Annotated in this window: 102 protein-coding genes and 1 tRNA gene (2 of these 103 only partly in view); 66 read left to right on the forward strand and 37 right to left on the reverse strand. The window is 57.4% G+C overall.

Annotated elements, in window-relative coordinates:
* The 3 genes from parC to GQR90_RS05230 form a co-directional block, all read left to right on the forward strand.
* On the forward strand, window positions 1-2,093 hold the 3' portion of the coding sequence (gene parC / locus GQR90_RS05220; RefSeq protein WP_158773193.1) for a DNA topoisomerase IV subunit A. The gene continues 169 nt to the left of window position 1, outside the view; the window shows 2,093 of its 2,262 coding nt (coding positions 170-2,262); the start codon falls outside the window, past its left edge; it ends in the stop codon at window positions 2,091-2,093.
* Window positions 2,094-2,186: 93 nt separating this feature from the next.
* Window positions 2,187-3,398 carry a phosphoserine phosphatase SerB gene (serB, locus tag GQR90_RS05225; RefSeq protein WP_158773194.1) on the forward strand — a complete coding sequence of 404 codons (1,212 nt, stop codon included), beginning with the start codon at window positions 2,187-2,189 and terminating at the stop codon, window positions 3,396-3,398.
* 264 nt (window positions 3,399-3,662) lie between these two features.
* Complete coding sequence (locus GQR90_RS05230; protein WP_158773195.1) at window positions 3,663-3,911, forward strand: TIGR02647 family protein; 249 nt, start codon at window positions 3,663-3,665, stop codon at window positions 3,909-3,911.
* 174 nt (window positions 3,912-4,085) lie between these two features.
* Here the strand turns inward: GQR90_RS05230 and GQR90_RS05235 are convergent, their stop codons facing one another.
* Window positions 4,086-4,445: a 5-carboxymethyl-2-hydroxymuconate Delta-isomerase gene (locus GQR90_RS05235; RefSeq protein ID WP_158773196.1), complete on the reverse strand. Its 360-nt coding sequence runs from the start codon at window positions 4,443-4,445 to the stop codon at window positions 4,086-4,088.
* Window positions 4,446-4,613: 168 nt separating this feature from the next.
* On the reverse strand, window positions 4,614-5,720 hold the full coding sequence (epmB, locus tag GQR90_RS05240; protein WP_158773197.1) for an EF-P beta-lysylation protein EpmB: 1,107 nt from the start codon (window positions 5,718-5,720) through the stop codon (window positions 4,614-4,616).
* 93 nt (window positions 5,721-5,813) lie between these two features.
* Here epmB and efp point away from each other — a divergent pair, with 93 nt between their 5' ends.
* A complete protein-coding gene (efp, locus tag GQR90_RS05245) occupies window positions 5,814-6,380 on the forward strand; it encodes an elongation factor P (protein WP_158773198.1) in 567 nt (188 codons plus the stop codon).
* A gap of 110 nt (window positions 6,381-6,490) precedes the next feature.
* The gene (epmA, locus tag GQR90_RS05250) at window positions 6,491-7,546 is read left to right on the forward strand and encodes an EF-P lysine aminoacylase EpmA (RefSeq protein WP_158773199.1); all 1,056 of its coding nucleotides are present in this window, start codon (window positions 6,491-6,493) and stop codon (window positions 7,544-7,546) included.
* A 442-nt stretch (window positions 7,547-7,988) separates the two neighbouring features.
* On the opposite strand, the gene asd is transcribed toward epmA, so the two are convergent.
* Both asd and GQR90_RS05260 read right to left on the reverse strand, forming a co-directional pair.
* On the reverse strand, window positions 7,989-8,885 hold the full coding sequence (gene asd / locus GQR90_RS05255) for an archaetidylserine decarboxylase (protein WP_158773200.1): 897 nt from the start codon (window positions 8,883-8,885) through the stop codon (window positions 7,989-7,991).
* Between the two features lie 173 nt (window positions 8,886-9,058).
* Window positions 9,059-9,934 (reverse strand): sulfurtransferase, encoded by an 876-nt coding sequence (locus GQR90_RS05260; RefSeq protein WP_158773201.1) that lies wholly within the window; start codon window positions 9,932-9,934, stop codon window positions 9,059-9,061.
* A gap of 328 nt (window positions 9,935-10,262) precedes the next feature.
* Here GQR90_RS05260 and GQR90_RS05265 point away from each other — a divergent pair, with 328 nt between their 5' ends.
* On the forward strand, window positions 10,263-11,597 hold the full coding sequence (locus GQR90_RS05265; protein ID WP_158773202.1) for an NCS2 family permease: 1,335 nt from the start codon (window positions 10,263-10,265) through the stop codon (window positions 11,595-11,597).
* 164 nt (window positions 11,598-11,761) lie between these two features.
* Here GQR90_RS05265 and rsgA read toward each other — a convergent pair whose 3' ends face one another.
* A complete protein-coding gene (gene rsgA, locus GQR90_RS05270) occupies window positions 11,762-12,772 on the reverse strand; it encodes a small ribosomal subunit biogenesis GTPase RsgA (RefSeq protein ID WP_158773203.1) in 1,011 nt (336 codons plus the stop codon).
* A 184-nt stretch (window positions 12,773-12,956) separates the two neighbouring features.
* Between rsgA and orn the strand changes: the two genes are divergently transcribed.
* Window positions 12,957-13,529 (forward strand): oligoribonuclease, encoded by a 573-nt coding sequence (gene orn / locus GQR90_RS05275; protein WP_158773204.1) that lies wholly within the window; start codon window positions 12,957-12,959, stop codon window positions 13,527-13,529.
* Window positions 13,530-13,543: 14 nt separating this feature from the next.
* Here the strand turns inward: orn and queG are convergent, their stop codons facing one another.
* Window positions 13,544-14,614 carry a tRNA epoxyqueuosine(34) reductase QueG gene (gene queG, locus GQR90_RS05280; protein ID WP_035159483.1) on the reverse strand — a complete coding sequence of 357 codons (1,071 nt, stop codon included), beginning with the start codon at window positions 14,612-14,614 and terminating at the stop codon, window positions 13,544-13,546.
* A 299-nt stretch (window positions 14,615-14,913) separates the two neighbouring features.
* Between queG and GQR90_RS05285 the strand changes: the two genes are divergently transcribed.
* From GQR90_RS05285 to GQR90_RS05375, 19 genes are all read left to right on the forward strand, one after another.
* Window positions 14,914-16,722 carry an NAD(P)H-hydrate dehydratase gene (locus GQR90_RS05285; RefSeq protein WP_158773205.1) on the forward strand — a complete coding sequence of 603 codons (1,809 nt, stop codon included), beginning with the start codon at window positions 14,914-14,916 and terminating at the stop codon, window positions 16,720-16,722.
* A complete protein-coding gene (tsaE, locus tag GQR90_RS05290) occupies window positions 16,703-17,188 on the forward strand; it encodes a tRNA (adenosine(37)-N6)-threonylcarbamoyltransferase complex ATPase subunit type 1 TsaE (RefSeq protein ID WP_158773206.1) in 486 nt (161 codons plus the stop codon). The genes GQR90_RS05285 and tsaE overlap by 20 nt, the downstream gene beginning before the upstream one ends.
* Before the next feature lie 130 nt (window positions 17,189-17,318).
* Window positions 17,319-18,773 carry an N-acetylmuramoyl-L-alanine amidase gene (locus GQR90_RS05295; RefSeq protein ID WP_158775319.1) on the forward strand — a complete coding sequence of 485 codons (1,455 nt, stop codon included), beginning with the start codon at window positions 17,319-17,321 and terminating at the stop codon, window positions 18,771-18,773.
* 163 nt (window positions 18,774-18,936) lie between these two features.
* Complete coding sequence (gene mutL, locus GQR90_RS05300; protein ID WP_158773207.1) at window positions 18,937-21,231, forward strand: DNA mismatch repair endonuclease MutL; 2,295 nt, start codon at window positions 18,937-18,939, stop codon at window positions 21,229-21,231.
* A gap of 63 nt (window positions 21,232-21,294) precedes the next feature.
* Entirely contained in the window at window positions 21,295-22,278 is a 984-nt protein-coding gene (gene miaA / locus GQR90_RS05305) for a tRNA (adenosine(37)-N6)-dimethylallyltransferase MiaA (protein WP_233266441.1), read from the forward strand.
* A 115-nt stretch (window positions 22,279-22,393) separates the two neighbouring features.
* Complete coding sequence (hfq, locus tag GQR90_RS05310) at window positions 22,394-22,642, forward strand: RNA chaperone Hfq (protein ID WP_024951733.1); 249 nt, start codon at window positions 22,394-22,396, stop codon at window positions 22,640-22,642.
* A 15-nt stretch (window positions 22,643-22,657) separates the two neighbouring features.
* A complete protein-coding gene (hflX, locus tag GQR90_RS05315) occupies window positions 22,658-24,028 on the forward strand; it encodes a ribosome rescue GTPase HflX (RefSeq protein WP_158773208.1) in 1,371 nt (456 codons plus the stop codon).
* A gap of 277 nt (window positions 24,029-24,305) precedes the next feature.
* Window positions 24,306-25,544: an FtsH protease activity modulator HflK gene (hflK, locus tag GQR90_RS05320; protein WP_158773209.1), complete on the forward strand. Its 1,239-nt coding sequence runs from the start codon at window positions 24,306-24,308 to the stop codon at window positions 25,542-25,544.
* Window positions 25,541-26,422 carry a protease modulator HflC gene (hflC, locus tag GQR90_RS05325; protein ID WP_158773210.1) on the forward strand — a complete coding sequence of 294 codons (882 nt, stop codon included), beginning with the start codon at window positions 25,541-25,543 and terminating at the stop codon, window positions 26,420-26,422. The genes hflK and hflC overlap by 4 nt, the downstream gene beginning before the upstream one ends.
* Before the next feature lie 363 nt (window positions 26,423-26,785).
* Window positions 26,786-27,970: an ATP phosphoribosyltransferase regulatory subunit gene (locus tag GQR90_RS05330; RefSeq protein WP_158773211.1), complete on the forward strand. Its 1,185-nt coding sequence runs from the start codon at window positions 26,786-26,788 to the stop codon at window positions 27,968-27,970.
* Between the two features lie 114 nt (window positions 27,971-28,084).
* Window positions 28,085-29,380: an adenylosuccinate synthase gene (locus tag GQR90_RS05335; protein ID WP_158773212.1), complete on the forward strand. Its 1,296-nt coding sequence runs from the start codon at window positions 28,085-28,087 to the stop codon at window positions 29,378-29,380.
* A gap of 381 nt (window positions 29,381-29,761) precedes the next feature.
* Window positions 29,762-30,271, forward strand: coding sequence for an SUF system Fe-S cluster assembly regulator (locus tag GQR90_RS05340; protein ID WP_158773213.1), 510 nt, complete (start codon window positions 29,762-29,764; stop codon window positions 30,269-30,271).
* A 109-nt stretch (window positions 30,272-30,380) separates the two neighbouring features.
* Window positions 30,381-31,823: a Fe-S cluster assembly protein SufB gene (gene sufB / locus GQR90_RS05345; protein WP_158773214.1), complete on the forward strand. Its 1,443-nt coding sequence runs from the start codon at window positions 30,381-30,383 to the stop codon at window positions 31,821-31,823.
* 77 nt (window positions 31,824-31,900) lie between these two features.
* Window positions 31,901-32,650 carry a Fe-S cluster assembly ATPase SufC gene (gene sufC, locus GQR90_RS05350; RefSeq protein WP_158773215.1) on the forward strand — a complete coding sequence of 250 codons (750 nt, stop codon included), beginning with the start codon at window positions 31,901-31,903 and terminating at the stop codon, window positions 32,648-32,650.
* A complete protein-coding gene (gene sufD / locus GQR90_RS05355; RefSeq protein ID WP_158773216.1) occupies window positions 32,650-34,062 on the forward strand; it encodes a Fe-S cluster assembly protein SufD in 1,413 nt (470 codons plus the stop codon). The genes sufC and sufD overlap by 1 nt, the downstream gene beginning before the upstream one ends.
* Window positions 34,059-35,303 (forward strand): cysteine desulfurase, encoded by a 1,245-nt coding sequence (locus tag GQR90_RS05360; RefSeq protein ID WP_158773217.1) that lies wholly within the window; start codon window positions 34,059-34,061, stop codon window positions 35,301-35,303. Before sufD ends, GQR90_RS05360 begins: the two co-directional genes overlap by 4 nt.
* Before the next feature lie 192 nt (window positions 35,304-35,495).
* Entirely contained in the window at window positions 35,496-36,071 is a 576-nt protein-coding gene (gene sufT / locus GQR90_RS05365) for a putative Fe-S cluster assembly protein SufT (protein ID WP_158773218.1), read from the forward strand.
* 257 nt (window positions 36,072-36,328) lie between these two features.
* Window positions 36,329-36,934, forward strand: a complete 606-nt coding sequence (locus tag GQR90_RS05370) for a YceI family protein (RefSeq protein WP_158773219.1) — start codon at window positions 36,329-36,331, stop codon at window positions 36,932-36,934.
* A gap of 161 nt (window positions 36,935-37,095) precedes the next feature.
* The gene (locus GQR90_RS05375) at window positions 37,096-38,019 is read left to right on the forward strand and encodes a SanA/YdcF family protein (protein ID WP_158773220.1); all 924 of its coding nucleotides are present in this window, start codon (window positions 37,096-37,098) and stop codon (window positions 38,017-38,019) included.
* A 114-nt stretch (window positions 38,020-38,133) separates the two neighbouring features.
* Here GQR90_RS05375 and GQR90_RS05380 read toward each other — a convergent pair whose 3' ends face one another.
* The 4 genes from GQR90_RS05380 to GQR90_RS05395 form a co-directional block, all read right to left on the reverse strand.
* Window positions 38,134-38,592, reverse strand: a complete 459-nt coding sequence (locus GQR90_RS05380) for a hypothetical protein (protein WP_158773221.1) — start codon at window positions 38,590-38,592, stop codon at window positions 38,134-38,136.
* Between the two features lie 252 nt (window positions 38,593-38,844).
* The gene (gene rimK, locus GQR90_RS05385; RefSeq protein ID WP_158773222.1) at window positions 38,845-39,753 is read right to left on the reverse strand and encodes a 30S ribosomal protein S6--L-glutamate ligase; all 909 of its coding nucleotides are present in this window, start codon (window positions 39,751-39,753) and stop codon (window positions 38,845-38,847) included.
* Window positions 39,754-39,963: 210 nt separating this feature from the next.
* Entirely contained in the window at window positions 39,964-40,425 is a 462-nt protein-coding gene (locus GQR90_RS05390) for an ATP-dependent zinc protease family protein (RefSeq protein WP_158775321.1), read from the reverse strand.
* A 463-nt stretch (window positions 40,426-40,888) separates the two neighbouring features.
* A complete protein-coding gene (locus GQR90_RS05395) occupies window positions 40,889-42,013 on the reverse strand; it encodes a DUF3549 family protein (RefSeq protein ID WP_158773223.1) in 1,125 nt (374 codons plus the stop codon).
* Window positions 42,014-42,893: 880 nt separating this feature from the next.
* Between GQR90_RS05395 and GQR90_RS05400 the strand changes: the two genes are divergently transcribed.
* From GQR90_RS05400 to GQR90_RS05410, 3 genes are all read left to right on the forward strand, one after another.
* On the forward strand, window positions 42,894-43,628 hold the full coding sequence (locus GQR90_RS05400; RefSeq protein ID WP_199269523.1) for an amino acid ABC transporter substrate-binding protein: 735 nt from the start codon (window positions 42,894-42,896) through the stop codon (window positions 43,626-43,628).
* 258 nt (window positions 43,629-43,886) lie between these two features.
* Window positions 43,887-44,561 (forward strand): amino acid ABC transporter permease, encoded by a 675-nt coding sequence (locus tag GQR90_RS05405; protein ID WP_158773225.1) that lies wholly within the window; start codon window positions 43,887-43,889, stop codon window positions 44,559-44,561.
* Window positions 44,558-45,322, forward strand: a complete 765-nt coding sequence (locus tag GQR90_RS05410) for an amino acid ABC transporter ATP-binding protein (protein ID WP_158773226.1) — start codon at window positions 44,558-44,560, stop codon at window positions 45,320-45,322. The genes GQR90_RS05405 and GQR90_RS05410 overlap by 4 nt, the downstream gene beginning before the upstream one ends.
* Before the next feature lie 123 nt (window positions 45,323-45,445).
* Here the strand turns inward: GQR90_RS05410 and GQR90_RS05415 are convergent, their stop codons facing one another.
* Together GQR90_RS05415 and GQR90_RS05420 are read right to left on the reverse strand one after the other, a co-directional pair.
* Window positions 45,446-45,754 carry a late competence development ComFB family protein gene (locus tag GQR90_RS05415; protein WP_199269475.1) on the reverse strand — a complete coding sequence of 103 codons (309 nt, stop codon included), beginning with the start codon at window positions 45,752-45,754 and terminating at the stop codon, window positions 45,446-45,448.
* A gap of 82 nt (window positions 45,755-45,836) precedes the next feature.
* Window positions 45,837-47,825, reverse strand: coding sequence for a cation:proton antiporter domain-containing protein (locus GQR90_RS05420; protein ID WP_158773227.1), 1,989 nt, complete (start codon window positions 47,823-47,825; stop codon window positions 45,837-45,839).
* Between the two features lie 76 nt (window positions 47,826-47,901).
* Between GQR90_RS05420 and GQR90_RS05425 the strand changes: the two genes are divergently transcribed.
* Together GQR90_RS05425 and GQR90_RS05430 are read left to right on the forward strand one after the other, a co-directional pair.
* The gene (locus tag GQR90_RS05425) at window positions 47,902-48,267 is read left to right on the forward strand and encodes a YqcC family protein (protein WP_158773228.1); all 366 of its coding nucleotides are present in this window, start codon (window positions 47,902-47,904) and stop codon (window positions 48,265-48,267) included.
* 146 nt (window positions 48,268-48,413) lie between these two features.
* Entirely contained in the window at window positions 48,414-48,914 is a 501-nt protein-coding gene (locus GQR90_RS05430) for a gamma-glutamylcyclotransferase family protein (RefSeq protein ID WP_158773229.1), read from the forward strand.
* A 116-nt stretch (window positions 48,915-49,030) separates the two neighbouring features.
* Here GQR90_RS05430 and brnQ read toward each other — a convergent pair whose 3' ends face one another.
* Both brnQ and GQR90_RS05440 read right to left on the reverse strand, forming a co-directional pair.
* Window positions 49,031-50,368 carry a branched-chain amino acid transport system II carrier protein gene (gene brnQ, locus GQR90_RS05435; RefSeq protein ID WP_199269476.1) on the reverse strand — a complete coding sequence of 446 codons (1,338 nt, stop codon included), beginning with the start codon at window positions 50,366-50,368 and terminating at the stop codon, window positions 49,031-49,033.
* Window positions 50,369-50,688: 320 nt separating this feature from the next.
* On the reverse strand, window positions 50,689-51,927 hold the full coding sequence (locus GQR90_RS05440; protein ID WP_267902045.1) for a DUF1853 family protein: 1,239 nt from the start codon (window positions 51,925-51,927) through the stop codon (window positions 50,689-50,691).
* A gap of 1,036 nt (window positions 51,928-52,963) precedes the next feature.
* Here GQR90_RS05440 and GQR90_RS05445 point away from each other — a divergent pair.
* The 3 genes from GQR90_RS05445 to GQR90_RS05455 all read left to right on the forward strand — a co-directional run bounded on the left by GQR90_RS05445 (window position 52,964) and on the right by GQR90_RS05455 (window position 54,790).
* Window positions 52,964-53,305, forward strand: coding sequence for a hypothetical protein (locus GQR90_RS05445; protein WP_158773231.1), 342 nt, complete (start codon window positions 52,964-52,966; stop codon window positions 53,303-53,305).
* 83 nt (window positions 53,306-53,388) lie between these two features.
* Window positions 53,389-53,718, forward strand: coding sequence for a hypothetical protein (locus GQR90_RS05450; RefSeq protein ID WP_158773232.1), 330 nt, complete (start codon window positions 53,389-53,391; stop codon window positions 53,716-53,718).
* A gap of 301 nt (window positions 53,719-54,019) precedes the next feature.
* Window positions 54,020-54,790: a haloacid dehalogenase type II gene (locus tag GQR90_RS05455; protein ID WP_158773233.1), complete on the forward strand. Its 771-nt coding sequence runs from the start codon at window positions 54,020-54,022 to the stop codon at window positions 54,788-54,790.
* 383 nt (window positions 54,791-55,173) lie between these two features.
* On the opposite strand, the gene GQR90_RS05460 is transcribed toward GQR90_RS05455, so the two are convergent.
* A complete protein-coding gene (locus GQR90_RS05460; protein ID WP_158773234.1) occupies window positions 55,174-55,347 on the reverse strand; it encodes a hypothetical protein in 174 nt (57 codons plus the stop codon).
* A gap of 918 nt (window positions 55,348-56,265) precedes the next feature.
* On the opposite strand from GQR90_RS05460, the gene GQR90_RS05465 reads away from it, so the two are divergent.
* From GQR90_RS05465 to GQR90_RS05480, 4 genes are all read left to right on the forward strand, one after another.
* Complete coding sequence (locus GQR90_RS05465; protein WP_158773235.1) at window positions 56,266-56,607, forward strand: hypothetical protein; 342 nt, start codon at window positions 56,266-56,268, stop codon at window positions 56,605-56,607.
* Between the two features lie 83 nt (window positions 56,608-56,690).
* The gene (locus GQR90_RS05470) at window positions 56,691-57,020 is read left to right on the forward strand and encodes a hypothetical protein (RefSeq protein WP_158773236.1); all 330 of its coding nucleotides are present in this window, start codon (window positions 56,691-56,693) and stop codon (window positions 57,018-57,020) included.
* Between the two features lie 53 nt (window positions 57,021-57,073).
* Window positions 57,074-57,406, forward strand: coding sequence for a hypothetical protein (locus GQR90_RS05475; protein WP_158773237.1), 333 nt, complete (start codon window positions 57,074-57,076; stop codon window positions 57,404-57,406).
* A gap of 721 nt (window positions 57,407-58,127) precedes the next feature.
* Window positions 58,128-58,811 (forward strand): alpha/beta hydrolase, encoded by a 684-nt coding sequence (locus GQR90_RS05480; RefSeq protein WP_158773238.1) that lies wholly within the window; start codon window positions 58,128-58,130, stop codon window positions 58,809-58,811.
* A gap of 94 nt (window positions 58,812-58,905) precedes the next feature.
* Here GQR90_RS05480 and GQR90_RS05485 read toward each other — a convergent pair whose 3' ends face one another.
* The gene (locus tag GQR90_RS05485; RefSeq protein ID WP_158773239.1) at window positions 58,906-59,439 is read right to left on the reverse strand and encodes a DUF6314 family protein; all 534 of its coding nucleotides are present in this window, start codon (window positions 59,437-59,439) and stop codon (window positions 58,906-58,908) included.
* Between GQR90_RS05485 and GQR90_RS05490 the strand changes: the two genes are divergently transcribed.
* Window positions 59,438-60,319 (forward strand): carboxylate/amino acid/amine transporter, encoded by an 882-nt coding sequence (locus tag GQR90_RS05490; protein ID WP_158773240.1) that lies wholly within the window; start codon window positions 59,438-59,440, stop codon window positions 60,317-60,319. The genes GQR90_RS05485 and GQR90_RS05490 overlap by 2 nt on opposite strands.
* Window positions 60,320-60,414: 95 nt before the next feature.
* Here the strand turns inward: GQR90_RS05490 and GQR90_RS05495 are convergent, their stop codons facing one another.
* Complete coding sequence (locus GQR90_RS05495) at window positions 60,415-62,061, reverse strand: aminotransferase-like domain-containing protein (RefSeq protein WP_158773241.1); 1,647 nt, start codon at window positions 62,059-62,061, stop codon at window positions 60,415-60,417.
* Between the two features lie 143 nt (window positions 62,062-62,204).
* Between GQR90_RS05495 and GQR90_RS05500 the strand changes: the two genes are divergently transcribed.
* A complete protein-coding gene (locus GQR90_RS05500) occupies window positions 62,205-63,107 on the forward strand; it encodes a DMT family transporter (protein ID WP_158773242.1) in 903 nt (300 codons plus the stop codon).
* A gap of 183 nt (window positions 63,108-63,290) precedes the next feature.
* Here the strand turns inward: GQR90_RS05500 and GQR90_RS05505 are convergent, their stop codons facing one another.
* From GQR90_RS05505 to GQR90_RS05515, 3 genes are all read right to left on the reverse strand, one after another.
* Window positions 63,291-63,899: an OmpW/AlkL family protein gene (locus tag GQR90_RS05505; RefSeq protein ID WP_233266516.1), complete on the reverse strand. Its 609-nt coding sequence runs from the start codon at window positions 63,897-63,899 to the stop codon at window positions 63,291-63,293.
* A 426-nt stretch (window positions 63,900-64,325) separates the two neighbouring features.
* The gene (locus GQR90_RS05510) at window positions 64,326-64,919 is read right to left on the reverse strand and encodes an OmpW/AlkL family protein (RefSeq protein WP_158773243.1); all 594 of its coding nucleotides are present in this window, start codon (window positions 64,917-64,919) and stop codon (window positions 64,326-64,328) included.
* A gap of 365 nt (window positions 64,920-65,284) precedes the next feature.
* On the reverse strand, window positions 65,285-66,115 hold the full coding sequence (locus GQR90_RS05515; protein ID WP_158773244.1) for a lipopolysaccharide kinase InaA family protein: 831 nt from the start codon (window positions 66,113-66,115) through the stop codon (window positions 65,285-65,287).
* Between the two features lie 461 nt (window positions 66,116-66,576).
* Here GQR90_RS05515 and GQR90_RS05520 point away from each other — a divergent pair, with 461 nt between their 5' ends.
* From GQR90_RS05520 to GQR90_RS05565, 10 genes are all read left to right on the forward strand, one after another.
* Window positions 66,577-68,178: a cytochrome ubiquinol oxidase subunit I gene (locus GQR90_RS05520; protein ID WP_158773245.1), complete on the forward strand. Its 1,602-nt coding sequence runs from the start codon at window positions 66,577-66,579 to the stop codon at window positions 68,176-68,178.
* 6 nt (window positions 68,179-68,184) lie between these two features.
* Window positions 68,185-69,318: a cytochrome d ubiquinol oxidase subunit II gene (gene cydB / locus GQR90_RS05525; RefSeq protein WP_158773246.1), complete on the forward strand. Its 1,134-nt coding sequence runs from the start codon at window positions 68,185-68,187 to the stop codon at window positions 69,316-69,318.
* Window positions 69,319-69,447: 129 nt separating this feature from the next.
* Window positions 69,448-69,549: a cytochrome bd-I oxidase subunit CydX gene (gene cydX / locus GQR90_RS05530; RefSeq protein WP_024951692.1), complete on the forward strand. Its 102-nt coding sequence runs from the start codon at window positions 69,448-69,450 to the stop codon at window positions 69,547-69,549.
* 101 nt (window positions 69,550-69,650) lie between these two features.
* Window positions 69,651-69,953 (forward strand): cyd operon YbgE family protein, encoded by a 303-nt coding sequence (locus GQR90_RS05535; RefSeq protein WP_158773247.1) that lies wholly within the window; start codon window positions 69,651-69,653, stop codon window positions 69,951-69,953.
* A 782-nt stretch (window positions 69,954-70,735) separates the two neighbouring features.
* The gene (locus GQR90_RS05540) at window positions 70,736-71,854 is read left to right on the forward strand and encodes a glycosyltransferase family 2 protein (RefSeq protein WP_233266442.1); all 1,119 of its coding nucleotides are present in this window, start codon (window positions 70,736-70,738) and stop codon (window positions 71,852-71,854) included.
* Complete coding sequence (locus GQR90_RS05545) at window positions 71,844-72,287, forward strand: GtrA family protein (protein WP_158773248.1); 444 nt, start codon at window positions 71,844-71,846, stop codon at window positions 72,285-72,287. The genes GQR90_RS05540 and GQR90_RS05545 overlap by 11 nt, the downstream gene beginning before the upstream one ends.
* Window positions 72,284-73,483, forward strand: coding sequence for a hypothetical protein (locus tag GQR90_RS05550; protein WP_158773249.1), 1,200 nt, complete (start codon window positions 72,284-72,286; stop codon window positions 73,481-73,483). Before GQR90_RS05545 ends, GQR90_RS05550 begins: the two co-directional genes overlap by 4 nt.
* Window positions 73,458-74,177, forward strand: coding sequence for a hypothetical protein (locus GQR90_RS05555; RefSeq protein WP_158773250.1), 720 nt, complete (start codon window positions 73,458-73,460; stop codon window positions 74,175-74,177). The genes GQR90_RS05550 and GQR90_RS05555 overlap by 26 nt, the downstream gene beginning before the upstream one ends.
* Window positions 74,178-74,414: 237 nt before the next feature.
* Window positions 74,415-75,254 (forward strand): mechanosensitive ion channel family protein, encoded by an 840-nt coding sequence (locus tag GQR90_RS05560; RefSeq protein ID WP_233266443.1) that lies wholly within the window; start codon window positions 74,415-74,417, stop codon window positions 75,252-75,254.
* Window positions 75,255-75,408: 154 nt separating this feature from the next.
* Window positions 75,409-77,073, forward strand: a complete 1,665-nt coding sequence (locus tag GQR90_RS05565) for a glucosyltransferase domain-containing protein (RefSeq protein ID WP_233266517.1) — start codon at window positions 75,409-75,411, stop codon at window positions 77,071-77,073.
* Window positions 77,074-77,168: 95 nt separating this feature from the next.
* Here GQR90_RS05565 and putP read toward each other — a convergent pair whose 3' ends face one another.
* From putP to GQR90_RS05585, 4 genes are all read right to left on the reverse strand, one after another.
* Window positions 77,169-78,650: a sodium/proline symporter PutP gene (putP, locus tag GQR90_RS05570; RefSeq protein WP_158773252.1), complete on the reverse strand. Its 1,482-nt coding sequence runs from the start codon at window positions 78,648-78,650 to the stop codon at window positions 77,169-77,171.
* A gap of 440 nt (window positions 78,651-79,090) precedes the next feature.
* A complete protein-coding gene (putA, locus tag GQR90_RS05575; protein ID WP_158775327.1) occupies window positions 79,091-82,270 on the reverse strand; it encodes a bifunctional proline dehydrogenase/L-glutamate gamma-semialdehyde dehydrogenase PutA in 3,180 nt (1,059 codons plus the stop codon).
* 400 nt (window positions 82,271-82,670) lie between these two features.
* A complete protein-coding gene (locus GQR90_RS05580) occupies window positions 82,671-83,429 on the reverse strand; it encodes an AraC family transcriptional regulator (protein ID WP_158773253.1) in 759 nt (252 codons plus the stop codon).
* Window positions 83,429-83,794 (reverse strand): hypothetical protein, encoded by a 366-nt coding sequence (locus tag GQR90_RS05585; protein WP_158773254.1) that lies wholly within the window; start codon window positions 83,792-83,794, stop codon window positions 83,429-83,431. Before GQR90_RS05585 ends, GQR90_RS05580 begins: the two co-directional genes overlap by 1 nt.
* A 234-nt stretch (window positions 83,795-84,028) precedes the next feature.
* Here GQR90_RS05585 and GQR90_RS05590 point away from each other — a divergent pair, with 234 nt between their 5' ends.
* Window positions 84,029-84,700: a helix-turn-helix domain-containing protein gene (locus GQR90_RS05590; protein WP_158773255.1), complete on the forward strand. Its 672-nt coding sequence runs from the start codon at window positions 84,029-84,031 to the stop codon at window positions 84,698-84,700.
* 105 nt (window positions 84,701-84,805) lie between these two features.
* Here GQR90_RS05590 and GQR90_RS05595 read toward each other — a convergent pair whose 3' ends face one another.
* From GQR90_RS05595 to GQR90_RS05605, 3 genes are read right to left on the reverse strand one after another with little or no spacing between them, the layout of a single operon-like run.
* Window positions 84,806-86,326 (reverse strand): tripartite tricarboxylate transporter permease, encoded by a 1,521-nt coding sequence (locus GQR90_RS05595; RefSeq protein ID WP_158773256.1) that lies wholly within the window; start codon window positions 86,324-86,326, stop codon window positions 84,806-84,808.
* Window positions 86,326-86,763: a tripartite tricarboxylate transporter TctB family protein gene (locus GQR90_RS05600; RefSeq protein WP_158773257.1), complete on the reverse strand. Its 438-nt coding sequence runs from the start codon at window positions 86,761-86,763 to the stop codon at window positions 86,326-86,328. The genes GQR90_RS05595 and GQR90_RS05600 overlap by 1 nt, the downstream gene beginning before the upstream one ends.
* On the reverse strand, window positions 86,763-87,749 hold the full coding sequence (locus GQR90_RS05605; protein WP_158773258.1) for a Bug family tripartite tricarboxylate transporter substrate binding protein: 987 nt from the start codon (window positions 87,747-87,749) through the stop codon (window positions 86,763-86,765). Before GQR90_RS05605 ends, GQR90_RS05600 begins: the two co-directional genes overlap by 1 nt.
* A 453-nt stretch (window positions 87,750-88,202) precedes the next feature.
* On the opposite strand from GQR90_RS05605, the gene GQR90_RS05610 reads away from it, so the two are divergent.
* Window positions 88,203-89,561, forward strand: a complete 1,359-nt coding sequence (locus GQR90_RS05610) for an MFS transporter (RefSeq protein ID WP_158773259.1) — start codon at window positions 88,203-88,205, stop codon at window positions 89,559-89,561.
* A gap of 191 nt (window positions 89,562-89,752) precedes the next feature.
* Here GQR90_RS05610 and GQR90_RS05615 read toward each other — a convergent pair whose 3' ends face one another.
* Complete coding sequence (locus GQR90_RS05615; protein WP_158773260.1) at window positions 89,753-90,772, reverse strand: Bug family tripartite tricarboxylate transporter substrate binding protein; 1,020 nt, start codon at window positions 90,770-90,772, stop codon at window positions 89,753-89,755.
* Between the two features lie 290 nt (window positions 90,773-91,062).
* Between GQR90_RS05615 and GQR90_RS05620 the strand changes: the two genes are divergently transcribed.
* The gene (locus tag GQR90_RS05620; RefSeq protein ID WP_325064289.1) at window positions 91,063-92,103 is read left to right on the forward strand and encodes an adenosine deaminase; all 1,041 of its coding nucleotides are present in this window, start codon (window positions 91,063-91,065) and stop codon (window positions 92,101-92,103) included.
* Window positions 92,104-92,252: 149 nt separating this feature from the next.
* Window positions 92,253-92,326, forward strand: a tRNA-Gly gene (locus tag GQR90_RS05625).
* Window positions 92,327-92,639: 313 nt separating this feature from the next.
* Here GQR90_RS05625 and GQR90_RS05630 read toward each other — a convergent pair.
* From GQR90_RS05630 to dctP, 4 genes are all read right to left on the reverse strand, one after another.
* Entirely contained in the window at window positions 92,640-93,209 is a 570-nt protein-coding gene (locus tag GQR90_RS05630; RefSeq protein WP_158773261.1) for a hypothetical protein, read from the reverse strand.
* A 162-nt stretch (window positions 93,210-93,371) separates the two neighbouring features.
* Window positions 93,372-93,827 (reverse strand): HIT family protein, encoded by a 456-nt coding sequence (locus GQR90_RS05635; protein WP_199269477.1) that lies wholly within the window; start codon window positions 93,825-93,827, stop codon window positions 93,372-93,374.
* Window positions 93,828-94,029: 202 nt separating this feature from the next.
* Entirely contained in the window at window positions 94,030-95,028 is a 999-nt protein-coding gene (locus GQR90_RS05640) for a TRAP transporter substrate-binding protein (RefSeq protein WP_158773262.1), read from the reverse strand.
* Window positions 95,029-95,287: 259 nt separating this feature from the next.
* Window positions 95,288-96,289, reverse strand: a complete 1,002-nt coding sequence (gene dctP, locus GQR90_RS05645) for a TRAP transporter substrate-binding protein DctP (RefSeq protein ID WP_158773263.1) — start codon at window positions 96,287-96,289, stop codon at window positions 95,288-95,290.
* 341 nt (window positions 96,290-96,630) lie between these two features.
* Between dctP and GQR90_RS05650 the strand changes: the two genes are divergently transcribed.
* From GQR90_RS05650 to xylB, 11 genes are all read left to right on the forward strand, one after another.
* Entirely contained in the window at window positions 96,631-97,224 is a 594-nt protein-coding gene (locus tag GQR90_RS05650; RefSeq protein WP_158773264.1) for a Yip1 family protein, read from the forward strand.
* Between the two features lie 414 nt (window positions 97,225-97,638).
* Window positions 97,639-98,589, forward strand: a complete 951-nt coding sequence (locus tag GQR90_RS05655) for a sugar-binding transcriptional regulator (protein ID WP_158773265.1) — start codon at window positions 97,639-97,641, stop codon at window positions 98,587-98,589.
* A 370-nt stretch (window positions 98,590-98,959) separates the two neighbouring features.
* Entirely contained in the window at window positions 98,960-100,303 is a 1,344-nt protein-coding gene (locus GQR90_RS05660; protein WP_158773266.1) for an ABC transporter substrate-binding protein, read from the forward strand.
* 279 nt (window positions 100,304-100,582) lie between these two features.
* Entirely contained in the window at window positions 100,583-101,470 is an 888-nt protein-coding gene (locus GQR90_RS05665) for a carbohydrate ABC transporter permease (RefSeq protein WP_158773267.1), read from the forward strand.
* Window positions 101,471-101,536: 66 nt separating this feature from the next.
* Complete coding sequence (locus GQR90_RS05670; RefSeq protein WP_144727887.1) at window positions 101,537-102,382, forward strand: carbohydrate ABC transporter permease; 846 nt, start codon at window positions 101,537-101,539, stop codon at window positions 102,380-102,382.
* A gap of 129 nt (window positions 102,383-102,511) precedes the next feature.
* Window positions 102,512-103,750, forward strand: coding sequence for an ABC transporter ATP-binding protein (locus GQR90_RS05675; protein ID WP_158773268.1), 1,239 nt, complete (start codon window positions 102,512-102,514; stop codon window positions 103,748-103,750).
* Window positions 103,747-104,520 carry an HAD family hydrolase gene (locus GQR90_RS05680; RefSeq protein WP_325064290.1) on the forward strand — a complete coding sequence of 258 codons (774 nt, stop codon included), beginning with the start codon at window positions 103,747-103,749 and terminating at the stop codon, window positions 104,518-104,520. The genes GQR90_RS05675 and GQR90_RS05680 overlap by 4 nt, the downstream gene beginning before the upstream one ends.
* Before the next feature lie 13 nt (window positions 104,521-104,533).
* Window positions 104,534-105,373, forward strand: a complete 840-nt coding sequence (locus GQR90_RS05685) for an L-iditol 2-dehydrogenase (protein WP_158775331.1) — start codon at window positions 104,534-104,536, stop codon at window positions 105,371-105,373.
* A gap of 58 nt (window positions 105,374-105,431) precedes the next feature.
* Window positions 105,432-106,142 (forward strand): nucleoside triphosphate hydrolase, encoded by a 711-nt coding sequence (locus tag GQR90_RS05690; protein WP_325064291.1) that lies wholly within the window; start codon window positions 105,432-105,434, stop codon window positions 106,140-106,142.
* A gap of 65 nt (window positions 106,143-106,207) precedes the next feature.
* Entirely contained in the window at window positions 106,208-107,806 is a 1,599-nt protein-coding gene (locus GQR90_RS05695; RefSeq protein WP_158773269.1) for a mannitol dehydrogenase family protein, read from the forward strand.
* A gap of 51 nt (window positions 107,807-107,857) precedes the next feature.
* The gene (gene xylB / locus GQR90_RS05700) at window positions 107,858-109,369 is read left to right on the forward strand and encodes a xylulokinase (RefSeq protein WP_158773270.1); all 1,512 of its coding nucleotides are present in this window, start codon (window positions 107,858-107,860) and stop codon (window positions 109,367-109,369) included.
* A gap of 108 nt (window positions 109,370-109,477) precedes the next feature.
* Here xylB and mgrA read toward each other — a convergent pair whose 3' ends face one another.
* On the reverse strand, window positions 109,478-110,506 hold the full coding sequence (mgrA, locus tag GQR90_RS05705) for an L-glyceraldehyde 3-phosphate reductase (protein WP_158773271.1): 1,029 nt from the start codon (window positions 110,504-110,506) through the stop codon (window positions 109,478-109,480).
* Between the two features lie 266 nt (window positions 110,507-110,772).
* On the opposite strand from mgrA, the gene GQR90_RS05710 reads away from it, so the two are divergent.
* Complete coding sequence (locus tag GQR90_RS05710) at window positions 110,773-111,651, forward strand: LysR family transcriptional regulator (protein WP_158773272.1); 879 nt, start codon at window positions 110,773-110,775, stop codon at window positions 111,649-111,651.
* Window positions 111,652-111,785: 134 nt separating this feature from the next.
* Here GQR90_RS05710 and GQR90_RS05715 read toward each other — a convergent pair whose 3' ends face one another.
* From GQR90_RS05715 to glcD, 4 genes are all read right to left on the reverse strand, one after another.
* On the reverse strand, window positions 111,786-112,193 hold the full coding sequence (locus tag GQR90_RS05715; RefSeq protein ID WP_158773273.1) for a GlcG/HbpS family heme-binding protein: 408 nt from the start codon (window positions 112,191-112,193) through the stop codon (window positions 111,786-111,788).
* Window positions 112,194-112,291: 98 nt separating this feature from the next.
* On the reverse strand, window positions 112,292-113,665 hold the full coding sequence (gene glcF, locus GQR90_RS05720; protein ID WP_158773274.1) for a glycolate oxidase subunit GlcF: 1,374 nt from the start codon (window positions 113,663-113,665) through the stop codon (window positions 112,292-112,294).
* 64 nt (window positions 113,666-113,729) lie between these two features.
* A complete protein-coding gene (gene glcE, locus GQR90_RS05725; protein ID WP_158773275.1) occupies window positions 113,730-114,920 on the reverse strand; it encodes a glycolate oxidase subunit GlcE in 1,191 nt (396 codons plus the stop codon).
* A 70-nt stretch (window positions 114,921-114,990) separates the two neighbouring features.
* On the reverse strand, window positions 114,991-115,343 hold the end of the coding sequence (gene glcD / locus GQR90_RS05730) for a glycolate oxidase subunit GlcD (protein ID WP_158773276.1). Its footprint extends 1,147 nt past the window's final position; only the last 353 of its 1,500 coding nucleotides appear in the window; the start codon falls outside the window, past its right edge — the gene reads right to left on this strand; its stop codon occupies window positions 114,991-114,993.

Genomic DNA, 115,343 nt, shown 5'->3' on the forward strand with positions numbered 1-115,343 from the left:
GCGAACTGTCACTGACGGCAAATGCCAAGTACAAGAAATCGGCACGTACCGTCGGCGACGTACTGGGTAAATTTCACCCGCATGGTGATAGTGCCTGTTATGAAGCCATGGTGTTGATGGCGCAGCCGTTCAGCTATCGCTATCCACTGGTGGACGGGCAGGGCAATTGGGGGAGTCAGGATGATCCCAAGTCCTTCGCCGCGATGCGGTATACTGAGTCGCGCCTGTCCAAGTATTCCGAAGTACTGCTGTCGGAGCTCTCCCAGGGGACAGTCGACTGGGTGCCCAACTTCGATGGCACCATGAACGAGCCCAGGGTACTGCCGGCGCGCCTGCCCAATGTACTGCTCAACGGGACGACCGGCATCGCGGTCGGCATGGCGACGGACATACCGCCGCATAACGTGCACGAGATCGTGGCGGCGACCCGCCATCTGCTGCGCCACCCGGAGGCTGACAGCGACAAGTTGATGGACTTCCTGCCGGCGCCAGATTTCCCCACTGAGGCGGAAATCATCACGCCGCGCGCAGATCTGGCCAAGCTGTACCGCACCGGTCGTGGCAGCGTGAAGATGCGTGCTCGCTACGTGATCGAAGAGGGTGACATCGTCATTACCTCGTTGCCGTATCAGGTGTCTGGCGCCAAGGTGATCGAGCAGATCGCCGCCCAGATGCAGGCCAAGAAACTGCCGATGGTCGCGGACCTGCGTGATGAGTCAGATCACGAAAATCCGACTCGCCTGATGATTCAGCCGCGCTCCAATCGTATCGATATCGAGGGGCTGATGGCGCATCTGTTCGCCACTACTGATCTCGAGAAGAACGCGCGCGTCAACATGAATGTCATTGATCTCAAGGGACGCCCGCGCGTCATGGCGCTGCACGAGATGCTCTCGGAATGGCTGCTCTTCCGTCGCGCGACTGTACGACGTCGTCTTGAGCATCGCCTGGCCAAGGTCGAGGACCGCCTGCATCTGCTGGAAGGGTTGCTGGTTGCCTATCTGAATCTCGATGAGGTGATTCGCATCATCCGTGAGGAAGAAGACCCGAAGGCCAGCTTGATCGAGACCTTCAAGCTCTCCGAGCGCCAGGCTGAAGCGATTCTTGAGCTGCGCTTGCGTCACCTGGCACGTCTCGAGGAGATGAAGCTAAGAGGTGAGCAGGATGAACTCAATCGTGAGCGCAAAGCGCTGAAGCATCTGCTGGGCAATGATGATGCTCTGACGGATCTCATCGATAGCGAGCTTGAGCAGGCGGGTATCGATTTCGGCGATGTCCGTCGTTCGCCGCTGGTCGAGCGCGAAGAAGCGCGGGCACTCTCTGAGGTCGAGTTGATGGGGGCTGACCCGATCACGGTGGCGCTATCTGACAAGGGCTGGATTCGTGCTGCCAAGGGACACGATATCGACCCGGAAGGGCTCTCTTACAAGTCCGGTGATAGCTTCCATCTAGCAGTGCGCGGCAAGACCAACCAGCCACTGGTACTGCTGGATGACACTGGACGAGCCTATACGTTGGCCGCCCATAACCTGCCCAGTGCACGTGGGCAGGGCGAGCCGATCACCGGTCGCATGAATCCTGCGGCGGGTGCGGCGATGATTGGTCTGTTGCTGGATGAACCGACGGCGCGTTATCTGTTGGCGTCCGATGGTGGTTATGGTTTTGTGACGACGCTTGAGCAGCTGACCGGCAAGAGCAAGTCGGGCAAGGCCGCGCTATCGCTACCGCGTGGCTGTGCTGTACTACCGCCGGTTGCCTTGCCACTCAGTGAGCAGGACGTAGCGCTGGAAGTGGCGGTGGTCTCCAACGAAGGGCGCTTGCTGGTCTTCCCGCTGGCCGACCTCCCTGAGATGGCGAAGGGGAAGGGCAACAAGATGCTGTCGATCCCGGGCGAGCGAGCTGCCAACCGTGAAGAGTTCGTCCGCTCCCTGGTCGTAGTGCCAGCCGGTGCCACCCTGGTGGTGCACGCTGGCAAGCGCAAGACGTTGCTCAAGGGTGCTGACCTTGACTACTACCGTGGTGAGCGTGGCCGCCGGGGTAGCAAGCTGCCCCAGGGCTTCCAGAAAGTCGACCGCTTGGCGGTCGATGGCTGATGCAGTTGTCCGTGGTGGACGGCTGCTGAAAAGTCCGTGCAAGACTTAGATGATCACGATCTTGATGACCCTCTGCTCAGGAATGATTTTCCGATGACACAACGCATATTGATTCGTGCCACTGGCGTGGCGCGGCCGGGCCAGCTTGCCGGACTCGGTCAGGCACTGGCACGTAGCGGCGCCCGCCTGTTGGATATCAATCAGAGTGTGACTTTCGGCCTGGTGTCGCTAGAAGCTTTGGTTGCACTGAGTGCCGAGTCAGAGCTTGAAGCAGCGCTGACGGCTGCAGGCGAGCAACTGGGACTGGATGTGCAGGCGTTGCAGATCGGCGCTGAGGAATATCTGCGCTGGAGTCATCAGGCTGAGCGTCCGCGCTGGATTCTGACCTTGTTGGCACCGCGTTTACCGGCGGGCATTCTGGCGGAAGTGGGTGGTTTGACGGCTGAGTTCGGTATTACCGTCGAGCTGATGCATCGTCTCTCCGGGCGTGAGCCCCTGGATGGAGAGTCACCGGCCGAAGGCGCCTGCATCGAGTGCTGGCTGCGATTGCCTGACGGTGAGATCAACATCACGGCGTTGCGCGAGAAGGCATTGGCTCTGGGCGCGCTGCACGGCGTTGATATTGCCATTCAGGAAGACGATATCTGGCGTCGGCATCGTCGACTGATCTGCTTTGACATGGATTCGACGCTGATTCAGACAGAAGTGATCGACGAACTCGCGCGACGTCACGGTGTCGGTGAAGAAGTGTCCGCCGTTACTGAGCGTGCCATGCGCGGTGAGCTGGATTTCAAGGAAAGCTTCCGCGAGCGCATGAGCAAGCTCAAGGGGCTGGATGAATCAGTGTTGGCTGATATCGCTGCCAATCTGCCGCTGATGGATGGTGTTGAGCGTCTGATGGCGAATTTGAAAGCCTTGGGCTATCGCACCGCAATCCTGTCCGGTGGCTTCACCTATTTCGCACGCCATCTGCAGGAGTTGCTGGGCTTCGACGAGATTCATGCCAATGAGCTGGTGATATTGGATGGCAAGGTCACGGGTGAAGTACGCGAGCCTATCGTCGATGCAGAACGCAAGGCGCTGCTGCTGCGTGAGATCGCCAAGCGTCATGGTCTGCGTATGGAGCAGACCATCGCGGTGGGCGATGGTGCGAATGACCTGAAGATGCTCGCTGAGGCGGGGTTGGGTATCGCCTTCCGTGCCAAGCCGTTGGTGCGTGAACAGGCGCGTCAATCGATCTCTACGCTCGGGCTCGATGCAGTGCTGTACCTGATGGGTTATCGCCAGCAGGATCTTGAGCACTGAGTCACACGCCATCGGAGTCGGTACGATAAAACGCGGGGACAGCTGATGCTGTCCCCGCGTTTTTGTGGTGCTATGCCCTGTAAATTCAAGGTCTGTATATATGGCGAAAGCAGCACAGCGTTTGTCATTTCTTGAGCTAGACTGGAATTGAGAGAGGCAATGTGCGTCGCTGTCGTTGACCTCTTTCACCATTGCCAATCGCTGTCTAGCACTGCGTTATTGCTGATGTATCACTACACACGCCATGCCGTCAGGAGTCCGTCCATGCCGTCACCCTATGACGATGAACTGCATCTACTGTGCCTGTTTCCGCAAGACGCCGCCCTCAAGGGACTCAAGATTCGCCACGATGCCAGCCCCGACATGGTAGCTGCCGCTGAGCGGCTGCATACCAAGGGTTTGACCACATTGCCTGATGGTGGCTATCTGACCGCGTTGGGGCGCGAAGCTGCCGATCATGCTCACCAGCTCAATGGCCTGATGCACGCTCCGCTTGCCATGACGGGGAGTTGAGTTTGTCCTTTTCATGACGATGGTAGTGCTACTGCTGAAAATAGACGTTGAGAAACAGAAACGCCCCGCACGGGTACGTCCCTGCGGGGCGTTTCTGTTACTTGGTATAAAACATGACTCACACCGCATCGGCTCAGAGGAGCAATGATGTTGAAAGCCGAAGCGCGATGCCTATCAGATCTTGTGCTTGCGATAGGTTGCACGCGAGATATCGACAATCTCTACGCTCACTTCGCGTGCCGCTTCGCAATGCGGGGTCAGTGCTGCTATCAGAATGTCAGCAAGTCGTGATTTATCGTCTTCGCTACGACCTTCCAGTTGATGGCAGTGCAGGTTGACGAAGCCATGCTTGTGAGAAAGCGGTGCCTGGTTACCAGCCAGCCGCCAGTGGCGCCAGCTTTCGGCACGCACCTTGATATCGCTTTCCTTGAAGAGACCGCTGTACATGGCAGCTGCATGCAGGTCGTCCATGATGGCGTCCATGTCGAGGCTCGGCGCCAGGCTGTCGGCATAATCGATGACGAGATGGGGCATATGATGCGCTCCTTGACTTCGGCTACGCCTCTCGGGGCGCATGCCGTTGATGAGATCAACCCGCGATAGTCGCGAAATTGGCCAGCGATAGTAGCAAATTTCCCCGAGCATGCTGCGAGTTGTTTGCGATATTGCACACATGTCTGTGTCGGCATGTCGAGAGTAGTGTCAGGTGCTGGCGATGATGGAAATAGACGGCATTGCACTGCCTAGTGGAGTCTTGGAGCGCCGGCCAGGCACTTCTCGCACCAAGCGTGGCATCAGAAAGCCGGGCAGGTGCTCGAGCAGTGCTTCCATCAATTCGCAGGCCTCTGCATCACCGACGGCGAAGTGGGCCGCGCCCTGAACGGGGTCAAAGGCGTGCAGGTAGTAAGGTAGTACACCACATTCAAACAAGCGCTCGGCAAGTGCCGTCTGGGTGGCCACCGTATCGTTGATGCCGCGCAGTATCACGCCCTGATTGAGTAGCGTCACACCGATGGCAGCAAGACGGCTCATGGCCGCTGCGACCTCGTCATCTAGCTCATTGGCATGATTGGTATGGATCACGACGATCTTCTGTAGCCGCGTTGCGCCCAACCAACTCAGCAACTCATCATTGACGCGATCCGGAATGACCACCGGTAGGCGGGTATGGATACGCAGACGCTTGAGATGTGCAATCTCACCAAGCGCTTCTACCAACCAGGCAAGACGCTTGTCGGTGGAGACAAGCGGATCACCGCCCGACAGAATGACTTCGTGAATACGCGAATCGGCCTGGAGGTAGTCGAGGATGTCGCGCCACTGTTCACGGCTTGGCTGATGGTCTTCATAGGGGAAGTGACGACGAAAGCAGTAGCGGCAATTGATCGCGCAACCGCCACTCGCCATCAGCAGTACGCGGTTGGTGTACTTGTGGATCAGGCCGGGCAGGGGTGAGTGGTCAGCCTCTTCCAGTGGGTCATTGACGTAGCCGTCCACGATATCCGTCTCAGCGTCCAACGGCAGTACTTGGCGCAGCAATGGGTCATTGACGTCGTCCGCGCGAATACGGCTGGCGTAGGCATGAGGCACCCGAATGGAAAAGAGTGCATGGCCATCGTGTGCGCCAGGTAACAGGGATGTTGGCAGGCCCAGCTGCTCCAGTAGCGCTTGCGGAGTTCGGATGCAGTCGCGTAGCTGAGCACGCCAGTCACCACGTGCTGCTGCAGATGACTCTGGCACTTCAGCAACAGGGCTTTCACGCTGCTCGCGCGTGATGGTATGCAAGGATGCAGGGGTTCGGGTTATCATGCACATCACTTTTTAGTCATGGTTGCAGCCCATTCGACTGCAATCTGGAATTCATGGCGGGCAAGACCCGTTAACGAGTCGAGAGCGAGCAAGATGGCCAACTATTCTACCAACGAATTCAAGTCCGGTCTGAAAGTGATGCTGGATAATGACCCCTGTGCCATCGTCGATAATGAACTGGTCAAGCCGGGCAAGGGTCAGGCCTTCAATCGCGTGAAGCTACGCAACCTGAAGACTGGCCGTGTCTGGGAGCGTACTTTCAAGTCCGGCGAGAGCATTGAAGCAGCCGACGTGATGGATACCGAAATGGAGTATCTCTACGCCGATGGCGAGATGTGGCACTTCATGAAGACTGACGGTACGTTCGAGCAGTACGCTGTTGAGAGCAAGGCGCTGGGCGACAGCGTCAAGTGGCTCAAGGAGCAGGTGTCCTACATCATTACCCTGTGGGACGACAACGCGATTGCCGTGACACCACCGAATTTCATTGAGCTTGAAGTCGTCGAGACGGATCCGGGTCTCAAGGGTGATACCGCCAACGGCGGCTCCAAGCCGGCGACGCTGTCTTCTGGTGCGACCGTGCGTGTTCCGCTGTTCATCAATCAGGGCGAAGTGCTCAAGATTGACACCCGTAGCGCTGAGTACGTATCTCGCGCCTGAGTCACGCGTGTGACGCTAGTGCTGAACTACTCGCTGATGCCTCGCCTTGTGCGAGGCATCATTGTTTGTAGCCCCTGATCAATGTCTATTGCCTTCCTGACGAGTTTACGATGTCTCCGACTGCTATCCCTGATACGGCCCTACCCGACGACTGGGCACCAACAGCCACTCGCCAGCGATTGGTGCAACGCGCTCGCCTGATGGCAGAGGTGCGCACCTTTTTTGCGGAGCGAGAGGTGCTGGAGGTCGAGACGCCGGTGTTGGGTCACGCGGGCTCCACAGACGTGGGACTGACATCGTTGACGCTGACAGCACACTTGCCGGGTGAGCGCACAGGAGTGCGGATGTGGCTCCAGACGTCACCAGAATTTCATATGAAGCGCTTGCTGGCAGCAGGGAGTGGTTCAATCTTTCAGATCGCCCGGGCATTTCGTGACGGAGAAGTGAGTCGGCGCCACAATCCCGAGTTCTGCATGCTGGAATGGTATCGGCCAGGAATGAGTCTGGAAGATCTGATGGCGGAAAGCTGCGAGCTGATACGGCGGGTGATGGCGCTTGGTGCCGCCTTGACAGGGCAGCCAGCGCGACTTGCCACGAATAGTCGTGCAGGCGATGGCCTGAGGTGTCGGCCGTATCGGACGCTATTTGTTGAGCAGTTGGGACTTGATCCCTTTACTGCCTCCTTGAGCGAGTTACAGGCAGCCTGTGCGCACGAGTGTGAGGTGGTGGCTGAGGGGTGGTCACGCGAAACCTGTCTTGATGCGCTGATGAGTCTGGTGATCGAACCGACGCTTGGGCAGGAAAAGATCGAGCTGATTACGGAGTATCCAGCGGCGCAGGCAGCATTGGCCCGCAAGCATCAGGATGTACACGGTGACTGGGTGGCTTCACGTTTTGAGGCGTATGTGGCGGGGATAGAGCTGGCCAATGGCTACGATGAGTTGACTGATGCGACCGAGCAGGCGGCGCGTTTTGCCGCCGATAACATTGCGCGTGTCGACGAGGGGCTGGTTGAAGTGACAGCAGATCAGCGACTGGTGGCGGCGTTGACGGCCGGAATGCCTGACGGAAGTGGTGTCGCGCTGGGGCTTGATCGTCTCATCATGCTGGCGCTAGGGGAGCGTGATATTGCTGCGGTCATTGCTTTTCCAGCACAGCGTGCCTGACTTCAGGGTGGTTGGAGCATAAATCACAACCTGAAGCGTTTAATGTTGACACGCTCAAGAAATATTAGTGGTCTAGACTGAGCCCGTCAGTCAGGAAGTCTGATATCGCCATGTTCGTATCGCATGAGTCGAAGGTATGCGACCAATGGAATGGTAGTGGTGGGTCTTCTCTCATCGGGCATGATGAAGGAGGGCGACAGGGTGTCGTGACGAGCTTTCGGAGCCGTTCGTGACGTTATCCGGCAGTAGCGCCGTTAGAGTGTTACGCCTATCAGGGAGGATATCTCGCAGTTGGACGAACAGATACGTCTCATCGCGGTGGACAGTACCATCGTATCGCAGGGGATAGCGGCTGTTGCCGATGCCCACTGTTGAAAAGGGAAGCCTTCAGGCTTCCCTTTTTTTATTCCGCCATGTGTCGTTCAGTCTTGTCTGCTTTTGATCAGGCTTCTGGTGCTGGCACCGGTTCTTGTGGTTCCTGCCCCTGCGGCGACGCGGCGTCGGCGCTACGCATCCCCAATGACTGCCCCATGCTGACGGACTGGCCTGGCGTCAGTGCTTCATCGAATTCGACGCTCTCCGGGAAGCACATGACGACAGTCGAACCCAGTTGGAAGCGACCCATTTCCGCGCCACGTGCCAGTTCGATCAGTTGATCGAAACGGATGGCTTCGACATCACCTGACAATGGAGTGACTTGCCCGCTCCAGACGGTCTTGATGGCAGCGACGATCATTGCGCCCACCAGCACCATGGCCATCGGGCCGTGCTCGGTCTCAAAGATGCACACCAGACGTTCATTGCGCGCAAATAGGCCCGGTACGTGCTGAGCGGTCGCCTCATTGACCGAGAACAGACGGCCCGGCACATAAGCCATTTCCACCAGGCGTCCCGCCAGAGGCATGTGCACGCGGTGGTAGTCTTTGGGAGAGAGATAGACGGTAGCAAAGCGGCCATTGCGGAAGGGGGCAGCACGTTCTTCGCTACCGCCGAGTAGCTGGGTCAGCGAGAACGCCTGGCCCTTGGCCTGCACCAGTGTGCCGTGCTCGATGCTGCCAAACTGCGATAGCACGCCATCGGCCGGCGATAGGAGACCTTCACCTATCGGGCGAGCCTCCGGCTTGAGCGCACGCGTGAAGAAGTCATTGAAGCAGACGTAGGCACGCGGGTTCTCTTCCAGCGCTTCGCCCATGTTGACGTCATAGGCTTTGATGAAGCGCTCGATGAAGGTGTTCTTGACCCACGCGTTGTCGCAGGCGGCAACACGGCCGATGACACGCGAAATCAGGTGTTGGGGGAGCGGGTACTGGCTCAGGGAAAACAGCTTGGCGCGATCCACAATGATGATCCTTGCAGGAAAGAGAGGCCCGCTCTCAGATAGAGCGGGCGCTGACCAGCGATGAGAGGTGGGCAGCAGTTTGGCAGCACCTTAGCCCATCGCTAATAGCGGCTCAAGCATGTGGGTCGCTGCAGCAGGTTGGTTCTAGGCTTGAGACGTTCTTGCCAGCGGACTCAGCGCTCGATGGGAGTATCTTCTCGATTGCCCCATTCCTTCCATGATCCCGGATAGGCGCGGATATCGCTGAAGCCTAGTGCACGGCCGACCAACCAGGTAAGGCCGGAGCGATGATGGCTCTGGCAGTGCGTGACGATATGTTGCTCAGGGTTGATGCCGCGTGCGCCCAGCTCGGTGATCAGCTCGGCATAGTCGCGAATGCGCAGGTTGCGCTCACGGTCCATGGCATCGGTCCATTCAAAGTGCACCGCGCCCGGAATGTGCCCCAAGTGTGCGTTCTGACCTTTCTCGCCACGGTATTCTTCGATAGAGCGTGCATCCCAAACGACGACACCCTCTTCAGGCGCATCGGCGGTCAGTCGATCAAGAATATCCTCTCGGGTCGCCATTACACTGGTATCGACGAAGGCCGCACGATACTCGCTGGGCTGCCACTGCGTAATGGTGTCGGTCAGCGGCAGGCCATCACCTTGCCAGGCATGCAGGCCGCCGTTCAGATAGCTGATACGCGCATGACCGAGTAGCGCCAGTGTCCACAGCAAGCGTCCGGCCCAGCCACCGCCTTCGTCGTCATAGGCAACGACATGGCTGTCACGCGTGATACCAAGTGCAGAGATTACCGCCGAAAGTGACTCCGGACTCGGAACGCCCGGGATGTCGTCGTCGTTGCTGCCGACCAGCTGCTTGAAATCGAGCAAGCGGGCACCCGGGATATGCTGCGTGTGGCTCTCGACCTTCAGCGGTACATCGATCAGCACGATATCCGGATGCTCCAGATGCGTGACGAGTTGTTCGGGCTCGACAATCAAGGGCAGCAGGTTGGTCTCGGAACTGGCGAGGGTCCCTGCAGTATGCGATGTGTCATGAGACATGGCGTAGTCCTTGCTTTGACGAGGGGTGGGTCACTGCCAATCATGATGGCACGCTGGTTGGCAGTGACGTCAAGTGCGGCATATTGCGTCAGGCGTGTTCACCTTTGGTGCAATTTTTCCGCATGGGCCGTGAAATTCTGTCGATAATCAGCAGGTATCGATTGCCTGGTCGACTCAATAAAGCGACATATCAGTTTATAATGTCGTTGATCACTTGAGGGGCAATCCTTGTGAGTATTGCGTGGGCGTCTTGCCTGTCCAGTGGTCACATCCTTGCTATCGCTGATCCGCGTCATCAACCGCTACATCATCCTTGGGAGTCAACACCTTGCTCGAGCGCCTCTTCTCACTTCGCGCTGAAGGCACCACGACGCGCACGGAAGTGCTGGCCGGTATCGCCACCTTCCTGGCCTCGATGTACATCATCGTGGTCAACCCGGGCATTCTCTCTGCCGCTGGTGTGCCCTTCAGCGCTGCGCTGACCGCCACGGTGCTGGTCAGTTTCTTTGGCAGCCTGATGATGGGTCTCTACGCCCGTAATCCGATTCTCGTTGCGCCAGGCATGGGTATCAATGCCTTGTTTGCCTACACCATGGTATTGGGCGCCGGCATGAGCTGGCAGGTCGCACTGGGTTGCGTATTCTGGGCCGGCGTCATCTTTGCCGTGTTGGCGATGTTCAATGTACGCCGTCTGGTGATTGATGCGATTCCTGCCCAGCTACGCTATGCGATTGCTTGCGGCATTGGTCTCTTCATCACTGTCATCGGGCTGGTGAATGCCAAGCTGATCGTCTCCAATCCGGTCACGGTGGTGAGTGTGGCGCCGATGACACCTGCCTTGGTGATCTTCATGCTGGGCCTGGCGTTGACGGCCATACTGGTCGCGCGCCGTGTGCACGGTGCGTTGATCATCGGCATTGTCGTCACCACCTTGATGGCCAGCACGATCGGCCGCCTGTGGGGCGATGGTACGGCCTACTTCCCGCCGGAGATCGCGCAGCCGACGCTGGTCAACTTCACGGGCATCTTTGCTGCGCCGGATTTCAGTGGGTTGTTGGCGCTGGATCTGATGGGGTCGCTCAAGATTGCCTATGTGCCGTTTATCTTCGTGATTCTATTCACGGTGTTCTTTGACGCACTATCGACCTTCATGGCGGTTGCCGAGGCCGGTAATCTCAAGGACGAGAAAGGTGACCCGCGCAATATTCGTCGCTCAATGATGGTTGATGCCTTCTCTGCGCTGGTGTCTGCGCCGCTGGGTACCAGTCCGGCGAACGCCTACATCGAATCTGCCGCCGGTATCAGTCAGGGTGGGCGCACCGGGTTGGTCGCGGTCGTTGTCGCATTGTGCTTCCTGCCGTTTCTGTTTCTTGCGCCGCTATTGTCGCTGGTGCCTGCGATTGCGACCGCTCCTGCACTGATTCTGGTCGGGGTGTTCATGATGGAGCCGATCCGCAAGATTCACTGGCATCAGTTCGATGATGCCATTCCAGCCTTCATTGCGATGGTGATGATTCCGCTGACCTACTCCATCACGCACGGCATCGTGTTCGGTTTCCTGAGCTTTGTCGTGATCAAGCTGGGGGTGGGCAAGGCACGCGAGATTCGCCCGACCATGTGGGTGCTGTTTGCGCTGTCCTTGCTGCTGCTTCTTGAAGGCTGATCGAGACGTCTTCCGGCCGCGCTGAAAAAGGCGGCAGCCCGAGGTAAAAAGCCCCGCCAGTCATCGACTGGCGGGGCTTTTCATTGCAAACGGCATCGGCATCTCGGCGACGATGTCACTGGGCCGTGCTGATCAGTTCTTGTCTCGATCAACTTCTGTGTCAATCAGCTCTCGGTCAGCGAGACCAGAATCTTCTTGTAACTATCGAAGCGCACGCGACCGATGTCGCCATCTTCGACGGCCTTGAGCAGGGCACAGCCAGGTTCTTTCTCGTGCTTGCAATCACGGAAGCGACACATGCCAAGATATTCGTGAAACTCACGGAAGCCGTCAGTGACCTGCTCCGGCGTCAGGTGAACCAGACCAAACTCACGGATGCCCGGGGAATCGATCAGATCGCCGCCGCCAGGCATGTGATAGAGCCAGGCGGTGGTGGTGGTGTGCATGCCTTGACGCGATTCGGTCGAAAGCGGACCAACGCGCACCTCTTCTTTCGGCAGCAGTATGCTGATCAGCGATGACTTGCCGACGCCACTCTGACCGACGAAGACCGAGGTGCGATCACGTAGCTGAGATTTCAAGGGGTCAAGGCCGGCTTCACCCAGTGTGGTACAGGCGACCACCTCGTAGCCGAGCGCCTCGTAGCGGCCCAACAGATCGCGTAATTCACCACCGCTTTCGGGCAGCAGGTCGACCTTGTTGAGCACCAGCACCGGTGTGATACCGGTCGCTTCTGCCGCGATAAGATAGCGATCAATCAGGTTTGGCTGTGGCGCAGGCTCGGCGGCAAAGACGATCAAGATCTGATCGATATTGGCCGCCACCGGCTTGAGCACACCACGCATGTCGGGGCGCTCAAGCTCGGTGGTGCGGGCGCCACGCGCGACGACAACGCCACTGGCATCGCTCGCTTCGCGCCAGATGACACGGTCGCCGGTCACTAGTGTCTCGAGATTGGCGCGCAGATGGCAGCGATGCAGGCTGCCAGACTCGCTTTCCACTTCCAGGCTACGCCCATAGTGGGCGATGACACGTCCATGCTGTTCCGGGCCATATTCGCCGGCGTCGAGCTTGTCGCGGTCCTGGGACTCGCGTTTCTCTGCACGCTGGGTGCGTTCGGCCTGAACCTTCTCGATCCGCCATTGTTGCTGGCGGCTTAGCTTGCGTTTGCTCATGCTTGGCTGGTGACTCCGGTCGCCGTTCGTTCGCCAGGGACGGGAGGGACTTCCCCCGTTTGCGGTGCGATTGTACCCTTTGCGCCCTCGGGTGTCGTCTGATGCCCTTGGATAGCGCTGCATATCGCTTGTCTATCAGCGATAGTGAGTGCTGTCCCTTACCTGCTCAGCAAGGAGTTGACTCATGGCTAACCTAAACGCGCAGGCTGATCGTCTGATCTGGATCGATCTTGAAATGACCGGGCTTGACCCGTCACGTGAGCGGATTATTGAAGTGGCTACGCTGGTCACCGATGGCGACCTCAACCTGATTGCCGAGGGCCCGGTGCTGGCGGTTCATCAGCCAGATAGCCTGCTGGACGCGATGGACGAGTGGAATACGCGCACGCACGGTGAGTCCGGGCTAGTGAAACGCGTTAAGAAAAGTACAGTGGATACTGCGGAAGCCGAGCGTCAGACGATCGAGTTTCTCGCCTGTCACGTGGCCGCAGGTGCCTCGCCGATGTGTGGCAATAGCGTGCATCAGGACCGCCGCTTCCTGCAGCACGAGATGCCAGAACTCGAAGTCTTCTTCCATTACCGCAATATCGATGTTTCGACGCTCAAGGAGCTGGCACGTCGCTGGAATCCGGCAGCATTGGATGGTTTCAAGAAGCGTGCGACTCACCAGGCGATGGACGATATTCGCGAGTCACTGGCGGAGCTTTCGCACTATCGCAAGACCTTCCTCAAGCTGACCCAGAAGGGCATTGTATAAACTTGGTTTGTCGTTTAAAGCGCGGTGGCCAGTCGAGCACCGCGCTTGATCGCCTGTTCCTTGAGAGACCAGCGCACGTGTTCGCGTAGCGCTTCGCTAGGGTAGGGCAGGCGTGCACGCAGGGCGTGCTCGACACGCTCTGACCAAGGCGCGTTGCCAAGCGCAATGGCGATGTTGGACAGCCACTTCTCATAGCCGATCCGCCGGATTGGGCTGCCCTCTGTCTTGCTGAGGAATTCACTCTCGCCCCAGCAGAACAGATCGAGCAACTCGGCACGGTCCAGATCATGGCGCGGGGAGAAGTCGGCTTCCTGACTGACTTTTGTGAAGCGTGTGAAGGGGCAGAACAGCTGACAGTCGTCACAGCCGTAGATGCGGTTGCCCATCTGGCGGCGAAACTCTTCTGGAATGGCACCGGAGAGCTCGATGGTAAGATACGAGATGCAGCGCCGTGCATCGACGACACGGTCTGCGACAATCGCATCGGTAGGGCAGGCGACCTGACAGGCATTGCAGCTGCCGCAATGTTCCTTCTCGAAGGGCTTGTCCACTGGCAGTGGCAGGTCGGTGTAGAGTTCTCCAAGGAAGAATAGAGAGCCAGCCTTTTGATTCATCAGCATGGCATTCTTGCCGAACCAGCCGATGCCGGCTTTCTGGGCAAGCGCGCGCTCCATCACTGGTGCTGAGTCGACAAAGGCGCGGTAACCGAACTTGCCTACCTCGCCTTCTATCTGTTTCGCCAGATTGGCCAGCCGTTTTCGCATCAGCTTGTGGTAATCGCGGCCAAGTGCGTAGCGTGAGACATAGGCCCGTGATGGCTGGCTCAACACCTGGGTGGTTTCAACTTCCGGTGGCAGATAGTCAAGGCGTACGCTAATGACGCGCAATGTGCCGGGTACCAGCTCCTCGGGGCGCGTCCGCTTGGTGCCATGCTTGGCCATGAAGTTCATCTCGCCGTGATAGCCGTTGGCTAGCCAGCGCTCGAGATACGCTTCATGTGCAGAGAGGTCAACATCTGTAATACCGACCTGTTGAAAGCCCAGCTCTCGTCCCCAGGTCTTGATGCGTGCTGCCAGCTCGGCCATGGACTGCGCTTCCTGATGTGCTTTCGCTTCCGCTGATGAAACGTCTTGCGCATCAGCATGTGAAGTCAGGTCAGTGGCGTAAGGATATGAAGCAGACATGGATGTTCCAGCGAGACAGGGAATTCAGAAGACAGGGCGGCATGGGGCGAAAGACGGCGCCACCTTAGCGTAACTTGCCCGTTTGCCCAAGTGTGGTCGAGATGCAGGGGGCAGGCTGATGTGTCGGAGCGCTGTACGTGCCAGACAACGCACGTTGATGACAGCGCGCGTTGCAAGATTATCAGACAAGGAGTTCATGCATGGCGGCGAGTCAATCCACTTCATCATCAACCTCGGTAGCAAATGCATCGCCTGCCACTGTCAGCATCTGGCGATCGGTCAACTGTCTGTGGCCGATAGCAGCACTACGTGATCTTGAACACTGGATGCTGGCCGAAGAAACAGTCGCTGCGGCTAGCGGTTTACCTGAGGCACCGGTAGAAAGGCGTCTGATGGGTCGTGCGGCTCAGTCGGCGTTTGATCTTCTGCGTCAGCGTTGGCCCGAGGCACGCAAGCTGTGTGTGATGTGCGGTGGGGGTAACAATGGCGGTGATGGCTATTTACTGGCACGCCTGGCGGTGTTGTCCGGCTTTGACGTGCAGGTTGTCGCCTTGAAGCCAGAGGCAGTGTTGACTGGCGATGCACAGCTGGCAGCCGGTGCGGCGCGCGAGGCGGGCGTGACGATCAAGTCGTGGCCGATGGATGATGCCTCAGCGGCAGAGGAGTTACTCAAGGGGTGGCCACTGTTGATCGATGCGCTGACAGGCATTGGTCTGACAAAAGCGCCGCAGGGAGCGCTTGCGCAAGCGATTGATCTGATCAATCAGTATCGCGCGGGTGGGGCGCACGTGATGGCGCTGGATGTTCCCTCGGGACTGAATGCGGCGACGGGTGCCGTCGAGGGCGTTGCGGTCGAGGCAGATGTCACTCTCACCTTCCTGGTTGACAAGCCGGGTCTGCATACCGGCCGAGCCGAGCTGCATGCAGGGCAGGTCAGTTTGGCGCGTCTAGGTGCGGCGCGTGTACTGCCGGAAGTGGTCGTTCAGGCAAGAACAGCAGCCTTGCTGGCTGCTGAAGCTGTGAAGCGGCTGACACCGCGCTGGCTTGAGGGCGAGCTGGTGCCGCGCTCGCCACTGGCTCACAAGGGAGATGCTGGCAGTGTGCTGGTTGTCGGGGGTGGGCCAGGGCTTGGTGGCTCCGTCTTGCTAGCCAGCGAAGCCGCAGCGCGTGCCGGGGCTGGTAAGGTCGCACTGCTCACTGCGCCGGAGCATGTCAGTGCCAGTCTGACGCGCTGCCCCGAGGTCATGGTGCGTGGTCTCAAGAGTGGCCCTGAAGGCAGCAATCATGATGGCTTCGCCGTATTGGAAGCACAGCTGGCGGTTGCTAGCGTGGCGCTTGTCGGTCCCGGATTGGGCACTGATGCGCTTGAAACCATGCTGTGGGGTCTTGGCGGGCTACAGCGGGTACTGGATGCAGGGCAGCCGCTAGTGGTGGATGCTGATGCTCTGAGTCTATTGGCGTTGCGGGCAAAACAGGGCGAGGTCGTACATCGTGATGACTGGGTACTGACGCCGCATCCTGGCGAGGCGGCTCGCCTATTGGACTGCTCTGTTGAAGACGTCGAGCGAGACCGTCTGGCAGCGGTGCGTGGCATACAAAAGAAGTATGGCGGCAGCGTAGTGCTCAAAGGAGCTGGCAGTTTGATCGCAAGCCCTGCTGGAGTGCTCGATGGGCCGGATGTGGCTCTGTGCCCATATGGCAATCCCGGCATGGCCAGTGGCGGCATGGGCGACGTTCTGGGCGGTATCATTGCCGGGCTTGCTGCGCAGTCATTGATGGGTGGCTTCGATGCCCGCCAGTCGCGTGCACCGCTGAACGCTGCGGCACAGGCGCTGCGTGTGACACTCAGCATGGCGCAGGCTGCCAGACTTGGCGTGCTGGTTCATGCGCTGGCGGCAGATAGAGCCGTGCAGGAACGCGGCGAACGTGGCCTGCTCGCGGGTGATCTGGCATCCTATATGCATTTACTGCTCAATTCACGGGCCCGAGATGCGCATATTCCTATCTGATGAAAATGCCCAAGTTGCCTTCGGCAGCCAGCTGGGCGACGTGTTTGCCGGCCACGGGCTGGTGTTTATGGAAGGCGAGCTAGGGGCGGGAAAGACCACCCTGACGCGCGGCGTGCTGCGTGCTTACGGCCATCTGGGTGCCGTCAAGAGTCCGACCTACACGCTGATCGAGCCTTACGTGCTGCCGCGTGCGGACGGTGGGGAGTGGCACGTCAATCATTTTGACCTCTATCGACTCGCTGACCCTGAAGAGCTTGAGTTCATCGGTGGGCGCGATCTGCTTGCCGATGACAGCCTCGCGCTCATTGAGTGGCCGAGCTGCGGTAAGGGGTTTTTACCGGCTCCTGATCTGCGAGTCATGCTGACCGTGCTTGATGAGGGCCGTGAAGCTGAGCTTACTGCCCATACGCCGCGTGGCGAGCGCTGGCTCGTGACACTGGCCGATCACTTGGCGCCTCAGGCATGATGGCCCGCAGGTTTGTTCTGCACTCTTGCCAATGCGCTCAGGTGCCTGACTTTGTCGTTCGTTATCTTCATTCATGTTCCTTCTGTCTGGGTCATCCTTACTGATGCCTGAAATTGTGTCCGACCCTCGTATGCGCGTGATGCGCCGTCTTCGTCGCTGGCTGGCAGGAGGGGTTGCCTGCTCGCTGATAAGCCTTGCCTTTGCGCCGCAGGCGCTCGCCGCCAAGGTGGAAAACCTGCGCCTGTGGACGGCGCCGGATCATACGCGTCTGGTGTTTGATCTCGACAGTGCCGCCACGGCCAAGATCTTCAGTCTCGATAATCCTGAGCGTCTGGTGATCGACCTTGCGGGTAGCGATGTAGCGAATGCTGCGGTAAGTCGCAAGCTCGAGAAGTTGAATCTCGAGGGCAGCGCCGTGAAATCGATTCGCACCGGTCGCCAAGGCAATGATTTGCGCGTCGTGCTCGACCTGACTCGCCAAGTCAATCCCAAGGACTTCACACTGGCGCCGAATGCCAAGTATGGCAACCGTCTGGTTGTCGATCTTGAATTCCCCGGTGAGTCGGCGGTGGAAAACCCTATCGATCCGATCGAGGCACGTATTCGTGAGCAGGAGCAGCTGGCGGCCAAGCGTAAATTGAAAGGTGAGCCGGTTGCTGCGGCGCCGAATATCAAGGCCTCTACGCATCCCAAGCGCGATATCATCATCGCCATTGACCCTGGTCACGGCGGGGAAGATCCTGGTGCCAGCGGCCCCGGTGGCACCAAGGAAAAGGATGTGGTGCTCAAGATCGGCAAGCGCCTCAAGCGCATGTTTGATGCGCAGCCAGGATTCAAGGCCATCCTGACGCGTAACAGCGATTACTATATTCCGTTGCGCAAGCGCACCGAGATTGCGCGTGAGCAGAAAGCTGACTTTTTCGTCTCGATTCATGCTGATGCCTTCAATAGCCCGCGTCCGCATGGCAGCTCGGTGTTTGCACTGTCCAGTCGTGGCGCCACCTCGGAAACCGCCCGCTGGTTGGCAGCGACTGAAAACCGCGCTGACCTTATCGGTGGCGTGGATGGCAGCCTGAGCCTGAATGACAAGGATGAAATGCTGCGCGGCGTACTGCTTGATCTGACCATGACAGCGACGCTAAACGACTCGCTGGCCGCCGGTAGCGGTGTGTTGGCCAATCTCGGGCGGATGAATACGCTGCACAAGAGCCGCGTTGAGCAGGCGGGCTTCGTGGTGCTGAAGTCGCCAGACATCCCGTCATTGCTGGTCGAGACAGGTTTCATCTCCAATCCGACTGAAGAGCGCAATCTGAATAGTGGCGCGTATCAAGAGAAGCTGGCGCGCTCCATCTTCTCAGGGGTCGAGACACACTTTGAACGCAATCCGCCGCCGTCCAGCCTGCTGGCATGGAAGCGTAATCAGGCGCGTGGCGGCAATGGCGGTGAATATCGCGTCAAGAGTGGCGACACGCTGTCAGAAGTCGCTCAGCGACACAATGTCAGCATGGCAGCGCTCAAGCAGGCCAACGGCCTGAGTCGAGATGCCTTGCGCGTGGGTGAGACACTGAAGATTCCTCGCGGGTAGATCGTCATCAGGCATTGAGTCCTGGCATTGAGCCCTGTCGCGCATTTCTCTCACCGCCAGGCCTGCTTTCCCGCGACCAGGTTCGCTGGCAAGCGCGTCTGGCAGTCCGCCTTGTTTGCCCGCAAATGGGTTGTCCACCCGCTTTTGATTCAGGAGTTTCTCCATGGCTGACGACCTGTCTGCACCGGACATTGCCAGCACTCGCGAACGCCGCATTCGTATCCTCAATCCGCGACTGGCTAACCAGATCGCGGCAGGTGAGGTGGTGGAGCGTCCAGCCTCGGTGGTCAAGGAGCTGGTCGAGAACGCCATTGATGCGGGCAGTACGCGTATTGAGCTGGAACTTGAGGGCGGCGGTGCGCGCCTGATTCGCGTGCGCGACAACGGCTGTGGCATCACCGAGGAAGACTTGCCGTTGGCACTCTCGCGGCATGCCACCAGCAAGATCGAAAGCCTGGATGATCTGGAAGGCGTCGCCAGCCTCGGTTTTCGCGGCGAGGCGCTGGCCTCCATCAGCTCGGTGTCACGTCTGGAGCTGTTCTCGAATGTCTCTGACGAGCCGGCAAATGGCTGGCGCGTCGTTGCAGAAGGGCGCGAGATGGCACCACGTGTTTCTCCGGCGCCGCATCCGCGTGGTACCAGCGTCGCGGTGCGTGATCTATTTTTCAATACGCCAGCACGCCGCAAGTTCATGCGAACGGAGAAGACCGAGTTCGGACATGTCGAGGAGAGTTTCCGGCGGCTGGCACTGTCACGTCACGATATTGGCTGGACGCTGCGCCACAATCAGAAGGTGGTGCATCAGCTGCGCCCCGGCGATGACACGCTGACGATTGAGCGTCGTATTGGTGCGCTGCTGGGTCGTAATTTTCTTGAACATGCGCTACATCTGGACATCGAGGCGTCCGGGCTCAGGCTTTCGGGTTGGGTGGGCTTGCCGACGCACTCACGTGCGCAGGCAGATCAGCAGTATTTCTTCGTCAATGGCCGTGTCGTACGCGACCGTCTGGTGGCCCACGCCGTCCGTCAGGCATACCGTGACGTGATGTTTCATGGTCGGCACCCGGTGTTTGTGCTCTATCTGGAACTCGATCCGACCGTGGTCGATGTCAATGTGCACCCGACCAAGCACGAGGTGCGCTTCCGCGACGGTCGTCTGGTGCACGATTTTCTGTTTTCCAGTCTGCACAAGGCTCTGGCGCAGGTGCGGCCCGGAGACAACAGTGCTGCTCCGACCGAAATGGCCGGTCAGTCGCAGGATAAAGTGGAAGATCCCGGCTGGCAGCAGCAAGGCATGCGCCTTGGACGTCAGGAGCAGGATCGCCAGGAACAGGATGCTCAGCAGCAGGCCAGTTTGCCGTCCAATGGCGAGTCTGGCGCAGTGACCAACGAGCATGCCAGGCAAGTGGGAGCTGATTCAGGCAGCACTGGTCGAGGAAGTGCTGCTTATGGATCAGAGGCCCGGTCAGCGGCTCCTTGGCAGCCTTCGTCTCAGCTGCCCCCTGCCGGCGATGGCCGCTCGAGTGAGCGGCTCAGTGCTGAAAGAGTCCGTCAGTTCATGGCGGGCTATCGTGCTCTGCATCCCAGCGAAGACCATCTGCTAACGCCGGGTGGTGCTACAGCAGCAGACGCGACTCGGGACATTTCTCAGGATCCAGCCGCGATCGCGAGTGCCGAGCGTGAAGCGAGGCGTGTCCCGCGGGTGACGTTGGGTGAGGCAGCGAGTGGCGTTGCTGAAGTCGCTGCTGCATGGCAGGTCGAGGTTCAGTCAGCGGTCAGTGCTGATGATGGTATTAGCGCCAACGTGACCACTGGCTCGGCCCCGCAAGTGGTCATGCGTGGCTTGCCGCCGCAAACCGCCGATGATGATACCCCACCGTTGGGTTATGCGGTGGCGCAGCTACACGGTGTTTATATTCTGTCGCAGACCTCGCGCGGACTGGTAATGGTTGACATGCATGCCGCACACGAGCGCATCACCTATGAGCGCATGAAGCAGCATGTGCATGGGGGTGGCCATCTTGAAGCACAGCCGCTGCTGGTACCGGTATCGCTGGCAGTCAGTTCGCGTGAGATGGGCACCTTTGAGCGTGAGCCGGAGGCCTTTACTCGTCTTGGCGTTGAGCTGGATGCGGCTGGCCCTGAAACGCTATTGGTTCGTCAGGTGCCGGTCGTGCTTGGCAATGCCGATGTCGAGCCACTGGTGCGCGGCATGTTGGAAGATCTCGAGCGTTATGGGCGCAGTGATCGCATGGAAGCGCACATGAATGAGCTGATGGCCGACATGGCCTGTCGCGGCAGTGTGCGAGCCAATCGTCGCCTGACAATTCCCGAGATGAACGCCCTGCTGCGTGATATGGAGCGTACCGAGCGCTCCGGGCAGTGCAATCACGGTCGCCCTACCTGGACAGAGCTCTCCATGAGCGAGTTGGATAAATTATTCTTGCGCGGTCAGTAGTCGATCACCCACGAATCGTCAGCGGTTCACCCCCGATTCACCTCTTAACTCCGACAATAGGCCATGACCCAGATTCAGCTCTCTGATACTTCATCCAATAGCATGCTTGCTGAAGCTGATAAGCCACCGGTGGTATTGCTGATGGGGCCGACTGCCTCTGGCAAGACCGACCTTGCGATTCGCTGGTACGAGGAACAGGGCGCGGAGTTGGTCAGCGTCGATTCAGCACTGATCTATCGCGGCATGGACATCGGCACGGCCAAGCCAACAGCGGCAGAGCTGACGCGAGCGCCACACCGGTTGATCGATTTTCTTGATCCGCTGGAAAGTTATTCTGCGGCCGAGTTTCGTCACGATGCGCTTGTACACATTGCTGAAATACAGTCACGGGGGAAGCTGCCGCTGCTAGTCGGTGGCACGATGATGTACTTCAAGCGCTTGCTGGAAGGTGTGGCGGACTTGCCTGCAGCAGACCCTGCGCTGCGAGCAATCCTCGAGTCACGTATTCAGACAGAGGGGCTTGAGGTGTTGCACCGTGAGCTGGGGCAACTTGATCCGGCGTCTGCGCAGCGCATTCGTCCCAGCGATCCACAGCGCCTGACACGTGCGCTGGAGGTGTGCTTGCTTAGCGGTCGCCCCATGAGCGAGCTGTTGGCGGAGCAGCCGAAAGCTGAGCTTCCGTTCCGGCCGGTACCGATCGCACTGGCGCCCCACGATAGAGCCGTGTTACATGAACGTATCGAGAGGCGTTTTGATCAGATGTTGGAACAGGGCTTCATTGCCGAGGTCGAAGCGCTGAAGGCACGCTCGGAGCTACATGCCGGACTGCCGTCGATTCGCTGTGTAGGGTACCGTCAGGTGTGGGATTATCTGGAGGGTCGTCTTTCGCGTGACGAGATGCGCGAACGCGGCATTATTGCAACGCGTCAGCTTGCCAAGCGTCAGTTGACCTGGCTGCGTAGCTGGAAGGGCGTTCATCAGGTAGATTCGATGGGTGTAAATCCTTACAGTGAAACCTTGAAAATCGTGCGCCAGACCAGCACTTAGCGTAACATGAGCGGTCACGACCAGCGCCCGTGAAGCCCCCTCAAGAGGGCAACCCGGAGCACTGGCGAACATAACCATACTTACCTCGAATGAGATATTTTTTACGGAGAGTCACATGTCCAAAGGTCAATCACTCCAGGACCCGTACCTGAACATCCTGCGCAAGGAACGTATTCCGGTGTCGATCTTCCTGGTCAACGGAATCAAATTGCAGGGCCAGATCGAGTCTTTCGATCAGTTCGTTATCCTGCTGCGCAATACTGTTTCCCAGATGGTCTACAAGCACGCTATCTCGACCGTGGTCCCCTCGCGCAATGTGCGCTTGCCGGCCCAGGATCCGAGCGTGCCGTCCACAGAAATCTGAAGTTAGAGGCGCTGATTGTTCTTCGAACGACCCGAAGCCGGTGAAACGGCCGTCCTGGTACACGTTAATTTCCGGGACGAAAAAGAACGCGAGGACGCCGGAGAGCTCCTCGAACTCGTACGCTCAGCAGGCGCTGTGCCGGCGACCCTTATCGAGGGTAGTCGGCCACGTCCTGACTCGCGTACGTTCATCGGAGAAGGCAAGGTTGAGGAAGTGCGTGAGGCTCTGGCCGCGCACGAAGCCGAACTTGTCATTTTCAATCATTCATTGAGTCCTTCCCAGCAACGTAACCTCGAAGCCACGCTTGAGTGTCGTGTGATCGACCGTACCGGTCTGATTCTCGATATCTTTGCTCAGCGTGCGCGGACCCATGAGGGCAAGTTGCAGGTAGAACTCGCACAGCTCGAGTACATGTCTACCCGCCTTGTGCGTGGTTGGACTCACCTTGAGCGTCAGAAAGGCGGTATCGGTCTACGTGGCCCGGGGGAAACCCAGCTCGAGACTGACCGTCGTCTGCTGCGTGTGCGTATCAAGTCGATTCATAAGCGGCTCGAGAAGGTACACAAGCAGCGCGACCAGAATCGGCGTGCACGCTCGCGTGCGGAGATCCCGAGTCTGTCGTTGGTCGGCTATACCAATGCTGGCAAGTCGACACTGTTCAATGCGCTGACTTCTTCTGAGGTCTATGCCGCTGATCAGTTGTTCGCGACATTGGATCCGACGCTGCGGCGTGTGGAGCTTGAAGATGTTGGCCAGGCAGTACTGGCCGATACGGTGGGCTTCATTCGCCACCTGCCGCACAAGCTGGTCGAGGCCTTCCAGGCGACTCTGCAGGAGGCTGCCGAGGCTGATCTGCTGGTGCATATCATTGATGCAGCCGATCCAGAGAATGACCGCAACACCGAGCAGGTCAATCAGGTGCTCAGTGAAATAGATGCCGGTGATGTGCCGCGTCTGCTGGTCATGAACAAGATTGACCGGCTCGACATGGCGCCGCGTATCGAGCGTGATGGCTTTGGGCGTCCGCTGATCGTGTGGTTGTCGGCACGGGATGGCAAGGGAATGGAGCTGCTATTGCAGGCCTTCTCCGAGCTACTGTCCGACAACGTCATCTCTACCCGGCTAACACTGGGGCCAGAGAAGTCTCGTCTGCGTGCTGGCTTGCATGAGCTTGATGCCGTCAAGGAAGAGAGCTATGACGAGCAGGGCAATGCACTGCTGGACATTCGGCTTGAGAAACGTGCATTGCTTCAATTGTTATCGCACCTTGGGGAGTCTTCTGCAGACTACCTCGGCGGCGAGCACGATGATCTTGAAGCTTGGCAGCGTGAGCTGTCCGCCGAGCGTGCCGAGAAGCATCGCATGTCGGTGACGCACAAGGGCTGAGTAGAAAAGAACTGGAATCACAGACGGCATTCGTATTCTTGCGCTATATCCAGAATATGAATGCCCTCGCGCAGGTTACGGCCTGCGCGTCAGAGCAACGGGCATTCAGCTGTTGGATGGCTGGATGCCGCTTGGCAGACGATGGCTGTCAGGCAGGGCCATGGCCTTCTCCCGCAAGGGACGCGTCGCCGAATCGCAGGACAGAACCGGCAGTAAAACCGGTATTGGCGGCGTCATCATAATGACGAGCGGAACATCGACTGAGTGGAGACGACGTATGGCTTGGAATGAGCCGGGTGGCGGCAACCAGCATGACCCTTGGAGCGGCGGTGGTCGCGGTGGGGACAAAAAGGGCGGCGGTAGCAACGGCGGTGGCGGCGGCAATGGTAATGGCGGACCGCCCGACCTCGATGAGGCGCTGAAGAAGTTTCAGGACAAGCTCAGCGGATTGCTCGGTAACGGCAAGCGCCGCAGTGGGGGTTCTGGTGGCACCGGCGGCACGGGCGGTGGTAACACCAATGCCTTCGCGCTGCCGGGTATCATCGGCGTCGTGCTGGTGGCCATCTGGGCTGCCTCAGGCTTCTATCTTGTCGATCAGTCCGAGCGCGGCGTCGTACTTCGCTTTGGCAAGTACAACGACATTGTCGGTCCGGGTCTGCACTGGAATCCGCCGATCATTGATGATGTCCGTGAGATCAACGTCACCAAGGTGCGCTCGCTCTCTCAGACCAAGTCGATGTTGACGCAAGACGAGAACATCGTCGAAGTGCAGATGTCGGTGCAGTATCAAGTGTCCAATCCGCGTGACTTCCTGCTCAATGTGCGTGCTCCCGAAATCAGTCTCGAGAACGCCATGGATTCCGCGCTGCGTCATGAAGTCGGCAGTGCTGACATGAACGAAATCCTGACCTCTGGACGTGAGCTGCTGGCCAGCAACGTCAAGTCACGCCTGCAGTCCTATCTGGACAACTATGGTGTCGGCCTGACGCTGCAGACCATCAACGTGGAATCCACGTCGGCCCCGGCGCCGGTGCAGGAGTCTTTCGATGATGTCATCAAGGCGCGCGAGGATCGTCAGCGTACGATCAACCAGGCACTGGCTTACGAGAACTCGATTCTCCCGGAAGCTCAGGGTCAGGCACAGCGTGTCATTGAAGAGGCTGAAGGTTACAAGGAATCAGTCGTTGCCAAATCGCAGGGTGAAGCCAACCGCTTCACGTCTCTGTTGACCGAGTACAAGAAGGCGCCGGAGATCATCCGTGAGCGCATGTATCTCGAGACGATGAGTGAAGTCCTCGGCAAGACCAGCAAGGTGCTGGTGGATGTCGAGAATGGTAATTCGCTCATGTATCTGCCGCTCGACAAACTGGCAGGCAAGTCCAGTGCTGAAGATGAAGACAGCAATGGCATGAGCCGCAGTGAGCTTGATCGCGTGTCACGTCAGGCGAGCGATGCGCTGAGCCGAAGCAATAGCACTGACAGCAGTAACCGCACCAGTCGGGAGGGTCGTCAATGATCAATAATCGCTCACTGATGGCAGTTGCCGGCCTGGCTATCGTGGCCTGGCTTGGCAGCAACAGCCTCTATACCGTCGATGAAACCCAGCGCGCCATCAAGCTCAAGTTTGGTGAAGTGGTGGAAGACAACATCCAGCCGGGCCTGCACTTCAAGCTGCCGGTCTACAACACGATCCGTACCTTTGATACGCGCGTGTTGACACTGGATGCCCAGGCGAGTCGTTATCTGACTCGTGAGAAGAAAGCGGTCATCGTTGATTCCTTCGTCAAGTGGAAGATCATCGATCCGAAGCGCTACTACGAATCGACATCTGGCGATGAGCAGATGGCCGAGCGTCTGATCGCACCGCGTGTCGATGAGAGTCTGCGTAACGAGTTCGGTAAGCTTGAGCTGATACAGATCATCTCCGAGCAGCGTGATGCGCTGATGAAGAAGCCGACCCAAGAGCTCGATGAAGTCATGCGCAAGGAGTTGGGGGTGTCGATTCTCGATATCCGCGTCAAGCGTATTGATTTGCCGGACGAGGTCTCTCAGGCCGTCTATGAGCGCATGAAGACTGAGCGCCAGCGTGAGGCACGTGAGTATCGCGCCCAGGGTCAGGAGCAGGCCGAGAAGATTCAGGCCAACGCTGATCGTCGCCGCACAGTATTGATCGCGCAGGCAGAAGAGCAGGCGCAGACTCTGCGGGGTGAGGGTGATGCTTCAGCCGCCGCCATCTATGCAGGTGCTTACGGTGCTGATGTTGAGTTCTTCCGCTTCTACCGTTCTCTGCAGGCCTATCGTGAGAGCTTCAAGGGCGATGGCAACATGATGGTCATGCAGCCTGATAGCGAGTTCTTCCGTTTCTTCAAGGACCCGCTCGGCAGCAGCAAGTAAGCTGTCAGCACTGCTTTCCTCGCGTTGAGGGGAGTGCGCGAAAGTTGGACCTCGCACAGTGGTCGTGCGGGGTTCATCCCGCCAGAATTCATGCTAGACTTCTGTAACCGGGCACAGCCCGGTTTTTTTGTGGCCGCCTTTTACGTTGCGGTGCCGCAGTGGTGATGTCGCGGGAAGCATATGATGCCTTCTCTTGCTGTGTACGAAGGTGTGGCTAGGCCTTCGGTAACTTGTTGTTTCATGGTCTTTTATTCATGAACCTTGTTGCCGGGACTTGTCTTCCTGTCGTCTCATCGTCAGGCGGGAAGTGGCGACACGCGTCACGAGCCACCCCTTGTCATAAATTTCTTGCAGGATAGCGCAATGACCATCGCAGATCGCTGGCTCCTCCCGGATGGGATGGATGAGGTATTACCGCCTCAAGCAACCCGTATGGAGGCGCTGCGCCGCGCGCTACTCGACCTCTATCATCGCTTCGGCTATGACCTGGTGCTGCCGCCCCCCGTCGAGTTTCTTGATTCATTGTTGACCGGTACCGGTACCGAACTTGACCTGCAGACCTTCAAGCTGACCGATCAGATGACCGGTCGCATGATGGGTGCTAGCGCCGACGTGACCCCTCAGGTGGCACGAATGGACGCACACTCACTGCGTCGTGAAGGGCCGGTGCGCTTGTGCTACTGCGCCAATGTGTTGCGTACCAAGGCCGATAAGCATCAGGGCGGGCGCAGTCCTGTCCAGGTCGGTGCTGAGCTGTTTGGTCATGCCGGTCTTGAGGCGGATCACGAGATTTTGCATCTGGCGCTGACGAGTCTGGAGCAGGCAGGTGCTGATGAGTTGCACCTGGCGTTGGGCCATATCGGAATATATCGTGCCCTGATCGCTGAAGCCGGGATGAACACCGACCATGAACGTGAATTATTTGCCGCCATCGAGCGTAAGCAGTATTCCGCTCTGGATGCATTGATTGAGCGCGTAGTGGGTGACAAGGTAGTAGCGGGCATGCTGAAGGCATTGCCGCACCTGCATGGCGATGAAGACATTCTCGCGCAGGCACGTACTGCCTTTGCTGGTGCGCCGGTCGCCGTCGCCAGTGCATTGGATCAACTTTCAGCGCTGAGCCAGGTAGTACGTGAGCGTCATCCACAGGTCACGTTGTACTTTGACCTTGCTGAGCTGCGAGGTTACGAGTATCACACCGGCATGGTGTTCGCGGCTTATGTGCCGGGCTATGGTCAAGCGCTGGCCAAGGGCGGTCGCTATGACGATACTGGACGTGTCTTTGGTCGTGCGCGCCCTGCTACCGGGTTCTCGATGGATCTCAAGCAGCTAGCCTCACTGGCCGTGCAAACACCGGCTTGCGATGGTATCTGGGCGCCGGCACTCAATGAGAGCGCTCTGCGTGAGTGTGTTGACCAGCTGCGTGCCAGCGGTGAACGTGTGATTGAGGCATTGCCTGGCCAGACAACCGGTGCCGATGCTCACCGTTGTAACCGTGAGTTGGTACGCTCTGATAGTGGTTGGCAGGTGGACGCGATTCACGCCTGAACGACTGACAGCAAACAGTAGGGGCCACTGGGTCCCGAGGCACAGCTGCCCTGTGGCAGCTGTGCTTGTGAGTAGGTTTTCACCGACGGTTATTCACCGAAAGAGATAGGAACCATGGGCAAGAATGTAGTCGTGCTCGGCACCCAATGGGGTGATGAAGGCAAGGGCAAGGTCGTTGACCTGCTGACCGAATCCGCCAGCGCCGTTGTGCGCTTCCAGGGTGGCCATAATGCGGGTCACACTCTGGTACTGGACGGCAAGAAAACCGTTCTTCACCTGATTCCCTCCGGTATTCTTCACCCGGGCAAGACCTGCGTCATCGGTAACGGTGTCGTACTGTCTCCGGAAGCGCTGATCAAGGAAATCCGTGAGCTGGAAGCCAACGATGTGCCGGTGCGTGATCGTCTGCGCCTGTCACCGGCTTGCCCGCTGATTCTGTCCTATCACGTGCGCCTGGATCAGGCTCGTGAGAAGGCACGCGGTGTCGCCAAGATCGGTACCACGGGTCGCGGTATTGGTCCGGCCTATGAAGACAAGGTCGCACGTCGCGGTCTGCGTCTAGGTGACATCCTGCACCGCGAGCGTTTTGCTTCCAAACTGGGCGAAGTGCTGGACTATCACAACTTCGTGCTGCAGCACTATCACGGCGAAGCGCCGGTCGATTTCCAGCAAGTGCTGGACGAAGCCATGGAAATGGCCGAAGAGCTGCGCCCGATGGTCTGCGATACCGTGGACCTGGTCCACAAGGTTCGTAAAGCCGGCGAGAACATCCTTTTCGAGGGTGCTCAGGGGTCGCTGCTGGATATCGATCACGGTACCTACCCGTACGTGACCAGCTCCAATACCACTGCCGGCGGTACTGCGACCGGTTCTGGTGTGGGTCCGCTGTATCTGGACTACGTGCTCGGTATCACCAAGGCCTACACCACCCGTGTCGGTTCTGGTCCATTCCCGACAGAACTGTTTGATGAGTTCGGTCGCCATCTGGCTGAGCGTGGCCACGAGTTCGGTGCCACCACTGGTCGTGCCCGCCGTTGTGGTTGGTTTGATGCGGTCGCACTGCGTCACGCTGTGCAGATCAACTCGGTCAGCGGTATCTGCCTGACCAAGCTGGACGTGCTCGATGGCCTCGAGAATATCCGTGTCTGCATCGGCTATCGCAGCAAGGATGGAGATGTCCTGGACAATCCGGTGGATTCCGAAGGCTACGAAGCCGTCGAGCCGCTGTATCACGACCTGCCGGGTTGGACCGAGTCCACCATCGGCGTGCGTGATGTCGAGAAGCTGCCAGCCAATGCACGTGCCTACATCAGCTTCATTGAGGAGCAGGTCGGTGTGTCTATCGATATCATCTCCACTGGCCCTGACCGCAACGAGACCATCGTGCTACGTAACCCGTTCCACGACTGATCGTCTCGCTTAGGCTTTTTTGAGCTTGTGCAGAAAAAAACACCCCATCGGGATTTCTCGTTGGGGTGTTTGCGTATGTGGGCATGAATGGTCGGGATGGCATTCGTTGGCGACATGAACGTGCGTCGAGTAAAGGTCTCCAATCGCTGGGAAAGGTATGGGTGGCAAGAGATGTTGCACAGAGTGTGAGCGGAAGAAAGAGAGCGGAAGTTGATATTTTAAATGGGAATGATTGTTATTTTTGTTGTGATCTACGGCTATCATGCCGGCAAACTGGTTGCCCACGCCACAATTTGGCGTTTTCGGGGAGGTGGTGACTTCACATCGATCTGATACAGGACTAAAATGGTCCTCAATCAATATCCCGTGGTGGAGGCCTGAATGCTGAAGCTTTCCAGAATGACCGATTACGCAGCCGTCGTGATGGCACGCATTGCCCGTGAGCCTGACTCGGCACATGCCGCGATTGATCTGGCTGAAAGCGTTCAGCTGCCCCATCCCACCGTGAGCAAGACACTCAAGGCGCTGGTGCGTGCTGGGCTGCTGGAGTCTCGCCGTGGCGCGCAGGGCGGCTATCGTCTCGCGCGACCGGCAAGCGAGATTTCGGCCAGTGACATCATCAGCGCCATCGAGGGACCTGTTGCCGTTACCGAGTGCAGCCACGTCGACGGCGATTGCGAGCTGGTCAACACCTGTGGTGTCGCTGACAACTGGCAGCGGGTGTCGCGTGCGATTGGAGAGTTGCTTGGGAGCGTGACGCTGGCGCATCTGGCGTCGACTTCGCCGCTGCGCATGCCGGTTCAGCTGCCGATACAGGCCATCAGCCTGTATAGCGATGACAGCCGCGACCTCCGTTCACAGCCGCCAGCAGCACGTGGTCACAAGGCCTGATTGAGCATCACGCGATCAGACAGAAAAATATGAGAGGCTTCGCTGCCATTCGGGCGAAGTGACCAAGAATATGCACAGACCCGGAGTCACTCCGGGAGAGGAGATCAGCATGGCGAGCCAGGAGATGGAGCAGCTTGTACAGCGCGAGTACAAGCAGGGCTTCGTGACCGATATCGAAAGCGACACCATTCCGCCAGGACTGGACGAGAGTGTGATCCGCTTTATCTCGGCCAAGAAGGGTGAGCCCGAGTGGATGCTTGAGTGGCGTCTGGATGCCTATCAGCAGTGGCTAAAGATGAAGGCTCCGTCCTGGGCGCATCTGAACTATCCAGATATCGACTATCAGGCGATTTCCTATTTCAGCGCGCCGAAGCGGCCAGAAGATCGTCCGCAGAGCCTCGATGAAGTCGACCCCAAGCTGCTCGAGACCTACGAGAAGCTTGGCATTCCCCTGCATGAGCGTGCTGCACTGGCGGGTGTGGCGGTGGATGCGGTGTTCGATTCCGTTTCCGTCACCACCACCTTCAAGAAAGAACTCTCTGAAGCGGGCGTGATCTTCTGCTCCATCTCAGATGCCATCAAGGACTATCCGGACCTGATCAAGCAGTATCTTGGTACCGTGGTGCCCAAGGCAGATAATTACTTCACTGCGCTCAATGCTGCCGTCTTTACTGATGGCTCTTTTGTGTTCGTGCCGGAAGGTGTGACCTGCCCGATGGAGCTGTCCACCTATTTCCGCATCAATGCCGCCAACACCGGCCAGTTCGAGCGCACGCTGATCATCTGTGAAAAGCAGGCGCAGGTGTCGTATCTGGAAGGCTGCACAGCTCCTCAGCGTGACGAGAACCAGTTGCATGCAGCGGTGGTTGAATTGATCGCGCTGGAAGATGCCTACATCAAGTACTCCACCGTCCAGAACTGGTATCCGGGCGATGAAGACGGCAAGGGTGGTATCTATAACTTCGTCACCAAGCGTGCCGATTGTCGCGGTGATCGCTCCAAGGTGTCCTGGACGCAGGTCGAGACTGGCTCTGCCATTACCTGGAAGTATCCGTCCTGCATCCTGCGCGGCAAGGATAGCGTCGGTGAGTTCTACTCCGTCGCCGTGACCAATGGCCGTCAGCAGGCGGATACCGGCACCAAGATGATCCATATCGGCGAGGGCACCAAGTCCACCATCGTCTCCAAGGGTATCTCCGCCGGTAATTCTGAGCAGTCCTATCGTGGCTTGGTCAAGATAGGCCCGCGGGCCAAGGGTGCGCGCAACTTTACCCAGTGTGATTCGCTATTGATCGGCGACCGCTGTGGTGCACACACCTTCCCGTATCAAGAAATCGGCAATGCCAGTGCTACGGTCGAACACGAGGCAACGACCTCCAAGATCGGCGAAGATCAGCTGTTCTATTGCCGTCAGCGTGGTATCAGCGAAGAGGATGCGGTCAATATGATCGTCAACGGCTTCTGCAAGGATGTCTTCCAGGAGTTGCCGATGGAGTTCGCCGTCGAGGCTGAAGCCCTGCTTAACGTCACCCTTGAAGGGGCGGTCGGCTAGCGCTCGCGTTGCTCACTACAACGTCATCCCATTCTTGAGGGTCGCTCGCGGGCGGCCTGTCAGCAAAAGGTATCAACATGCTCGTAGTCAAAGATCTGCACGTTTCGGTTGAAGGCAAGGAAATCCTCAAGGGACTGGACCTGACCATCAACAAGGGTGAAGTTCACGCCATCATGGGTCCTAACGGCGCGGGAAAGTCCACGCTGTCTTCCGTGATCGCGGGTAAGGACGGCTATGAAGTGACCTCCGGCACCATCACCTATGAAGGCGAAGATGTGCTGGAAATGGCAGTTGAGGAGCGTGCGCGTGCCGGTCTCCTGCTGGGCTTTCAGTACCCGGTCGAGATTCCTGGGGTCAAGAACGTCTACCTGCTGAAAGCGGCGCTGAACGCCAAGCGTGAAGCTGAAGGTCTGGGCGATATTCCGGCACCGGAATTCATGAAACTGATCCGCGAGAAGCTGGCCTTCATGCAGATGGATGCCAGCTTCCTGCAGCGCGCCGTCAATGAAGGTTTCTCCGGTGGTGAGAAGAAGCGCAACGAGATTCTGCAGATGCTGATACTGGAGCCGAAGCTTGCGATGCTCGACGAGATCGACTCTGGTCTTGATATCGATGCGCTGAAAGTGGTGGCCAAGGGTGTCAACTCACTGCGCAGCGCAGATCGCGCCGTATTGATGGTGACTCACTACCAGCGCCTGCTTGAGCACATCGTGCCGGACCACATCCATGTGCTGATAGATGGACGTATCGTCAAGTCTGGTGACAAGTCGTTGGCGCTTGAACTTGAAGCTCATGGTTATGACTGGCTGCAAGAGGAAACCGCGTAATGACAGCACTTGCTACCGCGTCCGTTCCCGGCAGCGAAGTTTTCGCAAGCGAATTCGCTGCCCGTAAATCGCGCTTTTCCGCTGATCCGAGCTGGATGGCTGCGCGCCGCCAGGCCGGCATCGCGCGCTTCGAGGCTCTCGGCCTGCCGACGCGCAAGGTTGAAGCCTGGAAGTACACTGATACCCAGGCGCTGGGTCGTGAAGCCTATCAGTTGGCTGACGATGCAACGCTCGCTGCATCCGTGATGCAGGCATTGGCACTTGATATTGATGCCTATCGCCTGGTGTTCGTCGATGGACTCTATAACGCTGAACTGTCTGATGTTGCGGGTCTGCCAGACACGGTACGTGTCGTGCCGCTGTCTCACGCCATCGTCAATCAGCCAGAAGTGGTCGGTGGTTCTCTGAATCGGCTGACCGGTATCGACTTTACGCCGTTTGTGGCGCTGAACTCTGCCTTTACCGAAGAAGGTGCGGTGATTCAGGTCGGCCCGCGGACGGTGCTTGATAAGCCGGTATACGCACTGTTCATCTCGCGTGCCGCCGTCGAAGGTCAGCCGCTGACCATGAGTCACCCGCGCTTGCTAGTGCAGATGGGAAGCCGGGCCGAGGCCAGTGTGATCGAGCACCACATCGGCGAGGTTGGTGCGACCAACTTCACCAACTTGGTCGCCGAAGTGATGCTGGAACGCGGCGCCGTGCTCAATCACTACAAGTTGGGGGAAGCGGCCACAGGCGAGACACATATCGCCTCGGTGCAGGTTGATCAGCCGCGCGACAGCCAATATCGCTCCGTCAGTCTCAATACCGGCGGTGGCCTGGTGCGCAACGATATCGTCTGCGATCTCAATGGCAACAACGCCCATGCGCGTCTGGATGGTCTGTTCTTTGGTCGTGATCGCCAGCACGTGGATACCCACACGCTGGTCAATCACAACGAAGCACTGACGTTCTCCGACGAGAACTACAAGGGTATTCTCGCGGACCGTGCGCGTGGCGTGTTCAATGGCCGCGTGCTGGTCAAGCGCGATAGCCAGAAGATCGAGGCGCATCAGAACAACGCCAATCTGCTGCTTTCAGACCGCGCAGAGATCAACACCAAGCCGGAGCTTGAGATCTACGCCGATGACGTCAAGTGCTCTCATGGCACCACGACGGGACAGCTCGACGAAGGCGCTGTCTTTGCCCTGCGTGCTCGCGGTATCGACGAACAGACAGCACGCGGACTGCTGACGCTGGCCTTCGCCAATGAAGTCATGAGTGGTCTTGGTATCGACGCTATCGCTGAACGCATCGAACGCAGTGTTGCGGGCCGTTTGCCGTCGCGTTTCCACCTCGATGAGCTGGTTGATCTGAGCGTCGAGCTGGCTGGTGGTGCGGTGGCTGTGGCGCGTGATGAGGACTTCGCATGAGCGCGCTCGATAATCTGATGCTGGATGTGGTGCGCGTGCGCGACGACTTCCCGATTCTCGAGCGCCGTGTTCATGGTGATGTGCCGCTGATCTATCTGGATAGTGCTGCGACCAGTCAGACGCCCATCGCGGTGATTGATGCGATGAGCGATTATTATCGCACCATGAATTCCAACATCCACCGTGGGCTGCACAGCTTGGCAGATGAAGCGACAGCGGCGTATGAAGGCTCGCGTGAGAAGGTACGCAACTTCATCAATGCACGCCTGACGCGTGAGGTGATCTTTACGCGCGGCACCACTGAGGCGATCAATCTGGTCGCCAATAGTTGGGGCGCCAACTGGCTGCATGCCGGTGATGAAGTATTGATATCGGTCATGGAGCATCACGCCAATATCGTGCCGTGGCAGCTACTGGCTGAGCGCCTCGATATCACGCTCAAGGTCATTCCTTGTGATGACGATGGCGTGTTGGACATGAATGCCTACCGTGACTTGCTGGGCAAGAAGACGCGGCTTGTATGTGTCAATCACGTCTCCAATGCGCTGGGTAGCATCAATCCAGTCACGGAGATGGCACGCCTGGCACATGAGCATGACGCGTTGATTCTGGTCGATGGCGCTCAAGCAGTGCCGCATCAACAAGTCGACGTACGCGCGATCGATGCCGACTTCTATGTTTTTTCTGGCCACAAGATGTACGGCCCGACGGGAGTCGGCGTGCTCTATGGCAAGGAAGCGTTGCTTGAGGCCATGCCGCCTTGGCAGGGTGGTGGGGAGATGATCCGTACGGTGTCGTTTGAGAACGGCACATTGTTTGCTGATCTGCCACACAAGTTCGAAGCAGGTACGCCGGCCATCGCGGAAGTCATCGGGTTGGGCAAGGCCATTGATTGGTTGGACTGCACCCATATGGGGCTGATCACGCGCTGGGAACAGCATCTGATCACGCATGCCACTGAGCGCATGCTGCAGGTGGATGGCCTGCGTATCATCGGTAACTCGCCGAACAAGGCGGGAGCGATTTCCTTCGTGGTCGATGGTGCGCATGCGCAGGATATCGGTCTGTTGATCGATCAGCTGGGGGTGGCCATTCGTACTGGTCACCATTGTGCTCAGCCGGTGCTGCGTCGCTTCGGTGTCGATGCGACTTGTCGTGCCTCGTTCGCGGCCTACAACACGCCGGAAGAAATCGATCTGTTTGTCGATGCGCTTGAGCGTGTGCTGACGATGGTGCGATGACATCTACGCGCTGACATTCATGCGCTGATACCGACATGACAATCTGTCGAAACACGTGAATGAGGCTCGCATCTGGCGGGCCTCATTCACAGCGCAGTGAGCCATCACCACTGGCGTCTCGGCGGCGTGTTTCGCGAATGGAGTTTTAGCAGGAGTCGCAAGGCTCTCGCAGTACCCGCGCAAGGAGAGGGCATGAGCCACATTGAAGATCAGCTGGCTAGCCTCGGCAAAGGCCAGAAGATGCCGTTGCAGCGAGATGTGGAAGGCATATCGGTACCGTTTGGCCAGTCCGTGACGCTGCATGAAGATGCGGTGGTTGAGGTCATGCAAGCCAAGGGGGGGACGGTCAGTGTGGCCTTTGAGGGTCGCATGTATCTCATCGAGAGTTTTAGCCTTGATGCGCTAGGGCTTGATGCAGTACCTCGTCCGAACTTGCCTGCCGGCCAGTCCGATGCTGATATTGAAGCATTCGTCTGGGCACAGTTACGCACCTGTTTTGATCCGGAGATCCCGGTCGATATCGTCGAGCTGGGACTGGTATACGGCTGCCGGATTGATACCCTGATCAGCGGCGAGAAGATGGTCAATCTCAAGATGACGCTGACTGCGCCAGGGTGTGGCATGGGCAACGTGATTGCTGAAGATGCCAAGCGCAAGATTCTGGGCGCTGATGATGTTTCCAAGGTGCATGTCGAAATCGTCTTCGCGCCGGCCTGGTCACGCGAGATGATGAGTGAAGACGCCCGTCTCGAACTGGGTATGTTCTGAGTGTCTGGAGCTGGCATTACGCTTCAAGCGCGTAGAGCCAAGTATCTAGAGGATATACAGTATCGGCGGGAGACCGATAACGTCGATACTGCGTTCCGTCAATGAAGGTCAGGGTTGTCGAATCATCGGGAACCTCCTGACCATTGTGTTTTCCAAGTCGTGCTGACGACCGCCTGGCCATGACGTTGCCGTAGGTGCGTATTGTCGCGCGTGCATGACTGTTTCCCGTCCCACCTGCCTGCAAGGAAGACCCACTGATGCGATTCCAGACCGCGCTACGCTATCTGACCGCCACCCTGATCATGAGTACTGCTGTCAGTGCTCAGGCTTCATGGAAGCTGGACGGTGATGCCTCTCAGCTTACCTTCCAGACCACCAAGATGGCCAAGACTGGTGCCAGCACTGTCGAGACTCATGCATTCGACTCCTGGCGTGCTCGCGTCAATGACAAGGGGCAGCTCTCGGTTGAGATCGATCTGGATTCTGCCAAGACCGGTATCGAGATTCGTGACCAGCGCGTCAGCGAAAAGCTCTTTGAGGCAGGCACCTATCCACTGGCCGTGATGACCGCCACACTCGACATGCCGACCCTGGATGTCATGGAGCCGGGTGATACTCAGGAAATGGAGGTTGATGGTCAATTGACGCTGCACGACAGCACTCAGTCATTGCCACTGAGTCTGCAGGTGACGCGCCTGAGAGGCGATCAGTGGTTAGTACAGACCGTCAAGCCAGTGATGGTTGATGCCGATAAGTTCTCGTTGGTGGGCGGAATTCGTACTCTGCGTGATCTCGCAGGTTTGGGTGATATTGCCACTCAGGTACCTGTGGCGGTGAAGGCTGTGATGGTCAAGGAAGAGTAATATCAAAACGTACTTGCCTACGCTTCGCACTGCTGGTCGGTATAGTGCTGGTGATGCAGTGCTAGCGATGGGCCAGTCGCTTGGGTAGGCTGGGCGCTCATGCCTGCGTGACGTGACAGGTAACGGCGAGAAGGGTTGGCAGGGATGGGCGTGGGGAACAGATGCAGCGAGTGATAAAACGGGCCGCTCTGGTGATTATCGCCTTGCTGGTGGCTGGCGTGTTGGTATTGGTCGGGCTCAACTTGTGGGTTGTGATGGCAACCCGCGATCGTATTGCTGCGTCTCCACTCACCTGCGAGAGTCGTGAGGTTGGTATCGTGTTTGGCACCTCTCATGGATTGGTGGGGGGAGGAAGTAACCCTCACTATCAAGCCCGCCTCGACACGGCTGCTCAGCTTTACCGATTACATCGCGTCTCCAATCTATTGTTGTCGGGCGACAATCGTACTCGTTACTACAATGAGCCAATGACCATGTGGCGGGACTTGCGGGCACGCAATGTCCCACAGCAGTTCATGACACTGGATTACGCGGGTTTCTCCACTTTCGACACGCTGGTGCGCGCGAAAAAAGTGTTTGGTGTCAGTGAGGCGATACTGGTGACGCAACCGTGGCATCTGCCCCGAGCACTGTTCATTGCAGATGCCATCGGGCTTGACGCCAGCGGCTGCCCTGCCATATCCGAAAGTCAGACATCGAATATCAAACTGACGTTGCGTGAGTGGTTGGCGCGTGCCGCCACCGTAGGCGATTTGTATCTTTGGGGACGCACACCACGTTTTCTCGGTCCGCAGGAAAGGTTGCCCACTCCGGTGTTATCACCATCGCTATCGGTGAAAGCGTCGGTGGAAATTTCGCAGCTGGATATGAAGGCACCTGTGTTGCTCGCATGGCCCTTGCAGAGGTCTCATGATGTATCGCCTACGTCTGTGCTCTTGAAGCCACAGCCGTTAGCACGGGTGCCGCTGAAGGTGGTGCGGAGTGAGGAGAAGGGCGTGCTGCTAGTCATGAAGAAGTTGTTGCCGAACGTCAGACAGAGCCTTGCAATATTGCTGAATCACGAAGCAGCTCCCATGAAAGATTGAAGGCCGCGACATAAAAAACGCCCCATCCCTCATGTTATGAGGGATGGGGCGTTTTTTATGTCAGAACTGGAGAGCACTGATGGCAACGTATGTCAGGTCATATTCGGCAGGACATCATCCTGCGCGTCGCCGCGCGGCCTGGCCTGTCTGACGACGATAGAGCTCGCGGATCAGACTGCGGCAATTGCTAAAGCATCCTTCGAGCACTTTCTCGATGCTATCAGGCAAAGGGTGAGTGAAAGCCGTCGAACAGGCTTGCATCAGTACACGCTCTTGCTCTAGCAATTCGTTGATCAGCACCTGATTGTCGTTGCTGACGATACTTTTCAGGCGACTCCATAGCCACATGTAGTCATCGCGCTCGACGTCAGCGTCACGCGGCATCAGACTGAGATGCTTGCGCGTCTCGGTTTCAAGTGCCTGCTTGAGCTCTACACGGCGGGCGTAGAACGGCTCAAATGCCTTCAATAGCCCGGGATGCAGCCGCTCGGCGTTATCCTCGAAATAATCAAGACTGTCTGCCAGGGCTTCCTGGACGCTATCCATCGCCACTTGGCGATTGTCGAGAAACATGTGCGGTCACCTCCTCCGTCAGGAGAGATTGTGCGGGCGAAAACAGTGTTTTTCTACCCCTGGGGTGCAGAAAGTCCTGATATTTATTTATTCGCTACCATTTTGCCTAGTTTACGACAGTTGCGTGGCATTCATGTGACGCACATCAATAGCAATAAGTTATGTGCAAGACCCACAAGAATGGGTGCGCCGTTAGCGGACGCACCCATTCTTGTCTTTCAAAGCAGGGCAAGCCATATGTTGCCCCAGACGTCAGCCCTTGGGCTTGGGTGGGATCTTCTTGGTAGGGGCAGCGCACTTGGTAATGTGGTCGATAATCAAGCCGGCAATGTCCTTTCCGGTAGACGTCTCTATGCCTTGCAAGCCAGGCGAAGAGTTCACTTCCATGATCACCGGGCCGTGGTTGGCACGTAGCAGGTCGACGCCAGCGACTGATAGGCCCATCGCCTTGGCTGCGCGGATAGCCGTGGAGCGCTCCTCCGGCGTGATGCGAATCTCGCTGGCGGTACCGCCACGGTGCAGATTGGAGCGGAACTCGCCCTCAGCCGCCTGACGCTTCATGGAAGCAACGACCTTGTCACCCACTACCAGGCAGCGGATGTCGGCACCACGCGCTTCCTTGATGTACTCCTGCACCATGATATTGGCTTTCATGCCCATGAAGGCTTGAATGACGCTCTCAGCTGCCTGATTGGTCTCGGCCAGTACTACGCCAATGCCCTGAGTGCCTTCCAGCAGCTTGATGACCAACGGTGCGCCCTTGACCATCTTGATCAAATCAGGGATGTCATCCGGAGAATGGGCGAATCCGGTGACCGGCAGTCCGAGGCCCTTGCGTGATAGCAGCTGAAGCGAACGCAGCTTGTCACGTGAGCGCGCGATGGCCACAGAGTCATTGACGACATAGGTGCCCATCATTTCGAATTGGCGTAGTACCGCGCAGCCGTAGAAAGTGACTGATGAACCGATCCGCGGAATCACGGCATCAAAATGCTCGATTTCAGCGCCCTTGTAATGGATAGAGGGACGATGCGACGCGATATTCATGTAACAGCGAAGTGTGTCGACCACGCGTGCGGTATGGCCACGGGCCTCCGCTGCCTCGATCAGACGACGGGTGGAGTAAAGGCGTGAATTACGCGACAGGATACCGATATGCATGAAATCCTCCGGAGCCGGGATGGGCAGGCAGGGGGTAAGAACGAATACAAGAGAAGGGCTGACGTGACGCTTGTCAGGAAGCTTTGTTGCTGAGTGACGCGCCAGTCAGAGTCGCTGGGCTGGCATCTCCATATTGCTAACGACCGTTTCTTGGTGGCCGTATCTTCAAAGGTGGCGCTTTATTGGTTGAGCCTATGTGGCTACGGGGTATCAGGGCTCGCCATGCAAGTAGGCAGCGCCCGGAGCGACCAGCAACCGGCGTAGGGCGCGACGCCCTAGCAGTATCGGGTGACGCATCTGTGAGCGGTCCACCAGTGTCATGTCAATATCGTAGTCGAGTCCAGCCAGGCGCATGCGTGAGCGAATCACATAACGCCACTGCGCCTGACCATTGGATGACCTCACCCGGCGTCGATCATGTACATGCGTTTCTACCGTGTGCGCAGGCGAATCGCTGCCACCAGTACGCGTGATGAAGCGCACGCGCAGCTCGTCATCCTGCTCGAAAACTTCAATGTTCTCGGCGTGTAGCGCGCTTGAATGAGCGCCGGTATCGACCTTGGCATTGAGGTGCAAATGTAGCTCGGGCAACTCGATCAGTTCGCGTCTTCCGACGACGGCACGTGGCCGAAACCCTAGTAGATCATGGCTCAGCGTTTTGACATCAAGCATCTGAGGTTTGTCGGCGTGATGGCGCGAAGCAGGCTTTTGATGCGGCATGTTTCATCCTGAATCAGAGGGCGTGATCGAGTGTAAGCATCGGCTCACGGCATGAAAGGCGTTGAGCGGCTAGCAGCACCGATCAGAAAACCAAGAAGACGATGGGCGCCCGCACCACTGAGTGTTCCAGTCAGGCGGGCGCGCAGCATAGTCACTTAGCGAACTGACAGCAATCCTTGCTGATACATCTTTATTCGAGTGCTCGTGGACTGGTGCGATAGCGTCACACAAGGCGTGGTATTGCGGTGCCGTTTGCATCGTATTGATGCGTCAGTACTGATGACCCTGTACCAAGTGTCGTGGGTTATTCGCATGATCTCAAGGACTGTTCCATTTGCTCACTGGCTCCCTGTGAGTAAGCCATCGGTGATGCTACGCCAGTCGTGCGTCAGGGAGTGAGTGCCTCACCAAGGTATCAGTGCCGTTTCATGGTGTTCTCAACGGATGCTTGTTGCATCAACGCGCCCAAGGCTTTCCCCAGCGCACTGTCAGGGCTGGCATTGCGCAATGTCATCAATACTGGCAAACGTAGACGAGGTATCAATGCCAGATCGCGCGCCAGGGCGCCAAAGCTTGCGTGTGGGCAGCTTGCCAGGCGTGTAAGGAAAACGGGCAGGCGTTCCGCATCTTCAAGGTGAGCGTATCCACGCGCGGCAATCGCCACCAACACATCGACACTTGAGGCATCATCATCTTCTAACAGCGCATCAATCCATTGTGCTGCTGCAAGCAATGGGCTAGCCGACGCCGCCCGCAGACAAGCACAAAGCGTCTCCAGGTCGCCTTGCTCACGTGCATCCTGGCCGCGCTGGATGAGCGCTTCCAGCAGCGCCGCTTCCTGGACTTCCCCCAATGTGCCGGTGAGTTGGGCATGAGCCGGCGGCGCCTGTTCGAGGCATAGCGAGACGGCACGCAGTGGTGTGGCAGGCAGCACTGCGATACGTGCGGGCAGGGCTTCGGCAAGTGATGGTTCCAGCGTGCCACGACGCGTCAGCACATCGGCAATGCCTTGCAGGCCGAGAGAAGGCCAGTCTTCCAGTGGCAATCTCGCCCCTAGATATTGTTTTGCCAGCTCATGATGCTGACTGGTCGGTCGCTCACAATCCTGGCTGGCGCGCGCATGGAGCATGGCACGCAGCGTATCGTCTGGCGTAAACGCGAGTGGGTTATCCTGCATCAAGTTATCGATCTGGGCAGTTTCAACCCTCTGAAGGTTATCTCGCCCCACGCTGAGTGCTGTCTGGCCCAGTGTCGTGAGCAGGCGTTCAAGGAAGGCGTCACGCTGAGCGGGTGATAGACGTCCTTCTTCATCCAGTGGTAGCGCCAGAAACCAGACTAGCGGGTCTTCGACGCCGGTCGGGCGGAAGACACAGGCCAGACGCGCCTGGCCCTTGAAGGGCTGTTCCCAAGGCTGCTGTGCTGTCTCGAAAGCCTCGAGTTGCTCAAGGCTTAGCGGGGCAAGGGTGCGTCCCAGATGATAGAGGTGCAGCTCGGCACCCGTGCGAGTGAAGAAATTGCTCAGGGAGGAGAGAGGGGTCATGAAGCTCACCGCTACTGTTGAGTTCGACAGGTGCAATACGTATCGAGGTTACTGAAGATAAGTTGTCGAAGAGACATTATCGAAGAGAAGGGCGCAGTCCACTGAAAGAGGTACGCCACGAATGGCAGCGACTTTAGCGATTCATTTGTCTGCATGCCACCCGCGCCATCGACAAGGGCCGCATATCCTTCCCAAGAAGGCTATATCTCTTGCGTTAGCGGCCTTTCGACAGCTCCCACATGGCTTGTTGATCTGTTTGATGAATGGCAAGGCGGTCGGTACAACATGAGATCCGACAGCTATCCCGCCACGCCTGATACCCAATGTTCAGGCCGATTCAGGGGAGTGAGCGCTGCGACTATTCTTGTTTTCGTGAATTGCAGCAGGGGTGATGATTTTTTGATCAATTCTCGCAATGGCAGTAACGGCGCGGCTTTCAGCGCGACCACTGAAGGTTATCCACAGTGTCGTCCACGGTAGACGTGAATAACTGTCATGAGGCTGTCGTCACGATGACATCTTTATGTTGCGCTGGCCGCAGCAGCATGCAGTTAGTCTGTATGAACAGGCATGCTAGAATCGCGTGCACTGCTACGGAGCGTGGCGTTATGCCTTTTTGTTATTTCCATAAGGAATGAAATGATTGGGAATGTGCGGCCACCCCGTTATTCTATACAACTAAATCACATATAAACGCTTGTGGTTATGCCTATTCCGGCTATCTCATTGAGTTGTGCAGTCGCAGTACTGTGGATGCGCGGCCCGAAATTACCGGAAGTGATCTTTTTACGCCTAACCTTGCGATTATCGAGGAATCCCCATGAGCTATTCACGTCCGTTTGCAGCCGTTTTTTCTCCCTCTGTGCTCAAGGGTGCCGTGATGGCTGCCGCCTTGGGTGTGACTTCCATGAGCGCTCTGAGCGCCCAGGCCGACACTCTGAAGGTAGGTATGTCGGGCGGCTACTTCCCGTTCACCTTCGTCAAGCAGGACAAGCTGCAGGGCTTTGAGGTTGATGTTCTCAATGCTGTCGGCGAGATCACCGGTGATGACGTCGAATTCGTCACGATGAGCTTCTCGGGTCTGATCGGTGCACTGGAAGCGGGGCGTATCGACACCGTGGCCAATCAGATCACCATTACCGATGCGCGCAAGGAGAAATTCGCCTTCACTCAGCCATATGTCTACGACGGTGCGCAGGTCGTCAAGCGTCGTGGTAATGATGAGATTACCGGTGTCGAGTCTCTCAAGGGCCACAGTGTGGCTGTGAATCTGGGCTCCAACTACGAGTCGCTGCTCAATGCGCTACCGTATGCTGACGAAATCACCATCAAGACATACGAGTCCAATCTCGAGCAAGACACTGCTCTGGGCCGTGTCGATGCCTTCGTGATGGACCGTGTGAGTGCCAGCCAGGTGATCCAGAAGACACCACTACCGCTTGAGCTTGCTGGCCAGCCGTTCTCCAAGATTGAAAATGCGCTGCCATTTCTCAATAACGCAGCAGGCAAGGCAAGCCGTGACAAGGTCGATGCTGCGCTGACCGAACTGAAAGACAATGGTCGTCTGAGCGAGATCTCCAAGAAGTGGTTCGGTAGCGACATCACCACTCCCTGAGTCGACAGCAGCATAGCCGGCTACCCGTAGTGTAGTGGCCAAGTCAGGGCGTTGTGGCAGGAGGCGGTGAGGTAAGGGCAACGGGGTGACGGCGCTATCGTCACCCCGTTGTCGTCATGCATTGCTTTGATGATACCTCGCCCTCATGCATGGCCCTGATGCTTCGTCATCGGGTGCTACTGCCCTTGATGCATACCCCTTTGTTACGCCGAGGCCCTGGTGTCTCTCCTTCATATCCCCAGCCAGTTCGGATAACGAATGGATACTCTCAATATTGATTACATGCTCGGTCTGCTGCCGATCATGCTCAAGTACCTGCCCCTGACGCTCAAGATGGCGAGCATCGGCATGGTTGCCGCGCTGATTCTTGCCTCCTTGCTGGCGGTGATACGGGTACTCAAGGTGCCGGTACTCAATGCGTTGACCATCGTGTTCATTTCCTTTTTCCGTGGTACGCCGCTGCTGGTGCAGTTATTCCTGTTTTATTACGGTCTGCCGCAGGTCATGTCATTCCTGGCACAGATTGATGGCGTCACCGCGACGATTCTTGGCCTGACGCTGCATTTCTCCGCGTACATGGCCGAGTCGATTCGCGCCGCTATCGTCGGGGTTGATCGCAGTCAGACCGAAGCAGCATTGTCGATCGGCATGACCAATCTGCAGTTGATGCGCCGTATCGTGCTGCCGCAGGCCGCGCGCGTGGCAGCCCCGACGTTGATGAACTACTTCGTGGACATGATCAAATCCACGTCGCTGGCATTCACGCTCGGCGTCACGGAGCTAATGGGTGCGACCCAGAAAGAAGCGGCCAGTAGCTTCCTGTACTTTGAATCCTTCATCATGGTGGCCATCGTCTACTGGGTGATGGTAGAGGGGCTGTCATTTGTGCAGCGCTGGATGGAGAAACGTCTCAACAAGGCCTATCAGCGATGATTGCAGTCAGAAAGCTGGTCAAGAAGTTTGGCGGTACCGCAGTCCTCGACGGCATTACCCTTGAGGTGGCGCAGGGCGAGATCATCGTCGTCATTGGTCCGTCCGGTACCGGAAAATCCACGTTGCTGCGCTGTATCAACTTCCTCGAGCAGCCCGATGGTGGTGAGATCCAGATTGGTGACGTGAAGGTTGATGCTACGCGCGCGACGCGCGCCGAGATTCTCGCGCTGCGTCGCAATAGTGCCTTCGTCTTCCAGAACTATGCGTTGTTTGCCAACAAGACGGCGCTTGAGAATATTTCTGAAGGTCTGATCGTCGTCAATGGTTGGTCGAAGGCCAAGGCGCATCAGCGGGCGCGTGAGATTCTTGAGCGTATTGGCATGAGCGAGAAGGCTGATGCCTATCCTGCGGCGTTATCAGGGGGCCAGCAGCAACGTATCGGCATCGGTCGCGCCATGGCAGCGCAGGCGGAGGTGATTCTGTTTGATGAGCCGACATCAGCACTGGACCCGGAATGGGTCGATGAAGTGCTGGAGTTGATGAAGCAATTGGCCGTTGAGCGACAGACCATGATTGTCGTCACCCATGAAATGCAGTTTGCGCGAGAAGTGGCAGATCGCGTCATCTTCATGGAAGGTGGGCGTATCGTTGAGCAGGGGCCGCCCAGTCAGCTATTTGGCGCGCCGAAGGATGACCGTACGCGTGCCTTCCTGCGCAAGGTGCTTAATGAAGTGCCGCCGCAGTGCGCTGAGGGTATCTAACCTCGCGCCTGGACGAGGACGCAGTGCCTCACCCACCTCAATCGCCGCCCGGTGTTCACCAGGGCGGCGATTTCGTTTTCATGAAAGATCATGTCGCGGCGTCACTCGATGCCTCGCCGGCTGCTAGCTGCGACGAGGCATTGAGTGCACCCTGGTAAAGGCATCCTCGAGGGCCAGCGTGACACGTTCTTCCAGCAACTCCTGCTCGGCAGGTGACATGTAGAAGACCATGTCGACATCGTGGCGGATATAGCGCGGCGCCAGCTGGTTGAGCGCAATGCAGGCCACATCCTCACGGCCATCACCATCCATGCCGATAGCCCCGGGGTGTAGTCGGAGCTGATCAAGCACGAGCTGCTCCATGTAGTTGTGAACGCCTGCCGTGTGCATGCGCCCCGAGGGCTCTTGGCGAGTTGCGTGCTGTGCGTGCATCAGCAATCCCCTTGTGTCATGACCACCTGTTGAGTGCCCTGTTGTTGGCGGTCTCTTGCAGCGTAGGCTTTGACCAGAGACCTTAGCCAGACAGCAGGCGCGCTTCCGCCTCTTCAATATGATCAGCCAGACCGGATAATACCAGCGTGTCACCACACGCCAGCGATAAGGCACCGGTGGGCTCCTCGATGCATTCGCCATTGGCCCGTACTACGCGCGAGACAAGAATGCCGCAGTGCTCAGGCAGGATGATTTCATCGAGCCGACGCTCACAGGCCCAGGCATTGGCGGTCAGGGTCAGCGGATGGCGTCTCAGGAGAGGGTTGCCACGCTTGTCGGTCAACTGTGACTGCTGACCGTGAAAGTAACCGTGCAGCATGCTATAGCGCGCCTCGCGAGCATTCTGGATCGAGCGGGCGACGCGCCGGAAGGGCACCTCGAGGTTGACCAGTACATGTGACACCAGCATCAGCGAGCCTTCCAATACTTCGGGAATGACCTCGGTTGCGCCGGCTGCCTTGTAGGTTTCCAGGTCAGCATCATCCTGCGTACGCACCAGTACCTTGAGATTCTCAAGCTCAAGGGGTTGAATGGCGCGCAAGATGGCCAGTGCATGCGAGAGCTGGTTGACAGTAATCACCACCTGACGCGCGCGTTCGATACCGAGTGCCCGCAGAATATCCAGACGCTGTGCATCGCCGAAGACGACGGGCTCGCCTGCGCTGGCGGCTTCGTGTACCCGGATGGGATCTGCGTCGATGGCGATCCACTCAAGCTTCTCCTGCGTCAGGAAGCGTCCGACGGTCTGTCCGACTCTCCCGAAGCCACATACGATGACGTGGCCGCTCAGTGGGGCCGTGGCGGCGCTCAATTCCGCGGTGGTATGCGGGTTTTCCTGCGTCGGAGTGCGTGAATGGCACAGGTGATGCGTCAGGTGCTTGTTATGGCGAATCAGTGAGGGAGTGACCACCAGCGAGCCAATGATGATCGCTACCACTAGCCCTACGGTATCGGTGTCCATCAGGCGTTGTTGGCTGGCGAGGGCCAGCAGCGCGAAGCCAAATTCACCGCCCTGTGATAGTACGAGTCCGGTACGCAGAGAAGAATCCAGTGGCCGTCCGGAAAGCCTTGCAAGGCCCGTGATCAGCAATGCCTTGGTTGCCAGTAGACAGATGACACCGCTGACCACCCAGTACCACTGAGCCAGCAGCACCTGCGGGTCTAGCAGCATGCCGACCGAGACGAAAAAGAGTCCCAGTAGAATATCCCGGAAGGGCCGAATGTCGGCCTCGATCTGATGGCGGAAGTGGCTCTCGCCGAGCATCATGCCCGCCAGAAAAGCCCCCAGTGCCATCGACAGATGCAGGCTATGGGTCAGCCAGGCTGAAAATAGCGCGACTAGTAGTGCGGTGAGGACGAATAGCTCCTCGGAGCGCGAACGCGATATCTCTTGAAATATCAGTGGTAGCACCCACTTGCCAATGGCCAGCATCACGATGACCAGCCCGATCCCCTTGATGAGCATGATGCCGAGATCGCTGAGGAGATGGCTGCCATCACCGGCCATGGCCGGAATCAGAATCAGGAATAGCAGTGCGGCGAGGTCCTGAAACAGCAATACGCCTACGGCAGCATGGCCATGCGGGCTATCCAGCTCATTCCAGCGCGCCAGTTCACGCGTCACGATGGCGGTGGAGGAAAGCCCCAGCGCCCCTGCGGCGACCAATGCTGCCGCGGGGGAAAGTCCTAGCGCCCAGCCCAGCGCCCAGAATAGGCCGCTGCACACGACAACCTGACAGGCCCCGAGCCCGAATACGGTAGTTTTGAGTGCACGCATGCGCGGCACGGAGAATTCTAGCCCCAGTGAGAATAGCAGGAAGACCAGGCCGAACTCCGACAGAAAGGCGAGTTCTTCGGGGCGACTTATCAAACCTGCCAGATGTGGCCCGACCAGAAAGCCGACGGTGAGATAGGCCAGGACTGGCGGCAAGCTCAGTCTGCGAAACAGCGCTGCTGCTACGACAGAGGCACCGAGCAGAATCATCACATCATTGAATAAGGTATCTGCCATACGGCCCTCCTGGCCTTCCATAAGTATCAACGAGATAATAACGTGAACGCACCCTGCACGAATTGACGGAGATCGCATGAACCCGATAGAGCAACCGAGAGATGGCGAGATGGCCGGCAATCCTTACGATGAACTACGTGAGCTTCTCGTGCGTCTGCAAGCGACCATGAAAGCTGCTGACCTGTGGCGCATGGAGACACCATCGCCGGAGGCCTTCATGAGTGTGGAGCCATTTAGTGTCGATCTCATGGACATGGGGCAGTGGTTGCGTTTCGTGTTTGTGGCACGCTTGGAGGCCTTGTGCGATGCACGTGCCAAGTTTCCTGCAACGTGTGAAGTGGCGCCTGCCATTGAAGCCTGGCTGAAGGATGCGCGGCCTGAACGTCGCGTCGCCGTCACTGAAGTGATTCGTGAGATTGATACGCTGATTACTCATCACTGATGACTCATGGCCAAGCACTGAAGTGATAATGCCAGTCATGAATGACGCGTTAGCAGTGCTGTTGAGTGCATGTCATCAGAGGTATTTCACTATAGGTACGGCAGAGGGAATGCCGTACCTATAGTGTCTCACTAGGAGAAATCTACATGGCGTATTACTTCGCCTACGGCAGCAACATGAATGCGGCGCGGGTGGTGGCACGTATCGGAGAGACTCGGCGAGCGCTGCTGGGATGGCTTGAGGGTCACCGACTGGCGTTTGACAAGGCATCACGGGTGGCCGGTATCGCGCATGCCAACGTGCAGCCTGCCAGCGGTTCGCAGGTTGAAGGCGTGCTCTATGAGCTCGCGACGCCAGAGCAGATCGAGTTGATGGACCCGTTCGAGGGTCGTCCGCATGAATATGAGCGCCACCTGCACGCTATTGATACCCACGAAGGCGTGATTGAGGCATGGGTCTATGTGGCGTTGCCGGAGCGCACGGCAGAAGGCCTGAAGCCTGCGCGTGAATATCTTGATCATCTGTTGGGTGGGGAGAGCTTGCTGTCCAAGGCATATTTCACACGCCTCGCGGCGGTAGAGGCCGAGCACTCCTTGGATGATGCAACATTGGCTCAGCTAGGACTGTCGCGTACCTCTCCACGCTAGCCTGCCTGCTTTATCGTGACATCATTGGCGCCATCAAAAAGCCCGCTTCTCGTGATGAGAGGCGGGCTTTTTTACGCGAGTGCCGTGAAAAGGCTAGAGCCGCTGTCAGTCGAGCATCAGTTGCTTATGAGTTCTGGGTCGAGATTCGACTGCGCGCGACGACTTGTCAGTAGGCCAATGATCAGACCCACCAGCGCAGGAGCCACCCAGCCAAGATTCATTGAGGCCAGTGGCAGCATCGGCTCAAGCTTGTGCGAGATGGCCATCAGGGAATCGATGCCACTGGCTTCGAATCCATCCAGAAGACTGACCAGCAGTGTCAGGCCAATGCTCCAGCTAAATACGCGCGGCGCATCATGCAGATGTGGACGCAGGTAGGAAAGCAAGGTCAGCACGAGCACCAGTGGGTAGAGCGTGAACAGTACCGGGATAGAGACACTGATCAACGTGGCCAGTCCCAGGTTGGCGATCAGTGCCGACGCGATCGCCATGATGATGACCAGTGCGCGATACGGCACGCTGGGCAGCAGACGATGGAAGAACTCGCCACAGGAAGTCAAAAGGCCCACTGCGGTCGTCAGGCAGGCCAGCGTGATGACCAGCGCGAGAATCAGCTTGCCGGTGCTTCCGAACAGCGCCTCGACATACACCGGAATCAGTTCGCCCTTGGCGGCTTCCGTCACCAGTGCGTGGCTGGTGGCCCCCATATAGACCAGTGGCAAGTAGACGGCAGCCAGACAGACAGCCGCGATGCCACCTGCCCATAGTGTGTAGCGAGTCACATCCGCGGTCGCGGTGATACCACGCGCCTTGATGGCCGAGACGATCAGAATACCGAACACCATCGACGCCAGCGCGTCCATCGTCTGATATCCCTGCTGGAAGCCTGTCATGAAGGGCGCTTCGGCCCATTCGGGGCTGACCGGCCCTGGCGGCCCTTGAGGATCGATAATCGTGAAAGCGGCAATCAGAGCCAGCAGGGCGATCAACAGCGGCGTTAGCCACTTGCCGACGACATCCATCAGCTTGCCTGGGCTCAGTGCAATCAGCGTTGCCACTCCGAAGAATAGCACCGAGTGTAATGCCAGACCGCTTTCCGGCGTCATGTCGATGAAGGGGCGCATGCCCATCTCAAAGGCCACCGTACCGGTACGCGGGATGGCAAACATCGGCCCGATGGACAGATAGATGGCGACTCCGAAGGCGGCGGCAGCCCACTTGGGCAAGGGAGAGGTGATTTTATCGAGTCCACCGCCAATCACGGCAACGGCGACGATCCCTGCCAGTGGCATGCCAACGCCAGTCGTGAGAAAGCCGAGCGCAGCTGGCCAGAATTCAGCACCAGCACCTTGACCGACTTGCGGTGGAAAGATGATGTTGCCCGCACCAAGAAAGAGGGCAAAGGTCATGAAGCCCAGCGCTACGATGTCGAGGCTGGAAAGTCGTGTTTTCAAAATGAAGTCCTACGGATTCAGCGGATGCGTTGCGGCATACAAGGGAGTGTGAACCGACAATATGTCGGTAAATCAACAGTATGCCGAGAAGCCGTTGGCCAGCGACAGGATGGGGTCGCCAGCAAACCCGAGAGCAACGGGGTAGTGTTGCGCGCGGGTCATATGGCGAGATCATGCGGCAACGGATGTCGAGGCCGTGATCAGACGAGGCGTATTATCGTTGATTTCACACAGCAAGACAAAGTGCGTCCCGCTAGCGGTAGTGTTGCCTTGAGGGGAGATGCCAGCAGTAGAACGTGATTGAGCTCAGCAGGGCGCGATCATTCCTTCGGTGCAGGCGGCAGCGGTATATAGTCTGGCCAGTCGTCCGGTACGACAAATACACGCCACTGGTAATGAGTCGGCGGAGTGGTGGGGGCAGTGATGCCGATGGAAGTAGTAGAGGAGATAAGCTCAAGCCAAAGTTGGCGCGGGTGCGGTGGACGCGAGCTCTGAGAGTTCGTGGCGAAAAAGTGCTTGTGCAGCCAAGCATCCAGTTCTCGCCAAGAGACAAGAGAGGCTATCGGAGGCGCTGCTAGCCAAGCCGGTTTCTCTCTTACTATCCCCTTTACCTGTGCCTGCTCAAGAGAAGAGCGGGGGGTGTCCAGCTCGCTCAGTACGAGACAGAATGCCGAAAAGTCACTCACGCGGACCCACCACCCTGCCTGTAATGCAGTCTCGGGATGGCACCCTGTCGGTGGCGGTAGGCAGTCTGCCAGCGATTTTTCAGGCTGCCAGGGGCGAAATAGGCAGCCGGGTAGCGCCAGTTGCTGCCGAATACGTTCTCCGTCAGGTAAACCGTCCTGCTCTCCGTCGATGGCCTCAAGCGCAGACGTGATGGCGTCTCGCCCTTGTGGGGTGTGCGCTAGCGGCAATTGATGGCGCAGGCTGCGTTGATACTTGATCGCCAGGCTGTCAGCCCCTCCCGGCCCTATCCAGCGGCTGGGACTATCGATGGCTCCAGGCCCATCTGGGAGTCCCAGATAGAACTTGATCGCGACTTCCAGATGCGTCGGCGCATGGTGGTGTTCAGTTTGATAGATCAGATCCAGCTCGCCCAGCGTTATCCTCTCCTCCTCGATCTTCAGGTTACTGACCAGGAGTTGGCTACTCGGAGCGTGCCTAAGTACGAATTGCCAGAGCAACTCGTGATAGCGACCCAGTCGATAGTGACAGCACTCATCAACGGTGGCTTCTAGTGTCTGTGGATGTTGTTCCAGTTGGGTTAACCACTGATGGCGCACGCCGTCATCTTCCAGTCCGAGTGTCTGCAGTGTGGGGCGAGGGTAGCCAGGTGTCAGCATCAGATCTGGTGAACCCAGTAGCCAGGCGATATCTCTGACCAGTGGATGGCAATAGGGTGCGCTCGGCGCTCGTAAGTCTGGCGTTGCCGCACAAGTTGAAGCTACCCACTGAGGAGTAGGGGCAGCGCTAGAGAGAGGAGAGCAGTGATGAGCAGTGCAGTGATGAGCATAGCTCTCAAGTGCTCCCTCTGGAGGCTTTGGAGGCAGAATAGGCATGCCACTCAGTGTATCCCAAGGCGCCTGACAAGGAATATGGCATCAAAAGAGTCAAGGACATTTGCGGATATCGACCGGAGATGGGCTGTAGTCGCGAGATGACAATGATCTCTATCAAATCCCCTATTGAAACATTGGACTTACTGCGTAGCGTATTTGGCGGGCAGTATTCTGGCGCCATATGGTGATCTAGCGTTGTTTCTTTTATGGAACCTATGCGGTTTCTGTATTGAGGTATTTCTATCGGCCAGTGACGTTCAGGGTACGCTTCCTGCGAATTGCAGTGAATGCACCTCACTCGCAAGCCAAGGAAAAGGTAAATCAAGATCATCTGTGCAAGATGTTGTCAATTCCGCCATTTTCAGTGCTGATGAGAGAATGTCATGTTCTGGTAAGGCTGAGGGGCGTAAAACATCATCGCATCGGCAGGAGTGGTCGTATGAATTATGACGGATGTACACGGCTTTTTACGGAAAAGCGCATGAAAGCTAGGCTGTAACAAGGTTTCCAAGGGAAAAATGCATTTTTTCCATTTCCTTGCATCCAGTTGTGACGATGCGACGTATTACTCATCAGAACATGAAGACACACGCTGCAGTACGCATAATGTTCGACCAAGGTGGTGAGTGAGGTGCAGTGATTTACGCCGAAAGTCGATAGCTTGAGGAGCGGATGCTGACGGGTATATAGGAGTATCCACTAGCAAGAGGCAGGGGTCTTCTCACCCCCCATGGTTGTACAAGAGTTGTCTTCAAGTGTTATTCAAGTTGTTCGGTATGCCAGATGGCATTACCAGGAAGACACAGAGCAGGCGCAGTACGGTTAGCAGGTGTGTTTCCCTATGGGAAACAGTGAGCTTCCAGCAGAATGACTGGTTAGAAAGCGGGTTAAAGATTAGTCTGTTAATAATTTAAGCACAGCAAGACCGCCAGAGCCTGAATGATTCGACCCGGACAGGGGTTGGCAGCATCCAATCTTCACGCTAGGCACTCAACATCAGCGGAACATATCCGCATAAAGGACCAGGAGTCTTACCATGAAAAATATGTCCCTCAACGCATTGATCGCCGCCGTCGTTCTCGCTGCTGCCAGCACTTCAGCGTTCGCGGCCGATGACAGCCCTGCAGCACAACGCGTGCAAGAGGCGCTGAGCAGTCAGCAGATCATCGGCCAGTCCCAGTCTGCTAGTACCCACCAGCAGACCTTTTCCGAAACAGGTATGAGTGTTGCCGCCGGACGTGTTGGGCAGTCTCTCAACATGCAGAGCATCAATGGCGATAGCACCGTGTCACTGACTACCACTCACTCGGCAGTCAATGATCAAGGTAAAAGCGTCGCTGCAACCCGTGTTCAGCAGGGCATCAGCGATAACGCGTGATTCGTGAGGGCGTGATCGTTTGCGCCAGATGAATCCAATGATGTGTCTGTTTGCTCACCTTTATCCAGTTTCGGAGAATGACCATGAAAACGCTGAATACTCTGATTGCTGCCGCTGCCCTTTCTATCGCGGTTACCGGTGTTGCCTCTGCCGATAGCGTTGCCGACACCCAGGTGCGTGCGGCATTGAGTGAGCAAGCTATCCAAGGTCAGGCGCAGCCTGTCAGCACCCAGCAGATCGTTGTGGAAAGTGGCAAGAGTATTGCTGCCAACCGTGTTGAGCAGTCTTTGCACGCTGACATGGTCAAGGGCGAGCGTCATCAGCGAGTGTCTCATGCTCAGAGCTTTGCTAATGATGCCGGGAAGAGTGTCTCTGCCACCCGCGTACAACATGCACTCGAGACAAGTGTTTAATTGGCAGTGTCGGAATTTTCTGATGAGCTAATGTAAATAAATATCATACAGTGCGATGAAGAATATTATCTAATGGTGAATGTCGGGTTTCCTTTGGGACCGATATCGCCAATGGATAAGCGGGTGAGTGGTAATGTCTGAGTAGATAGATTTTAATGTATTTTTATGGCGATAAAATATCACCTTGTCCTAGTAAGTTATTGATGTAGATGGCATTATGGTTCACGTAGTTTAAACGAAAGCTACATGCTGATATTTCGCATGTAATACTATGAGCCAAGTCCAAACTGGAACTTCTGTAATGCCAATCTTGAAATCATTGAAGACGTTGACGTGTTCATTAGTTATCGCCGCAAGTCTTGTTTCTGGTCATGCCATGGCCAGCAACTCTCCTGATAAGCCCAAAGTGCTTATCTTTGATGTTAACGAAACGCTGCTTGATCTGACGTCCATGCGTAGCTCCGTGGGTGATGCATTGGGTGGCAGAGAAGATCTGCTCCCGTTGTGGTTCTCCACCATGTTGCATTATTCCCTGGTCGATACCGTGACCAAGGATTATCACGATTTTGGTCAGATTGGTGTCGCTGCATTGCTCATTGTCGCCCAAAACAACGACATCGAACTCACGAGCGAGCAGGCCAAGAAGGCCATCATTACGCCATTGCTGACGCTACCGCCTCATGGTGATGTCAAGGAAGGCTTGGCGAAACTGAAGGCGCAGGGTTACAAGATCGTCAGTCTGACCAACTCTTCTAACAAGGCTGTCAAAGCCCAGTTCGAAAGTGCTGGCTTGTTGTCATATTTTGATGAGCGTTACAGCATTGAAGACATCAAGATATATAAGCCTGACCTGCGTTCTTATGAGTGGGTGCTTGAAAAGCTCAATGTAAAGCCTGAAGAAGCAATGATGGTAGCGGCACACGGTTGGGATGTCGCGGGTGCCAAAGAGGCTGGTTTGCAAACGACCTTCATTGCTCGTCCTGGCAAGGCGCTTTATCCGCTGGCCAAGCAGCCGGATCATGTCGTGAAAGATGTAAATGAATTGGCTGATATATTGGGCAAGAGCGAATGATCGCCGCTTACAATAGGGTTGTATTCGGTCATTGATCAAGACATATCAACAAGTGAGATGTCAGTCTCTGCATGGTGATGTGTCGCTGCCCTCGGGTGTCTTGAGAGTCAGGCGGCCGGGGGCAGTGAGGGTTGGCTTCGCTTTTGCAGTAGTCGTGTGAACATTGAGTGGTAGGTACGTGACGTAGCATGAGCGCGAAGCAGCGCATGGAGGAAAGATACCTTCCTGCCTGCAATCTTCATGAAGGCTTGCGGTGTTTGATCCTTTCCCTCGTCAGTAGGATATTCACGCAAGGGCGTTGTACTCATGATGTTTCATGCGAGTCCGATATACCGGCCTCTTTCTTGAGTGTTTTCCTGTCCTGGATGTCACTGTCCCGACATTCATTGCCCGCCACTGGCGGGTTTTTTTATGCCTGCCAATCCAGTGTTATCAAGCAAGTCTGCTGTCACCCATCGATGATCAGCACTGCTGAAGACTTGAACATTCGCCGTATCTAGCGTGCCGTTGGTGGCATTTTGATGTGGAAAAAGCGTGTTTAATTTGATCCATGTCATTTAACTCATTGAAAAGCATTGAGTTTAGTATGCGCAAGGATGGTCGATAAAGCTAAATTAGCATTAATTTATATATCATTGATTCATGGTTGGAACCAATACTGTTCCTGTTTGGGGATGTTTCTACCGGACGGTGACATTCACAATACACTCCCTATGGATTGCAGTGAATGCACTTCACTCACCCGCAAGGAATGCAGTGAATCGTAAACATCTGTGCAATACGTTGTCAATGCCGACATTTTCAGTGTTGGCGAGAGAATGTCATGTTCTGGTGTGGCTGAGGGGCATGAAACATCATCGCATCGGCAGGAATGGTTGTATGAATCATGACGGATATTCACAATTTTTTGCTGTAAGGCGCATGGATGTTGGGATGAAAATAGGTTTCAAGGAAAAATACGCATTTTTTCGATTTCATGGCATCCAGTTGTGACAATGCGGCGTATTACTCATCAGAACATGAAGACACACGCTGCAGGCCGCATCATGTTCGACCAAGGTGGTGAGTGAGGTACAGTGATTTACGCCGAAAGTCGATAGCTTGAGGAGCGGATGCTACCTGGCATATAGGAGTATCCACTCGCAAGAGGCAGGGATCTTCTCACTCACAATGTTGTACAAGAGTTGTCTGTAAGTGTCCTTTAAGTTGTCATGCATGCCGGGTGGCATTGCCAAGAAGACGTAGAGCAGGCACAGCACGGCTTGCAGTTTTGTTTCCCTCAGGGAAACAGTGAGCTTCCAGCAGGATGGCTAGTTAGAAAGCGGATTAAAGATTAGTCTGTTAACAATCGAAGTGCAGCAAGACCGCTAGAGCCTGAATGATTAGACCCGGACAGGGGTTGGCAGCATCCGATCTTCACTCTAGGCACTCAATATCAGCGGAATATATCCGCATAAAGGACCAGGAGTCTTACCATGAAAAATATGTCCCTCAACGCATTGATCGCCACCGTTGTTCTCGCTGCTGCCAGTACTTCAGCATTCGCGGCCGATGACAGCCCTGCGGCACAACGCGTGCAAGAGGCACTGAGCAGTCAGCAGATCATCGGCCAGTCCCAGCCTGCGACTACCCACCAGCAGTCCTTTTCCGAAACAGGTATGAGTGTTGCCGCCGGACGTGTTGAGCAGTCTCTCAACATGCAGAGCATCAATGGCGATAGCACCGTGTCACTGACTGCCACTCACTCGGCAGTCAATGATCAAGGTAAAAGCGTTGCTGCAACCCGTGTTCAGCAGGGCATCAGCGATAACGCGTGATTCGTGAGGGCGTGATCATTTGCGTCAGATGAATCCAATGATGTGTCTGTTTACCTACTTTTATCCAGTTTCGGAGAATGACCATGAAAACCCTGAATACCTTGATTGCTGCCACTGCCCTTTCTATCGCCGTTACCGGTGTTGCCTCTGCCGATAGCGTTGCCGACACCCAGGTGCGTGCAGCATTGAGCGAGCAAGCTATCCAAGGTCAGGCACAGCCTGCCAGCACCCAGCAGATCGTTGTGGAAAGTGGCAAGAGTATTGCTGCCAATCGTGTTGAGAGGTCTTTGAACGCTGACATGGTCAAGGGCGAGCATATGAATACCGACTCCACTTCCCAGGCCTTGGCTAACGACAAGGGCAAGAGTGTTGCAGCAACTCGCTTTGAAGCTGCGCTCAACGACAACGCCTGATACCAGTCGACATGATTGAACAATGCAAGATCCTGATTCCTTGGAGATACCTCATGAAACTTATCAATACCCTGATTGCTACCGCTGCTCTTTCCATCGCTGCCACTGGCATTGCTTCTGCCGATAGCGTGGCAGATCAGCAAGTTCGCGCCAATATCAGCGAAAGCATGATTCAGGGCCAGGCCCAGTCTGCGGCTTCATACCAGCAGACTCCCAGCGAGTCAGGCAAGAGTGTCGCGGCAAGCCGTGTCGAGCAGTCATTGCATGCCGACATGATCAAGGGTGAGAGCCGTCAACTGGCGTCTGATTCTCAAGACTTCGACAATGACGCTGGCAAGAGTGTGTCTGCAACACGCATCCAGCACGCCCTGAGCGAAAGCGTCTGAAGCAAGTCTGGCTGAAGAGGGCATCGACTTGAAGAGTGCGCAGAGTTTCCGTTGAGCGTCTGATAGTCCGTGATCCCGGTGCTCGTGACTTCAAGTGCAAGAGTCAGTGCGAAGTAGTCGATACAAGAAAGTAGTTACCGCCTCAAGAGCCTTACCAGTTGACACAGAAAAGGAAGCTGCCCGATGTGCAAGCCCGGAATCCTGTCAGTCGTAAGTCGCTTGATTTGACCACCGTATCGTTCTCGGTGGTCACTCTAGAGATCCCTGTTCGCTGCTGCTTCAGCCGCCAACGTCATCCCCAGTGCTCCTCCATCATTTCTGCTTCAATGGCTGATTCTCCCAAACCCCATCTTTGAATGGCGTTGTCTCGCCAATATCCCGCTATCACACAACCAAACAATGTCAGCGTTGCTGGCCCACAATGCACATGACGCGAGTGATATGACATCAGTGGCTTCAATCGCGACAAGGTCGCAACAGGATATCTGTTTGGAATGGGTAGAACGTTTCAGAAAGTCATTTTTTTTGCATTACCAAGCTGTGGTGAATGCGAAAGACGCTTTTCTGAAACGCTTTCCTGTCCTGGATGTCACTGTCCCGACATTCATTGCCCGCCACTTGTTGGTGGGTTTTTTTATTTCAATTTGGTAAGCGGGTGGCATCCGTCAGCGTCAGTGATACGCTTGGCAGCGAAAATAATCACCTTCGGCAGGAGTTTATGATGAGCGACGCTTCACAGCAGCACGACCACCGCGCGCCTCAGGTCATCGAGCCGCAAGGGCAGGCCGATGCCTGCGTTATCTGGCTGCATGGTCTGGGTGCTGATGGCAGTGACTTCGTGCCCGTCGTGCCTGCACTCGGATTGCCTGCCAATCACGGCGTGCGCTTTGTCTTCCCGCATGCTCGTGAGTTGGCCGTTACCGTCAACGGCGGAATGCGCATGCCGGCCTGGTACGACATTCTCGAGATGAATCTTGGGCGTCGTGTCGATGAATCACAGCTGCGTGAGTCTTCGGCTTACGTGCACGCACTGATTGACGCGCAAATTGCTCAGGGTATCGATAGTCGTCGCATCATTCTGGCTGGTTTTTCTCAGGGCGGCGCAGTCGTCTATGAGGCGGCCTTGAGTTATGAGCAGCCACTGGGTGGCCTGTTGGCACTTTCTACCTACTTTGCCACCAGTGCCACGATTACGCCTGCAGCGGCCAATCAAGGGCTCGCCATCAGCGTGCACCATGGTACTCAGGATGACATCGTGCCGCTCGCGCTGGGCGAGGCAGGCGCCGAGAGTGCTCGTGCGCTGGGTCATCCTCTGGAATGGCAGACCTGGCCGATGGCTCATGCCGTCTGCCTGGAAGAGATCGAAGCAATCGGTGAGTGGTTCACGCGCCGTCTGCAAGACTGATTACCGCGCGAGCATTGCCCTGCATGCCATCTTGCAAAAGAGCCCACTGACGGAGTGATTCGTCAGTGGGCTCTTTGCTGCCATGGGCGGGTACTCAGCAGCGATAATGATAAGTGAGTGATTCATCCTTGCGCGGACCTGTGATGCGCCATTTCAAGATGAAGCCCGTGGCATTGCCTTCAGTATCACGCTCGATCATCAGTGTCGCGGCATACAGATCATCAATGCACAGGTGGGCTTTGCGGCTGATGAAGTGATCCGGCCCTTTTGCGTCATCCTTGATCAGGTCGAACAGGAAGACGGCAGCATCACGGCCTCGTCGTTCATGGCTGAGCTTCAGCGCATCGCCGGCAGGAGAGAGCTGCCAACGATAGCGATTGTGGAAGGTGACACTGCTGGGTTGCCCCGCCAGCGTAAACTGGCCCTGTTCGAGGAACACCAGCTCGTCCGCGCCATGGTTGGCGGGTTCTGATTGCACTTCTACCGTCCCGATGCCGCGCCCCGACCAGGCATTGCGCGAGTCAGGGCCCGAGTGCGACGAAAAATCCAGCTGACGGATCTGCGCAAGCAGTGAATAGAGAGGTACAATATCAGTCAACTTTTCCTGACTACCGGGTTTACTCGTCATGTCCTACCTGATTGGTGTCACGGCCCTGTGGGCCTTCTCGTTTTCCCTGATTGGCGTCTATCTGTCCGGTCAGGTCGATAGTTATCTGGCGGTACTGATACGTATTCTGCTGGCCAGTCTCATCTTTGCCCCTTTCCTGCGGCCACGTGCCATTCCAGCTCGCCTTCGCTGGCAGTTGATGGCAATTGGCGCTATCCAGCTTGGCCTGATGTATATCTTCTTCTATCGCTCCTTCCTGCTGTTGCCAGTGCCGGAAGTGCTGTTGTTCACGATCTTCACGCCGATCTATATCACGCTGCTGGATGACCTGATGCAAAAGCGATTGTCGCCATTCTACCTGCTGACTGCCGCCATTGCGGTGATTGGCGCCGCGATCATCCGCTATGACGGCATCAGTGACGGTTTCTGGTTGGGGTTTGCCGTCGTGCAGGGCGCCAATCTGTGTTTTGCCATCGGTCAGGTCGCCTATCGTCACGTGGTGCCACAGCTACCCGAGGATATCGCTCATCGACATGTGTTCGGTTGGTTCTATCTCGGGGCCTTGGCGCTGGTGGTGGTGATGTTCCTGCTCTTTGGCAGTACCGACAAGCTACCTTCGCAGCCGGTTCACTTCGTGGTGCTTGGTTGGCTGGGCATCATCGCGTCTGGCCTGGGGTACTTCCTGTGGAACAAGGGTGCCACTCGCGTGGACGCCGGCACGCTGGCCATCATGAACAACGCGCTGGTGCCGGCAGGACTGTTGGTCAATCTGCTCATCTGGAACCGTGAGGCTGACCTCGCACGGTTGGCATTGGGCGGCACGATCATCGTGGCGGCGCTTGCAATCAATCGGCTGTGGGCGCGTCAACGCGAACAGAAGTCACGCCAGTCCGTGGCGTAGTCTTTCCCTGACGATATCGTCAAAGGGTGAGTTCTTCGGGACTTGCCCTTTACCATGATGAACACTGCTTCATGGACCGCTTAGAGGACGATGAATCAGGCAGAGTCTTGCTGAGAAAGCGCCTGTTTCAAGTGGGTCGTCAGGCGTTCGAGCGTGTTGTCTTTTTTCTCGTCTTCACCGACACCGTATGGGGTGCCATTGAGCTGACTGTCATCCAGTTGCGCGGCATTGAGACGTAATCCGATGCTACTGGCATTGAACAGGCTGCCGGGCAGTGTGGCGATACCCGCTGCCAGCAAGGTTTGATAGAGCTGTTCCAGCTGCTGGGCATTCAGGTTTGGCAGCCCGCACCATTGCAGGTAGCCACCACTCGCGGGTGGCAGCCAGACTTGATCGCCCAGCTCATTGCGAAGGTGCGTGCGCAATGACGCGAGGCGCCGAGCATAGCAGCGCCGCATGCGGTGGATATGGCGGCCGTAATCGCCACTGGTAATCAGCTCACTCAGAGCTGCATGCATCCACGGCATGTCCCCCATGCCGCTCGCCCAGCGTGCACGAATCATGCCTTGCATGCCCAGTGGTGATGGGGCGTCCCTCTCCGATAGCCACAGCCATCCGCAACGAGTACGGGGATCAAGCGTCTTTGAGAGCGAACAGAGGGTAATCAGCTCCGGCATGGCTTCGCCGCCCGCTATGGACTGTAGCTGTTTGAGGTCTGCCAGCCACGGGCGTCGAGTCTCGAAGCTCAACTCGGCAAAGGTCGCGTTCTCGATCACCATGATGTCGTGACGTGCGGCCAATGACAGCAAGCGCCGGCGATCTGCCAGGTCAAGTTGTCCGCCCAGTGGGTTATGACAATCCGGTGTGACTATCAGTGCATCCAGTGTCAGTCGAGTGACCACATGATCAGGCGTTGGCACTGCTGATGCGTCCCCTGCCAGCATGAGCGCAAGCGCTTCGACATCCAATGCAGTGTGCGCATGAGTTGGCAGCGCAATGGCCTGATGGCCATTGGCTTCAATCGCGGCAAGCACGCCGAAGTAGCCCGGCGCTTCCACACCGATACGACAGCTGCCATGTCGCGCACGCAGCTGGCCCAGGATAAGTGACATGCCTTGTTGCGCGCCCTGGCAGATCAACAGTGCTTCACTGTCGCAGGGGTGGCCGCCATTGGTCAGATGCGTGGCAATGGCTTCCCGCAAGACACTTGAACCGGGGGGCAGGGCGTACGCACTGGGATGTTCAGCGTGATGAGTGATGTGATGGCGGACGAGGCGATAGAGCCGTCGCACCGCCGGAGCATCCAGCTCCGGGTGTGCGGCACCCAGAGGAGCCAGCGCTGGATCACTGGCGTGTGCCATTACTTGCCATGCCGGATCACTGATCGTCAGTGTCGATGCCGTGCATGGGCCAAGCGCGTGGGTTTGACGCGGTGTCTGTCGCTGCTGAAGGGGGCTCGGTGAATTGTGCTCTGCGTCAGGGGATCGGCCTGACAAGGCATGCTCATCCAGTGGCGCGACACGATACCCGGCACGCGGATACGCGGTGATGAGGCCGGCAGCTTCCAGTTCTCCATAGGCGCGAATGACACTGTTGAGCCCAAGTCCTGATTGCGCGGCTTGCTGGCGCAGAGAGGGGAGTTGCTGGCCTGCTATCACGCTACCGCGATGAATCTGGTGTCTGAGATCCTCTGCCAGCTGCTGGTAGCGTGGCAGCGGGCGGGGGTGGGCGTTGTCACTCATTGTCATCTGTACCCATTGAATAACCTGTTATCTGTATCTTGTATCCCCCATGAGGTTCGCTGCAAGCTGTTGTCACTGAGCTGTCATCAGCCACGGGTCACCTGTCGGTGGTTCGCCATCGCCTGCCCAAGAGAGTCTGTGTCATGTGGATGCCATTATCGTTCGTGTTTCTCTTTGCTACCGGCTTCATCGCGGCGCGTTTTGGTACCCTGGATGCTGAACCCTTCACTTTGCTTCTCGTGCGCAGTCTGTTGGTATTGCCAGTCCTGGGGGTGATTCTGCTGCTGCGTCGCCAGCCGCGTCAGTGGGGACGGCGCAAGGATCGCCTGTCTCAGATGGGGATCGGCATGCTGCTGCATGGTGCCTATCTCGGAGGCGTGTTTGCCGCGGTCAAGGCGGGCCTGCCTGCCGGTCTGACAGCACTATTGGTGAGCCTGCATCCATTGATCACGGCAGCGCTGTCGCTTCCTCTATTTGGCGTGCGCCTTGGGGCAAAGCAGTGGGCAGGACTTGCCTGTGGCGCCATTGGAGTCTGTCTGGTGCTGGGCGCTGGCTTGCTGGAAGACACCGGTGCTCAGGCGCTCGACTGGCCATTGATCGGTCTCGTCTGGTGCCTGATCGCGCTGATTGGCGTCTCCAGCTCTACGCTGTGGCAGAAGCGTGTCAGCGGCAAGATGGGGTTGGTCGAAGGACTGATCTTTCAGTATCTCGGTGCAGGCGGTGTCTTTGTGGTCGCCGCGAGCAGCGTCGGCAGCTTTGCCTTTGATCCGACGCCGCGTCTGTTGCTGACGATCGCCTGGCTGGTCATTGCCATCTCGGTAGGGGCCATCTGGCTGTTGATGCTGATGCTGGAGCGCGGAGAGGCGCATCAGGTGGCACGTACCTTCTTCCTGGTACCGCCGTGTGCCGCCTTGATGGCATGGTGGCTCTTCGATGAGCAGTGGACACCACTGATGGTGGCGGGTGCGGCATTGGTGGTCGCAGGGCTGGCGTTGGATCGCCCGCGATTGGCCAAGCCAGTCGTGCCCGCGGCTTCAGCTCGCTAGAGGTTGCAAGGCTGAGCACTGAGAATGCAGGGCTTCATCCAGTGCTCTGCGTGAATGACACCCATGACAAGACGCCCCGTTGGCCTTTTTCGAGGCTGACGGGGCGTCTTCACTTCCATGCTCAATACGTTGATATGGGCCGCTCGGCTGTCAGCGAAGAGGTCCCTGTCGATGCCAACGCGATCAGAAGCGGTAGCTGATGCCTGCCATGGTCACGATGGGATCAATCTCGACCTTGTCATGAATGCTGCCCGCGACCGTGACATCGGAATCGATATCCAGGTACCAGACGGCGACGTTGGCTGCCCAGTGGTCGTTGATCACCAGATCTGCGCCAATCTGTGCGGCGCCTCCCCAGCTGTCATCCATCTCAAGACTGGTGCCATCATCCAGCGTCTCATCGGAGAAGTGGGTGTAGTTGATGCCAGCACCGATGTAAGGCTGGATACGTGAATCACGCCCGCCCAATGGATAGTACTGAAGGGTCAGCGTCGGCGGCAGGTGATCGACGGAACCCGCTTTTTCGCCATTCAGCGAGATGTCGTGATCAAAATCCTGGGCGGCCAGCAGCTCGATACCGAGGGTGTCAGTGAAGCGATAGCCCAGGGTGAAGGCAAAGGCACTGTCATCACCGACGTCGACATCTGCGCCGATGGCGTCGATGCTACCGTTGTCGCTTTTCGGGGAAACCTTGGCAATCCCCGCGCGTGTCCAGAATTGACCGGCACCGTAGTTCAGTGAATCGGTGCGATGACCATCAGCGACTGCTGGAACGGCAGCCAGTGAGGTCATGCCCGCCATGGCGGCAATGAGCACCAGGCGTGTCACGCGGGAAGCGTGGTTGGCACGTAGGTCAATGAGATTGGCGTGGGCCAGATGGAGAGGGGTGCTGACTGACATGATTCGCTCCCGAACGACGGACGAGTATAAGAAGAGTCGTCAGTCTAGAAGCTAAGAGATACAAAAAATTGATCTAGAGCAATGGTTTACGCGTGTCTACGGCAAGACCGGCATGCGTTTGATGCAGATCAATTTTCGTATGCTATGCCATGATGCAGGCGAAAAGTCTCGTCTGCTTGCCAAAACCGTCGATACGCACATGCGAAAACGCCGCAGACCTGTAAGGTCTGCGGCGTTTCTACGAGAGCTAAATAGGATTTGACGGATCAACCGTCTAGCGTATTTCCCTCTCGCGGCTCCAGGTACGTGAAGATGTACTTAGAAGCGGTAGGTCACACCAGCACCAACAGTGACCGGATCCAGCTCGGTGTCATTGACATCCTGGCCGTTGATCTTGGTGTCAGCCTTGACGTCGGCATAACGAGCGAAGCCGTTGACTGCCCAAGACTCGTTGACGTTCAGGTCAACACCCAGCTCGGCAGCAGCACCGTAGCTGTCGTCGATGTCCATGCTCTGGCCGTAGGCAGATTCGCTGGAGAAGTGGGTGTAGTTCAAGCCAGCACCAGCGTACGGCTGGACGCGGGCATCAGTACCGCCCAGCGGGTAGTACTGAAGCATCAGGTTGATCGGCATCTGGCTGAAGTTGCCGGCGCCATCTTCGAATTCAGTGCTGAATTCTTCAGTGGACTGCAGGGCGACTGCCAGCTTGTCGTGGAACATGTAACCCACGGAGCCAGCGAAACCAGATTCGTCCTTGGCAACAAGGCCGTTGCCGTTGTTGGACTTGCCGTCAACCTTGGCAACGCCGCCGCGCAGGAAGATGTCACCCTTGCCGTAGGCCATTGCAGATTGTGCGCCTGCCATCATGGTGCCGGCGATAACAGTAGCGGTCAGGATCTTGATAGCGTTCATGTGTAATTCTCCTAGAAGCATGAGCCTCGTGGGCTTCCTGTCAGCAGAGCCTCGCTACCGTATGGCCTTGGCCGGGTACTCTGCGTGGCTGCGTCGATCAGGGGACGAGACGAACTATAAGAAACACTGTTCTGTTTGGCAAGCATTTTTTTAGAACAATGTTTGAAAACATTTATAGCGTCTTGTTAGCAGACGTTAACAAGTATTTCAGTAAACGTGAATGTCTTTTGTTCGAGACGTCGAGTGGCGCCATTGGGCGACATTCAGGTTAATGTTACTGACAGGTTTATAAGACCTTGGTCTCAAGGCGTCTGTCGTGTGAGCGCATACTACTCAGTGTGTGCTCACATCACCAGTGTGTTGGTTCAGCGACGCTTGCGCTGTCCACGTATTTCAAGTTGTGACAGCCAGCGATCAACCTCAGTCGACTTGGGGGAGCTGTCGCAATAGATGGCCAGAAATTGACGCCAATCGTCTTGCTGCCAGCAAGTGAGGCGGCGCCACAGCACATAGAGGTCACGCAGACATTCGTGACGGCGCAGCACGAAGCGCCGCGTTTTCTCAAGATCAATGATGACAGCGTCCATCTGTTGCCGGGCGTCAGTGAAGGTATCCGGGCGGTTGAGGAATAGATGTTTTGGAAACAGGCAGCCATGCATCATGCCGGCCTGGTGTATCTGGCGGACCAGACGGGCGCTGGCTGTGATGACTTGTCTTCGATACTCATCGTCAAGCTCTGGCCACCGGACATGCCATGAGTCGAGATCGTCGCGGTTGGTCAGGTCAAAGGTGATCAGGATGGCGCGCCAGTGCTTGCCCTGTTTGCGCTCGCCGTACCATCCCGCCTCAACCGAAGGGATTCCCAGGGAGTGATAGCGGCGAATGGCGCGCCATTCACGCGAAAAGGTGGGTTCTCCCAGTGGGCGTACTACGCTACGTGCCAAGTGGTTGGTCTGCCGCTTGAGATATAGTCGGTGACGCTGCCCCTTTTCATCCTCCAGTGTCAGTAGCGAGACAGTCGAGACACCGCCACGTTCCCGGTTGGGGATATCGACGTTCTCGGCGGCCACTTGCCAGAGATGTTCGAAGCTATTGAGTTCATGGCGCGCCAATAACTTGGCAAGCTCAGATTCACAGTAATCGGCGTGCCCGCGCGGTGGATTCGCGCTGGGGCTGAGAGCAGGAAGTTGAGTCATGGGTAGTATTCACAAGCCAGGAAGACAATGTGTTGGAGGGGTAGCATTCCCTGCGCTCCTCCAACAATGAAGCGCCATCATAGTTAGCCTGCTGGAGAAGGGGTAGTCAGCGCCAGGGCAAAGTTGAGTTGCTGGGCAGGTAAAACCTGCAAGTGAGTGTGGTCGATGGTCGCAGTAGTGACGTATATGCGCATGTATGCATGTGATATTCATGACGATAATGATCAGCTGTCATGCGACGTATGGCGTAGTGGGGCTGACGAGGGGGGGCATGTGCACATCACACTGCGACAACCTGCCATCTGGAGCACAGCGTGGGAGTGTTGAAAATAGCGCCCAAGGTTCTAGCACCTGTGTGCTTGCCGGCGAGAGACGGGCCTGATGTGACTTTCCCGTCTGCGGTGGCAAGTGCATGTAGTGACGGCAGTTTGACCGTCCGCCTTATCGCAAAGGGGTAAGACATGATCTCCGATACTGTTGTGGAGCTGTCGCGGTTCCAGTTTGGCATGACCGTGCTCTATCACTTCCTGTTCGTACCACTGACCATCGGCATGGCCTTCCTTCTGGCCATCATGGAATCCCTGTATGTCATGACCGGCAAGCAGGTCTACCAGGACATGACCAAGTTCTGGGGCAAGCTGTTCGGCATCAACTTTGCTCTTGGCGTGGCCACGGGTCTGACGATGGAATTCCAGTTCGGAACCAACTGGGCCTATTACTCGCATTATGTGGGTGACATCTTCGGTGCGCCGCTGGCGATCGAGGGGCTGGTCGCCTTCTTCCTGGAATCCACCTTCGTTGGCCTGTTCTTCTTCGGGTGGGACCGACTGACCAAGCATCAGCACCTGATGGTGACCTGGTTGGTGGCCTTTGGCTCCAACTTCTCTGCGTTGTGGATCTTGATTGCCAACGGCTGGATGCAGAATCCGGTCGGTGCGGAATTCAATTTCGAAACCATGCGTATGGAGCTGACCAGCTTTTCTGAGGTGGTTTTCAATCCGGTCGCACAGGCCAAGTTCGTGCACACCGTATCAGCGGGCTATGTGACTGGCGCCATGTTCGTGCTCGGCATCAGTGCTTTCTATCTGCTGAAAGGGCGTGATCTCGGCTTTGCCAAGCGCAGCTTCGCCATCGCCGCCGCCTTTGGTCTCTTCTCGGTCGCATCCGTCATCGTGCTGGGGGATGAGTCCGGTTACGAGGTCGGTGATGTCCAGAAGGCCAAGATGGCGGCCATCGAAGCGATGTGGGAGACCGAGCCTGCGCCAGCTTCCTTCACGCTGATTGGTCTGCCCAATGAGGAGACTCAGCACACGGACTACGGCATTCATATCCCGTACTTGATGGGATTGATTGGCACACGCTCACTGGATACTGAAATTCCGGGCATCAAGGAGCTCAAGGCCGAGCACCGTGTGCGTATCGTCAATGGCATGAAAGCCTACGATCTACTCGATCAGCTGCGTGGTGGTCAGGATGATATCGTGACCCGCAAGGCCTTCGATGCCGTCAAGGATGATCTGGGTTACGGCATGTTGCTCAAGCGTTACGTCGAGACACCATCTGATGCGACACCTGAGATGATTGACAAGGCAACTGATGACTCCATTCCGTCTGTCGCCCCGATGTTCTTCTCGTTCCGCATCATGGTGGCGTGTGGCATGGCCATGCTGTTGATCTTCATCGGCGCCGTCTGGATGACTGCCAAGCAACGCTTTGACGTGCGGCCGTTCCTGTGGATCTGCCTGCTGTCCATTCCGTTGCCGTTCATTGCCGTGGAAACTGGCTGGTTCGTGGCAGAGTTTGGTCGTCAGCCGTGGGCGGTCGGGGAAATCCTGCCCACCTTCATGGCGGCCTCCAGTCTGGAAGAGTCTGACCTGTGGTGGTCCATTGGTGGCTTCATCGTCTTCTATAGCGTGTTCTTCGTGATCGAGATGTGGCTGATGTTCCACTTCGCACGCAAGGGACCCTCTTCACTGCATACCGGCCGCTATCACTTCGAGCGCGATGCCGTTGCTGCTGATGATGGCATGTCGCTCAATCCGTCGCTGTCATTCAAGGAGTAAGGAACCATGTGGGATTATGAAATCCTCAAGCTGTTCTGGTGGGTGGCGGTTGGCCTGTTGTTGATCGGCTTTGTCATCACCGATGGCATGGACATGGGCGCGGCGATGATGATGCCGTTGGTCAGCCGCAGTGACAGCGAACGTCGTGTGGTTATCAATACCCTCGCACCGCACTGGGACGGCAATCAGGTCTGGTTGGTGACAGCCATCGGGGCGGTGTTTGCCGTCTGGCCGGTGGTGTATGGCGCCGTGTTCTCCAGCTTCTACTTCGCGATGCTGACCATTCTGTTCTCACTGTTCTTCCGCCCGCTGGGCTTTGATTATCGCTCCAAACTCGAGAACACCCAGTGGCGTGCCTGGTGGGACCGCGGCATTGTCGCCGGGAGTCTGATTCCGACTGCGTTCTTCGGGCTTATCTTCGGTAACTTGCTGCAGGGTATTCCGCTGGAAGTCGATCAGTACATGCGCGCCAGCTATGCCGGAAGTTATCTGGGCCTGTTCAATCCATTCGCCTTGCTGTGTGCTGCGCTGTCGATATGCATGGTAATGCTGCATGGTGGTACCTGGCTGGTGGCACGCGCCGATGATGTCATCGCGGCACGTAGTGCGCGTCTGGTGCAGCCGTTGGGACTGTTGACTCTGGGCCTGTTCGGGTTGGGCGGTTTGTGGGTGTGGTTGTCAGGCATGGGCTACGGTATCGAGCAGATGGGCGATACCGGTAGCGCACTCCAGTTGCTCGACAAGCAGGTCGGGCCGGGTAGCTGGCTGGACGTTTACAGCAAAGAGCCGCTGACACTACTGGCACCCGCCAGTGCCGTCGTGGGCGTACTGGCAGCGATGCTGCTGGCAGCCAAGCGCAAGGGGGGCGCCGCCTTCACGGCAAGCTCTCTGGGCACCGGTGGCGTCGTAGCCACTGCAGGCATCAGCATGTTCCCGTTCATCGTGCCGTCCTCGCGCATGGGAGAGGCCAGCCTTACGCTGTGGGATGCTGTCTCCAGCGAGCTGACGCTCTCCATCGTCACCGTGGCTGGGGTGGTGATGGTACCGACCATCATTCTCTATACCACCTGGTGTTACGTGAAGATGTGGCGTCGTGTGACGGTCGGTCATATCGAGGAGAGCGGGCACAGCCTTTATTGAGCCGTTGTCGCTCGAGTCGAAAACTGAGCCGCGCTCATCTGGCCGTCCTCAACAGGCGCGCCAGTCGTGAGAAGCAGTATCCTGACAAGTAACAGGCGAGGGCAGTGCCCTCGCCGGGAGACAACGATCATGTGGTATTTCGCCTGGATTCTCGGTGTCCTGCTCGCCTGCTTCGCAGGCATCATCAACGCCTTATGGCTTGAGCAGACTCACACCTTTGACGATGATTGAAGAGAGTGTCGTCTGGCGGCATGCTGGAGAATGAGCATGTCGCCGTCATGCCGAGCATCGTTGTCGCGATGACTCGGCCACAAGACAAGGGAGAGCGTACGATGTCACGACCCTGGTATGCTTCACGTCCTCCGGCCTGGAGCCGAACACGGCCTGCACATCTGGCTTCGTTGATACTGGCGTCGCTAGTATCGGTCTGGATGCTGCTGGGGCCTGATGCCATTGCATCAATGGCGACCGGGCCGCGCTACGTGATGCTGCTGATCGCCCTATGGGGCCTAGGTGCTGGCTTCACGCATGGTGTTGGACTCGTGCCACACCATCCGCGGCGCGCCTGGCTCCTGGGCGCTCCACTGAGCTGGTGTCTGTTGATCATCACGCTGATCGCACTCAGCATGAGTTGACGCACACAGGCCGCATGGTACTGCTGATGCCGCTGCCATATTGGTGAGGTGGACGGGCGTCATGGCTCCGTAGCAACGTCGAGGTAAGTATCGACGTAATGTCACCCACGTAATGGCATCGTATTCGTATTACCCCACACAAAGGGCCGTCAATATGACGGCCCTTTGTGTGTCTGGACTCGACAGATAATATCCTGCCGATCGGAGATCATCTCGCCAGTCTGAATATTGCCAGAGTGCAATAGTGCTTTACTTGACCTTGACTCTCGCCCTATAACGCCAGTGGCTAATACGTCATTGTGGCGCCTGTTCATGCAACATTACCGCATGTTTGGCATTGCCATTACGCAGGCTATCCCGCTTTTTGCTATCAGTGTCTTTGTCTGACTGGCCGCAAGTGACCTGTCTAGCCCCACTATGGCGTACTGTGATTGATGTATTTCTATGGCGTCATCTTTGTCAGCGCTGGTAGTTCATGCGTTCGCACGCCTACTATTACCCTGTTGGAAAGCACTGCCTTGAAAAATACTGATCTTGCAAAACGATTGGGTGAAAAGGAGTGGCTGAGGAGAAAGCGAGCGTATGAGAAGCGGACTTTCAACAATGTCTGTAAATAGAGACAGATAAAGAGTGACGGTGAACAAATGCTCTGAGATAGTCTGGCGATAGACATCCGTCAATACCTGATTCGTGCCGATAGTGACATATCATCGGTCATTCACCCTTGTCATGAAGCAGGCCCCTTGCAGGTGATTCGGGTCTTTTTCATGGAGGAGAAAGATATGCGATCTCCCGCTGATTCACCCCGTGCGCAGACTGATAATGATCGGGTAGTACCGTCTGCAGCGTACATACCCCGTGACATGACACGTCGCCAGTCAGGGGACTGGATGCTGTCCTTGGTAGTGCCGGTGATGAACGAAGAAGACACGATCAGCCTGTTTCTTGAGGCAATCGAGAAAACGCTAGGACATCAGGTGCCACACCTGGAAATTCTGTTCGTCGATGATGGTTCAAGTGATGGCACTCTTGCGTGTCTGGAGGCTGCGGTCGCGAGTGATTCACGGGTGCGCTATCTGAGCCTGACACGTAATTTCGGCAAGGAAGCCGCGATGAGTGCGGGTATCGAGCAAGCGCGTGGTGATGCCGTCGTACCGATGGATGTTGATCTGCAAGATCCGCCCGAGGTGATTATCGACTTCATCGCGCAGTGGCAGGCCGGTTATGACATGGTTTATGGCGTACGAGCTGCCCGCAATGAAGATACTGCTACCAAGCGCCAGACGGCAGGGCTGTTCTATCGCGTCTTCAATCGCGTGACCTACACCGAGATTCCGCGTGATGCGGGGGATTTTCGCCTGCTGGATCGCCGAGTCGTGGAAGCGTTGCGCCGCTTGCCAGAGCGTAACCGCTTCATGAAAGGCCTGTTCTCCTGGCCGGGCTATCGTTCTGTGGGGGTGACTTACCAGCGCCCAGCGCGCGCAGCAGGTATCACCAAGTTCAATTACTGGAAGCTGTGGAACTTCGCTCTCGATGGCGTGGTGAGCTTTTCCACCTGGCCGCTACGTGTCTGGACGTATCTGGGCGTTGGCGTCGCCGGTCTGGCGTTCCTCTATATCCTCGTCATTATCAGCAAGACCGTATTCTTTGGTATTGATGCGCCGGGGTATGCCTCCTTGATGATTGCGGTGCTGTTCTTCGGTGGTATGCAACTGATCTCCATCGGGGTACTGGGGGAATACCTCGGTCGCCTGTTCATGGAGACCAAGCAGCGGCCTCTGTATCTGATTGATCACGACAGCTTGCATGACAGCCCGTCATCAGCAAGCTCGGTAGATCGTGGACTCGATAGTGGCTTGAGCACCGCACGCGTTGTACGAGGTGTGCACCGTGAGCGCTGAACATGACGCCAAGTCTGAGGTGACTGACTCGACTCCTCCTGTCAGTCAGCGCGCCAAGCAAGAGGCGGGGACTGCTACGCGCTTCGGGCTGGTGGGGCTGGCGGCGACAGGTGTCCACCTTGCGGTCGCGGCAGCCATGTTGGCGCTTTGGCCTGGACTGAATGAATTCATCGCCAATATCGTCGCCTTTTGTGTGGCCTTTCAAGTATCACTTGTCGGGCATCAGCGCCTGACATTCAAGCGTAAAGGGAGTGCCTGGCGCTTTGCATTGGTCGCGGCGGTGGGCTTTGCACTCAATAACGGCTTGCTGGCGATCCTGGTGCGCGGTCTTGATATTTCCGGCTTCATGGCCATTGCAATTGCGACGTTATCAGTCCCGATCGTGACCTATTTGGCCTCAAGACTGTGGGCCTTCAAGGAAGAGCATGCATGAATGACATTGTGACCGCGGCGGGCAGCGCGACTGTCACCGGCAGATTGGGGCGCTTTTCTGCTCAGACTCCCAGTCCAGAAGTCGCGTTGGAGAGAGGCAAGGCCGCGCGCATTCCCTGGCTACATATTCTGTTGGCGCTGATCGTCACGCGGGGCGTGTGGCTCGCTATTGCGGTCTACGGTGATCAGAGCTACTTGCATGCCATGGCCCAGTTCGACGGCAGCTGGTTCAAGGGCATCACCACGCGTGGCTATGATATTCAGGCACAGGGGCTGAGCGATGGTGATGCCGGTAACTGGGCCTTCTTCCCGTTGTATCCTGCGCTGTTATGGTTGGTGACCCTGGGCGGGCAGCTCAATCCCGATCTGATGGGCGTACTGCTGAGTAATGCGCTGCTGGTCGTGGCGCTAGGACTGGGATGTCGTTATCTGGCAATCACGCGCCCCGGCGCCTCGATGCTGTTGTTTGTGTGGCTGACGGCCAGCATGCCTTACAGCTTTTACTTCAGTGCTGTCTATTCCGAGACGTTGTTTTGGTTGCTGTGTTTTGCGTCGCTGATCGACTGGCGCTGTCAGCGCACCGGTCGCGTGATGCTATGGACGCTTCTGTTGTCGCTGACACGTGCAACAGGGGTGTTCTGGGTGATCGCAATGGGCATCGAGCTGCTGGTGCGTTTGCGTCTGTCCGCCTTCGGCGAACTGTGGCGTCGTCCGGACTGGCTGCTGATCGGCGTGATGGGGCCATTGGGGCTGTTCCTGTTCATGGCAGTGCTCTATTACCAGACCGGCGACGCACTGGCCTTCAGCCACGTGCAGATTTCGTGGGGCCGTGAAATGGGCAATCCCTTTGCGAATCTCGTTGAAGGGCTGAGCTACTGGCTGACGGCACCGGAGACTTTGCGTCCCGCCTGGCAGGCCAGCATGGCAGCAGTCGGCATTGGGTTGATCGGCTGGTTAGGGGTGCAGCGCCGCTGGCTTGAGATGGGGCTGGCGGGCTTTACCTTGTTCGTGCCACTGGCAACGGGGCTTGATGCGATACCGCGCTACATGATTGGCATGCCGGTGTTTGTGCTGGCGCTCCATGATCTGCTGTCACGTGTGCCACGTTTCTGGTCGTGGACGTGTGTGGTGCTGGGTGCGCTCTTCAATCTGTGGCTGGTGGAGAACTGGTATGACGCAGCATTCTGGCTTGTCTGATCAGCGCGCTGAGGCGCTCTATGCTGCGCCGCGTGTAACTCACCGGCATCGCCCCTGGCTGCTGTTGGCAACAGCTCTCGTACTGGCATTTGAGCTGTCGATGTTGTGGTTGGCACGTGATCCGCAGGTGGATGACCATTATCGGCGCTATTTCATTGATCACGCTACGACCTGTTATCGCCCCATGGGCGAGGTGCCGGTGCTTGAGATAGGCAAGACCTATCCGGTCCGCAAGGGTGAGGTGCTGGGTAACTGTGCTGTGCTGTGGGCCGGGTTCTACTCACCCAAGGAGGATCGCGCGGTCAGCGCTCGACTGTCGGACGTGACACTACGGCTGAAGGTTGAGCCGGGTCTTGCTCAGTCTGTGGTGGTCGGGATGGACCTTTCGCGCTTCCCGGATGTTGCCAAGGCATTGCTTGTCGAGGTCGTCGTCAAGGACATCCTGCTGGCGCGTTGGCCGGTCGGGGGAAGTGGCGAGCGCTTCGAGGTCGAGATACCCGAGCGGCTGTTCGCGAGTGATGGCAGTGTCAGTATTACGCTCAAAGGGCCGCCGCCCATCGCACCAAGAGATGTCGGGATCAGCGGCAACAAGTTCCCGATTGGCCTGCGACTGGATGCTATCGCGCTGCGCACTCGTCTTTCCAGTCCTGCTGCGACGTCGAGAGAGGCCACATCGACACCGGCCAGCGAATAGGTATCACTGGCTTGTGGGCAGGTCTGTTCATTCAACACCTGCTCATTCAATACCGGTTTGTGCAAGAGATGGTCAGACTCGCTGCGGTCGGGTAGATTGTGCGCGTCAATCGCGTCTGCTTTCGCAAGTTAGCGCCTGTTCAGTCAATGCAGTCCTGGGTGACAAGGGCTGCATGGTCATTAAAAAAAGCGTCCGGCAGGCAGATGCTGCCTGATGAAGGACGCTCAAGGAGTCGTTGTGGAACTTTTGAATGCCATTCCCATGGAAACCAATCAGTTGTTCGAATTGGCATTGCTGTGGGGCGGAACCTTGTTGTCAGCACTGGCAGTGCTGGTGTTTGGTATGTGGGTGGCCAAGCGCCTGACCCAGTGGGTGACATCGCTGCTGCAGCGTAAAAGCATGGATGAGGCGGCGGCGGGTTTTGTCGGTCAAATCGCCTACGCCATCCTCGTGGTGATGGTGCTGTTGACCGCACTGGATCAGCTCGGGGTGGATACCACCTCCATGATTGCGGCGCTGGGTGCCGCGGGTCTGGCCATTGGCCTGGCGTTGCAAAGTTCGCTGTCCAATCTGGCCTCCGGTTTCTTGCTGGTCACGCTGCGTCCGTTCAAGAAGGGCGACTATGTCGAAGCGGCCGGTACCTCCGGCAGTGTCGATCAGATCACCATGTTGCAGACACGGCTGGTGACGCCGGACAACCGCAAGGTGACCGTGCCGAACTCCAGCGTGATGTCCAACACCATCACCAACTTCTCCGCCTTGCCGACGCGTCGTCTGGATCTGGTCGTGGGGGTCAGCTATGACGACGATATTCGCAAGGTCAAGGCTGTGCTCGAAGAACTGGTGGCCGGCGATGAGCGCATCATGAAAGAGCCGTCACACCTGATCGCCGTGGCAGAATTGGCCGATAGTTCGGTCAATTTCAATTTCCGCATGTGGTGCCAGGCATCTGACTACTGGAAGCTGAAGTGGGACATGAACGAGCGCATCAAGCTGACCTTCGATGAGCGCGGTATCAGCATTCCCTATCCGCAACGTGATGTGCATATTCATCACGCGAGCGCTGCTGGCGAGTAATGTTATTTGTCGTGTTGTCATCATCGTTTCAGCAGTTCTGGGACGAATGATTGAAAAACGCCACCTTTGGGTGGCGTTTTTTTGTGCCTCAATTGGTTACTCTCAAGCAAGGTTCGGTTCATGACCCTCTGATCGGGAGTGTTGTCTCTTGCGCGTGATAGCAGAATTCACTCAAAGCGAACGGCGTCAGGCACGTCGCCTATTGTTGGCCAGCCTTGTGGTGCTGGGGGTTGGGTTGTGGCCGTTATTTAGCAGTCATGTACTGTATCTGGATGATATGGGGCGTGTGCTGGATGGTTATTTCGGTTGGAACATCAATGCGCGGCCCGCGGCGGAAGGCGTCATGCGCTTGCTTGGCTTTGGCGATGCGCTGGTCAATATTGCACCGTTGCCACAACTGGTGGCCTGGGCCATCGCGGCCGGCATGTCGCTGGCATGGTGGCGTTGGGTGCCGGGGTTGAGGCCGATGGTCTACGTTCTCGGCAACGCGCTGATCTGGCTGACGCCCTTCACGCTGCAGAATTTCACTTACGTGTTCGATAGCCTGCCGATGACGGTTGCGCTCGCCAGTGGCGTGCTGGCAAGCCTGCTGCTGCGACAGCCATTGTCGTCATACCCGCCTTCATCACTCCCGTCTTTATCTTTCAAGCACCGCTGGCGGCGACTGATGGCCGCGACGGCGTTGCTGCTAGTGGCGTTATGTAGCTATCAACCGGCGCTGAATGCCTTCCTGGTACTCAGCTTGTTGGAAGCATTGTTCAGCACCACAGTCCGTCGCAGCTGGCAGCTTCTGTTTCAGCGAGCGGGAGTGGTGCTCGTGTCGCTGGTGGTGTATCTGCCGCTCTCGAGAGTGCTGGTCGCCGGAGAATACAGTCAGCAGCATGGGCGCATGCTCGATCCTGGCGATGTGATGGCATTGCTGGGCGGCGTGCAGAGCAATCTTCAGGCCGCCGCCACGGCATGGCGGGGAGGATTGGATCACGCAAGCCTGGTGTTCAGTCTAGTGTTGTTGATGGGACTCGCCATGACATTGGGAGCTGGCCTGTGGAGTCGAAGAGGAGAGGGTGTTGAGCGTTCAGCTACATGGCGGGAGCGAGGGCTGAAGGCTTCCTTTGAGAGGCTCAGCCGAGGCCTGTGGCTACTGCTGTTGGTGCCCGCGCTATGGGGCCCGATGCTGTTGCTGGCAGAGCCGGTATTTCACTCTCGCACCTTGGTGGCGTGGGGGCCGTTGCTAGGCGGCGCACTGATGCTGGGGCTGGCAGGGCAGGAGAGCCTGAGACGATCTCAACGCTATCTTGTTCGCATGCTGCTGACGCTGGCGGTGCTACTGTTGATACGTCAATGGTTGATCTTCGCCGCATGGAGCAATGCGCTTACCGCCCAGCAGCACTACGAAGCACAGCTGGCACAGCGAATCGTGATGGATGCCAGTACGCTAGGGCTTCCGCTGCGTTCAGTGCGTGATTCCGTCACCTTTCTGCCGCAGTCGCCATTGCCCGTGTTGGTGCTTGGCAAGGCCCCCATCGCGCCACTGGCGATAGGCGCTCAGCGACATGTGCCCGCAGTGAAACAGAATCTGATTGCAGCCTTTACACCGAATAATTATTGGGCGGTGGTGCGGTTACGCGCGGCGGGGGCCAGCGCCGTTACCTTGCTGCGTGATCCGAGTCTGAAAGCGCAGCTGGCGGAACGGAAGACCTGCCCGGCAATAGTGAGTGCGTCCGTTGTACCGCTGGCACCCTATCAGCTGTGGCAAGCAGACGGAGTATGGGTGATTGATTTCCGGGACAAGGCTCAGCAATGCCCGTCCGATAATTGATATTCACAAACGCAAAACACCGCCCCTCGGGGCGGTGTTTTGCGTCGTGCCGTATGGCAACTCAGCGGTGAAGGTGTCCACCGGCTAGATCAGCATCAGGCGTGATTATCGACCTTGTCGAACTCGGCGAGGATATCCTGGCTCGGTTCTTCAGTGGCGATGCTGACCACGTAGATCGCGATGTAGGCGAAGATGACGCCCGGCACGATCTCGTAGAGATCGAAGATGCCACCGGTCAGCTGCTTCCAGACCACCACGGTCACACCACCGACAATGATGCCGGCCAGTGCGCCGAAGCGGTTCATGCGACGCCAGTACAGCGACAGGATAAGCGCCGGACCGAAGGCGGCACCGAAGCCGGCCCATGCGTAGGAGACCAGCCCCAGCACGCTTGAGTTCGGATCAAGTGCCAGTATCCACGCGATGATGGCGATACCGACGACTGCGAAGCGACCGACCCAGACCAGCTCAGTCTGACTTGCGTTCTTCTTGAACAGCGCCTTGTAGAAGTCATCCGCCAGTGCAGAGGAGGAGACCAGCAACTGGGAATCAGCGGTGGACATCACCGCGGCCAGGATGGCGGCCAGCAACACGCCGGCAACGGCCGGATGGAAGATGAAGTTCACCATGACCATGAAGATCTTCTCGCTATCGGCCAGATCTTTCGGCACGTAGACGAGACCCAGCAGACCGATGCAGATGGCCGCGAACAGACCGATGGCAGACCACACCACGGCGATGGTGCGTGCTGCCGGAATGTCCTTCTCGCTGCGGATGGCAGCAAAACGCGCCAGGATGTGCGGCTGGCCGAAGTAGCCCAGGCCCCACGCCAGCGAGGAGATGATGCCGACCAGTGTCAGGGCTTCACCGGTAGAGGCGTCACGGAACCACTCAAGTAGCAGCGGGTTCTCGGCAGTGATGCGTGACGTCGCTTCTGCCACGCCGCCCATGTCGGTGAGAGCAACCACCGGGACCACGACCAGCGCGACGGCCATCATCAGTCCCTGGATAAGGTCAGTCCACGATACCGCGAGGAAGCCACCAAAGAAGGTGTAGGACACGATGGCGATGGTGCCAAGCGTCACGGCGACGGTGTAGTCGAGCCCGAAGACCGTCTCGAAGAGCTTGCCGCCAGCCACCAGGCCAGAGCTGGTATAGAAGAGGAAGAACAACAGGATGAAGACGGCTGAAATGACGCGCAACATCTTGGAGTTATCGCGGAAACGCTTTTCGAAGTAATCCGGGAGCGTCAGGGAGTCGCTGGCGATGAAGCTGTAGATACGCATACGACGTGCCACGATCAGCCAGTTGAGCCAGGTGCCTGCCAACAGGCCGATGCCGATCCATGCAGCGGACAGTCCGCTCAGATAGGCAGCGCCCGGTAGGCCCAGCAACAGCCAGCCGGACATGTCAGAGGCGCCGGCAGAAATGGCAGAAGTCCAGGGACCGAGTGAGCGGCCACCCAAAATGTAGTCCGACATGTTGGCGGTGCGCTTGTAGGCCAGCAGGCCAATGCCAAGCATCACTGCCAGATAGACGGCAAATGTGATGAGTATCGTGGGGCTATTTTCGACCATCGTGGAGTAAATCCTTTGCGATTATTGTTGTCAGACACCGAACGTTTCATGATCCCTTGGGGACGGCGCCACTCGTGTACACATCAGCATTACAGGTATGTCAGTCATTGTCGTACCGCCTGCAGACTGACCGAATGTCAGGCTTAACGACTGGAGCCGACTGCATTCTGATTATGTTCAGACTAGCGCATAACAGGATCTTCTGACGTTCATGTGTCCCCGCATGTTGCGTGACGTAGCAAGCGGTCAGATGTGCCGCATGCCCACCGATCCTTTAATAGATGGGCATGTGGCACATATCACGAGCCAGTGAAGCGCCCGCAGGTATAGGGGCACTGATCTGCCCCCTATATTGCCTGGCGACTGTTACGCATCTGCGTCATGCAGTCCTCTGCCAGGCATAACCTGAACTGCCCGCCCAAGGGGCGGACAGTTCAGGTTCATTCTTCGCCCATGGCCAGAAGAGACGCGTTGCCACCGAGTGCCGTGGTATTGACGGTACGGGTTTTCTCGGTAGCGAAACGGTGCAGGTAGTGCGGGCCGCCGGCTTTCGGGCCGGTGCCAGAGAAGCCCTGACCGCCGAACGGCTGGACCCCGACTACTGCGCCGATGATATTCCTGTTGATGTAGACATTACCAACACGAATTTTCTGTGCAACCTTATAAGCAAAACTTTCGTTTCGGGAATGTACACCGAAGGTCAGTCCGTAGCCGAGGCCATTGATGGTGTCGATGACCTTGTCCACTTCTCCGCCTTTCCAGGTGGCGATGTGCAGGATAGGACCGAACTGCTCGCTTTCGAGGCTGTCGATGCCATCGATACGCAGCGCGACCGGTGCCACGAAGGTGCCGTGCTCGGTCTGACGTGGGTCCATGGTGGACTCGGCAATCACACGGCCTTGCTCACGGTAGGTCTCGATATGCTTGAGAAGACCGGCGCGGGCTTCTTCGTCAATGACTGGGCCCACATCGGTGCCCAGGTCGCGCGGATCACCGATGTTCAGCTCATCCATTGCGCCCTTGAGCAGCTCAATGACGCGCTCAGCGACATCTTCCTGCACATAGAGGACGCGCAGGGCTGAGCAGCGCTGACCAGCACTCTGGAAAGCAGACTGCACCACGTCGTTGACGACTTGTTCCGGCAGTGCCGTGGAATCGACGATCATGGCGTTCAGGCCGCCAGTCTCGGCAATCAGTGACGGCAGCGGGGCATTTTCACGTGCCGCCAGTGAGCGATTGATGATCTGAGCCGTCTGGGTGGAGCCAGTGAAGCAAACGCCAGTGATACGTGGGTCGCTGGACAGTACGCTACCGACGGTCGGGCCATCGCCCGGCAGCAGTTGGACGACATCACGTGGCATGCCGGCTTCACGCAGCAGTTCGACCACGCGGTGCGCGACCAGAGAGGTTTGCTCCGCCGGCTTGGCGACAACGGTATTGCCGGTGACGGCAGCGGCAACCATCTGGCCGCAGAAGATCGCGACCGGGAAGTTCCATGGGCTGATGCAGGCAAACACGCCCTTGCCGCCGAGGAGAATCTGGTTGTGCTCGCCTGTCGGGCCTTGCAGCTCGGTCGGCATGGCGAAGTCGGCAATGGCACGCTTGGCGTAGTAGCGGCAGAAGTCGACGGCTTCACGAATCTCGGCGATGCCATCGGTCAATAGCTTGCCACCCTCGCGGGAGCACAGCGTCATCAGTTCGGCGGTGTGGGTTTCCATCAGATCACCGAAGCGCTCGAGAATCGCGGCGCGTTCTTCGACCGGCGTCTGCTCCCAGCGCGGGTAGGCAGCCCAGGCAGCATCCACTGCACGTGAGGCTTCTTCTGCACTGGTCCACTGTACGTGGCCGATCGTGACACGGCGGTCGAACGGGCAGGTGACAGTCTGGCGGCGTGTCGGATCAGCAGCAACATCGAAAGCCAGCAGCGGACGCACGTCGTAGACGGTGTCCATATGGGTGCTCATTTCAGCGATCAGCGGCTGGAACTGGCTATTGATGTTCAGATTGATACCGCGTGAGTTGCGGCGACCTTCGCTATAGATGTGCGGCGGCAGCGGAATACGCGGGTTGTGATAGGTAGCGTACTGATTCAGGGTCGCGACCGGATGAGTACACAGGCTCTCGACCGGCACACGTGGGTCGACCAGCTGGTGGACGAACGATGAGTTGGCACCGTTTTCCAGCAGGCGACGCACGAGGTAGGGAAGCAGGTCCTTGTGGGCTCCGACCGGTGCATAGATGCGGCACCAGGTCGCTTTGGGCGCACGCTTCAGCGCGGCTTCATACAACGCTTCGCCCATGCCGTGCAGACGCTGGAATTCGAATTGACGTGTCTGTACGGCATTGGCGACATCCAGGATGGCGCTGATGGTATGGGCGTTGTGCGTCGCGAACTGCGGATAGATACGGCCACGCGTATTTTCGGACAGCAGGAAACGCACGCAGACCAGATAGCTGATATCAGTGGAGGCCTTGCGGGTGAACACCGGATAGCCTTCAACACCCAGCTCCTGAGATTCCTTGATCTCGCTGTCCCAATAAGCCCCCTTGACCAGGCGCAGCGGGATTTCATCACCCTGCATATCCGCGACACGGTTCAGGTACTGCAGTGTTGGCAGTGCACGTGTGGAGTACGCCTGCACCACCAGACCGAACTTGCCCCAACCACGGCAGGTATCGCTTTCATAGACGGCGCGGAAGACTTCCAGAGAAATTTCGAGACGATCGACTTCCTCGGCATCGATGGTCAGCGCGACATCCAGCTCACGCGCGATGGTCGCGAGTTCACGTACGCTGGCGACCAGCTCTTCCAACACCTGAGTGCGCCGGCCAAACTCATAGCGCGGGTGCAGGGCGGACAGCTTGATGGAGACGGACGGAGACGGTGTGCCCGACTTCAGTTTACGCGATGTCTCACCGACGGTGCGGATGGCACGTGCGTAGTCGTCGAAGTAACCCTTGGCATCGGCGCGGGTACAGGCCGCTTCACCCAGCATGTCGTAGGAGTAGGTGTAACCCTTGTCGAACTGCGGCTGGGAGCGCTTGAGTGCTTCCTTGATGTCACGGCCGAGCACGAACTGCTTGCCCATGATCTTCATCGCCTGATACATGGCGCGACGGATGACCGGCTCGCCCAGGCGGTTGACCATGCGGTTGATGAAGGTCGCCGGCTTACCGTCTTCCTTGGGCAGATCCATCTTGATGACGTTGCCGGTCATCAACAGGCCCCAGGTAGAGGCATTGACGAACCAGGATTCGCTTTGACCCAGATGTGATTTCCAGTCGGCCACGCCCAGCTTGTCTTCGATCAATGCATCCGCAGTGTCCTTGTCCGGAATACGCAGCAGCGCTTCGGCCAGGCACATCAGCAACACGCCCTCCTGAGTGTTCAGACTGTATTGCTGGAGCAGCTCGTCGATGGAGTCGACCGCGGTGTCCATGGTGCGAATTTCGCGTACCAGCTCGGCCGTCTGGTCACCAATGCGCTTGGTATCAGTCGCATCGGCTCTCAGTAATGCGACCAGCTCTGTAACGTAGGCATCTTCATCGACCAGGTAATGATCGCTGACCCGAGCGAACAGCGCTTCCGGCGTCTGTTGCCAAGTGGCCGGCGCAAGCATTTCATTGGCACGCAGAACGCTGGCGGGCAACGCATCTTTGGCGATAGCGGACTGATTGCTCTGAGTCGCGGCAATAGGCTGATCGGTGGAAGTGGCGGTAGTCATGGAGCAAACCCCTTGCTGCTGGGTGGCGGTACGCCGAAAAGGAGTGCCGGGTCGAGGCGCCGTGGATGCTGTCGTCAGCATCAGAGGTGCGAGACATCGGCCTGTCTGGATGTATACCTGTGAATGTAGAGTGGCGCAGGGGGGCGGGTCTTTCCAATTTCACGGGTACGCATGCCAAATTCGCGGACATGTCGCTGAACTGGCACGCTTCTCCGACCTTTGTCGAAGTCCATGAAGAGATATGCGGCGATCGTGTGCGACTAACGTCGTGGTGCTGGGCGTGTGATGAGCGGTGTCAGGCTTTTCGCAGGACGGACGGCGGGAAGCCTAGATGTTTACGGAAGGCGTGCGAGAGCGCGCTCTGGTTGGCGAAGCCGCAGCGGTCGGCAATCTGCGATAGCGACAGTTCTGTCGTGCCCAATAGGCTGCGTGACTGCTCCAGTCGCCGGCGCAGCAAATATTGATAGGGCGATAGCCCCGTCAATACTCTGAAGCGTTCGCTGAAATGCTGCTCAGACAGATGGGACTGACGCGCCAGGTCGGCCACGGTCAGCCGCTGATTCAGGTTGGCATCGATATAGCGGTTCAGTGCAACGAGATCCAGCTGACGTCCGGTGCCGCCCAGCGCGCTCATCGGCTCGGCAAGGCGGGTATTGAGGCATGCAAGGAAGGTCGCAGCCAACAGGTCGCCGGGTGCCTGCTGATAGTCATTGACCTCCGCGAGCATGAATTCGAGATAGCCACGCAGACGCGTATCCAGCGTGAAGAAACGCGGGCGCTCGAACAGGCGCTTCAGCTCACGATGAGCACCGGTCAGATAGGGCGCATCATCGGGCAGGTCAAGTATCAGCTGGCGGTTTTCGCCGATGCCAGCGTAGTAGTGCACATGGTCTGCTGGCACGATACAGCCGGTCAATGGGCGAATCTCTCCGCCCTGGCCTTCTATCTCGAACTCGGCCAGGCCATCCAGCCCGATGACAAGCTGATGATAGCTGTGATCATGATGCTCTCGCAGATTGGAGAGCGGGATCAGGCGCATCTCACTGGCGGCCATCAGGCGCGAGTCTCCGCTACGCCAGTGCGTGCGCGCAGGTGTCCCAGCAGAATGCTGAGTTCTTCACGGCCCTCGCGCGAGAACAGTGCGCCGCCTTGTGCCACCTGCCACGGTCGTGCGTGATTATCAAAGATGCCCTGACAACGACGACGCAAGCTCTCCAGATACTCGTCATGGCGAATCGGGTAGCCAATCACGGTGTGCCATTCGTTCTCGCTGATCTCGCCACTGGATGCCTGGTCCAGTACGCGGGCAATGTCGCTGAAGTCAGTGCGAAAACGCGGGGTACGCGCCAACATCAGCATGCCGACCGTCGCGAGGCAGACAATCAGGCAGACCACGAAAGTGATGATGAAAATTGACATGGGCGAACCTTGTGAAAGCAGAGACGGGAAGTGATGACCAATAGCCGTATTCTACCATGGCGAAGGTGCTGCATCGTCAGCAGAGAACGATTGGCATATTCTGTCTGTCAGAACGATATGGCATGATTCCAGCACGCTATGGTGGATTACACTGTTACCGTGGCCTCTATCATTCTCAGCGAGAATCCGGCGGTGTCACCGCTCATCTTCTTTCCCCTGCAGGAGCACCTGATCATGGCGAGCCAACGTGTTGAAGCCGTCGAGCGTGCCCTGACGCTGCTGGAAGCGTTTACGCCGGCTGCGCCGCGTCTCACGCTCAATGAGTTGGCGCAGGCCAGCGGCTTTTACAAGAGTACGATTCTGCGCCTGATGGGTTCGCTTGAGTACTTCGGCTATGTCGAACGCGACAGTCACGGTATCTATTCCATCGGCGTGGCCCTAGGACGGTTTGCACAACTGGCGCCGGCGCTTTCGGTGCGTGAGGCACAGCGGCGTGAATGGTTGGCAGCATTGAATGTTGCCAGTGGTGAGACGGCGAGTCTGGTGTTGGTTGAGCACGGCAGCTTGCCGGATGCCAGGCCTGCTGAGGGCATGACACGGCCACGGCAGGCGATGTGTCAGTTCGTGCAGCTCAGTCCAGCCCCGCTGCGGCATCAGTTGGAGGAAGGTGAGGTGCTGGATGCGGCACTGACCGCATTGCTGCAGCACTGCGTAGATAGTGGCGGGATTGAAGTGGGTGAGGCAGAAGGGCTGACCGTTGCCGCGTTGGCGGTAAGTGTGGCGCAGCAGGATGATGACGCCTTGGCGCCTGCCGAGGTCATCGTGATAAGTGGTCCAGCGGCACGCCTGACACCGCATCAGGCCCATCGGCTATTGGGGGCGTGGCAGCAGAATGCGTTGCTTTAGTTTGCCCACGGCCCATTGAGAGTGCGCCCATGAAAAAGCCCCCACACGGCAACGTGTGGGGGCTTTTGTGTACAGGTGCTTATCGTGCGATCTAGCAGGTGTGCATCACACCCCAGTGGTGGACTTGGCGGCACCCATGCGGCGGCGCAGGATAGGCCCGACGATCACCGGCAGTACCAGCCCAGCGAGTGCGATGCACCACAGGGTGATGGACAGCGGGCTACCGATCAGAATTGTCCAGTCACCATCGGACAGCTGCATGGCATGACGAAGATTCTTCTCCATCTCCGGCCCGATCAGCATGCCGAGGATGACCGGTACCAGCGGTATCTCCAACTTGCGCAATACGTAACCAGCAGCCCCGAAGGCGACCATGAAGTACAGGTCAAACACGGAGTGGCTGATGGAGTAGATGCCAACGAAGGCAACCATCGTCACGACCGGCAGCAGGAACTTCGGCGGCACTGACAGCAGCTTGACGAAGATACCGACCATCGGAATGTTCATCAGCAGTAGCAGTACGTTGCCGATCAACAGTGCCGCGATCACGCCCCACACGATGTCGCCGTGCTGCGTGAACATCAACGGGCCTGGAGTGATGTTCAGAGAGATCAGCATCGCCAACAGGACGGCAGTGGTACCGGAACCCGGCACACCCAGTGTCAGCATCGGCACCAGTGCACCAGAGGCGGCACCGTTGTTGCCGGCTTCCGGTGCGGCCACGCCACGTGGATCGCCATTACCGAAGTCGCCTTTCTTGCCGATGATCTTCTTCTCGACCGTGTAGCTGATGAAGCTACCCAGCGAAGCACCTGCACCTGGCAGCACGCCTGCGATGAAGCCCATCACACCACCGCGGAAGGCGGTTGGCAGGATGGCGACGATGTCTTTCATCTTCAGCTTCATCTTGTTCATCGCGATCATCGGCTTGCCTTCACCGGCATTCTCTTCGATGAAGAACAACAGCTCTGAGATGGCGAACAGACCGACGATGGCAATGATGAAGTCGATGCCTTCGTACAGCTCGAGAATATCGAAGGTGTAACGCTGAGTGCCGGTGGAAGCATCGATGCCGACGGTGGCGATGATCAGGCCGATCGCCGCTGCCATGATGGTCTTGACCGGATTCTTGCCGGTGATACCACCAAGCGTTGCGAACGCCAGCACGAACAGCGCGAAGTATTCTGCCGGGCCGAAGGTCAGCGCGAAGCTGGCCAGCCATGGGGCCATGATGATCAGGCCGATGGTGGCAATCAGGCTACCCACGAAGGAGGCAATCGCCGAGATGGCCATCGCTTCCGCCGCCTTGCCCTGCTGCGCCATCGGGTAGCCATCCAGACAGGTCATCATCGCCGGCTCATCGCCCGGGATGTTGAGCAGAATGGAGGAAATTCGGCCGCCGTACATGGCACCGGCATACACCGATGTCAGCAGAATCAGTGATGTTTCCGGGCTCAGGCCCAGCGTGAAGGCCAACGGGATCAGGATCGCCACGCCATTGGCTGGGCCAAGGCCCGGCAGTGCGCCGATCAGGGTGCCGAGGAAGGCGCCCAGAATGGCAAACATCAGGTTTTCAGGTTGCAGGGCGATACCGAAGCCCTGCATCAAAAAGCCAATACTTTCCATTATGCCATCTCCAGAATGCCCAGCGGCAATGGCAGCTCAAGCACGAAGTTGAACAGGGCAAAGACAACAATGCCGCCAATCAGCCCGGTTGTGTAAGCCTTGAGGGGTGTCGCGCCCATGCGCCAGCACAGCGTGCCGACCGCGAAGGTGGTGGTCACGATAAAGCCCAGCGGTTCAAGCAGCGCGGTGTACAGGCATAGCACGACGATGGCGACTACCATCTCGATCCCTGTACGATTCCAGGGCCAGCCATTACTGGGGTCTGGACGCACCATCAGGTACAGGCTGCTCAGACCCAACACGATAGACAATACCGTCGGGAAGGTTTCGGGGCCGATGGACTCAGCCCCACCGAAGGGTTCCGGGAACTGTTGAGCACCCCAGCCGTACGCGACGGCCAAGGTGAGCATCAACAGACCAAAGATGCGGTCATTCATCAGCGAATCAGCCCAATGTCCTTGGAAAGCGTCTGGATGTCCTGAATCTGTGCCTTCACGAAGGCATCAAAATCGGCACCCGATTTGTGGAACGGCATCAGGCCACTCCGGGTCATCACGTCCTGCCATTCATCGCTGGTGTAGACGTTATCCAGCGTGGTGGTCCAGTACTGCTCGGCGTCATCGCTGATGCCTGCCGGGGTGTAGAAGCCGCGCCAGTTGGGAGCGACAGCATCGATCCCCTGTTCACGCGCAGTCGGAACGTCAGCCAGCTTGCCCGGAAGACGCTCGTCGGAGAGCACGGCTAGCACCTTCAAGTCACCGGATTCCATGAAGCCCTGAATCTCGGAGATATCGCCTGTGAACGCCTGTACGTGGCCACCGACAACTTGCGTGATGGCTTCGCCGCCATTGTTGTAGGAGAGGTAGGAGATCTTGGGCAGATTATCGACGCCCGCCGCCTTGGCAGCGATCAGTACCTTGAGGTGATCCCAGCCACCGGCTGCGCTACCGCCGGCGAACTTGACCGATTTCGGGTCTTTCTTCAGCGCATCCATCACGTCAGTCAGGCTGTTGTAAGGTGAGTCCTTGCCAACGGCAATGGCGCCGTAATCCGCACCCAGTGCACCGATCCAGTTGACTTGATCCTGGTTCATGCCCGGGAACTGGCCTTGTGCCAGTCGAGTCGTGGTCGCGGTAGACGCTGCGATCAGCACCTGCTCATCGCCAGCACGCTTGGAGACAGTGTGTGCGAATGCCACACCACCGCCTGCGCCTGCCATGTTGATGGTTTGCACGTTGCCCGGCACATAGTGCAGGTCAGACAGGATCTTGCCGACGCTGCGGCAGGTGAAATCCCAGCCGCCGCCCGGATCAGCCGGCGCGATACAATCAACCTTGCCTTTCGGTTCAAAGGCGAATGCCTGCGCGGACATGGCGGTGACCACCGCAGCTGTCAGGAGTTTGAGTGTCAGATGACGTGTCATGGCGACCTCGATGATGTTCGATTTATTGTGGGAGCTTCCAGCAGTCGTCAGGCCTTGATGGAGCAGGGACGCTTGAACCTGACACTAACCTTACAGTTCTGTAAGGCGAAACTTAATTCTGTATGGTGAAATTAGCGCTCAGATCATTCCCTCGCAAGATACCCATTCGTCGCACCGACCTTGGTCGAAAGTCCATTTTGCGCACTTTGTTGGTGCGTTTTTGTGTTCACGCCTTCGAAAGGAAAAGGGCACAGACACGCATCAATCCATATATGAATGCCTCGAATGGGAGGCTAGGCTCGCGCCCGGATATGTCGGAAGAGAAAGCTTGGGTCTATTTCATGCGTTGTCGCAAATAAACCCCGATATGGCGTTGCAGTAAAAGCAGGATTACCCCCTTCGTATTAGCGTGTGAAGCTCATTGGAGTAGCGCAACGCGACAAGGGAAATATCATGAACAACGTGTTGTCAGGGGTCTGGGCGCTGTTGCTTGGCATCGTGCTGATCATGCTCGGCAATGGGATGCATTTCACACTGATTGGCCTGCGGGGCGGAATCGAGGGGTTTTCCTCGACCGAACTGGCTATCGTCACCTCCGGCTATTTCATGGGTTTCCTGTCTGGTGCGCGTTACACACCGTTGTTGATCCAGCGGGTCGGGCATGTGCGTGTCTTTGCTGCGCTGGGAAGTTTCATGTCAGCAGCGCTGATTGCCTTGCCGTTACTGGCCGAGCCCTGGGCCTGGACGCTGCTGCGCGTGCTGGTGGGCTTTTGCATGTCTGGCATCTATGTCACTTCTGAGAGTTGGCTGAATGCGGCGGCCACCAATGAGACTCGTGGCAAGGTGCTCTCGGCCTACATGATGGCTCAGACACTCGGCATCATCGGGGCGCAAGGATTGTTGACGTTGGGCGATGCCGGCACCTCGGTACTATTCATTTGTGCCTCAATACTCGTGTCCATCTCATTTGCACCCATTCTCTTGTCGGCCGCCGCCGCGCCCGTCGTTTCGGTGGCGCGTCCCATGTCATTGAGCAATCTGTTCAACGTCTCGCCGTTGGGTGCCATCGGTATCTTTCTTCTGGGCGGTGTCTACGCCATACAATCGGGGATGGGTGCCGTATTTGGCACCCAGATCGGACTGTCGAGCACGCATATCGCGCTGTTTGTCGCCATGCTGTTTGCGGGGGCACTGGTGATGCAGACTCCGATTGGCTGGCTATCTGACCGGATGGACAGGCGCATACTCATCTGCGGGCTGTCCGTCATGGGGGCAGGGTCTAGCATGATGGGGTGGATGGCGGGGGACGCGCTTTGGCCGTTAATTGCTGCTGCCTTCTTTGCGGGAGGGGTGACAACGCCGCTTTATGCCTTGCTCCTCGCCTACACGAACGATGCCTTGTCTGCAGAGGATATGCCCGGTGCGTCAGGTGGCTTGGTGTTTGCTTTCGGGCTTGGGGCGATCCTTGGGCCGCTCGCGGCGGGCGGGATGATGGAGGGGGTTGATCCTTACGCTTTCTGGCTGGTCATTGCGGTAACCTTCGTGGCTATCGCGCTGTATGCGCTCTATCAGATGACGCAACAGGCGATGGTGCCGGTCAGTGAAACCGACAGCTACCTGAATATCCTGCCGACGGCGTCACCCTTGGTGGTGGAGGTCGCGGGTGAGTGGGCCCATGAGCATGCCGAGGATGAGCACGAGGCCCGTGAGCGTGAAGCGGAATACGAAGGCGAGTCAGCTCTTGAGGCAGAGCGTGAACCAACTCTCGAACCAGAACTTCCTGGCGCGGAGCTGCCTGCTACGCGCCAGTAAATGAAGAGCCAAGGCTGAAGCAACGCTCCGAAAGGCAGTAGGTATGAGCTGAAACGAAAAAACGCCATCCCATGACATCGAGATGGCGTTTTTTCGTTAGTGGGGCTCGTCACATGCGGTGCGAAACGGCGCAATGGCAGGTCAGTCGTGAAACGTCACCAACGCGTTGTGATGACTAGGCGCTCAACGAATCACAGCAGACCCAGATCTGTCGAAAGCTGCTCGACATCGCTGACCTGCTGGGTAATGAAGGTGTCTAGTACCTTGCCTGATTTGTGGAACGGCATCAGGCCGTTGTCCTGCATGGTCTTCTGCCATTCAGGGCTATCGGCCACCTTGTTGAGGGCAGTTTCCCACCAATCGAAGGCGGCGTCTGATGCGCCACCCGGCAGATAGAAGCCCCGCCAGTTGGGGGCGACCACATCAATGCCTTGCTCGCGGGCGGTCGGGATATTGCTGTATTGGCCTGGCAGGCGCTCCTCACTGAAGACGGCAAGCAAGCGCAGGTTGCCAGACTCGACGAAGCCACGCGCCTCACTCATGTCACCGGTGAACGCTTCCAGATGCCCTCCCATGACCTGGGTGATCGCAACCGAGCCGGAGTCATACGCCAGATAGGGAAGGGTGCGCAGAGAGGTAATGCCCGCCGCGCGAGCTGCCATCAGCACCTTGAGGTGATCAAAGCCACCGGCCACATCGCCTCCGGCAAAGCGTACCGATTTTGGATCTTTCTTCATGGCCTCCAGCAGCTGCGTCAGTGACTGATAGGGCGAGTCGGCAGCGACGGCAATCACGCCATAGTCCGCGCCGAGGGTGACCAGCCAACGCACGTCATTGACCTTACCGCCCTGATAACGATGCTGGCCGAGCCGTGTGGTAGTCGCGCTGGATGCCGCGACAATCAGCTTGTTGTCATCGTGACGCTTGGATTTTACATGCGCGAAGGCTACGCCACCGCTGGCACCGGGGACGTTGATGGTCTGCATGCCGGCGGGAATGATGTTCTGCTCATCCAGCAAGCGCGCGACGCTGCGGCAGGTGAAGTCCCACCCCCCGCCGGGCTTTGCGGGGGCGATACAGTCAGTCTTGCCTTGTGGAGTGAAGTTTTCCTCGGCGGCGAGAGCGGAGGTATTCAAGCCGACTGCCAGCAGAGCAGTGCTCGCGAGCAAGGTGGCAGTCGAGCGGCATTGGCGGCGTAAATCAAAGTGCATGAGGGTGTGTCCTTTATGATGTGTCAGCGTGAGTCGTTATCGTTGTTGTGGTGAATCTTTTTTTGTAGGAAGCCTTGAGCGCACCGCGATGTCTCATGCGGCGCCGGCATCAAAAATAGTCTATTCGTAAGCCATGCTGAATACACCAAGGCGAAAGGGGCATGCTGGCCAGATTGCGTTGTTCGCGCATCGTGGCTCCTCAACATGGCCAACAGGTTGTTAGAATTGGGGTATCAGGCTGCGCACGCATGTCTCGTTCAGCGTAGTCACTTTCCTTCAGGAGACGGGTCATGACCCTTACCCCGCGTATGCACGACTTTCTTGCCCGTCTGCCCAAGGTGGAGCTGCACCTGCATATCGAAGGCTCCTTGACACCTGCGCTGATGTTCACGCTAGCGGCTGAGCAGGGCATTGCCTTGCCGTATGCCACATTGGACGCGGTTGAAGCGGCCTACGATTTCGCGGACTTGCCCGCATTTCTCGCCCTCTACTATCAGGGCATGGGCGTGCTGAATGATGAATCGCACTTCTATCGCCTTGGGCAGGATTACTTCCGCCGCGCGAGTGCGGATGGCGTGAAGCACCTGGAGCTGTTCTTTGATCCGCAGGCACACCTGGCCCGCGATGTGAGTCTCGACGTGCAGTTCGCCGGCTTGGAGCGCGCCTGTCGCGAAGCCGAACGCGAGTTCGATATCACCTCGGCCTTGGTGCCGAGTTTCCTGCGCTGTCATTCCGCTGAATCGGCGCGTGAGCTGTTTGACGCCCTGATCCCCTTCGAATCACGCTTCGTAGGTGTCGGCCTTGATAGTGCCGAGATCGGTAATCCGCCGGAGAAATTTACCGAGGTCTTCCAGCAGGCGGGTGAGCGCGGCTGGCATCGTGTCGCCCACGCGGGCGAGGAGGGACCGGCGGAGTACATTCGCACCGCGCTTGAGGTGCTGGGCGTGGAGCGTATCGACCATGGCGTGCGTTGCCTGGAAGATGCCGCCCTGGTCGCGGAGCTGGCCAAACGCCGCATTCCACTGACGGTGTGCCCGCTCTCCAACGTCGCCCTCAAGGTGGTGGATCGCATGCAAGATCATCCACTGCCGGCGCTGATCGACGCTGGCCTCAACATCACCCTGAATTCGGATGACCCGTCCTACTTCGGGGGTGGCATGCTCGATAACTTCGTTGCCGTGCAAGAGGCGCTCTCGCTGAGCGAAGCGCAGTGGATCACGCTATGTCGCAATGCCATCGACGCTGCCTTCCCGCAGCGCGCCGCTGGCCTCGGGATGAGTGATGCGCGCCGCAACATGCTGTTGGCACAACTCGACACCTGTGCGGCATGATGTCCCTTGTTTACTTAATGTAATCAAGGGCTTGGGAAGGTATAGAGGCCCACAGGGTACGAGGCAGGGTAACCGCTCCATCAGATGTTGCTTGACCGTGCTAAGTCGTTGAGTACAATGCAGTTCTGGCGCACGCAATGCACCGCCCTGCGGGTGTAGCTCAATGGTAGAGCAGAAGCTTCCCAAGCTTAAGACGAGGGTTCGATTCCCTTCACCCGCTCCAGATTCTTCAAAAAAGCCTCCCATTCGGGAGGCTTTTTTGTGTTTAATTTTTATCTTTTTATTAATAACTATCAGTCTATCTATATGTTGATGTTATAGTGTTTTTAGTCATTTTATAAGGTGATCATTCTTTGTGTTTTTCGCAGCAATTTGAGTGTAATATAGTTTGTTGTTGATCACCGGAATCTTTGTTATACCTATGACGGGGAATATATTCCTGTCTGATCGTCTTAGTCGATATTTTGGCTTTATTCTAAATTCGTCAGTTGATCTAATCCCTGTATATATAAATGAAAAAATAAAGCCATCGTACATCATGTAATAATAACGAGTTTCTTTTTTTCCTCATCGAGCCTTGGTGTGATTACTATCTTTCTAAGTGCGTCGTCAGACAAATGTTCGTATTCGTTATTCACTTTTACGATAGAGATAGAAATTATATCTTCAAGGCCATCTCTGTTCCAAATTAACTTATTATTGAATATGCAGTTACGCATTAATTCCAATAATGACTCTCCCATCTTGACTATAGTAAATTGAGCGTGGTTAGTTATCCCGGCGCGCCATAGAATGCTTATTAGATATAGATAGTATCGTTTGAAGTCTACTGAGAATACAACGAACTCCTTACCTTTTCTTTTAACGACTTTTCTATTCCTAGTTACATTTGTTCCGTAGCTCTCATATTTGCATAATATCTGCTCGCATTTTCGACAAAGCATAGGTTCGATATAATTGAAGTTGCTGTTTTCAAATGCTGGTTCTTTGTTTTCATAAATAACTATTGTTTGACCATGAGATTTTATGCGTTTTGCAATTGAATTAGGTAAAATGTGTGATTCTTGCAGGCAACTTTCTTGATGACATAGCTTGCACATTCCCATCGTCGTTCCTTTATCTGTCAAATGCTATCGAAATACTATGCAAATAGTCGCCATTTTTAATGACTATTATGTTTCGGTTTCTTAATTGGCTCTAGTTTTTATTTGTTAAAAGAGGGGCTTCTCTAGTGCTTGAAGTCGGCAGTATTACTGCGCTGATTAGCTTTAATCATACCTGCGGATCTTTTCCGTCAGCTCTGCCAACTTCTCATCACTCTCGCGCGGGCCATCCGCGCTGACGACGTAGCCGTCATATTCGGTCATGTAGTACTTCATCTTCGAGTGTCTGGCCTGCCATTCGCCTGGCTGGGTGCCATGCAGTGGGATGAGCTTGGCGTGCAGGTGGTTGACGCCATAACCCTCGAAGATGATCGCGGTGCGCTCGTTATCAAAGAAGGCATCGAGCTGGCGGGCGACCTTGCGCGTGAAGCGCATGAGCTCAAGAATCACCTCGTCCTCCTGCTTATAAACGCAACTGGTGACATGTTGCTTGGGTATCACGACCGTGTTGCCGCGTGTGGAAGGGAAGATGGAGAGGAAGGCGAGGTGGTACTCACTTTCCGCGACGACATGTGCTGGTACCTGACCTGACACTATCTGACAGAATATGCAGTCAATCATGTTGATTCCCATTGGTCGCACAACGACGGATAGAGATGTGCAGTGATATCCAACACACAGTAGTTATTTTAATTTATCTAATTGAATGGCTGGTGCATAGGCTCCAGATGAATGCTTGGAGTACCAAAAAGGCCACCCGCCTGGGTGGCCTTTTTGTCTGTCTGCTCTTTTGTGGCTGACCCCGTGAATGGGCCGCGAAGACTTATTTCTCTGGCCGTGAATCCAGATATTGCTGAAGCAGCGCGCGATCTTGATGAGAGACCTTCTGCTTCCAGCTGTCCGTGACGTGTTGACTCGCCTTCTCGAAATCCCTCAGCAAGTCAGCAGGAGCGGGGGAGATGAGGCGAGCGCCTTCGGCTTGCAGGGTCACGTGAGTCTCCGCCAGTATCTTGCTGGTGGCCGCCCAGCCAGCGTCTTCAATGGCTTCAGCGGCACTGAGCAGTGCGGTCTGTTGTTGCTTGTCGAGTGCGTTGAAGCTGTCAGCATTCATGTGCACGATGTTGAGCGGCATCGCATAGTTGAGCGTCGTGAAGTTGGGCATGTAGCGATAAAGCTCTGCACTGACTCCGCCCATGGCGGAGGTGAGCGCAGCATGAATGCTGCCGTCTTCCAGCAAGGGCGAAAGCTTTGCCCAGCTCAGGATGTGTGGATTTGCCCCTAGATTGAGCAGTACTCGCTGGGTGTTGCGATCATAGGTACGTATCGGAAGGCCGGCCATGTCATCGGCATCATCGATGGGCTCTTTTGACCACAGACCGCTGGGAGGCCAGGGCAGTGCGAACAGGAGGCGTTGATTTTGCTCCTTGAGTAGCTCGCGATAGCGGGGTTTGGCCGTTAGATAGAGGCGATGAGCTTCATCGAGGTCCTGAGCGACGGAGGGGAGTGAAGAAAGTCCGAAAAAGGGTATCTCGTTGGCCAGTGTTCCACTGAGCGTCGCTGCAATGTCGATGACGCCGTTGGTGGCGGCCTGCAGGTTGCTCTCGGCTGGAATGTCGGAACGCGGTGAGATGGCCAGTGTGCCTTGGCTCTGCTCTGCCACTTTCTGGCTAAATTCCTTGGCGCGCTCACCCATTAGCGTGCCGGAGCCATAGGCGCTACTCATGCTCAACGTGGACTGTGCTTGAAGGGCGCTGGCAGCCAGCAGGCCGGTCATCAGTAAAGGGCCGGTCAGCCAGTTACGAAGGCGGGGGGCAATTATCATGAGCAAAATCCTTTTCTCATGGGGGAGGAGGTAAAGAAATTGAGGATCAGCTTGATCAAATTGTGCGCATGTTATTAGCTAAATCGAATCCATGCTAGGCATTTTTCTTTAGCGCCATTGGTCCCAATCTATGCAGAAAAGTAGCCCTTGTCTCCATGATGGCGACTAATCGCTAATGGATTGCGGGCTATAATAATATTCTGACGCCATAGGAAATCTCCACTAGGCCGACCTTTTGTGAAGATGTGTTAGATGAGCCTCAACGCTGTTTCAGGTAGTCATCGAGTATGTTGCGGCCGGTGGTGTCAGCCTTGAGTCGCCAGCTGGCAATCACACTTTCGCTGGCCTCTACCAGCGCATCTTTCAGTGCTCGCGGCGCGGGGGCTGCGACGGTAACGCCTTGCTCTGACAGTGTGGTGTAGGTGTTGATAACGCTATTGCGCACGGCATCCCAGCTGTCCAGATCAGCTTCCTTTGCGGCCTGCAGTATGGCCTGTTGCTGCTGGGGTTCGAGTGCTTCAAAGCGCGGGCGCCCCATATGCACCATGTTGAGGGGCATAGCGTAGTGAATGGCAGTGTAATACTTCATGTGAGTGGGATAACCGACGTCGAGTCCAGCTTCTGCTGCGGTCAGTACCGCATCCAGGCTACGATTTTCGAGTCCCGGCAAGACATCGTTCCAGGCCATGACTTTTGGGGTTGAAGCGGTATTCAGGAAGACGCGCTGACCATTGCGATCATAGGTTCGAATTAAGAGATTCTGCAGGTCTTCTGGGCTGCGGAGCGCCTGCCGGGACCAGACGCCACTGGCAGGCCAGGGCGCGACGTAGAGCAAGATCTGGTCGTTCTCCATGAACAGAGCGTCGTATGCCGAGCGAGACATGCGATAGAGCTGCTCCGCTTCGTCGATGTTCTGTGTCACGAAGGGCAGCGTCGAGAGCATGAAGGTAGGATCGTCGCTGCCAAGTGTGCCAGCCAGTGTGTTGGCGATTTGGATGGTGTCATTGTTGATGGCACGTGAATGGTTGGCGGAGCGTAGGCCTGACGTACCTGCGCTTTTCAATATGATGTCAAGTTCACCGTTGCTTAGCGCTTGCACGCGCTCGACAAACTGACGTGACCGCTGCCCGATCAGAGTGGTATCACCATATTCGCTAGAAAATATCAGTTGCGTAGCCGAGTAGGTAGGCAAGCTAATCAGGCTGCCGAGTATCAGCGCGGTCAATGAGGCAGTCAGTCGTAAGGAGAATGTGTATGTCATGTAAGTGTTCTCTTTTCTATCGCCAGTCGTTGGGAAGAGGGACGACGGGCAACTGTGTTACTGAGGCATGGTGATGTGTTTCGCAGTATTGACAGCATGACCCTGGTGGCGGCTCATAGTCCTTAGTTGCGCGCAACGATATATAAACGAAGAGTGAAAGAGTGAAGGCTATTCTCGGGTCGATATCGATGGCCGTGTGAGTCGTGCGGACAAGGACATTGCTGTCAGAAAGCGACTTGTGGTCTACGCTCAGATCAAGGCCGTGCAATTGCCCTGACACGAATACCGCGCCGGGAACGCATGACCGGATTGTCGACGACTGTCAACGGGAGGTAGACCACATGCTGACCCACGTCTGGGGATTGATAGCGCATCCGCAACGAGAATGGCAGACCATCCGCAAGGAACACGAATCCATCACCCACCTCTACGCACATCATGTGCTGCTCATGGCGCTGGTGCCTGTCATCTGTGCATACATCGGGACGACTCAGGTCGGATGGAGCTTGACGGAGGGCCATTCCATCCAGCTAGCGCCACTGGATGCCTTCTTTGCAGGCATCGCTTTCTACATTGCCATTCTGACGGCCATTGGGGTCATGGGCTCCGTCATCCATATGCTGTCGCAGCGTTTCTCGGGGCATCCTAGCCGCCGCCGCTGCATCATCTTTGCAGGTTATGTGGCGACACCCATGTTTCTGGCGGGGCTGGTCGCGCTCTATCCCATCATCTGGTTATGTATCTTCGCGGGCACCGTGGGGCTGTGCTACAGCGCTTATCTTCTGTATCTCGGCATCCCGCCACTGCTGGATATCTCCAACAAGGAAGGCTTCCTTGTCACCGGCTCTACGCTTGGCATTGGCGTACTGGTGCTGGAAGGGCTGCTGGCAGTGACAGTATTGCTGTGGGGTTACGGGGCGCGCTGGTTCCTCTAGTCCCAGGGGAGCTGGAATCCTCAGGGGTTCTGGCGTGCCAACGTACGAGTGGATGACGACATGATTTTCCGCTTTCACATCGAAGTTCATATCAGCGATTGCCTGGTTATCTTCCCCGATATTCGTGTCAGTCTTCCCATCTCTGCTTGCCCGAGAGCTTTTGGGTTGCCGGCATTGTTTCACTGGATTCATTGATAATGTCTGGTCAAATATTCCAGAAAGACAACCAATGACTTGAGGCGCCTCGATAGCAATATCGGTGGCGTCTTTCTTGTCTCTGGTGTCGTGATATACCCATCGAAGATGGGGAGTATCCATCAGCCAACCAAGACTAACGGACATGTAGAAGGCTTGTGCTGAGTGACGAGTCCATGGAAAGTGATCTCCATTATCGAGTGAGTCAGGTGAGGGCGCATGGACAAGTTTGAGCAGAGATTGGAGCAGGCCGCACGGGCCGCATGGCTGTCTTATGTGGGTGGGCGCACTCAGGATGAGATTGCCGCGCAGCTTGGTGTGTCGCGGCCAGGTGTCCAGCGCTTATTGGCATTGGCGCGTCAGGAGCGACTGGTCAAGATCAGCATTGATCATCCCATCGCCGGCAGCATGGCCATGTCGGATGTACTGGTCGAGCGCTTCGGGCTGAGCTTCTGCGATGTGGTGCCGTCGGATACCCAGTCCCGAGATAGCATCGCAGAATTTCTCGCGGTGGCGGGTGCTGATCGTTTGTCGTTCTATCTCAATCGCATTGAGCCACAGACCATTTCATTGGGTACCGGACGCACGGTGCGTTCGGCAGTCGAAGCGTTGAGCCGTAGCGAGCGGCCGCAGCATAGGATTGTCTCGCTGGTTGGCAATGTCGCACTGGATGGCTCATCCAATCGCTATGACGGGGTGATGTTGCTGGCGGACAAGATCGGGGCTGAGCGTTTCCTGCTTCCCGCGCCGGTGGTCGCCGCTTCAATTGACGATAAGGAATCACTGCTGGGCCAGTACCTGGTCAATGCCGTCTTCAAGGTGGCCTGCGAGGCCGATGTTGGGGTGATTGGTATTGGTCGACTCGATGCGCAGGCGACCCTGTTTCAGGATCAATTCATCAGTGCTGCCGAGCGCGATGAGTTACTGGATGCTGGTGCCGTTGGGGAGTTGATGGGGTGGCCGTTGGATGTGAATGGCCAGTTGATAGATTGCCCGCTGACTCGCCGAATCACCAGTGTGCCACTTGCTTCGCTCAAGTCTCAGCCATTGATTGGTATGGCGGGTGGTTATGACAAGGGGCCGGCAATTCTAAGCGCACTGCGCGGCGGGTGGCTGGAAGGGTTGATCATTGATGAGTCGGCCGCTGCGCGTATCTGTGCCGAGTTGTAAGTTGCCTTGAGAGAGAGGTGGTCGCTGCCAATAACCACGTCATGCGGGACTATGAAGTGTCATGAGCATGGTGTGTGAGTGCTGCCGAGCTACTGGGTTCAGGCTGCGAGGGCTACTCCCTTAGCATCAGATTCTAAGGTTGAATAGCCCAAGGTCTAGCGCACAAGAGTTTGCTTTTTCCGCAACCAGATCCGATCATTTGATCATCGGTTGATTGTTTTGATCGGGTGCAGAAGGACAGTCTTTACCTTGGGGAACGCGAGGGCTGCGTCTCTTCAAGAGAGCGAACAAGGGAAGATATCGGTACGGGTAAATCATTGATTACCGATGAGAACAATAACGCCAACAAACGCCCCAGTAGGAGAGCACCATGCGGTTATCTCACTCCATGCTTTCACGTCGTCGCTTGCTGTCACTGGCAGGTCTGGCGGCATTGGTTCCGCTCAGCGGACAGGCCAGTGCTGAAACCATCACCGTCGCGACCGTCAACAATGCCGACATGGTGGTCATGCAGAGCCTGACCAATGAATTCGAGAAGTCCCATCCCGATATCAAGCTGGATTGGGTCGTGCTTGAAGAGAACGTGCTGCGCCAGCGACTGACGACCGATATCGCCACCAAGGGCGGACAGTTTGATGTCATGACCATCGGTACCTATGAAGTGCCTATCTGGGCCAAGCAGGGCTGGTTGACCAAACTCGACAATCTTCCGGCTGACTACAACGAAGCGGATCTCATCAAGCCGATTCGCGATGGTTTGAGCCTGACGGAAGGGGACGACCAAGGGCTTTATGCACTGCCGTTCTACGGCGAAAGCTCCATGCTGTACTACCGCAAGGACCTCTTCGAGAAAGCGGGTATCGACATGCCGGCCAAGCCGACCTGGATCCAGGTCAACGATTGGGCTTCCAAGCTCAATGCACCGGATGAGGGTGCCTACGGTATCTGCCTGCGTGGCAAGCCGGGTTGGGGCGAGAACACGGCGCTGCTGAGCACCATGGTCAACAGCTTTGGCGGCCGCTGGTTTGATGAAGACTGGAAGCCGCAGCTGGATTCCCCGGCCTGGAATGAAGCCGTCAATTTCTATGTCGACCTGATGAACAACTATGGGCCGCCGGGGGCAACTTCCAACGGCTTCAACGAGAACCTGGCACTGTTCTCCAGTGGCAAGTGCGGCATGTGGGTCGATGCGACGTCCGCCGCCGGCAAGCTTTACAACCCGAAGGAATCCTCGGTTGCCGACAAGCTGGGCTTCGCTCCCGCACCGATCGCCAAGACAGAGAAGGGTTCGCATTGGTTGTGGTCCTGGGCACTCGCCATCCCTGAGTCGTCCAAGTCCAAGGATGCAGCACGTACCTTCATCACCTGGGCAACTTCTGAGGAATACATCAATCTGGTCGGTGAGACTCAAGGCTGGGCAAGCATTCCGCCGGGCACTCGCAAGTCTACCTACGAGAATCCGGCCTATCAGGAAGCGGCACCCTTCGCCAGCTTCGTGATGGATGCCATCAACAGTGCTGATCCGACGGATGCGACGCTTGAGCCGGTCCCGTATGTCGGTGTGCAGTTGGTCACCATTCCAGAGTTCCAGTCGATCGGCACTCAGGTGGGGCAGCAGATGGCGGCTGCACTGGCAGGTCAGACATCCGTCGAAGATGCATTGGCCTCTGCTCAGCGCTCCACTGAACGCACCATGCGCCAGTCCGGTTACTGATCACCCTCATCGGTCAGCCATGTCGTTGACATGCTGATCTCGCACCAAAGGCTCCCCGCCGCTCAGGCAAGATCACGCGACACTCATTCGATATGCACTTGATATGCACTCGAAAGTTGAATGTTACGCGGACATGAGCGGCGGGACCCCGTCAGGCGGTACCAGGCAACTTCCTCTCTATCAGGTTTCCCGCAACGTCCTCGCGGCGTGGCACGGACAGCCTTGGCCGGAAGTTCGCCCTTCATCGTCAGACGCTTCTACCGTATTGAAGGACTCACCATGTCTACGAGAGCATCCGGACGCACCGTCGGGGGATTGCGAACCCTGTCGCTGCAAGCCCCAGCCGTTGGCCTGTTATTGATGTGGATGCTGATTCCACTGGCCATGACCCTGTGGTTCTCCTTCCAGCGTTACAACCTGTTGATGCCATCGGTCACCGGGTTTGCCGGTGTCGATAATTATTACTACCTGTTGACTGATCCTTCTCTGTGGACGGCCATGGGTAACACGCTGTTGCTGGTGGGCTGGGTGCTGGTTGCCACGGTCGTGGGCGGTACCTTGCTGGCGGTACTTCTGCAGCAGGAATTCTTTGGACGCGGTGTCGCACGTCTGTTCGTCATCGCGCCGTTCTTCATCATGCCGACCGTGAGTGCACTGGTCTGGAAAAACATGATGATGCATCCGGTCAACGGCATCTTTGCCTGGATCGCCAGCCTGTTTGGTCTGCCGGCGATTGACTGGTTTGCCTCTCTGCCGCTGACCTCCGTGATCATCATCGTCACCTGGCAGTGGCTGCCGTTTGCGGTATTGATTCTGTTGACCGCCATCCAGTCACTGGATGACGACCAGGTCGAGGCCGCGCGTATGGATGGAGCTGGCCCGCTGGCCATCTTCTTCTACATCACGCTGCCACACCTCAAGCGCGCCATCAGCGTGGTGGTGATGATCGAGATGATCTTCCTGCTGACCATCTTCGCCGAGATATTCGTGACCACCTCGGGTGGCCCGGGCCTGGCGACGACCAACCTGGCCTACCTGATCTACATCCGCGCATTGCTGGACTTTGATGTGGGTGGTGCCTCTGCCGGTGGTGTGATCGCCATCATTCTGGCCAACATCGTCGCGTTCTTCCTGGTGCGTACCGTCGCCAAGAATCTTGAGAATTGATGACCCGCGCTCACACAGGGAGTCTGCATGATGACTAGTTCAACCAATTCCGTGGCAGCTGCCAGCATGGCAGTGAATGCCAGCCGGGCTCGCCGCTCCGTCCTCAACCGCAAGCTGGTACTGACTCTGGTGGCGTGGACCATCGCGCTGATGATGTTCTTCCCGATCTTCTGGATGTTCCTCACCAGCTTCAAGACTGAAGCGGAAGCGATTTCCACACCGCCGAGTCTGTTCTTCACGCCCAGCATCGATGGCTATATCGAGATTCAGGCACGGGCTGACTACTTCAAGTACGCCCTCAACAGTGTGGTGATCTCACTGGGTGCCACACTGCTGGCGCTGCTGATCGCCATTCCGTCGGCCTATTCGATGGCGTTCCTGCCGACCAAGCGCACCCAGACCACGCTGCTGTGGATGCTGTCGACCAAGATGCTGCCGTCCGTTGGCGTATTGCTGCCGGTCTATCTGATCTTCCGTGACCTGGGCCTGCTGGATAGCCGCACCGGCCTGATCATCATCTACATGCTGATGAACCTGCCGATCGTGGTCTGGATGCTTTACACCTTCTTCAAGGACATCCCGAAGGACATTCTGGAAGCCGGTCGCATGGACGGCGCCAGCACTTTGCAGGAAATCTTCTACCTGCTGTTGCCGCTGACGCTGCCGGGTATCGCATCGACAGGGTTGCTGTGCGTCATTCTCAGCTGGAATGAGGCCTTCTGGAGTTTGAACCTGACTACGTCGAATGCTGCACCGTTGACCGCTTACATCGCCTCGTTCTCCAGTCCTGAAGGGCTGTTCTGGGCCAAGCTGTCAGCCGCCTCCACGCTTGCCGTCGCCCCGATACTCATCTTCGGCTGGATGACGCAGAAGCAGATGGTGCGGGGCTTGACCTTCGGCGCGGTGAAGTAATCCCTGGCCTCGTGCGAGCCACATTTTGGTCGTTACCGGAGTGCACCTGAACGCGAATGATGCGCTGGTGCCAATCCACAAAATTTGCCATCGCCTGCTCTTGTGGCAGGCGCGGAAAGGAAGCTTACGATGTCCACACTCACGCTCAAGAATATCGTCAAGGAATTCACCTCCGGCAGCGGGGCAAGCGCCTCCACGACCCAGGTCATCAAGGGTGTCGATCTTGAAGTAAAGGATCAGGAGTTCGTGGTATTTGTCGGGCCGTCCGGCTGTGGTAAATCCACGCTGATGCGCATGATCGCGGGACTTGAGAATGCGACCTCCGGTGACATCCTGATCGACGGCCAGCGCATCAATGATGTAGGCCCTGCCGAGCGCGGCCTGGCAATGGTGTTCCAGAGCTACGCCCTGTATCCGCACATGACCGTGGGCGAGAACATGGGCTTCAGCTTGAAGCTTGCCGGTGTCTCCAAGGAAGAGCGTGCCAATAAGGTCAATGCGGCGGCTGACGTGCTGCAGCTGGGGCCGCTGCTGGACCGCAAGCCCAAGGCACTCTCCGGTGGTCAGCGTCAGCGGGTCGCCATCGGCCGCGCCATTGTGCGTAACCCGAGCATCTTCCTGTTTGATGAGCCGCTCTCGAATCTGGATGCCGCCCTGCGCGTACAGATGCGTATCGAGCTGGCGCGTCTGCATGCCGAACTCAAGGCCACCATGATCTACGTGACCCACGACCAGATTGAAGCCATGACCATGGCAGACAAGATTGTCGTGCTGCAAGGTGGCGTGGTCGAGCAGATCGGTTCGCCGATGGAGCTTTACCACCATCCGCGCAACCGCTTCGTGGCAGGCTTCATTGGCTCGCCGAAGATGAACTTCCTTGATGTGACTGTCACGGACGTGCAGGCCGAAGGCATAACGGTACGTCTGCCGGATGACAGCGAGAGCCTGGTTCGAGTCGCTGGCCAGCCCGAGGCCGGCTCGGCAGTCAGCGTGGGTGATCGTCTGACAATGGGCGTGCGTCCGGAGCACCTCATCCTGGATGACAGTGGTCCGTTGAGTGGACAGGTCCAGGTCATCGAGCGTCTGGGCGGAGTGACCTCCCTGTACCTGGCATCGCCGGATGGCTCTGGTGACGGCAAGATAGGGGGTCTCAAGTCTGACGACCAGGCAGATAGCGGTTGGATTCTGATCGCTGGCGGTGATGTGGCGAGCCGTGTCGGGGATAATATCCGCTATAACTTCGATGCGGCGCGTGCTCACCTGTTCACGAGTGATGACCTGGCGTTGCCAAGTCTTGATCGCCATCCGCTGACAGGTCTGACACGTCAGGACAACTCTCTCTCCAGCGTGCAGGCGGCAGACGTATGAGTAGCGGCGAGAGGAGATCCATCCATGCTCAATCATTCGGTGCAGGCGCCCTCGCGGATGGCGACACAGGCAAGCCGTTGCGTCAGGTGATTTTCGACTGTGATGGTGTGCTGGTCGACAGTGAAGTGCTGGCCGAGCAAGTGCTGACGCAGCAGCTGGCAGAGTGGTTGCCGGATCTGGACGCTGAAGCTGAGTTGCGCACGGCATTGGGTATGACGACCGATGCCATCCTGGGGCACCTTGAGGCCATGAGCGCGCATCAGTTACCGATGCAGGCACTGGAGCGTATCGACTCGGCCATCGAATCACGACTGGCAGATGAACTTGCCGCCATTGATGGCGTGGCAGAGTTGCTGGAGCAGCTTTCGTTGCAGGGCATGGCAATGGCGATCGTCTCCAATAGCTCAGCGCGACGGGTGAAAGCCTCTCTGGCGGCAACGGGGCTGGATCGTTGGTTGGGCTCGGTACCGCTCTTCACGGCTGAGCAGGTCGCCGTGCCGAAACCAGCCCCTGATGTCTATCAGCTGGCCTTGCGCCGTCTGGGGCGTGATGTGAGCGAGTGTGTCGTGGTCGAAGACAGTCTGGCGGGCGTCACGGCTGCCGTGGCGGCAGGCCTGCGGGTGATTGGTTTTACCGGGGCTGGTCACATCCCGGCGGGCCATGATGTCTCTCAGCGTGAGGCAGGTGCCTGGCAATCCACCGCGAATATGGCGGAAGTGTCCACCATGATAAGCGGCTTGCTCACGGATGATGCGCTAGCAAAGGAGTGATCGCATGAGCCAGATGACAGCACACACCGTCAATAGCGCTCATCGACCTCGTGATGTTGCGTCTCGTAAGCTGGTCGGCAAGGTTGCCGTAGTGACGGGCGGTGCCGGGGGTATCGGTCTGGCAATTGCCACACGCTATGTGCAGGAAGGCGCCAGCGTGGCGTTGGCAGACATCGACATCGAGAGTGCGAATCGCTCGGCAGTGGCATTGCGACAGCAGGAAGGGCCGCAGGCTCGCGTGTTGGCAGTGGAATTGGATGTCACGTCCAGTGTCTCGCGTCAGAGCATGATCGAGTGTGTCCAGGCGCAATTGGGACCGATCGACATTCTGGTCAACAATGCGGCGGTCTTTGACATGGCGCCCGTGCTGGAGGTCAGTGAAGGCATGCTGCATACCATGCTGGCAGTCAATGTCGAGGGGGTGTTCTTTACGCTGCAAGCGGTGGCAAGAACGATGGTCGAGCGCGGGCAGGGCGGGCGCATCATCAACATGGCTTCGCAGGCCGGACGTCGCGGTGAAGCGCTGGTCAGCGCCTATTGCGCCTCCAAGGCAGCAGTGATCAGTCTGACGCAATCCTGTGGGCTTGATCTCATCAAGCACGGCATCAACGTCAATGGCATTGCGCCCGGCGTTGTGGATACCCCAATGTGGGACGAGGTGGATGCACTCTTTGCGCACCATGAGCATCGACCGTTGGGTGAAAAGAAGCGTCTGGTCGGGGAGGCTGTGCCCTTTGGGCGTATGGGACGCCCCGAGGACCATGCGGGAGCCGCTGTATTCCTGGCCTGTGAAGACAGCGATTTTGTCGTTGCCCAGACACTCAATGTCGACGGTGGCAACTGGATGAGCTAAGGATGAGGAACCGTTCCTTCCTGTTGCAAGGGTGTGCATCCATGAATGAGGTAGTCACGTGACATCTTTACCCAATTCCCGTCTGGCCCACATGATGCCGGAACTTGGTGATATGGCCAGCCGCCTATTGGCACAACACGCGCAAAGTCAGCGTGCGCGGACGGTTGTGGCCTTGGCAGGACCGCCCGCGGCAGGCAAGTCGACGCTCTCGGAGCGCCTCTGCGAGGCATTGAATACGCTGGAAGCCGATATTGCCGTGGTAGTACCGATGGACGGCTATCACTTCGACAATGCTGTACTTGCTCCGCGCGGGCTGTTGGACATCAAGGGGGCTCCGGAAACCTTTGATGCCGAGGGGCTGCGCCGGGACCTGATACGTGTGCGTGAAAACTCCGGCTCGGTCGCCGTGCCGGTGTTCGATCGGCCGCTTGATCTGGCCCGTGCCGGTGGACGTGTCGTCGAACCCCATCACCGTATCGTGCTGGTGGAGGGTAATTACCTGCTGCTTGAGCACCCGCCGTGGAGTACGCATTCGGCGCTGTATGACCTGAGTATCTTTCTGGATATCGAAGATGAGGTGCTGATACCTCGCCTTCTGAACCGTTGGCGCGAAATGGGTCAGGACGCACGCGGTGCGTATGCCCTCACGTATCACAAGGACATGCTCAATGCGCACTTGATCAAGACCAGCTCGCGTGCTGCCGACTGGCGTTGGCGTCTTGCAGACGCACCCATTGTCCAGGAAGACACGCTACCTCCCTCGATTTGATTTGCCAGCGGTTGTTTACGGTCCTTGCTGTTGTTCATAGCCTTACTGTCCCAAGGAGAGCCACCATGACGGTGTCGACATCTACACCTTCTGCTTGCGTGTCCCTGACTCAAGCAGTGCTGGATAAGCCGCAGGGGCTGAGCAACCACATTGCCCTGCCGACATATGACCGTCGCAGTCTCACCGCCGGTATCGTGCACTTTGGTGTCGGTGGCTTTCATCGTGCTCATCAAGCGATGTATCTAGATCAGTTGATGAACCAGGGCGAGGCACATGATTGGGGTATCGTGGGCGTTGGCGCGATGCCTGGTGATCGGCGCATGCAGGAGGCACTGGCGGCTCAAGACTATCTGTTCACACTGATGGTCAAGCACTCGGACGGGCGTATCGACGCGCGAGTGATCGGTAGCATGATCGATTATCTGTTCGCCCCGGATGACCCGGAGGCCGTCATCGAGCGCCTGTGTGATCCCGCAATTCGTATCGTCTCGCTGACCGTGACGGAAGGCGGCTACAACTTCCACCAGATCACCGGCGACTATGACGTGGATGCCCCTGCCGTCGTGCATGACCTGGCCAATCCGACACGGCCGCAAACCACTTTCGGACTGGTCATCGAAGCACTGGTTCGCCGCCGTCAGCGCGGCATCGCGCCTTTCACCATCATGTCCTGCGATAACATCCAGGGGAATGGTGATGTGGCGAGTCGTATGTTCGTCGCACATGCACGTGCACTGGATGCGCAGCGCACCGCTGACAGCGATGCCGGGACGGGCGGACTGGGTGACTGGATCGCCAGTCATGTCAGCTTCCCCAATTCAATGGTGGATCGCATCACGCCTGTCACCACGCAGGAGGACATTGCGCTGCTGGAGTCATCGTTCGGACTGACAGACCGCTGGCCCGTCACCTGCGAACCGTTCACTCAATGGGTGTTGGAAGATCATTTTGGTCATACTGCTGGTGGGGAAGAGAGAGGAGGAGAGGCTGAGCGCCGCCCAGCCTTTGAAAAGGTGGGGGTCCAGTTGGTCGACGATGTTGTGCCCTATGAGCTGATGAAGCTGCGCCTGCTCAATGCCAGTCACCAGGCATTGACCTACCTTGGGTATCTTGCCGGCTTCCGTTATGCCCATGAAGTCTGCCAGGACTCCCTCTTCATCGACTTCCTGCTTGCCTATATGGATCGCGAAGCGACCCCGACGTTGAGTCCGTTGCCGGGAGTCGATCTTGCCGCTTATAAGCGTACGCTGATTGAACGGTTTGCCAATCCGAATATCCGCGATACGCTCGCAAGACTGTGTGCCGAGTCCTCTGACCGCATTCCCAAGTGGCTGGTGCCGGTGGTCCATCAGCAGCTGGCGGCCGAAGGCGATGTGCGTCTGTGCGCTGCCATCATCGCCAGCTGGGCGCGTTATGCCGAAGGTATTGATGAGCAGGGTGAGGCCATTGCGGTGGTGGATCGTCTGAGCGAGCGACTGACGCGTATCGCGTTGACGCAAAAAGCGCATCCGCTGGCCTTCCTGGAGCAACAGGATCTCTTCGGGGATCTGGCGACGGTGCCGTGCTTTGCCGACGCATATGTCGCGGTACTCAATGATTTGCATCAGCTGGGCGCACGTGTGGCACTCGAACGCTTGATGGCGTCTCTCGATGCCTCTCGTTGAGCCACCCGCCTGTCTGAGTGTTGGCTTTCATATCGAGCAGGGAGAGGGCGCATGTTGGTAGGGATAGATTGCGGCACCCAGAGCACCAAGGTCGTGATTGTGGACCCCGCGCTCGGGCATATCATCGGCCAGGGCCAGCGCAGCCATGAGCTGCACGAGGGCGCGAACGGTCGGCGTGAGCAGGCCCCCGCTGACTGGATCGCGGCACTGGAAGGTGCCCTTGATGATGCACTGGCGGCAGGCCAGATCGATCCGCAACGGATTCAGGCCATCGGCGTGTCAGGTCAGCAGCATGGCATGGTCGCGCTTGATGCTGAAGGCGTGCCGCTCTATCCCGCCAAGCTGTGGTGCGATACTGAAACCAGTGAGCATAACGCCGCACTCATCGAGGCATTGGGCGGCGAGCGCGGCTGCCTCGACGCTCTTGGGCTCGTGCTACAAACTGGCTATACGGCTTCCAAGGTCGCTTGGTTGCGGGAGCAGCATCCTGAGCGATACCAGCAGATTGCCACCTTGCTACTGCCTCACGACTACCTCAATTTCTGGCTGACCGGCGAGCGCGTCACCGAGCGCGGTGATGCCTCGGGGACGGGCTATTTCGATACCCGCCGACAGCAATGGCATCAGGAAGTCTTTCATCTCATTGCACCGGAACTGGACGCACGTCGCGTACTGCCGAGGATAATCGAGTCGCATGAGCCGGCCGGGCGGGTACGCTCAGAGATCGCCGCACGGTTTGGCCTGCGCGAGGATGTGATTGTCTCCAGCGGTGGTGGCGACAACATGATGAGTGCCATCGGTACCGGCAACATTGCGCCAGGGCGCGTGACACTGAGCATGGGAACGTCGGGCACGGTCTGCGCCTGGTCCACTGACTATCCTGATGGATGTGATTCGCAGGTGGCGAGTTTCAGCTCAAGCGATGGTGGCTGGTTACCGCTGGTGTGCACCATGAACGTCACCTCGGCCACTACGCGGGTGCGTGAGATGTTTGGCCTTGATGTCACGGCTTTCTCTGCGCAGGTCGCACGCTCGCCGCGTGGTGCGCAGGGCGTGCAGGTACTGCCCTTTTTCAATGGCGAGCGTGTGCCGATGTTGCCGAGAGCCGAGGCTAGCTTCCACGGCCTCGACAGTCGCAATACCACCCCCGCGAACCTGTGCCGTGCCACCATGGAAGGTGCCAGCTACGGACTGCGTTATGCACTGGAATGTCTCGGACCGCTGGGTGCCAATGCACGCCAGATACGCGTGGTGGGAGGCGGTGCCAAGAGCCCGCTATGGCGACAGATGCTGTCGGATATGCTCAATATCGAGGTGGTGTGTCCACAGGTCTCAGAAGCGGCTGCGCTGGGTGCGGCGATTCAGGCCGCTTGGTGTCTTGGGCATCAACAGGGCAGTGGGGCGACACTGAACAGCATATGTGAGCGGCTGGTGACACTGGACCTTGCGACGCGAACACTGCCTGACGCAGCCGGTGTCGCTGACTACCGTAGTGGCTATGAGCGTTACCGCACGCTGCTGAGAGATGTTCACGGCATCCCCATGGGGGGCGCGGTAGATTGATGTGATTCTCGCAAAACGCCCCGCCTCTGAGCGATCAGAAGGCGGGGCGTTTGTGTGTCAGAGTATCAGTTCTGCTCGATCTGGCCTTCAGGCCTGGAGTCATGCGTCTCAAGACGCTGAGGAGCGCGCCCACAGATTCACGTCGCCATCAACGGCGTAGCGGTCAATCTCATCGAGCTCCGCTTGGCTGAACTCAAGGTGATCAAGTGCTTTCACGCAATCGGTTACCTGCTCTGGGCGGCTTGCGCCGATCAGCGCCGTGGTCACGCGATTGCCGCGCAGTGCCCAGGCGAGTGCCATCTGTGCCAGCGACTGGCCACGCCCTTCGGCAATTTCATTCAAGGCACGGACTCGCGCAAGGTTATCCTCACTCAGGTGACTATCCTTGAGCGCCCCGCCCCGTGCCAGGCGACTATCTTCCGGCACGCCGGCCAGGTACTTGCCGGTCAGCACGCCCTGCGCCAGTGGTGAGAACACGATAGACCCCATGCCTTCCTCATCAAGAGTGTCCAATAGGCCATCGTCCTCGATCCAACGATTGATCATCGAGTAGCTGGGCTGATGAATGATGCACGGTGTCCCCAGCTCACGCAGAATGGCCGCGGCCTCGCGGGTGCGTTGGGCGTTGTAGGAGGAGATGCCGGCATACAGTGCCTTGCCGGAACGCACCGCGCTATCCAGTGCGCCCATGGTTTCTTCCAGCGGTGTGTCAGGGTCGAAGCGGTGGGAGTAGAAGATGTCAACGTAGTCGAGGTCCATGCGCTTGAGGCTCTGATCCAGGCTCGACAGCAGATACTTGCGGCTACCCCATTCGCCATAGGGGCCAGGCCACATGCGATACCCCGCCTTGCTGGAAATCACCAGCTCATCACGATACCCCGCGAAGTCGTGTTTGAGCATACGACCAAACATCTCTTCGGCACTGCCCGGCGGCGGCCCATAATTATTGGCGAGGTCAAAGTGGGTAATGCCGTGATCGAATGCCGTGCGGCAGATGGCGCGAGCATTATCTTCGTGACTGTTGTTGCCAAAGTTGTGCCACAGCCCCAGTGACAGGCGCGGCAGCTTGAGGCCGCTCTTGCCGCAGCGCTGATACTGCATGCGCTCATAACGATCATTGGCGGGGGTATAACTCATGAGGGAATCCCTTCTGGCGCGCCGCTGGGCTCGGTCAAGTCAGGCAGCGCTATCGATGAGCCGGGCCGATGCACTGCGCACCGGTTGTCATGCCAGTCTAGGACGCTAGGCGGGCCCTGATAAGCCATGCTCAGCGAATAGATTGTTTGCTATAACAGACAATCACCACAGACCCGTGAGTGTAGAAAGAGGTCAGGAAGCGGCAAGAAAGAGGTCAGCTCGTTGGTTCGTAAAGAGTGGCACGTCAGTACACGGCAGGAGTCCTCATGCAGCAGCACAAGAAGATGGAGCGTCTGATGTTGTTCGCTCAGGTGGCGGAATCCCTGAGCTTTACCCGCGCAGCAGAGGTGTTGGGTATTTCACGAGGTTATCTCTCCGAGCAGGTGCGCCGCCTGGAGCGAGAGATTGGTGCGCCACTCTTGATTCGCACTACCCGGGCGGTGCGCCTGACCGAGGAGGGCGAGCGCATTCGTTTGCGCATGCGCGGTGTGCGGAACGAGCTGGTGGCATTGGAGCGCGACCTTGAACATGAGCGCCACAGCTTCAGTGGTGTGTTGCGGGTGACTGCGCCAGTGCTGTTTGCCGAGCGCTATTTGATGGCCATCTGTCGTGATTTCCAGGTACGCCATCCGGCGCTGGAGATTCGCCTTGATGTCAGCTATGAAAGTCATGATCTGACCCGGGAACCCTTTGATGTGGCGTTTCGTGCCACGCGCCAGCCGCCGGGTAACATGATTGCACGGCACCTGCTGGATTATGTCCACTGTTGCTGTGCCACACCCCTCTATCTGGCAGCTCATGGTACGCCCCATCAGTCATCGGATCTCACCGCGCATCGCTGTCTGCGCTGGACAGGGCACACCCATTGGGCGATGGCCAGCGGCGAGGTGATCATCAGTGGTAGGCTGGCCATCAATGATCATCGCTTGCTCAAGCAGCAGGCGCTGGCCGATGGCGGCATCATCCGCGTCGCAGAATATCTGGTGGATCATGAGCTGGCTGATGGCCGTCTGGTGCGGGTGCTGGAAGCCGAGGAAGATACACCGCACAGTATTTACATGCTCTACCCACAGCGTATTCAACAGTCCGATAAGCTCAGAGCTTTCATGGATGCGGTGATCGCAGGGATACCGGGGCAGGTATGAGCAGACCCAAAAGGACCCGCGTGCCATCTCTCCGGCACGCGGGTCCTTGTTTACTGCCTTCTCGTCATCGTCACGCCATGACTGCCTGTTATCGTTAGCTGCCAGGCTGGCGAGCGATAGGCTGGGCGCTAACGTTAAAGCCCGAGCGCTGCTACACCAGCCTTGGCAATCTGCGCATCCTGCTCCGGCTTCACACCGGACACGCCGATGCTGCCAGCCAACTGACCTTCTACCAACACGGGTACGCCGCCACCCAGCATGCCTTCGAGTTCTGGTGCAGATAGAAACGCGGTGCGTCCGCCATTGATGGAGTCTTCAAACAGCTGCGTCTCGCGGCGACCCAGTGCGGCGCTCTTGGCTTTTTGTTGGGCGAAGTAGCCTGTCATTGCCGGCGTATTGTCGAGACGACGCAGGCCCATCGGGTGACCACCATCATCAGCGACAGCGATGGAGACTGCCCAGCCATTGGCATCAGCCTCCTTTTGCGCAGCGTTCAGCATTACATTGACGTCATCGAGGGTCAGTACGTGGCGAGAGATCATGAGGCTTCCTTGTTTGGGATGATGGGGTGAAGGGATGCTAGAGACTATCGGGGCCGTCCAGCATGTGTCTTCCCCGGAAGATAACGGGCATTTATGTATCAGGTTGCAGCGGCGAGCGCCTCGTCGACTAGCTCTATCCAATGTCGCACTGAGGTACGTCCAGCACTGTTGAGGTGAGTCTGGCAGCCGATGTTGGCGGTCACGATGGTCGAGGCTCCACTGGCCTCAAGCGCTCCCAGCTTGCGGTCTCGGAGCTGGCGTGACAACTCTGGCTGTGTGACGGAGTAGGTGCCCGCAGAGCCGCAGCATAGATGACTCTCTGCCACAGGCGCGATCTTGAAGCCCAAACGACTCAGTAGCGCTTCTGTCTTGCCGCCGAGTTTCTGGGCATGTTGTAGCGTACAGGGGCAGTGGAAGGCCAGTGTCTTCTTGCCACCGACAACGGTATTCAGTCGTCGCGCATCACGGGTGTGTGCCGTGTCATTGACGTCCGTGTTCTCGCCATTCGTGCTCTCGACATTCGTGCTCTCGATAGCAGGGATTTCCGCGGCAGCACTGACTGCGGCGTCCAGGACTTCGACAATATCCTTGGCCAATGCACTCACTCGCGCTGCTCGCTCGGCATAGTCCGGGTCATCGGCGAGCATCTCACCGTATTCCTTGACGAAGGCGCCACAGCCGCTGGCAGTCTGCACGATGCTCTCGGCGCCGGCTTCAATGGCGGGCCACCAGGCATCGATATTGGCGCGCATGCGTGCCCGACCCGCCTGCTGAGCGTTGAGGTGGTAGTCGATGGCCCCGCAGCAACCGGCTTCCTTGACGGGTGTGACACCGATGCCGAAGCGGTCAAGTACACGTGCTGTCGCGGCATTGGTGTTGGGCGACAGCCCCGGCTGTACGCAACCCTCTAGCATCAACACCTGTCGGGAATGACGCTGTGGCGAGGGCCGCGCCACCGATGAGTGATGGTCTGGCACCGGAATTTTATCGGCCAACGAGGCGGGTGCGAGTGGTCGAAAGCGCACACCCAGCGCCAACAGCGCCTTGAAGCGCGTGGGCTCAACTAGCGCATGGCGCAAACCGGTGCGCAGCAGTCGTTCATGCCACGGTCGGCTGACGCGACGTTCGAGTTCATGGCGGCCGATATCCAACAGCTTGTGATACTTGACGCCGGAAGGGCAGGTCGTCTCGCAGCTGCGGCAGCTCAGACAGCGATCCAGGTGCAACTGTGTCTCGCGCGTCACCTGTGATGCGCGTTGACGTTCGCTTTCCTCTGCGCTGTCGGGATCGCTCTCCAGCAGCTGTTTGATCAGATAGATACGTCCACGCGGACCGTCGCGCTCGTCGCCCAGCAACTGATAAGTCGGGCAGGTGGCATTGCAGAAGCCACAGTGAACACAGCTACGCAGCACCTTGTCGGCCTTCTGGATGTGCGGCTTGGCGAGTGCGGCTTCGCTGAAGTGTGTCTGCATGGTCAGGACTTCCTTGAGATAGGGCGGAGTTCTCTATTGTGATTGCGCTATCGGTGCTTGCGCCTTATAGCCCTGCATGTAGTCGGCCGGGATTCAGAATGCCGAGTGGATCGAGCTGCTGCTTGAGCTGGACGTGATAGCGAGTGTTGATGGCGGCCAATGGCATCAAAGGACTGTCTTGCTCATTGACGACCCCCGGGGTGTAGCAGATGGCATGTCCTCCAAAGCGATGTGCCAGTTGGCGGATACGCTCAGGCGCTGCATCGCTATATAGCCAACGCTGGGCGCCGGCCCAATCACACAGCAGGTCTTCCTCATCAATATGGCCCAGCGTTTCGCTGACGGCGGCTTGCCAATCTCCATGGTTGAGCACCAATGGCAGCGACAGGCGCCATAGCGCCTCATGGCTGGCAAGAGTCGTGAAAAAGGGAAGTTGGTGCTCGCGCAGGTCTGACCAGTAACTAGCCGCTTCGATCGCGTGCAGTGACTCGCCCCCCAGCATCGTCACGCCGGCTTCTACTGAGCGCATGCCCCCTTCCAGTCGCAGGGATAACGTACCGGCTTGCCAGCTGGCAGCGGAGATCGGCAGTGGTGTGCGCCCCCAGGCGGTAAGCCGTGTGAGCGTCTCGTCTAGGGACAGCTCCAGACGCAGTGACTGACTCGCCGCTGGGCGCGGCATCACCTTGAGGGAGACTTCGCTGATGGCGCCCAGCGTGCCTTGTGCGCCGGTCATCAGGCGCGAAAGGTCATACCCGGCAACGTTCTTCATCACCTCACCGCCGAAGCGCAATGCCTTGCCTTCGGCACTGATGATGCGCGTACCCAACACCAGATCACGCAGACTGCCACTCCACGGGCGGCGTGGGCCCGATAGCCCGCAAGCAAGCGTGCCCCCGACAGTGGCATTCGCTCCGAAGTGCGGCGGCTCGCAGCTCAGGTGCTGATGCTGCTCGGCCAGCACGGCCTCAAGCTCAGCGAGAGGGGTGCCAGCACGTACCGAGACCATCAGCTCCACGGGGTCATAGTGAGTGATGCCGTGATGCGCGCGCATGTCGAGCACTTCATCGGCCTCGACTGTCCGGCCGAGAAAGGCCTTGCTGCCACTGCCGGTGATGCGTAGCGGGCGCTGTGCCGCATGTGCTGCGCGCACCTGTTCACCGAGTGCCTCACTCGCGTCATGTCCGCTCTGATTACCGTGGGCATACTCGGCATGGGCCGGTACTTGACGCTGAGAAACAGGGGATGGCTCTGACATGTCATGTCCTTGTGTGGCAGTGCAGCCTTCGTTCAACGCGAAGCCGACAGATCAGCAGTACGACGGATGATCAAAAACGCGGCAGCTCGGGGTGCGGCAGCTGGTTGTGGTGTACATGCATGGCACCAAATTCAGCACACCGCGCCAGGGTCGGGATATTCTTGCCGGGATTGAGCAGGCCAGTCGGGTCGAAGGCAGCCTTCACGGCATGAAAGACGGTGATTTCATCGCTGGTGAACTGAGCGCACATCTGATTGATCTTCTCGCGGCCCACGCCATGTTCACCGGTGATACTGCCACCGGCGGCCACACACAGTTCGAGGATCTTGCCGCCGACGTCCTCGGCCAGCTCAAGTTCGCCGGGACGATTGGCATCGAACAGGATCAGCGGGTGCATGTTGCCGTCACCTGCATGAAACACAT

Origin of the sequence: Cobetia sp. L2A1 (genome assembly GCF_009796845.1) — a bacterium.
Classification (GTDB): domain Bacteria; phylum Pseudomonadota; class Gammaproteobacteria; order Pseudomonadales; family Halomonadaceae; genus Cobetia.

What these genes read in the sequence shown, in the direction of transcription:
- GQR90_RS05595 (WP_158773256.1), bottom strand. Translation starts at nt 86,326, where the DNA reads ATGGAAAGTATTGGCTTTTTGATGCAGGGCTTCGGTATCGCCCTGCAA.
- sufD (WP_158773216.1), top strand. Translation starts at nt 32,650, where the DNA reads ATGACAGCACTTGCTACCGCGTCCGTTCCCGGCAGCGAAGTTTTCGCA.
- GQR90_RS05540 (WP_233266442.1), top strand. Translation starts at nt 70,736, where the DNA reads ATGCGATCTCCCGCTGATTCACCCCGTGCGCAGACTGATAATGATCGG.
- GQR90_RS05235 (WP_158773196.1), bottom strand. Translation starts at nt 4,445, where the DNA reads ATGCCCCATCTCGTCATCGATTATGCCGACAGCCTGGCGCCGAGCCTC.
- GQR90_RS05495 (WP_158773241.1), bottom strand. Translation starts at nt 62,061, where the DNA reads ATGAGTGACAACGCCCACCCCCGCCCGCTGCCACGCTACCAGCAGCTG.
- GQR90_RS05695 (WP_158773269.1), top strand. Translation starts at nt 106,208, where the DNA reads ATGACGGTGTCGACATCTACACCTTCTGCTTGCGTGTCCCTGACTCAA.
- miaA (WP_233266441.1), top strand. Translation starts at nt 21,295, where the DNA reads ATGACCCAGATTCAGCTCTCTGATACTTCATCCAATAGCATGCTTGCT.
- epmB (WP_158773197.1), bottom strand. Translation starts at nt 5,720, where the DNA reads ATGATAACCCGAACCCCTGCATCCTTGCATACCATCACGCGCGAGCAG.
- GQR90_RS05710 (WP_158773272.1), top strand. Translation starts at nt 110,773, where the DNA reads ATGCAGCAGCACAAGAAGATGGAGCGTCTGATGTTGTTCGCTCAGGTG.
- GQR90_RS05490 (WP_158773240.1), top strand. Translation starts at nt 59,438, where the DNA reads ATGTCCTACCTGATTGGTGTCACGGCCCTGTGGGCCTTCTCGTTTTCC.
- GQR90_RS05585 (WP_158773254.1), bottom strand. Translation starts at nt 83,794, where the DNA reads ATGTCAATTTTCATCATCACTTTCGTGGTCTGCCTGATTGTCTGCCTC.
- sufC (WP_158773215.1), top strand. Translation starts at nt 31,901, where the DNA reads ATGCTCGTAGTCAAAGATCTGCACGTTTCGGTTGAAGGCAAGGAAATC.
- putP (WP_158773252.1), bottom strand. Translation starts at nt 78,650, where the DNA reads ATGGTCGAAAATAGCCCCACGATACTCATCACATTTGCCGTCTATCTG.
- GQR90_RS05580 (WP_158773253.1), bottom strand. Translation starts at nt 83,429, where the DNA reads ATGGCCGCCAGTGAGATGCGCCTGATCCCGCTCTCCAATCTGCGAGAG.
- GQR90_RS05285 (WP_158773205.1), top strand. Translation starts at nt 14,914, where the DNA reads ATGGCGGCGAGTCAATCCACTTCATCATCAACCTCGGTAGCAAATGCA.
- GQR90_RS05465 (WP_158773235.1), top strand. Translation starts at nt 56,266, where the DNA reads ATGAAAAATATGTCCCTCAACGCATTGATCGCCACCGTTGTTCTCGCT.
- rimK (WP_158773222.1), bottom strand. Translation starts at nt 39,753, where the DNA reads ATGCATATCGGTATCCTGTCGCGTAATTCACGCCTTTACTCCACCCGT.
- GQR90_RS05670 (WP_144727887.1), top strand. Translation starts at nt 101,537, where the DNA reads ATGGCAGTGAATGCCAGCCGGGCTCGCCGCTCCGTCCTCAACCGCAAG.
- GQR90_RS05390 (WP_158775321.1), bottom strand. Translation starts at nt 40,425, where the DNA reads ATGCTTGATGTCAAAACGCTGAGCCATGATCTACTAGGGTTTCGGCCA.
- glcF (WP_158773274.1), bottom strand. Translation starts at nt 113,665, where the DNA reads ATGCAGACACACTTCAGCGAAGCCGCACTCGCCAAGCCGCACATCCAG.
- GQR90_RS05420 (WP_158773227.1), bottom strand. Translation starts at nt 47,825, where the DNA reads ATGGCAGATACCTTATTCAATGATGTGATGATTCTGCTCGGTGCCTCT.
- GQR90_RS05510 (WP_158773243.1), bottom strand. Translation starts at nt 64,919, where the DNA reads ATGAACGCTATCAAGATCCTGACCGCTACTGTTATCGCCGGCACCATG.
- GQR90_RS05660 (WP_158773266.1), top strand. Translation starts at nt 98,960, where the DNA reads ATGCGGTTATCTCACTCCATGCTTTCACGTCGTCGCTTGCTGTCACTG.
- queG (WP_035159483.1), bottom strand. Translation starts at nt 14,614, where the DNA reads ATGGCCGAGCTGGCAGCACGCATCAAGACCTGGGGACGAGAGCTGGGC.
- GQR90_RS05555 (WP_158773250.1), top strand. Translation starts at nt 73,458, where the DNA reads ATGACGCAGCATTCTGGCTTGTCTGATCAGCGCGCTGAGGCGCTCTAT.
- GQR90_RS05485 (WP_158773239.1), bottom strand. Translation starts at nt 59,439, where the DNA reads ATGACGAGTAAACCCGGTAGTCAGGAAAAGTTGACTGATATTGTACCT.
- dctP (WP_158773263.1), bottom strand. Translation starts at nt 96,289, where the DNA reads ATGACATACACATTCTCCTTACGACTGACTGCCTCATTGACCGCGCTG.
- GQR90_RS05665 (WP_158773267.1), top strand. Translation starts at nt 100,583, where the DNA reads ATGTCTACGAGAGCATCCGGACGCACCGTCGGGGGATTGCGAACCCTG.
- GQR90_RS05505 (WP_233266516.1), bottom strand. Translation starts at nt 63,899, where the DNA reads ATGACCTCACTGGCTGCCGTTCCAGCAGTCGCTGATGGTCATCGCACC.
- GQR90_RS05260 (WP_158773201.1), bottom strand. Translation starts at nt 9,934, where the DNA reads ATGTCTCATGACACATCGCATACTGCAGGGACCCTCGCCAGTTCCGAG.
- GQR90_RS05610 (WP_158773259.1), top strand. Translation starts at nt 88,203, where the DNA reads ATGAACAACGTGTTGTCAGGGGTCTGGGCGCTGTTGCTTGGCATCGTG.
- GQR90_RS05410 (WP_158773226.1), top strand. Translation starts at nt 44,558, where the DNA reads ATGATTGCAGTCAGAAAGCTGGTCAAGAAGTTTGGCGGTACCGCAGTC.
- hfq (WP_024951733.1), top strand. Translation starts at nt 22,394, where the DNA reads ATGTCCAAAGGTCAATCACTCCAGGACCCGTACCTGAACATCCTGCGC.
- GQR90_RS05620 (WP_325064289.1), top strand. Translation starts at nt 91,063, where the DNA reads ATGACCCTTACCCCGCGTATGCACGACTTTCTTGCCCGTCTGCCCAAG.
- GQR90_RS05460 (WP_158773234.1), bottom strand. Translation starts at nt 55,347, where the DNA reads ATGACATGGATCAAATTAAACACGCTTTTTCCACATCAAAATGCCACC.
- GQR90_RS05535 (WP_158773247.1), top strand. Translation starts at nt 69,651, where the DNA reads ATGTCACGACCCTGGTATGCTTCACGTCCTCCGGCCTGGAGCCGAACA.
- orn (WP_158773204.1), top strand. Translation starts at nt 12,957, where the DNA reads ATGGCTAACCTAAACGCGCAGGCTGATCGTCTGATCTGGATCGATCTT.
- GQR90_RS05430 (WP_158773229.1), top strand. Translation starts at nt 48,414, where the DNA reads ATGGCGTATTACTTCGCCTACGGCAGCAACATGAATGCGGCGCGGGTG.
- GQR90_RS05475 (WP_158773237.1), top strand. Translation starts at nt 57,074, where the DNA reads ATGAAACTTATCAATACCCTGATTGCTACCGCTGCTCTTTCCATCGCT.
- GQR90_RS05400 (WP_199269523.1), top strand. Translation starts at nt 42,894, where the DNA reads ATGGCTGCCGCCTTGGGTGTGACTTCCATGAGCGCTCTGAGCGCCCAG.
- GQR90_RS05330 (WP_158773211.1), top strand. Translation starts at nt 26,786, where the DNA reads ATGACCATCGCAGATCGCTGGCTCCTCCCGGATGGGATGGATGAGGTA.
- GQR90_RS05715 (WP_158773273.1), bottom strand. Translation starts at nt 112,193, where the DNA reads ATGATCTCTCGCCACGTACTGACCCTCGATGACGTCAATGTAATGCTG.
- glcE (WP_158773275.1), bottom strand. Translation starts at nt 114,920, where the DNA reads ATGTCAGAGCCATCCCCTGTTTCTCAGCGTCAAGTACCGGCCCATGCC.
- GQR90_RS05630 (WP_158773261.1), bottom strand. Translation starts at nt 93,209, where the DNA reads ATGGGAATGTGCAAGCTATGTCATCAAGAAAGTTGCCTGCAAGAATCA.
- GQR90_RS05520 (WP_158773245.1), top strand. Translation starts at nt 66,577, where the DNA reads ATGATCTCCGATACTGTTGTGGAGCTGTCGCGGTTCCAGTTTGGCATG.
- GQR90_RS05335 (WP_158773212.1), top strand. Translation starts at nt 28,085, where the DNA reads ATGGGCAAGAATGTAGTCGTGCTCGGCACCCAATGGGGTGATGAAGGC.
- hflK (WP_158773209.1), top strand. Translation starts at nt 24,306, where the DNA reads ATGGCTTGGAATGAGCCGGGTGGCGGCAACCAGCATGACCCTTGGAGC.
- xylB (WP_158773270.1), top strand. Translation starts at nt 107,858, where the DNA reads ATGTTGGTAGGGATAGATTGCGGCACCCAGAGCACCAAGGTCGTGATT.
- cydB (WP_158773246.1), top strand. Translation starts at nt 68,185, where the DNA reads ATGTGGGATTATGAAATCCTCAAGCTGTTCTGGTGGGTGGCGGTTGGC.
- putA (WP_158775327.1), bottom strand. Translation starts at nt 82,270, where the DNA reads ATGCTTGCGCCGGCCACTTGGCAACAGACGCCGGAAGCGCTGTTCGCT.
- hflC (WP_158773210.1), top strand. Translation starts at nt 25,541, where the DNA reads ATGATCAATAATCGCTCACTGATGGCAGTTGCCGGCCTGGCTATCGTG.
- GQR90_RS05605 (WP_158773258.1), bottom strand. Translation starts at nt 87,749, where the DNA reads ATGACACGTCATCTGACACTCAAACTCCTGACAGCTGCGGTGGTCACC.
- GQR90_RS05635 (WP_199269477.1), bottom strand. Translation starts at nt 93,827, where the DNA reads ATGATTGACTGCATATTCTGTCAGATAGTGTCAGGTCAGGTACCAGCA.
- GQR90_RS05650 (WP_158773264.1), top strand. Translation starts at nt 96,631, where the DNA reads ATGCTGACCCACGTCTGGGGATTGATAGCGCATCCGCAACGAGAATGG.
- rsgA (WP_158773203.1), bottom strand. Translation starts at nt 12,772, where the DNA reads ATGAGCAAACGCAAGCTAAGCCGCCAGCAACAATGGCGGATCGAGAAG.
- GQR90_RS05375 (WP_158773220.1), top strand. Translation starts at nt 37,096, where the DNA reads ATGCAGCGAGTGATAAAACGGGCCGCTCTGGTGATTATCGCCTTGCTG.
- GQR90_RS05675 (WP_158773268.1), top strand. Translation starts at nt 102,512, where the DNA reads ATGTCCACACTCACGCTCAAGAATATCGTCAAGGAATTCACCTCCGGC.
- GQR90_RS05590 (WP_158773255.1), top strand. Translation starts at nt 84,029, where the DNA reads ATGGCGAGCCAACGTGTTGAAGCCGTCGAGCGTGCCCTGACGCTGCTG.
- GQR90_RS05685 (WP_158775331.1), top strand. Translation starts at nt 104,534, where the DNA reads ATGACAGCACACACCGTCAATAGCGCTCATCGACCTCGTGATGTTGCG.
- GQR90_RS05680 (WP_325064290.1), top strand. Translation starts at nt 103,747, where the DNA reads ATGAGTAGCGGCGAGAGGAGATCCATCCATGCTCAATCATTCGGTGCA.
- GQR90_RS05230 (WP_158773195.1), top strand. Translation starts at nt 3,663, where the DNA reads ATGCCGTCACCCTATGACGATGAACTGCATCTACTGTGCCTGTTTCCG.
- GQR90_RS05480 (WP_158773238.1), top strand. Translation starts at nt 58,128, where the DNA reads ATGAGCGACGCTTCACAGCAGCACGACCACCGCGCGCCTCAGGTCATC.
- GQR90_RS05380 (WP_158773221.1), bottom strand. Translation starts at nt 38,592, where the DNA reads ATGTTTCTCGACAATCGCCAAGTGGCGATGGATAGCGTCCAGGAAGCC.
- sufB (WP_158773214.1), top strand. Translation starts at nt 30,381, where the DNA reads ATGGCGAGCCAGGAGATGGAGCAGCTTGTACAGCGCGAGTACAAGCAG.
- tsaE (WP_158773206.1), top strand. Translation starts at nt 16,703, where the DNA reads ATGCGCATATTCCTATCTGATGAAAATGCCCAAGTTGCCTTCGGCAGC.
- GQR90_RS05445 (WP_158773231.1), top strand. Translation starts at nt 52,964, where the DNA reads ATGAAAAATATGTCCCTCAACGCATTGATCGCCGCCGTCGTTCTCGCT.
- sufT (WP_158773218.1), top strand. Translation starts at nt 35,496, where the DNA reads ATGAGCCACATTGAAGATCAGCTGGCTAGCCTCGGCAAAGGCCAGAAG.
- cydX (WP_024951692.1), top strand. Translation starts at nt 69,448, where the DNA reads ATGTGGTATTTCGCCTGGATTCTCGGTGTCCTGCTCGCCTGCTTCGCA.
- serB (WP_158773194.1), top strand. Translation starts at nt 2,187, where the DNA reads ATGACACAACGCATATTGATTCGTGCCACTGGCGTGGCGCGGCCGGGC.
- GQR90_RS05295 (WP_158775319.1), top strand. Translation starts at nt 17,319, where the DNA reads ATGCGCGTGATGCGCCGTCTTCGTCGCTGGCTGGCAGGAGGGGTTGCC.
- GQR90_RS05470 (WP_158773236.1), top strand. Translation starts at nt 56,691, where the DNA reads ATGAAAACCCTGAATACCTTGATTGCTGCCACTGCCCTTTCTATCGCC.
- GQR90_RS05550 (WP_158773249.1), top strand. Translation starts at nt 72,284, where the DNA reads ATGAATGACATTGTGACCGCGGCGGGCAGCGCGACTGTCACCGGCAGA.
- GQR90_RS05655 (WP_158773265.1), top strand. Translation starts at nt 97,639, where the DNA reads ATGGACAAGTTTGAGCAGAGATTGGAGCAGGCCGCACGGGCCGCATGG.
- GQR90_RS05415 (WP_199269475.1), bottom strand. Translation starts at nt 45,754, where the DNA reads ATGCACGCACAGCACGCAACTCGCCAAGAGCCCTCGGGGCGCATGCAC.
- GQR90_RS05340 (WP_158773213.1), top strand. Translation starts at nt 29,762, where the DNA reads ATGCTGAAGCTTTCCAGAATGACCGATTACGCAGCCGTCGTGATGGCA.
- GQR90_RS05615 (WP_158773260.1), bottom strand. Translation starts at nt 90,772, where the DNA reads ATGCACTTTGATTTACGCCGCCAATGCCGCTCGACTGCCACCTTGCTC.
- GQR90_RS05600 (WP_158773257.1), bottom strand. Translation starts at nt 86,763, where the DNA reads ATGAATGACCGCATCTTTGGTCTGTTGATGCTCACCTTGGCCGTCGCG.
- GQR90_RS05405 (WP_158773225.1), top strand. Translation starts at nt 43,887, where the DNA reads ATGGATACTCTCAATATTGATTACATGCTCGGTCTGCTGCCGATCATG.
- GQR90_RS05455 (WP_158773233.1), top strand. Translation starts at nt 54,020, where the DNA reads ATGCCAATCTTGAAATCATTGAAGACGTTGACGTGTTCATTAGTTATC.
- efp (WP_158773198.1), top strand. Translation starts at nt 5,814, where the DNA reads ATGGCCAACTATTCTACCAACGAATTCAAGTCCGGTCTGAAAGTGATG.
- GQR90_RS05450 (WP_158773232.1), top strand. Translation starts at nt 53,389, where the DNA reads ATGAAAACGCTGAATACTCTGATTGCTGCCGCTGCCCTTTCTATCGCG.
- mgrA (WP_158773271.1), bottom strand. Translation starts at nt 110,506, where the DNA reads ATGAGTTATACCCCCGCCAATGATCGTTATGAGCGCATGCAGTATCAG.
- GQR90_RS05360 (WP_158773217.1), top strand. Translation starts at nt 34,059, where the DNA reads ATGAGCGCGCTCGATAATCTGATGCTGGATGTGGTGCGCGTGCGCGAC.
- mutL (WP_158773207.1), top strand. Translation starts at nt 18,937, where the DNA reads ATGGCTGACGACCTGTCTGCACCGGACATTGCCAGCACTCGCGAACGC.
- epmA (WP_158773199.1), top strand. Translation starts at nt 6,491, where the DNA reads ATGTCTCCGACTGCTATCCCTGATACGGCCCTACCCGACGACTGGGCA.
- GQR90_RS05370 (WP_158773219.1), top strand. Translation starts at nt 36,329, where the DNA reads ATGCGATTCCAGACCGCGCTACGCTATCTGACCGCCACCCTGATCATG.
- GQR90_RS05500 (WP_158773242.1), top strand. Translation starts at nt 62,205, where the DNA reads ATGTGGATGCCATTATCGTTCGTGTTTCTCTTTGCTACCGGCTTCATC.
- GQR90_RS05395 (WP_158773223.1), bottom strand. Translation starts at nt 42,013, where the DNA reads ATGACCCCTCTCTCCTCCCTGAGCAATTTCTTCACTCGCACGGGTGCC.
- GQR90_RS05640 (WP_158773262.1), bottom strand. Translation starts at nt 95,028, where the DNA reads ATGATAATTGCCCCCCGCCTTCGTAACTGGCTGACCGGCCCTTTACTG.
- GQR90_RS05425 (WP_158773228.1), top strand. Translation starts at nt 47,902, where the DNA reads ATGAACCCGATAGAGCAACCGAGAGATGGCGAGATGGCCGGCAATCCT.
- GQR90_RS05515 (WP_158773244.1), bottom strand. Translation starts at nt 66,115, where the DNA reads ATGACTCAACTTCCTGCTCTCAGCCCCAGCGCGAATCCACCGCGCGGG.
- GQR90_RS05440 (WP_267902045.1), bottom strand. Translation starts at nt 51,927, where the DNA reads ATGCCTATTCTGCCTCCAAAGCCTCCAGAGGGAGCACTTGAGAGCTAT.